100 protein-coding genes, 1 tRNA gene, 1 pseudogene and 1 riboswitch are annotated in these 100,681 nt (G+C 63.3%); of the genes and pseudogenes, 46 read left to right on the plus strand and 56 right to left on the minus strand.

Going from position 1 to position 100,681, the window contains the following annotated elements; genetic code table 11:
* On the minus strand, positions 1–270 hold a 270-nt coding region (locus F3H96_RS26580; protein ID WP_149804639.1), incomplete at its 3' end, for a helix-turn-helix domain-containing protein.
* Positions 271–473: 203 nt separating this feature from the next.
* Here F3H96_RS26580 and rpmG point away from each other — a divergent pair.
* The gene (gene rpmG, locus F3H96_RS26585) at positions 474–641 is read left to right on the plus strand and encodes a 50S ribosomal protein L33 (RefSeq protein WP_006201775.1); all 168 of its coding nucleotides are present in this window, start codon (positions 474–476) and stop codon (positions 639–641) included.
* Between the two features lie 494 nt (positions 642–1,135).
* On the opposite strand, the gene F3H96_RS26595 is transcribed toward rpmG, so the two are convergent.
* Both F3H96_RS26595 and F3H96_RS26600 read right to left on the minus strand, forming a co-directional pair.
* Entirely contained in the window at positions 1,136–2,509 is a 1,374-nt protein-coding gene (locus tag F3H96_RS26595; protein ID WP_149804640.1) for a PleD family two-component system response regulator, read from the minus strand.
* A gap of 33 nt (positions 2,510–2,542) precedes the next feature.
* Complete coding sequence (locus F3H96_RS26600; protein ID WP_040995610.1) at positions 2,543–2,914, minus strand: response regulator; 372 nt, start codon at positions 2,912–2,914, stop codon at positions 2,543–2,545.
* Positions 2,915–3,153: 239 nt separating this feature from the next.
* On the opposite strand from F3H96_RS26600, the gene F3H96_RS26605 reads away from it, so the two are divergent.
* Entirely contained in the window at positions 3,154–3,453 is a 300-nt protein-coding gene (locus F3H96_RS26605; protein ID WP_149804641.1) for a DUF3572 domain-containing protein, read from the plus strand.
* On the plus strand, positions 3,450–4,103 hold the full coding sequence (locus F3H96_RS26610) for a hypothetical protein (RefSeq protein ID WP_149804642.1): 654 nt from the start codon (positions 3,450–3,452) through the stop codon (positions 4,101–4,103). Before F3H96_RS26605 ends, F3H96_RS26610 begins: the two co-directional genes overlap by 4 nt.
* Before the next feature lie 9 nt (positions 4,104–4,112).
* Here the strand turns inward: F3H96_RS26610 and F3H96_RS26615 are convergent, their stop codons facing one another.
* Entirely contained in the window at positions 4,113–5,690 is a 1,578-nt protein-coding gene (locus tag F3H96_RS26615) for a hypothetical protein (protein WP_149804643.1), read from the minus strand.
* A gap of 102 nt (positions 5,691–5,792) precedes the next feature.
* Positions 5,793–6,368, minus strand: a complete 576-nt coding sequence (locus F3H96_RS26620; RefSeq protein WP_149804644.1) for a GNAT family N-acetyltransferase — start codon at positions 6,366–6,368, stop codon at positions 5,793–5,795.
* 65 nt (positions 6,369–6,433) lie between these two features.
* Between F3H96_RS26620 and F3H96_RS26625 the strand changes: the two genes are divergently transcribed.
* Positions 6,434–7,762 (plus strand): DNA polymerase IV, encoded by a 1,329-nt coding sequence (locus F3H96_RS26625; protein ID WP_149804645.1) that lies wholly within the window; start codon positions 6,434–6,436, stop codon positions 7,760–7,762.
* Positions 7,763–7,774: 12 nt separating this feature from the next.
* On the opposite strand, the gene F3H96_RS26630 is transcribed toward F3H96_RS26625, so the two are convergent.
* Complete coding sequence (locus F3H96_RS26630; protein WP_149804646.1) at positions 7,775–8,281, minus strand: hypothetical protein; 507 nt, start codon at positions 8,279–8,281, stop codon at positions 7,775–7,777.
* Positions 8,282–8,562: 281 nt separating this feature from the next.
* Here F3H96_RS26630 and F3H96_RS26635 point away from each other — a divergent pair, with 281 nt between their 5' ends.
* The gene (locus F3H96_RS26635) at positions 8,563–9,444 is read left to right on the plus strand and encodes a DMT family transporter (protein WP_149804647.1); all 882 of its coding nucleotides are present in this window, start codon (positions 8,563–8,565) and stop codon (positions 9,442–9,444) included.
* Between the two features lie 10 nt (positions 9,445–9,454).
* Here the strand turns inward: F3H96_RS26635 and F3H96_RS26640 are convergent, their stop codons facing one another.
* The 3 genes from F3H96_RS26640 to F3H96_RS26650 all read right to left on the minus strand — a co-directional run bounded on the left by F3H96_RS26640 (position 9,455) and on the right by F3H96_RS26650 (position 16,261).
* Positions 9,455–10,465 carry a methyltransferase gene (locus tag F3H96_RS26640; protein ID WP_149804648.1) on the minus strand — a complete coding sequence of 337 codons (1,011 nt, stop codon included), beginning with the start codon at positions 10,463–10,465 and terminating at the stop codon, positions 9,455–9,457.
* 159 nt (positions 10,466–10,624) lie between these two features.
* Entirely contained in the window at positions 10,625–14,149 is a 3,525-nt protein-coding gene (gene dnaE, locus F3H96_RS26645) for a DNA polymerase III subunit alpha (RefSeq protein ID WP_149804649.1), read from the minus strand.
* 99 nt (positions 14,150–14,248) lie between these two features.
* Positions 14,249–16,261: an acetyl/propionyl/methylcrotonyl-CoA carboxylase subunit alpha gene (locus F3H96_RS26650; RefSeq protein WP_149804650.1), complete on the minus strand. Its 2,013-nt coding sequence runs from the start codon at positions 16,259–16,261 to the stop codon at positions 14,249–14,251.
* A 253-nt stretch (positions 16,262–16,514) separates the two neighbouring features.
* Between F3H96_RS26650 and F3H96_RS26655 the strand changes: the two genes are divergently transcribed.
* The 7 genes from F3H96_RS26655 (at position 16,515) to F3H96_RS26685 (ending at position 21,706) form a co-directional block, all read left to right on the plus strand.
* Complete coding sequence (locus tag F3H96_RS26655; RefSeq protein WP_149804651.1) at positions 16,515–17,642, plus strand: S-(hydroxymethyl)glutathione dehydrogenase/class III alcohol dehydrogenase; 1,128 nt, start codon at positions 16,515–16,517, stop codon at positions 17,640–17,642.
* Between the two features lie 64 nt (positions 17,643–17,706).
* Entirely contained in the window at positions 17,707–18,276 is a 570-nt protein-coding gene (gene gfa, locus F3H96_RS26660) for an S-(hydroxymethyl)glutathione synthase (protein WP_149804652.1), read from the plus strand.
* A gap of 64 nt (positions 18,277–18,340) precedes the next feature.
* Positions 18,341–18,808 carry a YaiI/YqxD family protein gene (locus F3H96_RS26665; RefSeq protein ID WP_149804653.1) on the plus strand — a complete coding sequence of 156 codons (468 nt, stop codon included), beginning with the start codon at positions 18,341–18,343 and terminating at the stop codon, positions 18,806–18,808.
* 27 nt (positions 18,809–18,835) lie between these two features.
* Entirely contained in the window at positions 18,836–19,513 is a 678-nt protein-coding gene (locus tag F3H96_RS26670) for a DUF1345 domain-containing protein (protein WP_149804654.1), read from the plus strand.
* 99 nt (positions 19,514–19,612) lie between these two features.
* Positions 19,613–20,485, plus strand: coding sequence for a cytochrome b/b6 domain-containing protein (locus F3H96_RS26675; protein ID WP_149804655.1), 873 nt, complete (start codon positions 19,613–19,615; stop codon positions 20,483–20,485).
* A gap of 1 nt (position 20,486) precedes the next feature.
* Positions 20,487–21,278, plus strand: a complete 792-nt coding sequence (locus tag F3H96_RS26680; protein ID WP_149804656.1) for a molybdopterin-binding protein — start codon at positions 20,487–20,489, stop codon at positions 21,276–21,278.
* Complete coding sequence (locus F3H96_RS26685; RefSeq protein ID WP_149804657.1) at positions 21,278–21,706, plus strand: GNAT family N-acetyltransferase; 429 nt, start codon at positions 21,278–21,280, stop codon at positions 21,704–21,706. Before F3H96_RS26680 ends, F3H96_RS26685 begins: the two co-directional genes overlap by 1 nt.
* Positions 21,707–21,795: 89 nt before the next feature.
* On the opposite strand, the pseudogene F3H96_RS30910 reads toward F3H96_RS26685, so the two are convergent.
* Positions 21,796–22,188: pseudogene (locus tag F3H96_RS30910) on the minus strand (DUF3011 domain-containing protein); the annotation flags it as partial.
* A gap of 40 nt (positions 22,189–22,228) precedes the next feature.
* Here F3H96_RS30910 and F3H96_RS26695 point away from each other — a divergent pair.
* Complete coding sequence (locus F3H96_RS26695) at positions 22,229–22,624, plus strand: transporter substrate-binding domain-containing protein (protein WP_149804658.1); 396 nt, start codon at positions 22,229–22,231, stop codon at positions 22,622–22,624.
* A 46-nt stretch (positions 22,625–22,670) separates the two neighbouring features.
* Here F3H96_RS26695 and F3H96_RS26700 read toward each other — a convergent pair whose 3' ends face one another.
* Positions 22,671–23,675, minus strand: a complete 1,005-nt coding sequence (locus F3H96_RS26700) for a hypothetical protein (RefSeq protein WP_149804659.1) — start codon at positions 23,673–23,675, stop codon at positions 22,671–22,673.
* A 332-nt stretch (positions 23,676–24,007) separates the two neighbouring features.
* A riboswitch (glycine riboswitch) is annotated at positions 24,008–24,094 on the plus strand.
* A 149-nt stretch (positions 24,095–24,243) separates the two neighbouring features.
* On the opposite strand from F3H96_RS26700, the gene gcvT reads away from it, so the two are divergent.
* Genes gcvT through gcvP form a run of 3 tightly spaced genes read left to right on the plus strand, consistent with a single transcriptional unit; the run spans position 24,244 to position 28,545 of the window.
* Positions 24,244–25,344, plus strand: coding sequence for a glycine cleavage system aminomethyltransferase GcvT (gene gcvT / locus F3H96_RS26705; protein ID WP_149804660.1), 1,101 nt, complete (start codon positions 24,244–24,246; stop codon positions 25,342–25,344).
* A 7-nt stretch (positions 25,345–25,351) separates the two neighbouring features.
* Positions 25,352–25,720, plus strand: coding sequence for a glycine cleavage system protein GcvH (gene gcvH, locus F3H96_RS26710; protein WP_149804661.1), 369 nt, complete (start codon positions 25,352–25,354; stop codon positions 25,718–25,720).
* Between the two features lie 17 nt (positions 25,721–25,737).
* Positions 25,738–28,545, plus strand: a complete 2,808-nt coding sequence (gcvP, locus tag F3H96_RS26715) for an aminomethyl-transferring glycine dehydrogenase (RefSeq protein WP_149804662.1) — start codon at positions 25,738–25,740, stop codon at positions 28,543–28,545.
* Positions 28,546–28,560: 15 nt separating this feature from the next.
* Here gcvP and F3H96_RS26720 read toward each other — a convergent pair whose 3' ends face one another.
* The 9 genes from F3H96_RS26720 to cpaB all read right to left on the minus strand — a co-directional run bounded on the left by F3H96_RS26720 (position 28,561) and on the right by cpaB (position 37,759).
* The gene (locus F3H96_RS26720; protein ID WP_149804663.1) at positions 28,561–29,733 is read right to left on the minus strand and encodes a GGDEF domain-containing protein; all 1,173 of its coding nucleotides are present in this window, start codon (positions 29,731–29,733) and stop codon (positions 28,561–28,563) included.
* Between the two features lie 174 nt (positions 29,734–29,907).
* The gene (locus F3H96_RS26725; protein ID WP_149804664.1) at positions 29,908–30,381 is read right to left on the minus strand and encodes a tetratricopeptide repeat protein; all 474 of its coding nucleotides are present in this window, start codon (positions 30,379–30,381) and stop codon (positions 29,908–29,910) included.
* Positions 30,382–30,513: 132 nt separating this feature from the next.
* Positions 30,514–31,479 (minus strand): type II secretion system F family protein, encoded by a 966-nt coding sequence (locus F3H96_RS26730; RefSeq protein ID WP_149804665.1) that lies wholly within the window; start codon positions 31,477–31,479, stop codon positions 30,514–30,516.
* Position 31,480: 1 nt separating this feature from the next.
* The gene (locus tag F3H96_RS26735; RefSeq protein WP_188131546.1) at positions 31,481–32,446 is read right to left on the minus strand and encodes a type II secretion system F family protein; all 966 of its coding nucleotides are present in this window, start codon (positions 32,444–32,446) and stop codon (positions 31,481–31,483) included.
* Between the two features lie 4 nt (positions 32,447–32,450).
* A complete protein-coding gene (locus tag F3H96_RS26740) occupies positions 32,451–33,872 on the minus strand; it encodes a CpaF family protein (protein ID WP_149804666.1) in 1,422 nt (473 codons plus the stop codon).
* A complete protein-coding gene (locus F3H96_RS26745) occupies positions 33,869–35,083 on the minus strand; it encodes a response regulator/pilus assembly protein (RefSeq protein WP_149804667.1) in 1,215 nt (404 codons plus the stop codon). The genes F3H96_RS26740 and F3H96_RS26745 overlap by 4 nt, the downstream gene beginning before the upstream one ends.
* A gap of 13 nt (positions 35,084–35,096) precedes the next feature.
* Positions 35,097–35,369, minus strand: a complete 273-nt coding sequence (locus F3H96_RS26750) for a hypothetical protein (RefSeq protein ID WP_244620163.1) — start codon at positions 35,367–35,369, stop codon at positions 35,097–35,099.
* Positions 35,370–35,373: 4 nt separating this feature from the next.
* On the minus strand, positions 35,374–36,795 hold the full coding sequence (locus tag F3H96_RS26755) for a type II and III secretion system protein family protein (protein WP_188131547.1): 1,422 nt from the start codon (positions 36,793–36,795) through the stop codon (positions 35,374–35,376).
* Between the two features lie 52 nt (positions 36,796–36,847).
* Positions 36,848–37,759 carry a Flp pilus assembly protein CpaB gene (gene cpaB / locus F3H96_RS26760; RefSeq protein WP_149804669.1) on the minus strand — a complete coding sequence of 304 codons (912 nt, stop codon included), beginning with the start codon at positions 37,757–37,759 and terminating at the stop codon, positions 36,848–36,850.
* 254 nt (positions 37,760–38,013) lie between these two features.
* On the opposite strand from cpaB, the gene parE reads away from it, so the two are divergent.
* Together parE and F3H96_RS26770 are read left to right on the plus strand one after the other, a co-directional pair.
* Complete coding sequence (gene parE / locus F3H96_RS26765; protein WP_149804670.1) at positions 38,014–40,068, plus strand: DNA topoisomerase IV subunit B; 2,055 nt, start codon at positions 38,014–38,016, stop codon at positions 40,066–40,068.
* Between the two features lie 42 nt (positions 40,069–40,110).
* The gene (locus F3H96_RS26770) at positions 40,111–42,210 is read left to right on the plus strand and encodes an FUSC family protein (RefSeq protein WP_149804671.1); all 2,100 of its coding nucleotides are present in this window, start codon (positions 40,111–40,113) and stop codon (positions 42,208–42,210) included.
* 4 nt (positions 42,211–42,214) lie between these two features.
* On the opposite strand, the gene F3H96_RS26775 is transcribed toward F3H96_RS26770, so the two are convergent.
* The gene (locus tag F3H96_RS26775) at positions 42,215–43,336 is read right to left on the minus strand and encodes a DUF2336 domain-containing protein (RefSeq protein ID WP_149804672.1); all 1,122 of its coding nucleotides are present in this window, start codon (positions 43,334–43,336) and stop codon (positions 42,215–42,217) included.
* 148 nt (positions 43,337–43,484) lie between these two features.
* On the opposite strand from F3H96_RS26775, the gene F3H96_RS26780 reads away from it, so the two are divergent.
* Positions 43,485–43,937 (plus strand): MaoC family dehydratase, encoded by a 453-nt coding sequence (locus F3H96_RS26780; RefSeq protein WP_149804673.1) that lies wholly within the window; start codon positions 43,485–43,487, stop codon positions 43,935–43,937.
* Entirely contained in the window at positions 43,937–44,818 is an 882-nt protein-coding gene (locus F3H96_RS26785) for a CoA ester lyase (protein ID WP_149804674.1), read from the plus strand. The genes F3H96_RS26780 and F3H96_RS26785 overlap by 1 nt, the downstream gene beginning before the upstream one ends.
* A 7-nt stretch (positions 44,819–44,825) precedes the next feature.
* On the opposite strand, the gene F3H96_RS26790 is transcribed toward F3H96_RS26785, so the two are convergent.
* A complete protein-coding gene (locus F3H96_RS26790; protein WP_149804675.1) occupies positions 44,826–45,497 on the minus strand; it encodes an isoprenylcysteine carboxylmethyltransferase family protein in 672 nt (223 codons plus the stop codon).
* Between the two features lie 140 nt (positions 45,498–45,637).
* On the opposite strand from F3H96_RS26790, the gene F3H96_RS26795 reads away from it, so the two are divergent.
* A complete protein-coding gene (locus F3H96_RS26795) occupies positions 45,638–46,393 on the plus strand; it encodes a TetR/AcrR family transcriptional regulator (RefSeq protein ID WP_149804676.1) in 756 nt (251 codons plus the stop codon).
* Positions 46,394–46,398: 5 nt separating this feature from the next.
* Here F3H96_RS26795 and F3H96_RS26800 read toward each other — a convergent pair whose 3' ends face one another.
* Positions 46,399–46,983, minus strand: coding sequence for a nitroreductase (locus F3H96_RS26800; RefSeq protein WP_149804677.1), 585 nt, complete (start codon positions 46,981–46,983; stop codon positions 46,399–46,401).
* 163 nt (positions 46,984–47,146) lie between these two features.
* On the opposite strand from F3H96_RS26800, the gene F3H96_RS26805 reads away from it, so the two are divergent.
* Entirely contained in the window at positions 47,147–48,112 is a 966-nt protein-coding gene (locus F3H96_RS26805; protein ID WP_149804678.1) for a hypothetical protein, read from the plus strand.
* 10 nt (positions 48,113–48,122) lie between these two features.
* On the opposite strand, the gene F3H96_RS26810 is transcribed toward F3H96_RS26805, so the two are convergent.
* Together F3H96_RS26810 and thrS are read right to left on the minus strand one after the other, a co-directional pair.
* Entirely contained in the window at positions 48,123–49,067 is a 945-nt protein-coding gene (locus F3H96_RS26810; RefSeq protein ID WP_149804679.1) for a lysophospholipid acyltransferase family protein, read from the minus strand.
* 84 nt (positions 49,068–49,151) lie between these two features.
* A complete protein-coding gene (gene thrS, locus F3H96_RS26815) occupies positions 49,152–51,125 on the minus strand; it encodes a threonine--tRNA ligase (RefSeq protein ID WP_149804680.1) in 1,974 nt (657 codons plus the stop codon).
* A 109-nt stretch (positions 51,126–51,234) separates the two neighbouring features.
* Here thrS and F3H96_RS26820 point away from each other — a divergent pair, with 109 nt between their 5' ends.
* The gene (locus F3H96_RS26820) at positions 51,235–52,200 is read left to right on the plus strand and encodes an SAM-dependent methyltransferase (protein ID WP_244620164.1); all 966 of its coding nucleotides are present in this window, start codon (positions 51,235–51,237) and stop codon (positions 52,198–52,200) included.
* A 6-nt stretch (positions 52,201–52,206) separates the two neighbouring features.
* Here F3H96_RS26820 and blaOXA read toward each other — a convergent pair whose 3' ends face one another.
* Positions 52,207–53,019, minus strand: a complete 813-nt coding sequence (blaOXA, locus tag F3H96_RS26825; protein WP_149804681.1) for a class D beta-lactamase — start codon at positions 53,017–53,019, stop codon at positions 52,207–52,209.
* Positions 53,020–53,160: 141 nt separating this feature from the next.
* Positions 53,161–53,535 carry a membrane protein insertion efficiency factor YidD gene (gene yidD / locus F3H96_RS26830; protein ID WP_149804682.1) on the minus strand — a complete coding sequence of 125 codons (375 nt, stop codon included), beginning with the start codon at positions 53,533–53,535 and terminating at the stop codon, positions 53,161–53,163.
* Positions 53,536–53,859: 324 nt separating this feature from the next.
* Here yidD and F3H96_RS26840 point away from each other — a divergent pair, with 324 nt between their 5' ends.
* Positions 53,860–54,765: a LysR substrate-binding domain-containing protein gene (locus F3H96_RS26840; RefSeq protein ID WP_149804684.1), complete on the plus strand. Its 906-nt coding sequence runs from the start codon at positions 53,860–53,862 to the stop codon at positions 54,763–54,765.
* A 9-nt stretch (positions 54,766–54,774) separates the two neighbouring features.
* Here F3H96_RS26840 and F3H96_RS26845 read toward each other — a convergent pair whose 3' ends face one another.
* Positions 54,775–55,221: an iron-sulfur cluster assembly scaffold protein gene (locus F3H96_RS26845; protein ID WP_149804685.1), complete on the minus strand. Its 447-nt coding sequence runs from the start codon at positions 55,219–55,221 to the stop codon at positions 54,775–54,777.
* A gap of 235 nt (positions 55,222–55,456) precedes the next feature.
* Between F3H96_RS26845 and folE the strand changes: the two genes are divergently transcribed.
* The 3 genes from folE (at position 55,457) to F3H96_RS26860 (ending at position 57,638) form a co-directional block, all read left to right on the plus strand.
* Positions 55,457–56,089 carry a GTP cyclohydrolase I FolE gene (gene folE, locus F3H96_RS26850; protein WP_149804686.1) on the plus strand — a complete coding sequence of 211 codons (633 nt, stop codon included), beginning with the start codon at positions 55,457–55,459 and terminating at the stop codon, positions 56,087–56,089.
* Between the two features lie 40 nt (positions 56,090–56,129).
* Positions 56,130–56,588 (plus strand): phosphoribosyl-AMP cyclohydrolase, encoded by a 459-nt coding sequence (gene hisI / locus F3H96_RS26855; protein WP_149804687.1) that lies wholly within the window; start codon positions 56,130–56,132, stop codon positions 56,586–56,588.
* An 84-nt stretch (positions 56,589–56,672) separates the two neighbouring features.
* On the plus strand, positions 56,673–57,638 hold the full coding sequence (locus F3H96_RS26860) for a patatin family protein (protein ID WP_149804688.1): 966 nt from the start codon (positions 56,673–56,675) through the stop codon (positions 57,636–57,638).
* 120 nt (positions 57,639–57,758) lie between these two features.
* On the opposite strand, the gene recJ is transcribed toward F3H96_RS26860, so the two are convergent.
* From recJ to F3H96_RS26885, 5 genes are all read right to left on the minus strand, one after another.
* Entirely contained in the window at positions 57,759–59,543 is a 1,785-nt protein-coding gene (gene recJ / locus F3H96_RS26865; RefSeq protein WP_149804689.1) for a single-stranded-DNA-specific exonuclease RecJ, read from the minus strand.
* Positions 59,544–59,640: 97 nt separating this feature from the next.
* Positions 59,641–60,624 (minus strand): class II fructose-bisphosphatase, encoded by a 984-nt coding sequence (glpX, locus tag F3H96_RS26870; RefSeq protein WP_149804690.1) that lies wholly within the window; start codon positions 60,622–60,624, stop codon positions 59,641–59,643.
* A gap of 195 nt (positions 60,625–60,819) precedes the next feature.
* Positions 60,820–62,133: a homoserine dehydrogenase gene (locus F3H96_RS26875; protein ID WP_149804691.1), complete on the minus strand. Its 1,314-nt coding sequence runs from the start codon at positions 62,131–62,133 to the stop codon at positions 60,820–60,822.
* Between the two features lie 56 nt (positions 62,134–62,189).
* Positions 62,190–63,407, minus strand: a complete 1,218-nt coding sequence (locus F3H96_RS26880) for an LL-diaminopimelate aminotransferase (RefSeq protein WP_149804692.1) — start codon at positions 63,405–63,407, stop codon at positions 62,190–62,192.
* A gap of 40 nt (positions 63,408–63,447) precedes the next feature.
* On the minus strand, positions 63,448–63,801 hold the full coding sequence (locus F3H96_RS26885) for a hypothetical protein (protein ID WP_244620165.1): 354 nt from the start codon (positions 63,799–63,801) through the stop codon (positions 63,448–63,450).
* Positions 63,802–63,952: 151 nt separating this feature from the next.
* Here F3H96_RS26885 and phaC point away from each other — a divergent pair, with 151 nt between their 5' ends.
* From phaC to F3H96_RS26905, 4 genes are all read left to right on the plus strand, one after another.
* Positions 63,953–65,788: a class I poly(R)-hydroxyalkanoic acid synthase gene (gene phaC / locus F3H96_RS26890; protein WP_149804693.1), complete on the plus strand. Its 1,836-nt coding sequence runs from the start codon at positions 63,953–63,955 to the stop codon at positions 65,786–65,788.
* Between the two features lie 326 nt (positions 65,789–66,114).
* Positions 66,115–67,278 (plus strand): YcbK family protein, encoded by a 1,164-nt coding sequence (locus tag F3H96_RS26895; protein WP_188131549.1) that lies wholly within the window; start codon positions 66,115–66,117, stop codon positions 67,276–67,278.
* A 473-nt stretch (positions 67,279–67,751) separates the two neighbouring features.
* Positions 67,752–67,826 (plus strand) — tRNA-Glu (locus F3H96_RS26900).
* 77 nt (positions 67,827–67,903) lie between these two features.
* Positions 67,904–68,041, plus strand: coding sequence for a hypothetical protein (locus tag F3H96_RS26905; RefSeq protein WP_348530094.1), 138 nt, complete (start codon positions 67,904–67,906; stop codon positions 68,039–68,041).
* A gap of 669 nt (positions 68,042–68,710) precedes the next feature.
* Here F3H96_RS26905 and F3H96_RS26910 read toward each other — a convergent pair.
* Both F3H96_RS26910 and F3H96_RS26915 read right to left on the minus strand, forming a co-directional pair.
* Positions 68,711–69,085 (minus strand): hypothetical protein, encoded by a 375-nt coding sequence (locus F3H96_RS26910; protein ID WP_149804695.1) that lies wholly within the window; start codon positions 69,083–69,085, stop codon positions 68,711–68,713.
* Between the two features lie 508 nt (positions 69,086–69,593).
* Positions 69,594–69,875, minus strand: a complete 282-nt coding sequence (locus F3H96_RS26915) for a hypothetical protein (RefSeq protein ID WP_149804696.1) — start codon at positions 69,873–69,875, stop codon at positions 69,594–69,596.
* 251 nt (positions 69,876–70,126) lie between these two features.
* On the opposite strand from F3H96_RS26915, the gene F3H96_RS26920 reads away from it, so the two are divergent.
* Positions 70,127–70,435: a hypothetical protein gene (locus F3H96_RS26920; RefSeq protein WP_149804697.1), complete on the plus strand. Its 309-nt coding sequence runs from the start codon at positions 70,127–70,129 to the stop codon at positions 70,433–70,435.
* 688 nt (positions 70,436–71,123) lie between these two features.
* On the opposite strand, the gene F3H96_RS31655 is transcribed toward F3H96_RS26920, so the two are convergent.
* From F3H96_RS31655 to F3H96_RS26955, 7 genes are all read right to left on the minus strand, one after another.
* Complete coding sequence (locus F3H96_RS31655; protein WP_188131550.1) at positions 71,124–71,654, minus strand: hypothetical protein; 531 nt, start codon at positions 71,652–71,654, stop codon at positions 71,124–71,126.
* Positions 71,655–72,014, minus strand: coding sequence for a hypothetical protein (locus tag F3H96_RS26935; RefSeq protein WP_149804700.1), 360 nt, complete (start codon positions 72,012–72,014; stop codon positions 71,655–71,657).
* A 192-nt stretch (positions 72,015–72,206) separates the two neighbouring features.
* The gene (locus F3H96_RS26940; RefSeq protein WP_149804701.1) at positions 72,207–72,407 is read right to left on the minus strand and encodes a hypothetical protein; all 201 of its coding nucleotides are present in this window, start codon (positions 72,405–72,407) and stop codon (positions 72,207–72,209) included.
* On the minus strand, positions 72,400–72,561 hold the full coding sequence (locus tag F3H96_RS30735; protein ID WP_188131551.1) for a hypothetical protein: 162 nt from the start codon (positions 72,559–72,561) through the stop codon (positions 72,400–72,402). The genes F3H96_RS26940 and F3H96_RS30735 overlap by 8 nt, the downstream gene beginning before the upstream one ends.
* Positions 72,558–73,874 carry a hypothetical protein gene (locus F3H96_RS26945; RefSeq protein ID WP_149804702.1) on the minus strand — a complete coding sequence of 439 codons (1,317 nt, stop codon included), beginning with the start codon at positions 73,872–73,874 and terminating at the stop codon, positions 72,558–72,560. The genes F3H96_RS30735 and F3H96_RS26945 overlap by 4 nt, the downstream gene beginning before the upstream one ends.
* Positions 73,875–73,888: 14 nt before the next feature.
* Positions 73,889–74,149 (minus strand): hypothetical protein, encoded by a 261-nt coding sequence (locus F3H96_RS26950; RefSeq protein ID WP_149804703.1) that lies wholly within the window; start codon positions 74,147–74,149, stop codon positions 73,889–73,891.
* On the minus strand, positions 74,146–74,703 hold the full coding sequence (locus F3H96_RS26955; protein ID WP_149804704.1) for a hypothetical protein: 558 nt from the start codon (positions 74,701–74,703) through the stop codon (positions 74,146–74,148). Before F3H96_RS26955 ends, F3H96_RS26950 begins: the two co-directional genes overlap by 4 nt.
* A gap of 76 nt (positions 74,704–74,779) precedes the next feature.
* Here F3H96_RS26955 and F3H96_RS26960 point away from each other — a divergent pair, with 76 nt between their 5' ends.
* Entirely contained in the window at positions 74,780–74,992 is a 213-nt protein-coding gene (locus F3H96_RS26960) for a hypothetical protein (protein WP_149804705.1), read from the plus strand.
* Positions 74,993–75,004: 12 nt separating this feature from the next.
* Complete coding sequence (locus tag F3H96_RS26965) at positions 75,005–75,265, plus strand: hypothetical protein (protein WP_149804706.1); 261 nt, start codon at positions 75,005–75,007, stop codon at positions 75,263–75,265.
* Positions 75,266–75,396: 131 nt separating this feature from the next.
* On the opposite strand, the gene F3H96_RS26970 is transcribed toward F3H96_RS26965, so the two are convergent.
* From F3H96_RS26970 to F3H96_RS26995, 6 genes are all read right to left on the minus strand, one after another.
* Positions 75,397–75,684 carry a DUF6074 family protein gene (locus F3H96_RS26970; protein ID WP_149804707.1) on the minus strand — a complete coding sequence of 96 codons (288 nt, stop codon included), beginning with the start codon at positions 75,682–75,684 and terminating at the stop codon, positions 75,397–75,399.
* Positions 75,681–76,496 carry a hypothetical protein gene (locus tag F3H96_RS26975; RefSeq protein WP_149804708.1) on the minus strand — a complete coding sequence of 272 codons (816 nt, stop codon included), beginning with the start codon at positions 76,494–76,496 and terminating at the stop codon, positions 75,681–75,683. Before F3H96_RS26975 ends, F3H96_RS26970 begins: the two co-directional genes overlap by 4 nt.
* Positions 76,497–76,716: 220 nt before the next feature.
* Positions 76,717–76,929: a helix-turn-helix domain-containing protein gene (locus tag F3H96_RS26980; RefSeq protein WP_244620166.1), complete on the minus strand. Its 213-nt coding sequence runs from the start codon at positions 76,927–76,929 to the stop codon at positions 76,717–76,719.
* 341 nt (positions 76,930–77,270) lie between these two features.
* A complete protein-coding gene (locus F3H96_RS26985) occupies positions 77,271–78,644 on the minus strand; it encodes a tyrosine-type recombinase/integrase (RefSeq protein WP_149804709.1) in 1,374 nt (457 codons plus the stop codon).
* An 855-nt stretch (positions 78,645–79,499) separates the two neighbouring features.
* Entirely contained in the window at positions 79,500–80,003 is a 504-nt protein-coding gene (locus tag F3H96_RS26990; RefSeq protein WP_149804710.1) for a hypothetical protein, read from the minus strand.
* 240 nt (positions 80,004–80,243) lie between these two features.
* A complete protein-coding gene (locus F3H96_RS26995; RefSeq protein WP_149804711.1) occupies positions 80,244–80,414 on the minus strand; it encodes a Flp family type IVb pilin in 171 nt (56 codons plus the stop codon).
* A gap of 252 nt (positions 80,415–80,666) precedes the next feature.
* On the opposite strand from F3H96_RS26995, the gene F3H96_RS27000 reads away from it, so the two are divergent.
* Positions 80,667–80,972, plus strand: a complete 306-nt coding sequence (locus F3H96_RS27000; protein ID WP_149804734.1) for a hypothetical protein — start codon at positions 80,667–80,669, stop codon at positions 80,970–80,972.
* Positions 80,973–82,268: 1,296 nt separating this feature from the next.
* Here F3H96_RS27000 and F3H96_RS27005 read toward each other — a convergent pair.
* The 3 genes from F3H96_RS27005 to F3H96_RS27015 all read right to left on the minus strand — a co-directional run bounded on the left by F3H96_RS27005 (position 82,269) and on the right by F3H96_RS27015 (position 84,643).
* Positions 82,269–82,562 carry a hypothetical protein gene (locus F3H96_RS27005; RefSeq protein WP_149804712.1) on the minus strand — a complete coding sequence of 98 codons (294 nt, stop codon included), beginning with the start codon at positions 82,560–82,562 and terminating at the stop codon, positions 82,269–82,271.
* A gap of 117 nt (positions 82,563–82,679) precedes the next feature.
* Positions 82,680–83,921 carry an ATP-binding protein gene (locus F3H96_RS27010; RefSeq protein WP_149804713.1) on the minus strand — a complete coding sequence of 414 codons (1,242 nt, stop codon included), beginning with the start codon at positions 83,919–83,921 and terminating at the stop codon, positions 82,680–82,682.
* The gene (locus F3H96_RS27015; RefSeq protein WP_149804714.1) at positions 83,918–84,643 is read right to left on the minus strand and encodes a response regulator; all 726 of its coding nucleotides are present in this window, start codon (positions 84,641–84,643) and stop codon (positions 83,918–83,920) included. The genes F3H96_RS27010 and F3H96_RS27015 overlap by 4 nt, the downstream gene beginning before the upstream one ends.
* A gap of 212 nt (positions 84,644–84,855) precedes the next feature.
* Between F3H96_RS27015 and F3H96_RS27020 the strand changes: the two genes are divergently transcribed.
* From F3H96_RS27020 to F3H96_RS27045, 6 genes are all read left to right on the plus strand, one after another.
* Positions 84,856–85,527 carry a hypothetical protein gene (locus F3H96_RS27020; protein WP_149804715.1) on the plus strand — a complete coding sequence of 224 codons (672 nt, stop codon included), beginning with the start codon at positions 84,856–84,858 and terminating at the stop codon, positions 85,525–85,527.
* 110 nt (positions 85,528–85,637) lie between these two features.
* Positions 85,638–85,826 carry a hypothetical protein gene (locus tag F3H96_RS27025; RefSeq protein ID WP_149804716.1) on the plus strand — a complete coding sequence of 63 codons (189 nt, stop codon included), beginning with the start codon at positions 85,638–85,640 and terminating at the stop codon, positions 85,824–85,826.
* Positions 85,827–86,192: 366 nt separating this feature from the next.
* Positions 86,193–87,479, plus strand: coding sequence for an efflux RND transporter periplasmic adaptor subunit (locus F3H96_RS27030; protein WP_149804717.1), 1,287 nt, complete (start codon positions 86,193–86,195; stop codon positions 87,477–87,479).
* Positions 87,480–87,483: 4 nt separating this feature from the next.
* Entirely contained in the window at positions 87,484–90,639 is a 3,156-nt protein-coding gene (locus F3H96_RS27035; RefSeq protein WP_149804718.1) for an efflux RND transporter permease subunit, read from the plus strand.
* A gap of 11 nt (positions 90,640–90,650) precedes the next feature.
* On the plus strand, positions 90,651–92,144 hold the full coding sequence (locus F3H96_RS27040) for an efflux transporter outer membrane subunit (protein WP_149804719.1): 1,494 nt from the start codon (positions 90,651–90,653) through the stop codon (positions 92,142–92,144).
* A 102-nt stretch (positions 92,145–92,246) separates the two neighbouring features.
* Positions 92,247–92,933, plus strand: coding sequence for an aspartyl/asparaginyl beta-hydroxylase domain-containing protein (locus F3H96_RS27045; RefSeq protein ID WP_149804720.1), 687 nt, complete (start codon positions 92,247–92,249; stop codon positions 92,931–92,933).
* 100 nt (positions 92,934–93,033) lie between these two features.
* Here F3H96_RS27045 and F3H96_RS27050 read toward each other — a convergent pair whose 3' ends face one another.
* The 3 genes from F3H96_RS27050 to F3H96_RS27060 form a co-directional block, all read right to left on the minus strand.
* Positions 93,034–93,339, minus strand: a complete 306-nt coding sequence (locus F3H96_RS27050; RefSeq protein WP_149804721.1) for a DUF982 domain-containing protein — start codon at positions 93,337–93,339, stop codon at positions 93,034–93,036.
* 286 nt (positions 93,340–93,625) lie between these two features.
* Positions 93,626–93,862 carry a hypothetical protein gene (locus tag F3H96_RS27055; protein ID WP_149804722.1) on the minus strand — a complete coding sequence of 79 codons (237 nt, stop codon included), beginning with the start codon at positions 93,860–93,862 and terminating at the stop codon, positions 93,626–93,628.
* Between the two features lie 114 nt (positions 93,863–93,976).
* The gene (locus tag F3H96_RS27060) at positions 93,977–94,372 is read right to left on the minus strand and encodes a hypothetical protein (protein WP_149804723.1); all 396 of its coding nucleotides are present in this window, start codon (positions 94,370–94,372) and stop codon (positions 93,977–93,979) included.
* 171 nt (positions 94,373–94,543) lie between these two features.
* On the opposite strand from F3H96_RS27060, the gene map reads away from it, so the two are divergent.
* The 3 genes from map (at position 94,544) to F3H96_RS27075 (ending at position 97,466) form a co-directional block, all read left to right on the plus strand.
* Positions 94,544–95,371, plus strand: a complete 828-nt coding sequence (map, locus tag F3H96_RS27065; RefSeq protein WP_149804724.1) for a type I methionyl aminopeptidase — start codon at positions 94,544–94,546, stop codon at positions 95,369–95,371.
* 34 nt (positions 95,372–95,405) lie between these two features.
* The gene (gene radC / locus F3H96_RS27070) at positions 95,406–96,065 is read left to right on the plus strand and encodes a DNA repair protein RadC (protein ID WP_149804725.1); all 660 of its coding nucleotides are present in this window, start codon (positions 95,406–95,408) and stop codon (positions 96,063–96,065) included.
* Positions 96,066–96,212: 147 nt separating this feature from the next.
* Positions 96,213–97,466: a site-specific integrase gene (locus F3H96_RS27075; protein WP_149804726.1), complete on the plus strand. Its 1,254-nt coding sequence runs from the start codon at positions 96,213–96,215 to the stop codon at positions 97,464–97,466.
* Positions 97,467–97,790: 324 nt separating this feature from the next.
* Here F3H96_RS27075 and F3H96_RS27080 read toward each other — a convergent pair whose 3' ends face one another.
* Together F3H96_RS27080 and F3H96_RS27085 are read right to left on the minus strand one after the other, a co-directional pair.
* Positions 97,791–98,315, minus strand: coding sequence for a helix-turn-helix transcriptional regulator (locus F3H96_RS27080; protein ID WP_149804727.1), 525 nt, complete (start codon positions 98,313–98,315; stop codon positions 97,791–97,793).
* A gap of 106 nt (positions 98,316–98,421) precedes the next feature.
* A complete protein-coding gene (locus F3H96_RS27085) occupies positions 98,422–98,883 on the minus strand; it encodes a hypothetical protein (RefSeq protein WP_149804728.1) in 462 nt (153 codons plus the stop codon).
* Positions 98,884–98,950: 67 nt separating this feature from the next.
* Here F3H96_RS27085 and F3H96_RS27090 point away from each other — a divergent pair, with 67 nt between their 5' ends.
* Both F3H96_RS27090 and F3H96_RS27095 read left to right on the plus strand, forming a co-directional pair.
* Entirely contained in the window at positions 98,951–99,304 is a 354-nt protein-coding gene (locus F3H96_RS27090; RefSeq protein WP_149804729.1) for a hypothetical protein, read from the plus strand.
* 25 nt (positions 99,305–99,329) lie between these two features.
* Positions 99,330–100,643 carry an extracellular solute-binding protein gene (locus tag F3H96_RS27095; RefSeq protein ID WP_149804730.1) on the plus strand — a complete coding sequence of 438 codons (1,314 nt, stop codon included), beginning with the start codon at positions 99,330–99,332 and terminating at the stop codon, positions 100,641–100,643.
* Positions 100,644–100,681 lie beyond the last annotated feature (38 nt).

A 100,681-nucleotide genomic window follows, 5' to 3' on the forward strand; every position in this document is an offset into this window, starting at 1 on the left:
CCAGCCAAGGTAGCGATGACGATAAAGCTCAAGCATCTCCTCGATCGCTTCCGCAGGCACCCGACGCGTCGAAATCTTGCCCAAACGCCGGTCGAGCAACCCTGCTTCCCCAGCCTCTTCGTAACGGTCACGGTAGCGGCGAAATTGCCGCTCCGACATGCCCAGCAACTCGCCTGCCTCCATCATCGAAAGATCGCCGCCATTCCAGCGGCTAAGTACGTCCCGAAACTTCTGCATTCTCCGGCCCTGTAGCCATGCTGTCCGTCTCATCCCCAGCCTCCATGGGCTGGCAATAAAACCGGACAACTCACGTGCTACCTAATCCGGACAACTCATCTGCTTACGACAGTTGGAGCCTCGCGGGCTTGACTTTCCGGGCGCGTTCTTTATGTGTCGCGGCAAGTTTCCCGCGTCCGGGCGTTTTCCCCGTGCTCCAGCGGCCAAAACTCCACGAACATTAACGGACGAAAATCATGGCTAAAGCCGCAAACATCAAGATCAAGCTTCTGTCGACCGCCGACACCGGGTTCTTCTACGTTACGAGCAAGAACAGCCGTACCAAGACGGACAAGCTCTCGTTCCGCAAGTACGATCCGGTCGCCAAGAAGCACGTCGAGTTCAAGGAAACCAAGATCAAGTAATCTGGTTTATCCCGAGAAATCAAAACGCCGCCCCCTGGGCGGCGTTTTTGTTTTCAGGGACCGTACGACGGAAACCCCGCGCCGCCGTTGAGCGCAAGGTCCGATGTTGGTTTTTAAAAAAAGGGGGCCGGTCGGCGTTTGGCAGCGGTACGAGGAGGCCACTATGTGCCAGCGCCGGCCGGCCGACCCCACGGACCCAGGAGATGCGGCGGACCTGAGCATCATGGGGTGTTTGGAGCGAGCCGGCTAGTCTACCCTCGTGCCGGTCTCGTCTTCTGTCCATGTGGTCGCAGATTTGCGCAAGACCTTATAAAAATCAACCATTTCTTAACCACCGCTCGCAAATCGCTTGGGTTAAGGTAAATTTGTAACCTTGTTGGGACGGCCGGGAATCAGCGCCGTTTGCAAAAGCCTGCCTCCCCTAAAGTGGGAACCGGTTTCGGGCCAGGCACGCGCAGATCAAAATCCAAAGCGCACGGAGATCGCGACGCGCTTCAGGCAGCTTTTGCCACCACCCGGTTGCGGCCGCCGCTTTTGGCTTCATAGAGCGCAAGGTCGGCTCGCTTCATCAGCGCGGCGACGCTGTCGGGCCCTTTCAGGAGCGAGGACACACCGACGCTGACCGTGACCTCGATGGCCTTGCCATCGGCGCCGATGGCAAAAGGCGCTTGCGCGATCTCGGCGCGGATGCGCTCGGCCACCTTCTCGGCGACCGCGCCCTCGGTGTCTGGCATCACCACGACAAACTCCTCGCCACCGAAGCGGCAGGCGAGATCGATGCCGCGCACATTCTTGCGCAGGCGCCTGGCGAACTCGCGCAGCACGTCGTCGCCGCCGTCATGGCCATGGGCGTCGTTGATCGACTTGAAGCGATCGAGATCGGTGATCATCACCGACAGCGGCCGCCGCCGCGCCACGGCGCGATCGAACAGCGTCTGCAGATGGCTGTCGAGGTAGCGCCGGTTGTGCAGCGCGGTCAGGCCGTCGATCACCGCCATCTCGATGGTCAGGGCGACGCTGGCGCGCAATTGGTCGTTGTAGCGCTTGCGCCGCACCTGCGTGCGCAGGCGCGCCGTCAGCTCGTGCTGGTCGATCGGCCGGATCAGGTAATCATTGATGCCGAGCTCCAGGCCGCGCAGGATGCGGCCTTCCTCGCCCTCGTCGGCGAGCAGCATGATCGGCAGGAAGCGGGTGCGGTCGAGCGAACGCAGCTGCGAGCAGAGTCTGAGCGCATCGAAGTCGGAGAAGGCGGTCGAGATCAGCACGCATTCGTACGCGGTCTCGGCCGCCTGGAAGAACCCGGCATTCGGATCGGTCGCGACATCGAGCTCTGCGCTGTTGCGCAGCATCTTCTGGATGCGCTCGACGGAAGATTTGCGCTCGTCGACGAGCAGCACCCTTGGCCTGGTGTCTTCGCTCGCGAAATCGCGGCTCAGAAGTTCTTCGATGCCGATGTTGCGCGTGGTCGAGGCGCGCAGCCGCAACTCATCGGTCAGCGACTTCAGCCTGACAAGGCTCTTCACACGCGTCATCAGCTGCAGGTCGTTGACCGGCTTGGTCAGGAAATCGTCCGCGCCGGCCTCGAGACCGCGCACCCGGTCCGAGACCTGGTCGAGCGCGGTGATCATGACGACGGGGATATGCGAGGTCGCCGGATCGCTCTTCAGGCGCTTGCAGACCTCGAACCCGTCCATTTCCGGCATCATCACGTCGAGCAGCACGACGTCGACCTTGCCGTTCTCACAGGTCTCGATCGCATCCGGGCCGTTGTTGGCCGTCAGCACCTCGAAATACTCGGCAAGCAACCGAACCTCCAGCAGCCGCACATTGGCGGGGATGTCGTCGACGACGAGGATCCGCGCGGTCATCTCACAAGGCTCCGGTTCTGCTGGTCTCAGGCATCAGGCATCGCCCAGATAGGATTTGATCGTCTCGATGAAGCGGGGCACCGAGATCGGCTTGGAAATATAGGCCTCGCAGCCACCCTGGCGGATGCGCTCCTCATCGCCTTTCATGGCGAAGGCGGTGACGGCGATGACTGGAATCGAATGCAGTTCGTCGTCCTCCTTCAGCCATTTGGTCACTTCCAGGCCTGACACTTCGGGCAACTGGATGTCCATCAGGATGAGGTCCGGCCGGTGCTGGCGCGCGAGATCCAGCGCCTCCAGCCCATTGCGGGTGCGAACCGTGTCGTAACCGCTGGCTTCGATGAGGTCCCGAAAGAGCTTCATATTGAGCTCATTGTCCTCGACGATCATGACCTTCTTAGCCATCTATTTCCCGTTCCGACCGCCCTCGAAGCCGAAGGCCGTCGCAATGCGTCCCCGCGGACCGCACCCAACCCTTTTCCACTCTAGCCCAATATGATTGACGAAACGGAAACCGGAGGTTGGAAAGCTGCATCAATTCCACCTTCGGACGTGGTACGGGAGAGAGCGGAGGCTTGCCGCAAGCGACGCTTGCCGTTACTGCGGAGAGAGACTCAAAAAAATCCACTGTTCCAAAGGTAATGATGGCGAACGCAGCGTCAATGCGCGAGGAAGCGGAAACCATTGCCGTCAGGGCGCTGGGCTTCGTCGCCGCCGACCCCGAACTCCTGCCCCGCTTCCTGGCGATCACCGGCATCGACGCGCAGTCGATCCGTAAGGCCGCCGCGGAGCCCGGCTTCCTTGCCGGCGTTCTGCAATTCATCCTCGCCCACGAGCCGACGCTTCTGCGCTTCGCCGAGGAGACCGGCACCCCGCCGGCCGCCATCGGCAAGGCGCTGCGCGCGCTGCCGCTCGGCAATGACGATCACGAGCGCTCGACGTGAGCGACGATCCCGAGACCGCGCGGCAGATCGAAGAGCTTGCCGCCGACGACCGGCCCCTGCTGGTGCTCGACGTCGACGATGTCGTGCTCGAATTCGTCCGGCCCTTCCCGCATTTCCTGAAAACACGCGGCTTCGGGCTGACGCTGGCCTCCTTTCGCCTCACCGGCAACATCGCCGAGACGGCGACCGGCCGGCTGATCGAACAGCCGGAAGTGACGGCGCTTCTCGGCGAGTTCTTCGACACCCAGGCCGATTGGCAAAGCATTACCGACGGTGCCGCGGACGCGCTGGCGATGCTCAGCCAAGGCGCCGAGATCGTCATGCTGACCGCCATGCCGCACAAGCATCGGGCCGTACGCCGCGCACATCTCGATGCGCTGGGGCTCAATTACCCGCTGTTGACGACGGAGATGGCCAAGGGTCCGGCGATCGCGAAATTGCGCGGCGCAAACGGCCGACCGGTCGCCTTCGTCGACGACCAGCCCTCCAACCTTGTCTCGGCGCGCAATTCCGTTACGGACGCGCACCTCTTCCATCTGATGGCCGACAACTCTCTGCGCGCCTTCCTGCCGCCGACGCCCGAGGACATCATCTCGGTCGAGGACTGGCGCGAGGCGGCGCCGAAGATCGCTGGCGCCCTCGGGCTTTAGCGCAAGCGCTCAGGGCTGCAGCTTCGCGCCCGCCCCGCCATTGTCCCCACCGTCCGAATCGTCGCCGCCGGTGGAATTGTCGGTTCCGTTCGCGCCGTCATCACCGCTCGAACCATCCTGGCCCGCGCCGTCGTTCTGGACTTCATCCGGTCCCTTCAGCATGGCGCCGTTGACCGTGACGGACCCATCGGCCTTGGTGTTGATCATCCACTCCAGCCGGCCGTCCGGCAGCGTCTTGCCAAAGCCTTTGACGGCCAATGCAAATGGGAAGGCCTGCGCCATCTGCACATCGCTCTTGGCTCCTTCCTTCAGGGCATCGACGATCTTGTCATAGCCGGCGACGTCGATAGTGACGGTCGCATCGGGTTTTTCGCCGGGAAACGTCATCTCGCCTTCCATCGCGACTTCGATGCCGGCGTTCTTCACCGTGCTGTGCCCGATCACGACCTTTGGATTCTTGGCCGTGAAATCAGCGACCAAAGCCTTGCCGAACTCGTCCGACAGCGGCGGATTCTTATTGAGATCAAAGGCTTCGATCGCTTTTTTCGCCATAGTGTTGAGATCGATATTGGCGCCGCCAAAGTTCAGGTCAATGTCCGTCGGCAACAGCGGGACCGTCCATTCGGGCAGGGTCTGATGCGGGATGGTCAGGCCGCTAGCCTTGATCGCGTAATCGACTTTGCCGTTCTGGGAGACACCGTCCATGCCGAACGCGGTGCTGAATTGCGCGGCTCCGAACTTGCCGACAGGGCTCTCCACTTCGAAATCCTTGAAGCCGTAATTGCCGTCGATCCTTTCCCAAATCGGCAGTGCGGCGAGCATGAGCGATTTGAGTTCAGCCTGGTTCGCCTTGAGTTTGGCTTCGTCCTCATTGGCCACGGCAAAGGCGAGCAGATCGAGCAACGGCTTCGTCCGCACGCCTTTGCCCTTCGCGTCAACGGAAAGTTCCGGCGTTTTCAAGGTCAGCGGAAAATTCATGCCGCTGTCGGCGTCCTCGATCTTGATCGTTTCGACGAAGCTCGACACCTTTTGCGTGGCGGTGAAGTCGACGCCGCCATTGGCGGACTTGGTCGCCGTGAGCGTAGCGGTGCCGGCGCCCGTCGAGACATCGGCCTGTTGCTTGGCTTCCCGGGACGCCATCGTCATCCCGCCCAACGAACTGGTCGCGCTGGTGAAGGCCGCGAGAGCCGGATCGTAGACGCCAGTTGCCTTGCCGTCCTTGATCGTGAACTCCATGCTCTGATGGCCTTCCGGCCCATCGAACTCGAAGGATGCGCCCTGCGAAAAATTCGACGAGACATCCCATGATTGGTCGCTGCGCGGCTTCACCATCAATGCGTATGGCGCCATGTCGAATTTCAGAAGCTTTTGCTCCGGCAGCGCACTGACGAGCGCTTTGACGTCCAGCGCGATCTTGTAGGCGTCGCCCTCGACCGAAACCTTGAGCACGCCCTTGTCGAAAGCCTGTTTGCCGAAATAGCGCGCCAGATTGTCGGAAAGCTGCTTGGCGCCTTGATTGTCTACGGTCTGGGCAAAAGCGGGCGCGCTGAGCGCAAGGGCAACAACAAGTGGCAAAATACGCTTCACGTTGGTTCTCCGTGGTCTCGGAAGACGAGATGATTTGCGCTTCTGGTAGGTATGAAGCGTTACAGCCGCAAGACGATCACCCTATGCTAAAACACCGCCCGGCTAAAGCACCAGCCGCATCAGTGGCCGGCCGGGCTTGCGCTCCACGAGTCGCTCGAAGCCAGCCTTCTCAAAAACCCTCGATGAGCCGACGAAAAGCCCGATCGAACGCGAATCGCGCGACAGGTCGATCGGGCACGCCTCCAGCAACCTGGCGCCGTTCTCGCGGGCGAAGGCGATGCCGCCCTCGACGAGACGATGCGAGATGCCCCGGCCCCGCGCCTTGACGCGGATGAAGAAGCACGAAATCGCCCAGACATGCGGGTCGCCGGCATCGGCGGGATCGATCGGCGCCGAGCCCCTGCCCTGGTTGTTCCACTCCGGCACGTCGGCGCGCGGACCGACCTGCATCCAGCCGACGGCCTTGCCGTCCTCGAACGCCAAAAGCCCCAGCGGCGGGCCTGCCTCGATTCGCGCTTTGATGAGATCCTTGTTGCGCTCCTTGTCGCTGGCGCGTCGTTCCGTCGGCGCCAGCCGGAAATGCGTGCACCAGCAGCCGTAGCAAGCGCCTTGCTTGCCAAACAGATCCTCGAAGTCGGGCCAGCGCTCAGGGGTCAGCGGTGCTATGGTCGTGCTCATGCGTTCTCCCCAGGCCAAGCTTGTTGCCAGCCCTGCGCTGTCGTACCATTGCATTTGTTCTCTTTATGTTCGCAGCGATGGCGGCTCCTGTCAACAATCCCGAACACGGTTTTTGCCGTGACTGCCTGGCATTCCAGCGCAGCGAGGCGCGTCGCTGCGATCGCTGCGGCAGCCCACGCCTTGTCCGCCATGCCGAGCTCTATCGGCTCAGGATCGCCCATATCGATTGCGACGCCTTCTACGCCGCGATCGAAAAGCGCGACAATCCGGCGCTGAAGGACAGGCCGGTCATCGTCGGCGGCGGCCGGCGAGGCGTCGTTTCCACTGCCTGCTATATCGCCCGCATCCAGGGCGTTCGCTCGGCCATGCCGATGTTCAAGGCGCTCGAACTGTGCCCGGAGGCGGCGGTGATCCCGCCCAACATGGAAAAATGTGTCGGTGTCGGGCGCGAAGTCCGCGCGTTGATGCAGGCGCTGACGCCGCAGGTCGAGCCGCTGTCGATCGACGAAGCCTTTCTCGACCTCGCCGGCACCGAGCGGCTGCACGGCATGCCGCCGGCGCTGGTGCTGGCCCGCTTCGCGCAGACGGTGGAAAAGGAACTCGGCATCACCGTTTCGGCCGGCCTCTCCTACTGCAAGTTCCTCGCCAAGATCGCTTCGGATTTCCGCAAGCCGCGCGGTTTTTCGGTGATCGGCGAGGCCGAGGCGCCAAGTTTCCTCGCCGCCCAGCCGGTGACGCTGATCTGGGGCGTCGGCAAGGCGCTGGCCGCGACGCTGGAGCGCGATGGCATCCGCATGATCGCCCAGTTGCAGCGGATGGAACGCGGCGAGCTGATGCGCCGCTATGGCGTCATGGGCGACCGGCTCTATCGGCTTTCGCGTGGCGAGGACGACCGCCCGGTCGATCCCGGCGGGGATGCCAAAAGCGTCTCGGCCGAAACCACCTTCGACACCGACATCGCCGCCCTGGCGGAACTGGTGCCCGTGCTGCGCGGCCTGTCGGAAAAAGTCTCGGCGCGGTTGAAGAAATCCGGCATCGCCGGACGCACCGTGGTGCTGAAGTTGAAGACTCAGGATTTCAGGACCCGCACCCGCAACCGACAGCTTGGCAATCCAACCCAGCTGGCCGACCGCATTTTCCAGACCGGTCTCGACCTGTTGCGCCGCGAGGCCGACGGCACCAGGTTTCGCCTGCTCGGCATCGGCGTCAGCGACCTCTCGGACGATGAAAAGGCCGATCCGCCCGATCTGGTCGACGTCCAGTCGCGCAAGCGCGCGCTGGCCGAAGGCGCGATGGACACGTTGCGCGACAAGTTTGGCCGGAATGCCGTCGAGACCGGCTACACATTCGGCAAAGGCCGAAGCGCCAACCCGCCCGAGCCGCTCGAGGATTGAGGATCGGACCAGTCAGGATCGCGTCAGATCGATGCGGCTCGTCACCACCATCTTGCCGGTCGCCGGATCCATATCGGTCACTGTCATGCGCATGTTGTCCGGCCCGATCTTTTCAACGGTCAGCTCCGCGTCGCGGTCGCCATTGACGATTTTCGCCCAATGGATGTCGAGGTTGATGGCGTCGCCCTTGCGGCTTCCGCTGAGGCCGGCAGGTCCGCTGCGTGAGCCGATATAGGTGCCAGTGTAGTTCGCGCCGCTGACCGTCAGGTCTGCGCGGATTTCCCGCCTCATGACCAACAGGGCACGGCAGGTGCCGTCAAGCGACAGCGAGTTCGCCGTCGCACCCGAGGTGAAGGTACAGTTGACGTTCATCGCCAGCGTGTTCGTCCTGATCCTGACCGTTCCCTTGCCGGAGAACTTTCCTTGCAGCGAGCTCAGGAAAGCCGCCTCATCGGCATGCGCGCCCGTCGAGCAAATAAGGCAAGCAGCGGCCAGCAAAGCGGCGGTCGATCTCGTCAAGACATCCCCTCTCGCGATTATCGGAGCGATTCCAGGAAGTGAACACGGTTTTCCGTCCGGAATTGCGTCAAGACAAAGAGAAAGAGCGATTCGCCGTTTCCGTGAAACGGTGAACTGATCTAGGCGCGCCCTCCGACGGAAGGCCGAAGCGTGTCAACGGGTGCCCGGCGCAAGGTTCCGCCGCGCGATGACGGTTTTTTGACACCCGTATTCGCTTGCCCAGTGGAATGACGCCATTAACGGTTGCGACCCAAGCACGGGCTTGCGACATAGAGCCCCAAATGGCACCTGCTCCCTCGATCCCAAAAGCCGCACTCTGGATGGCGTTGTCAATCGCCTCGTTCCTGGGGATGTCGATTGCCGGCCGGGAGACGACCGCCGAGCTCAACGTCTTCCAGGTGCTGGAGTTGCGCTCGGTGATCGGCTTCTTCATCCTGTTGCCGCTGGTGATGATGAATGGCGGTTTCTCGGCAATGCGCACGCAGCGTCCGCTCGCCCATCTCGCCCGCAACGTCATCCACTATACCGGCCAGGCCGCCTGGCTCTACGCGCTGACACTTATCCCACTGGCCGTGCTGATCTCGATCGAATTCACGACGCCGATCTGGACCGCGATCCTGGCGGTCAGCTTTCTCGGCGAAAGACTGTCGCGATCGAAGCTGACGGCGATCGTGCTTGGCCTGATCGGCGTGGTCGTCATCGTGCGCCCCAATACGGGGTCGATGGATCCCGGTCACCTCGTCGTTCTGGGCGCCGCGGTCTGCTTCGGCATCTCGATGGTGCTGGTGAAGTCGATGACCAAGACCGAGAGCGTGGTGCGCATCATCTTCTGGATGCTGATCATCCAGTCGGCGCTGGGCCTGATCCCGGCGCTCTATCACTGGCACAACCCCTCGCCCGGGCTCTGGCCGTGGATCTTCCTGATCGCCTTCACCGGCATGTCGTCGCATTTCTGCCTGGCGCGCGCGCTCGCCTATGCCGATGCCACGATCATCTCGCCGATGGATTTCCTGCGCGTGCCGCTGTCGGCGCTTGTCGGCTGGCTTCTCTACCACGAGCAGATCGACGTCTTCACCGCCGGCGGCGCGGCCCTGATCCTCGCCGGCAACCTGCTCAACTTGCAGCGCAAGACGCCGCGGGCTGCAGAGGTCACCGCGTCATAGCGCGGCCTTGCTACACAGGCCTTGCCTCGATGACGCTGATGCGCGGCCCGGCCTCGACGATGCCAATCACCTCGAAATTCGCCTGCGCCATGACAGCCCTGAACTCTTCTTCCGTTCGCTCCTGCCCGTCAGGCGCAACCAGCATATTGAGGTCGGCGAATTTCGCATCGGCGCCCTGGTTCGGCGGCGCCAGCACGGCCTCGAACACCAGAAGCCTGCCGCCTGCGCGGATTGCCCGCCGGCAATTCCTCAAGATTGCCAGGCAATTCTCATCGTCCCAGTCGTGCAGGATCCATTTTAGAAGAATGGCGTCGGCGCCTTCCGGGAGCCCAGCGAAGAAATCGCCGCCGACGGCATCGCAACGGTCGGCGACACCGGCCGCCTCCAGCACCGCAGCCGCGCCTGCCACGACGTGCGGCTGATCGAAAAGAATGCCACGGGCGCCAGGATAGGCGGCGAGAATCTGGGCCAGCAGCGAGCCGCTGCCGCCACCGACATCCATGATCGTCTGGAACGGCGAAAAGTCGCAGCTCACCAGCAACGCCGCCGCCACATTCCTCGAATTCGCTGCCATCGCGCGATCGAAGATCAGGGACTCCTCTGGATTTTCGGCCCTGTATTCCCACACGCCTTTCCCATGCGCATGGCGGAACGCGTTGCTGCCGGTCTGGATGCTGTAGAGCAGTTCGCTCCACGCCTGCCGGTAATAGGGCCGCCCGGCAAAGGCCGCCCAGGGCGCGGCCGAATGCTCCGCATCGAAACGCAAGCCGCCACCAAGCGAAGTCAGCGAAAAATGCCCATCCTCTTCCTCGTGGAATATACCGACGGCAGCCAGCGCGCGCAGGAGACGATAGAGCGCGCGCGGATGCGTGTCGGTCAGGCGGGCGAGGTCGGCGGCCGAGCGCTTACCATCCTTGATGTGGTCGGCGATACGAAGCGTCGCCGCGACTGAGATCGCCTGCGAGACGCGATACTCATTGACCATCCGGATCAGTTCGACAGCGGCAGTTCGCGAATCCATGGCATTCCCCCTTCGCCGGCGCGGGCGCGCCGCGCGAAGATGTTCAGCCGCGACGCTGCTTAGAGCAATTCCAGGAAAAGTCTGAGCTGTTTTCCGCTTGGAATTGCGTCAAAACAAAAAGATAGAGCGGTTCGCCATTTCCGTGAGCGGTGAAACACTCTAGACAAGCTCCACTTCCACCACACCCGGCACCGCGCGCATTGCCGACGCCACTTGCGGCGAGATGCGGTAGCGGTTGGGCAATTCGATCTCGACCTCGCCCTGTCCTGCTTCCTTGATGAGCACGAAGCTTACCTGCCCTTCGCCCTTCACGGCAAGCTGGCCGGCAAGCGTGTTGATCGGCGCGGCATCGCGCACGAAAATGCGCAGCGCCTTCTGGATGCGGCTGGCCTCGTCCTCAAGCGACTGCACAGTCTGGATGCGCAGATTGATGCCTTCCGGCCGGTCTTCGGCCGAAACGGTGATCACCACCGATCGTCCAGGCTCCAGCATGTCGCGGTACTGCGCCAGCCCTTCCGAGAACAGCACCGCCTCGTACTGGCCCGTCGTGTCGGAAAACTGCACAACGCCCATCTTGTTGCCGGTGCGGGTCTTGCGCTCCTGCTTGGTGGTGACGGTGCCGGCAAGCCGGCCGGCGGCGGCACCCCGCTTCACCGCGGCTGAGAATTCCGCCCAGTTTTGCACTCGCATCTTCTGCAGCGCCGCCTTGTATTCGTCGAGCGGATGCGCCGAGAGGTAGAAGCCGACCACCTGGAATTCGCGGTGCAGCCTGTCCGCCGCAAGCCACGGATCAGTCGCCGGCAGGTTGAGCGCCTGCGACTGGCTCCCAAGCGAAGCGCCGAAAATATCGGCCTGGCCGGAGATTGCGTTCTGCTGCGCCAGCGAGGCCAGCCCCATCATCCGCTCGACGCCGGCCATCATCTGGGCGCGGTCATGCCCGAAGCAGTCCAACGCACCCGCCATGATCAGGCTTTCGAAGACGCGCTTGCCGACGATCTTCGGATCGACCCTTTCGCAGAAATCGGCAAGGTTTTTGAACGGCTTCTCGCCGCGTTTCTCGACGATGTGCTCGACCGCCGCGTCGCCGACGCCCTTGAGCGCCGCCAGCGAATAGAAGATCTTGTTTTCGCCGACCTCGAAGGGACGGAAGCTCGACATCACCGACGGCGCCACCACCTCGATGCCGAGGCGCATCGCGTCCTGGCGGAAATCGGCGAGTTTGTCGGTATTGCTCATGTCGAGCGTCATCGACGCCGCCAGGAACTCGACCGGGTAGTGCGCCTTCAGATAGGCGGTCTGGTAGGAAACGACCGCGTAGGCCGCCGCGTGCGACTTGTTGAAGCCGTAGTCGGCGAACTTGGCCAGAAGGTCGAAGATGAAATCGGCCTGCGGCTTGCTGACGCCGCGCTCGACCGCGCCGGAAACGAAGCGCTCGCGCTGCTTGTCCATCTCGGCGCGGATTTTCTTGCCCATGGCGCGCCGCAACAGGTCGGCTTCGCCGAGCGAATAGCCGGAAAGCTCCTGCGCGATCTGCATCACCTGTTCCTGGTAGACGATGACGCCTTGGGTCTCTTTCACCAGGTGGTCGATCTTGGGATGGATCGAGGCCATCTCCTCTTCGCCGTGTTTTCTGGCGTTGTAGGTCGGGATGTTCTCCATCGGGCCGGGCCGGTAGAGCGCCACCAGCGCGATGATGTCCTCGATGCAGTCGGGCCGCATGCCGATCAGCGCCTTGCGCATGCCGGCGCTTTCAACCTGGAACACGCCGACCACCTCGCCGCGCGACAGCATGGCGTAAGTGTCCGGATCGTCGAGCGGGATCGTTGCCAGGTCGATGTCGACGCCGCGCCGGCGGATCAGCTTCACCGCCGTTTCCAGCACCGTCAGCGTCTTCAGGCCGAGGAAGTCGAACTTTACCAGCCCCGCCTGCTCGACATATTTCATGTTGAACTGGGTGACCGGCATGTCGGAGCGCGGATCGCGGTACATCGGCACCAGCTCGGATAGCGGCCGGTCGCCGATGACGATGCCGGCGGCATGCGTCGAGGCATGGCGGTAGAGGCCTTCGAGCTTCTGCGCCGTGTCGAGCAGCGTCTGCACGATCGGCTCCTTCTCCGCCTCCTCGGCGAAGCGCGGCTCGTTGGCGATGGCGTCGGCCAGCTTGACCGGATTGGCCGGGTTCTGCGGCACCATCTTGGAGAGCTTGTCGACCTGGCCGTAAGGCATCTGCAGCACGCGGCCGACGTCGCGCAGCACCGCTCGTGCCTGCAGCGTACCGAAGGTGATGATCTGCCCGACCTGATCGCGCCCGTATTTCTGCTGGACGTAGCGGATGACCTCCTCGCGACGGTCCTGGCAGAAGTCGATGTCGAAGTCCGGCATCGAGACGCGGTCGGGGTTGAGGAAGCGCTCGAACAGCAGCGAGAAACGCAGCGGGTCGATGTCGGTGATGGTGGTGGAATAGGCGACCAGAGAGCCGGCGCCCGAACCGCGCCCCGGCCCGACCGGAATGCCTTGCGCCTTCGCCCATTTGATGAAGTCGGCGACGATCAGGAAGTAGCCCGGGAACTTCATCTTCTCGATGATGCCGAGCTCGAATTCGAGCCGTTCGCGATATTGCTCGACCGTGTAGCCTGGCGTCGGCCCGTGCGCGGCAAGCCGCGCCTCCAATCCCTCTCGCGCCTGCCGCGCAAGCTCGGCGGCCTCGGCCTTCTCGGCCGCATCCTTGTCGGCCGCGTCGGCGCCGGTGAAGCGCGGCAGGATCGGGCTGCGGTTCTTGGGGTAGTAGGAGCAGCGCATCGCGATCTCGACCGTGTTGTCGATCGCTTCCGGCAGGTCTGAGAAGAGCCTTGCCATTTCGGCCTGGCCGCGCAGGAAATTGTCAGGCGACAGCCGCCGGCGATTGTCGGCCGCCACGACCGAGCCTTCGGCGATCGCAATCAGCGCGTCATGCGCTTCGTAGTCGTCGCGCTTGGAGAAGAAAGCCTCGTTGGTGGCGACGAGCGGCAGTTGGTGCGTATAGGCCAGGTCGACCGTCGATTTTTCGACCATGCGGTCATAGCCGGCAACGCGTTCCAATTCGACGTAGAGTCGATCGCCGAACAGGCCTTTGAGGAACAGCAGCCGCTGTTCGGCCAGGTCGCGGCGATCGGCCTTCAGCGCGGCGCCGATCGGACCGCGCGGGCCACCAGTCAGACAGATCAGCCCGTTGCTTTGTCCCTCCAGCGTGGCGCTGGTCAGATGCACCGGCTCGCCGGACGGCGTCTCCAGATAGACCTTGCTGATCAGCCGCACGAGGTTGCTGTAGCCGTCCTCGCTGGCGGCGATAAGCACGATCGGCGACATCTCCGGCCCATGGCGGCGGCGGTCGCGCTGGCCATCGCTCGCCTCACCGGAAAAGGTGAGATCGACCTGACAGCCGATGATCGGCTGGATGCCGTCCTTGACGGCCTTCTGGGCGAATTCGAGCGCGCCGAACAGGTTGTTGGTGTCGGTCACCGCGATCGCCGGGGCCTCGTCCTTGACCGCGTGGCCGACGATCGCGCCAAGCTGCAGCGCGCCCTCCAGCAGCGAATAGGCCGAGTGCACGCGCAGATGTATGAAGGCGCGCGCCGGCGCTTCGGGCCGGCTAGCCCTCACCGCAGCTTCGCGCTGCAACGGGTCGCGTGGGAGTTCATCCGCCATGGGGCTCTTGTCGCTCGAAAGGACTCAACATCGGTGCAGATGTATTGTCCGCAAGAGCGTCATGCGAGTCCAGCGACGACCTGTGCACAGCTAAGCCCGTCAGGCGAATTCCATGATCACCGCATCGACCGCCAGGCTGTCGCCCGGCTTTGCGTTGAGCTTGGCGATCGTGAGGTCGCGTTCGGCGCGCAGCACGTTTTCCATCTTCATCGCCTCGACCACGGCCAGCGTCTCGCCGGCCTTGACCTCCTGCCCTTCCGCGACGGCGATCGAGACGACGAGGCCAGGCATCGGGCAGAGCAGCATTTTCGAGGTGTCCGGCGGCAGCTTTTCCGGCATCAGCCGTTCGAGCTCGGCCGTGCGCGGCAGCATCGCACGCGCGGTCACGGACATGCCTTTCCAGGCGATGCGCAAACCGTTCAGCATCGGGCGGATCTGCGCCGCAATCGTGTTGGCGCCAACCGTGCCCTGCCAGATCGCGTCGCCCGGCCGCCAGTCGGAGACAACCGTCAGCGGCCTGCCGCCATCGATCGACAGATCGACCTCCATCGGGATCGAAACCATGCCGTCAACGATCCCGACCGAAAGATAATCCGTGCCGATCTTCACCACCCAGTCCTGCTTGAGATGGCCGGAATGCGGCGCCAGCCTGCCGCTGAGGCGGTCGAGCCGGTCGCGGCGCAGCAACTCGGTCGCCGTTGCGACCGCGGCAAACACCGCCCTCTCCTCGCCGTCCGGCTCGACGGGCGCGAAGCCGTCCGGATATTCCTCGGCGATAAAGCCGGTCGACAGCCGCCCCTCGCGCCAGCGCGGATGCTGCATCAGCGCCGCCAGGAACGGAATGTTGTGCTCGATGCCGTCGACGACGAAGCTGTCGAGCGCCTTCGACATCGCATCGATCGCCTGGAGCCTTGTCGGCGCCCAGGTGCAGAGCTTCGCCACCATCGGATCGTAGAACATCGAGATTTCGGACCCTTCGGTTACGCCGGTATCGTTGCGGATCACGATGTCGCCGAATGCCCCCTCCGCCGGCGGCCGGTAGCGCGTCAGCCGGCCGATCGAAGGCAGGAAATTGCGGTAGGGGTCCTCCGCATAGAGGCGGCTCTCGACAGCCCAGCCATTCAGCTTCACGTCGCTCTGCCTGATGCCGAGCTTTTCGCCCGCCGCGACACGGATCATCTGCTCGACCAGATCGATGCCGGTGACGAGCTCGGTCACCGGATGCTCGACCTGCAATCTTGTATTCATTTCAAGGAAATAGAAGTTCTTGTCCTTGTCGACGATGAACTCGACGGTGCCGGCGCTCTGGTAGTCGACGGCCTTCGCCAGCGCCACCGCCTGTTCGCCCATCGCCTTTCTGGTCTTGGCGTCGAGGAATGGCGACGGCGCCTCCTCGACCACTTTCTGGTTGCGGCGCTGGATCGAGCATTCGCGTTCGCCGAGATAAAGTGCTGAGCCATGTGCGTCGGCCAGCACCTGGATCTCGATGTGGCGCGGATCGACGACGAATTTCTCGATGAAGACGCGGTCGTCGCCGAACGAGCTTTTCGCTTCCGAACGCGCCCGCTGAAAACCGTCGCGCACCTCCGATTTGCTCCAGGCGATGCGCATCCCCTTGCCGCCGCCGCCGGCCGAAGCCTTGATCATCACCGGATAGCCGATCTCGCCGGCGATCTTTTCAGCATGGTCGGCGTCCTCGATGACGCCCAGCCAGCCAGGCACGGTCGAGACCTTGGCCGCGCTGGCGAACTTCTTCGATTCGATCTTGTCGCCCATCGCTTTGATGGCCTTGGGCTTCGGACCGATAAAGACGATGCCTTCCTTTTCCAGCGCCTCGCAGAAGGAGGCGCGCTCGGACAGGAAGCCGTAGCCGGGATGCACGGCCTCGGCGCCGGTCTCCTTGCAGGCAGCGATGATCTTGTCGGCGACCAGGTAGCTCTGCGCGGCCGGCGAAGGCCCGATATGCACTGCTTCGTCAGCCATTTCGACATGCATCGCATCGCGATCGGCATCGGAATAGACCGCGACGGTGGCAATCCCCATCTTGCGCGCCGTCTTGATCACGCGGCAGGCGATCTCGCCGCGATTGGCGATCAGGATCTTTTTGAACATTCGGATGTCGTTCCTCCGGCGAAGCGGTCCAGTTCTATGGATAATTCCAGCGCGCCTCAAGTGTCGGCAGGCTGGCTCGCGCGGCCGGTGACGATTGCTGGAACCGCGCCGAAAAACGTCGCAAGAGACGTTGGCCGCCAGTGTGGAACTCGCTAAGGTTACCCCATAATGCCGAACGGATGGCAGGCTGGCACTCGCTGCGGGCAGCTTGCCGTCAGCTAAAACTTACACATCGCTTGGGAGGAAGTGCCTCATGAAAACGCGTGCCGCCGTTGCTGTTGCCGCCGGAAAGCCGCTCGAGATCATGGAAGTCGACCTCGAGGGGCCGCGCGAGGGCGAGGTGCTGGTCGAGGTCAAGGCCACCGGCATCTGCCACACCGACGAGTTCACGCTGTCGGGCGCCGATCCGGAAGGTCTGTTCCCGGCGATCCTCGGCCATGAGGGCGCCGGCATCGTCGTCGATGTCGGCAAGGGCGTCACCTCGGTCAGGAAGGGCGACCATGTCATCCCGCTCTACACGCCTGAGTGCCGGCAGTGCCCGTCGTGTCTGTCGCGCAAGACCAACCTCTGCACCGCCATCCGCGCCACGCAGGGGCAAGGCCTGATGCCGGACGGCACCTCGCGCTTCTCGGTCGGCGGCGAGAAGCTGTTCCACTATATGGGCTGCTCGACCTTCTCCAACTTCACCGTGCTGCCGGAGATCGCGGTGGCCAAGGTCAATCCCGACGCCCCCTTCGACAAGATCTGCTACATCGGCTGCGGCGTGACCACCGGCATCGGCGCGGTCATCAACACGGCCAAGGTCGAGCAGGGTGCGACCGCCGTGGTCTTCGGCCTCGGTGGCATTGGCCTCAACGTCATCCAGGGCCTTCGCCTTGCCGGCGCCGACATGATCATCGGCGTCGATTTGAACAACGACAAGAAGACATGGGGCGAGAAATTCGGCATGACGCATTTCGTCAATCCGAAGGAGATCGACGGCGACATCGTGCCCTACCTGGTCAACATGACCAAGCGCGGCGCCGACCAGATCGGCGGCGCCGACTACACTTTCGACTGCACCGGCAACACCAAGGTGATGCGTCAGGCGCTGGAAGCTTCGCATCGCGGCTGGGGCAAGTCTGTTATCATCGGTGTCGCCGGCGCCGGCCAGGAGATTTCGACCAGGCCGTTCCAGCTGGTCACCGGCCGCACCTGGATGGGCACCGCCTTCGGCGGCGCGCGCGGCCGCACCGACGTGCCGAGGATCGTCGACTGGTACATGGACAAAAAGATCCAGATCGACCCGATGATCACCCATACGCTGAAGCTGGAAGACATCAACAAGGGCTTCGACCTCATGCATGAGGGCAAGTCGATCAGGAGTGTGGTGGTTTATTGAGGAAGGCCACACGTCGCCGGCCAACCGGCCAGCGACCGCTGTGGCGAAACATGGGAGGAATGGAATGGCGGAAAAACTGCATCCGAAGATCGACAATGGCTTGCCGAAGGAGAGCGCGAGCTTTTCCGGCGGGACACTGGTCTGCCTTTGCGCCAGCAAGCCGGTGAAGGTAAAGGTCAAGGGCCAGATCGCCCATAACCACGCCTGCGGCTGCACCAAATGCTGGAAGCCTGACGGCGCGATTTTCTCGGTCGTGGCCGTCGCCGGCACAGGCGACGTCACCGTCACCGAAAATGGCGACAAGCTGAAGGTGGTCGATCCCTCGGCCCTCATCCAGCGCCACGCCTGCACCGGCTGCGGCGTCCATATGTATGGCCCGGTCGAGCGCGATCATCCGTTCAAGGGCCTGTCCTTTATTCATCCCGAGCGCTTCGAGGAGGACGGCTGGTCGCCGCCGGGCTTCACTGCCTTCGTCTCCTCGATCATCGAATCCGGTGTCGACCCGAAGCGCATGGACGGCATCCGCGCGCAGCTGAAGTCGATCGGCCTCGAACCCTATGACTGCCTCAACCCCGGCCTGATGGACTATATCGCCACCTGGACCGCCAAGAGGTCCGGCGCGCTACCGGCCTGACAATTGCGAAGTTTCATGAAAAGGGCCGGTCAGCGCCGGCCCTTTTGCACATTTGGAGCCCAAATTGCCTGCACCCGTCGTCTACGTCGACGCCGACGCCTGCCCGGTCAAGGCCGAGGTCGAGAAGGTCGCCGAGCGCCATGGCGTCGTCGTCACCTATGTCTCCAATGGCGGCCTGCGCCCGTCGCGCGATCCGATGATCCGCAACGTCGTCGTCTCCAAGGGCGCGGATGCCGCAGACGACTGGATCGTCGAGAACGCCAGGCCCAACGACGTCGTGGTGACCGCCGATATCCCGCTGGCCGCGCGCACGGTGGCGCTCGGCGCGCACGTGCTCGGCCCCACCGGCCGCCCGTTCACGCCGGAGACCATCGGCATGGCGATGGCGATGCGCGACCTCAAGCAGCATCTGCGCGAGACCGGCGAAAGCCGGGGCCTCAACGCCAGCTTCACGCCGAAGGACAGGTCGCAGTTTCTCGGCGAGCTCGACCGCATCTTGCGGCGTGCCTTGAAATCCGTCACACCGGACTGATCCGAACGCCTTTCAGGAGGCCGGCCCATGGGTGACGACACATCCGCCAGGACGCCGACGCATCGGCACATGCAGTTCGCTCTGGCCGCTGCCATTGGCATCGTCGCATTGCTTGTCGCCCTGCTTCTGCGGGCACCACTCCCCTACTCCATCGGCGCCAACGTTTTTTTCGTTGTCTATATCGCCTTGGTGTTGGCCCTGATGCCGAGGCTTACCGGCCGCTACCTCAGTAAGAATGCGCGCGCCACCGACCTGCCGGTGCTGCTGATTTTTGGCGTGACCCTCTTCGTCGTGGTTATCGCTATCGGCTCGCTGTTCCAACTCATCAACCAGATGGATGCCGCGCGTCCGCTGGAGATTGTGTTCGCAATGCTGTCGATCCCGCTCGGCTGGTTCACCATCCACGCCATGGCGGCGCTCCACTATGCGCATGTCTACTGGATGGACGGCGTCGAGATCGACGAGAACACAAAAAAGAAAATGCCGGTGGGCGGCCTTGACTTTCCCGGCGGTAAAAGGCCGGAAGGCTGGGATTTCCTCTATTTCGCGACAGTCATCGGCATGACCGCGCAGACGGCTGATACCGGGATCACCACCTCGCAAATGCGCCTGGTCGTCCTCGTCCACTCGATCCTGACCTTTTTCTTCAACACGGTGATCGTCGCCGCGGCGGTCAATCTCGCGGTCAGCCTGGGCGCTCCGTAATAAATCCGTGATCGCATGAAACATTGCCTTGTGCGGCGACGTATTGAGAGGGAGACAATGACCTGAGAAAGCCGCTTCCACGAGGCGGCCGGAGGCAAGATGGACACAGCTGCCAGCAACCAATCCACCGCCGAGGCGGACGGAAAGGACACGACCCTCATCTATCGGCAGTCGCGCTGGACTCGGCTGACCCATTGGCTGTGGGCCTTCTCGCTGTTCTTCATGCTGCTTTCCGGCCTGCAGATCTTCAACGCGCGGCCGCAGCTCTACATCGGCAAACAGTCCGGCTTCGGGTTCAACAACACCATCCTTCAGATCGGGGCCGAAAACACCGACAACGGCCCGCGCGGCTTCACCGAAATCTTGGGTCATCGCTTCGACACCACCGGCGTGCTCGGCTGGTCGGGTCCGCCGGGACAAGAGACGCCGCGCGCCTTTCCGGCCTGGGCAACGATCCCCTCCTATTACGACCTCGGCACCGCCCGCGTCGTGCATTTCTTCTTCGCCTGGGTGCTCAGCGCAACGCTGCTCGTCTGGCTGATCTCAAGCCTCGTCAACGGCCATATCCGCCGCGACCTGGCGCCTCGGCTGGAGGACCTGCGCAAGCTGCCGAAAGACATCGTCGATCATGCAAAGCTGAAATTCCATCACACGCGCGAATACAACACGCTGCAAAAGATGGCCTATGGCGGCGTGCTCTTCGTGCTTCTGCCGCTGATGATCCTCACCGGCCTCGCGATGTCGCCGAGCATGGATTCGGTGCTGCCCTGGCTCAACGAAATCCTCGGCGGCAGGCAGACGGCGCGCACCATCCACTTCACCGTCATGGTGCTGCTCGTCCTTTTCTTCGTCATTCACATCCTGATGATCCTCGCTGCCGGCCCGATCAACGAGCTGCGCTCGATCATCACCGGCTGGTACCGCACCGACCCGCCCGCGAAGCACGACCAGCCGACCGAGAGGAGCGCCTGACATGCCAAACTTCCAGATCAGCCGCCGGAAGTTCCTCACCTCCGCCAGCCTCGGCCTGTCCGGCATAGCGCTGTCAGGCTGCGACACCTTCGACAGCGGCCTTGGCATCGGTGGCGGCCTGCGCAGCTTCCTCGAAAACGCCAACGGCCTGACATACCGCGCGCAACGCCTGCTTGCCGGCCGCGACGCGCTGGCGCCGGAATTCACCGAGGCCGACATCCGCCAGCCGCAGCGGCCGAATGGCGTCACCGCGCCCGACGACGACACCTACAAGGGCTTGCTCGCCGACAATTTCGCCGACTGGCGCCTGGAAGTTACCGGCCTTGTCGAGAAGCCGCTGGCGCTGACCCGCGAGCAGCTCCAGAACATGCCGAGCCGCACGCAGATCACCCGCCATGACTGCGTCGAAGGCTGGAGCTGCATCGCCAAATGGACCGGCACGCCGCTGTCGCTGGTGCTCGACCAGGCGGTGGTGAAGCCGCAGGCCCGCTATGTCATGTTCCACTGCCTCGACACGATCGAGCAAAGCCTGTCCGGCGGCATCAAATATTACGGCACCATCGACCTGATCGATGCCCGCCACCCTCAGACCATCCTGGCCTATGGCTTGAACGGCAAGCCGCTGCCGGTGGAGAACGGTGCTCCGCTGCGGGTGCGGGTCGAGCGCCAGCTCGGCTACAAGATGCCGAAATACGTCCACAGAATAGAGCTGGTCGACAGCTTCGCCAATGTCGGCGGCGGCCGCGGCGGCTATTGGGAGGACAACGGCTACGACTGGTATGGTGGGATTTGATGGCCCCTCGCCTGCGGGCCGAACATGACCTCCTCCCAGTCGAGCTTAGCGCCATCGAGGAGCAGCTTAACAGCGACAACCGGCGGCTGACGGGACGCAATGACGACCACAGCCTCGTCTATGTGCTGCGAGACGAGGCGGGGCGCGCGATCGGCATCGCCGCGGGTTATTCCTGGGCCGGCATCGCCGAGCTCGAGCTGATGTGGGTTGACGAGGCCTGTCGAGGCCGTGGCCACGGCAGGAAGCTGCTGGATGCCTTTGTCGCCGAGGCTGCCATGCGCGGCGCGCGCCGAATATGGGTTTCGACCCACGATTTCCAGGCGCCCGACCTTTATGAGAAGGCTGGGTTCGAGCGAACGGCCGAACTCGCGGGATGGCCCGAAGGCCATTCCAACATCATTTTTTGCAAGGCGATTGAACCCCAGTAGGTGACGGCCGAATGGCGCTTGCCGTCCCGGACCTTAATTGTCGCTGTCGCCCGGATAATAGTCGTCGCCACCGCTGCGCAGCGAAGGGTTCAAATCCGGATTGTCGTCAGGGGTGACCAGCTTGCCCAGGCCGTGCGGTCCCTGATAGTTGCCGTGGGGTCGAAATTGGGGTTGCCCTGATTGTCGAACTGCGGCGTCGGGTCGATCCACTGATCGTCGTGGCGCGGCTTCGGCCTGGGATAATAATTGTCCGAATGGTGACCGTGCCTGTCGTTATTGCCGAGGATGGCGCCGACAATTCCGCCGACAATGATCGCGGCCGCCGCGTCGCCCGGGGACGGCCTGCGGCCGGAACCAGCGACCAGGAATTCCGCCGAGCAGCCCCTGTCCATCCAGATGCCGCCGCCGTCATAGCCCCAGCTTGTACCGAACTGGCAACGCGACTTCGACAGCCGGTTTGTCAATTGCACGCCGCCGCGCGTGTCGACACCGCAATAGGAGTAGACGGCGCCCGGCTACAAGATGGCCGTGCTGTCCAATTCCACCGACGAAGCGGCCGCCAAGGAGGCCTTCCCGAAAGCGAACATCCTTTCCTTCGACAACACCGCCGACGTCTTTGCCGCGCTCATCGGCGGCAATGCACAGGCCATGGTGGCCATGTCGCCGACGCCGCAGATGGCGGCCAGGCTCTATGACGCGAAATTCAAGCTGGTGGACGGACCGTTGCTACGCATGCCGGAACCCTTCGCCCTGCGCCCGGACGACACCCGCCTCGTCCAATACGTCAACAACTGGATCGGTGCGCGCACCGCCGACGGCACCATCGCGGGTGTACGCCGTTACTGGTTCGGCGGCTTCAAATGGATGTCGCGCTTCGACACCGGCGCCAAGCCGGAACAGGCCAAGCCGAAACAATAGGCCTGCCGAATAGGCTGCCATGGCTTGCGTGCAGACGAAGTGGCCCTTACGCCACTTTGTCGAGCAGCGGCTTCAGCGCTGGATGGATTTCCGGCGAAGCGTGCTTGATCAGCGTCAACAGCGCGCGTTCGTTGTCGCGCAACGGCCGCCGGCCATCGCCGACGCGCTCGGCCAGCCATTTGGCTTCGTCCGCGTCGATGGTCTCGGCGCGGCGGGCAAGCGCCTCGGTGGCCCTGTTCCGGGCTTCCCATTCGGCCTCGATGTCGCCAGGCGAATGATAGGCTTCGAGGATCGCGGCGAACCCGCCCGAGACCATACGGCCGAAGAAACCGCCGAGCGTCGGCGCGGCCTCATCGAGGAAGTTTTCATGGCGCAGCGCCGCCTCGCGCGTCGGCGGCTCGTAGCCGGCCGAGCACATGACATAGTTGGCGATCGCCTTGACGTAGAGGTCGTTCCAGGACGGGTCGTTGTCGGCGGCCGCGGTGCGGTCGTTGATCATGAACAGGATTTCGGCTTCCGCCTTGGTGACGGCGATGTTGCCGTCGCCGCCATAGGCATAGAGGATACGGCGCAGGAGATCGACCTCGGCCTTGGCGATATGGCCTGGAACCAGGTTGCCGCCGTGCATCAGCGGACCCTTGCCGTCGATCACCGCATGCGCGACCTGCTCCAGCGCATAAGCCGAAAGCTGGCCGGGCGAGGATTTCGCTTCCTCCAGCACCTGCACCAGCAATTCAAGCTCGGTACGGCTGTCGACCATGCCGTCACGCGAAACGGTGCGCACCAGCCAGTCGCCATTCTCCTCGGAGATATAGCCTTCCGGCTTTTCCTGGTGGACGATGTAGTCGCTCACCGCCTCGACGAAGAACGGCGCCCATTCGCCGCATTTGTCGCGCGCCGTCTGGTCGAGCGCGAACAGCGCCTCCGCCTCGCCGCGGCTCACCACGCCGTCCGCGAAAACCTCGCGCCGCAGCATCGTCACGTCCTCGGCCGTGATCCGGTTCGTCGAGGCCAGCTCCGCCACCGGAGCGCTCATGATCAATTCGCCCATCTGCCGTCCCTGCCTGTCGCCTTTTGCCGGCGTTATCCCGTCAGGTCTATCAGCGTTGTCTTGAGAAACCGGCAAATGATGTGGTTAGCGAAGCCTTGCAGCACGAGCGCCTCAAGGTGCGTCGAGATTCAGGTCAGGCCGAGTCGAAAATGGCGGGTTCCGAGAACCGGAGCGGAGCGTACTTAAAGTACGTGAGCACCGGAAGCGCAGGAAGCCGGCATTTGCAGACCGGCCTCACCTGAATATCGGCGCAGCTTTGATGTCGCTGGGAGGTGACAAGGTGTCGCCGACGGGCTATGGATGGCGCGTCGAGGATTCAGGCAACTGAGTCCTACCTGTTTGCGGGAGAGAGCAGCGAAAGCTGTCGCCGAAGGGGAAATCGCCCGAAATCTCTCAGGCAAAAGAACCGTGGACGGGAAAGACAACTCTGGAAAGTCGGGAATCTTCCCGCGCCGAAGGTGTAAGCGCTGCCGACAGAGTTACGGGGCGCGAGTCTCTCAGGCTTCAGACAGAGGGGCACGACTAGGCCGCAAGTTGGCGGTCGATTGCGTGCGACTCTGGAGAAGACATGACAGGCCAAGACACCAGACATCTACCCCTTGAGGATTTGCACCAGGCCGCCGGCGCGCGTTTTGGCGCCTTCGCCGGCTGGTCGATGCCACTGACCTATCCGGCCGGCGTGATGAAGGAGCACCTTCACACGCGCGAGCATGCCGGCTTGTTCGACATCTCGCATATGAAGCTTTTTGCGGTCGGGGGTCCGGGCGCCGCGGCACTGCTCAACCGCGCCTGCCCGCTTGATGTTGGCGCAATGGAAATCTCGCAGTCCAAATACACCTTCTTCCTCAACGAGGCGGCAGGCATCATCGACGACCTGATCGTTACGCGGCTTGGCGACGACCGCTTCATGGTGGTGGCTAACGCTGGCAACGCCGTCGAGGACGAGAAGCATCTTCTGGCGCTGGCCGCCGCTTTCGACGCCAGCGTGCAACCGCTCGACCGGGTTTTCCTGGCGATCCAGGGTCCAGATGCCTGGGCAGCGCTTGCCAGGGCCGGCATCGAGACCGGCTCGCTGCTTTTCATGCACGGCATCGAGCCTCGGCAAAACTGGTTCATGAGCCGATCCGGCTATACCGGCGAGGACGGTTTCGAGATCGGCCTGCCGGAAGCGGACGCCCGCGATCTCCTCGCCAAACTCCTGGAAGACGAGCGCGTGCAGTGGATCGGCCTTGCCGCCCGCGACAGCCTGCGCCTCGAGGCCGGCCTTTGCCTGCACGGTCAGGACCTGACGCCCGAGATCGATCCGGCTAGCGCCGGACTGATGTGGGCAATCCCCAAGGAGGTCCGCGCCGCCGGCCAATTCATCGGCGCCGACGCGTTGCGCTCTATCCTCGATCGCGGGTCCTCGCAGAAGCGCGTTGGCCTGAAACCGGAAGGGCGCCAACCGGTGCGCGCCGGCGCGGCGCTCATCGATGCTGACGGCCATCCGGCCGGCCACGTAACCTCGGGCGGTTTCGGCCCCTCGACCGGTCACCCGGTCGCCATGGGCTACGTCGACGCCGCGCTTGCCAAGTCCGGAACCAAACTCTTCGCCGATGTCCGCGGGACGAAAATCCCGGTCGACATCAAGCCCGTGCCCTTCACCCCACATCGCTACCGCAAAGGATGATTTCCAGATGCCCAAGACCTATTTCACCGAAGACCATGAATGGCTCCGCGTCGAAGGCGGCGTCGCCACTGTCGGCATCACCGACTATGCGCAGGAGCAACTCGGCGATCTCGTCTTCGTCGAGCTGCCGGAAATCGGCCGCAAGCTCGCCAAGGGCGATACCGCCGTCGTCGTCGAGTCCGTCAAGGCGGCATCGGACGTATACGCGCCGGTCGACGGCGAGATCACCGAGGCCAACGGCACATTGTCGGCCGACCCCTCGCTGGTCAATTCGGCGGCGACCGGCGACGGCTGGCTTTGGAAGATGAAGCTGGCCAACGAAAGCCAGCTCGACAGCCTCATGGACGAGGCCGCCTACAAAGCCCATATCGGCTGATATCAGGATTTTTGGAAATGACCGCAGCACCTATTCCTTTCTCGGCCCGCCATATCGGCCCCGGCGTCAGCGATGTCAGGGCAATGCTCGCCACTATTGGCGTCCCATCCGTCGAAACGCTGATCAGCCAGGCCGTGCCGAGATCGATCCGCCTCGACCAGCCGCTCAACCTGCCCGCTCCGGCGAGCGAAGCCGAAGCACTGGCCGAGTTGTCGGCGATCATGGCCAAGAACACGGTGCTGAAGAGCTTCATCGGCGCCGGCTATCACGGCGTCTTCGTGCCGCCGGTCATCCAGCGCAACCTGTTCGAGAATCCGGCCTGGTACACGGCCTATACGCCATACCAGGCCGAGATCAGCCAGGGCCGGCTTGAGATGCTGTTCAACTTCCAGACTTTGGTCGCCGAGCTCACCGGCCTGCCCGTGGCGTCGGCCTCGCTGCTCGATGAAGCCACAGCCGTAGCGGAGGCCGTCGGCATTGCGCTGCGCCACCACCGCGACAAGCGCACCAAGGTAGCGCTTGCCGGCACGCCGCATCCGCAGACGCTGGACGTGGTGCGCACCCGCGCCGAACCGCTCGGCATCGAGGTCGACGGCGAGACCATCGACGACAACACCGCCGCCCTGCTCGTCTCCTGGCCGGACACTTTCGGCGTCTACGGCGACCACAAGGCGGCGATCGAGAAGGCTCGCGCCACCGGCGCGCTGGTCGTCTTCATCGCCGACCCGCTGGGGCTGACCCTGACGGACGCGCCCGCAAAGCTTGGCGCCGACATCGCCGTCGGCCCGATGCAGCGCTTCGGCGTACCGATGGGTTTTGGCGGTCCGCACGCCGCCTATTGCGCCGTGTCCGACCAGCTGACCCGTCTGATGCCCGGCCGCCTCGTCGGCCAGTCGACCGATACCAGGGGCCGCCCCGGCTATCGGCTGGCGCTGCAGACGCGCGAGCAGCACATCCGCCGCGACAAGGCCACCTCCAACATCTGCACGGCGCAGGCGCTGCTTGCCAACATGGCGACCGCCTATGCGATCTGGCATGGCCCCGCCGGCCTGCAGGCGATTGCCGGCCATATCCACGGCCTCGCCGGCCGCCTCGCGTCCGGTCTCGAGGCCGCCGGCGTTTCCGTGCTTGGCGCGAGCCGCTTCGATACGGTGACAGCCGAGGTGAAGGGCAAGGCCGCTTCGATCGCGCAGGCTGCCGAAAAGACCGGCCGGCTGCTGCGCGTCATCGATGCCGACCGCGTCAGCATCGCCTTCGACGAGACGTCCACGCAAGCCGATCTCGAAGCGATCGCCGGCCTCTTCGGCGCCAAGCCGGGCGCCGAAGCCGGTTCGATGCCCGGCAAACCGCGCGGCAAGGAATTCTTGACCCAGCCGGTCTTCCACGAGAACCGTTCCGAGACCGAGATGATGCGCTTCCTGCGCCGCTTGGCCGACAAGGACCTGGCGCTCGACCGCACCATGATCCCGCTCGGATCCTGCACCATGAAGCTCAATGCCGCCGCCGAGATGATGCCGGTGAGCTGGCCGAGCGTCGGCAACATGCATCCCTTCGCGCCGGCCGGCCATTCGCAGGGCTACCGCAAGATGGCCGGTGACCTGGAGGCCTGGCTGGCGGAAATCACCGGGTTCGACGCCGTCAGCTTGCAGCCCAACGCCGGCAGCCAGGGCGAATATGCCGGCCTGCTCGCGATCCGCGCCTATCACCGCGCCCGCGGCGAAGGCCATCGCACCGTTTGTCTGATCCCTTCCTCCGCGCATGGCACCAATCCCGCGAGTGCCGCGATGGCCGGCATGAGCGTCGTCGTCGTGCGCTGCCTGGACGACGGCAATATCGACATGGACGATCTGCGCGCCAAGGCCAACGAGCATTCCAAGAACCTCGCGGCGTTGATGTTCACCTATCCCTCGACGCATGGCGTCTATGAGGAAGGCGCGCGCCATCTGTGCGCGCTGATCCACGAGCATGGCGGCCAGGTCTATTTCGACGGCGCCAACCTCAACGCGCTGGTCGGCCTCGCCCGTCCCGGTGATATCGGCGCCGACGTCTGCCACATGAACCTGCACAAGACGTTCTGCATCCCTCATGGCGGCGGCGGTCCGGGCGTCGGCCCGATCGGCGTCAGGGCGCACCTGAAGCCCTACCTGCCGGGTCACGTCACGGAAGGCTCGGTGCATGCCGTGTCGGCCGCACCTTTCGGCAGCGCTTCCATCCTGCCGATCACCTGGATGTATATCCGAATGATGGGCGGCTCCGGCCTGAAGCAGGCGACCGAGACGGCAATCGTTTCGGCCAACTATGTGGCGACGCGGCTCGCGCCGCATTTCCCGCTCCTCTACAAGGGCAGGAGCGACCGTATCGCCCATGAATGCATCCTCGACACCCGCGTGCTCAAGGAAAGCGCCGGCATCAGCGTCGACGATATCGCCAAGCGCCTGATCGACTACGGCTTCCATGCGCCGACCATGTCGTTCCCCGTGGCCGGCACGCTGATGGTCGAGCCGACCGAATCCGAGCCCAAGCGCGAGCTCGACCGCTTCTGCGAGGCAATGATCGCCATCGCCGGCGAGGCGGCGAAAGTGGCGAAGGGCGAATGGCCGTCAAACGACAACCCGCTGGTCAACGCCCCGCACACCGCGGCCGAAACGCTGGCAGGCGCATGGACCCATCCGTATTCGCGGCTGGAGGCGGCCTATCCGGCGGGCGATGCCGATCTGGCGGCAAAATACTGGCCGCCGGTCTCGCGCATCGACAATGTCGCGGGCGACCGCAACCTGGTCTGCTCGTGCCCGCCGCTGTCGGCATATCTCGGCGCCGCAGAATAGAAGCCGAGAGCTCGTTCAGGCGGATTTCAGGGTCGGCCCGGCATCGGGCTGGCCGGTCCTGTCATGCGCGATGACGCGGTTGCGTCCCGCGCGCTTGGCCGCGTAAAGTGCCGCGTCTGCTTGCGCCAGCACCTCGTCGAGGGGGCGGCCCGCGGCCGAGCCGAACCCCATGCCGCCGCTGACGCTGCTGCGCAGCGGGCCACGATGGGTCGGAACGACCTCGGTACCAAAAGCGACGCCGATCCGGCTTGCCATGTCATGCGCCTTTTCCGGCGTCACGCGCGACATGACGAGGGCGAATTCCTCGCCGCCGAGCCGGAACGCGTCGACACCCGTCCTGCCGTACTTCTTGATCACCGCCGCGAAGCGGCAAAGAACCCGATCGCCGACCGGATGGCCGAAGACGTCGTTGGTCATTTTGAAATGATCGAGATCGAACATCGCTATCGCCATGAACGGACCGAAGCTGCGGGCGCCGTACAGCTCGTTGAGCGCTCTGCGGTTCATCAGGCCGGTCAACGGATCGGTCATCGTCTCGGCCTTGAGCTCGATCTGTGCCTGCAGATGATGCAGCGAAAGCGTCAGCGCGCCGAGACCGGTCATGCAGGCGACCGCGACGACGGAGTTCACCCGTTCCGCCCAGTTGTCGGGCGCGGCGCCAAGCACCCATTGCCCCTCGACGAGCAGCACCAGGCCACATAGCGCGAAGGACAGACCGCAGGCACCGCTGAGGAACGAAACGACGAGCAGGATCCGGCGGTCGTGATCGCCTTTTATCCAGAACATCGTTCCGATCGCCGAGAGCAGCGCCGTCACCGTCGCGTAGGTGATCTGGAAGCCGATGCCGTCGAAGCCGAGATAGGTGACGATCGCACAGGCAGCCATCGCCGCCAGTGTCGGCAGGATGGCGCGGCGGTAGTCGCGAAAACCGAGATACTGCATCGCCGACAGGCAGATGACCAGGAAACCCACGGTGAGCAGCGCAAGCACGACCTGGCAAAGCCCTGGGCTGGCATCCCTGGAATAACGCCAGAATGCGACGACGTGGGCGACGAGCACCAGGATGCCGCAGGCGACGGTCAGCACGAAACGTGCCCGGGGCGCAGTGAGCCAGATCGCAAACATCGAGATGCTGAGGCATGTGCCCGACAGCGCGGCAGCGAGCAGGAGCGAACTGAAATCCAACATCCGTGAAGAACTGCCTTAACGAGTGCCCGTCACCCCTCAATGTAGGCTGGCGGCGGCCGGCGCAAACCGTTTTCGGCGGGTGCCCGGAGCTACCTCGACACAGGGTTTACAAAGCGTCGACATGTGAGGCGAAATGTCATGATTATACACGGAATACGGGAACACAGGAAAGGATCAGCCCTTGTCGAGCAGCGCCAGATTGGCGTCGACCACCGTCTGATCGGCCATGCCGGCCTTGGCCTCGAGCAGCAGTGCGCGTGCCTTCTTCTTGTTGCCGCGCAGAAGCTGCGAATAGCCCATGTTGTTGACAATCTGCGGCTTGCGCCCGGCGACTTTCAGCAGCTGCGCATAGGCGCGGTCGGCGAAGTCGAAACGGCCGAGCTCGTCATAGGATGCAGCAAGCCCCATCCAGGCTTCGGCATTGTCGGATTTGAGTTCGACCGCCTTGCGAAAATGCTGTTCGGCAAGGCCGAAATTCGCCTCGCGAAACTGCGCCTTGCCCTCGACGAGGTCGTTGGCGCTGACATCCTTGGCGACGGGCTGGATCGCGGTGGTCTTGGTCGTGTCGACGTTTGCGTTCGTCGTGCAGCCGGTGATCATCAAGGCTGCCGCCAACGCCGCCGCTGCCCTGGGAAGTCTCTGACGCATGCCCCTGCCCCATCGCCCGATTTGCCGGGTCGTTCTTCAGGAAAAGACTATACAGCGGAGCGATTAAGCTTCGGTGCTGAAATGCAGCTAAATTTTGGTTGCGCGCCAACAATGCGTTAACCAGTGCGGACGTCAGGGGTGAGCGGTCAGCTTCACGATGATCGGAATGATGGCGATCATCAGCACCACCGGCAGGATGCAGACCGTCACCGGAACCGACATCTTGGCCGGCAGGGCATGCGCCTTCTCTTCGGCCAGCGACATGCGCTTGTGGCGCATTTCGTCGGAGAAGACGCGCAGCGAGCCCGACAGGCTGGTGCCGAGTTCCTTGGATTGTTGCAGGAGCGTCGCGAAAGAACGTACTTCATCGAGACTGAGGCGGTCGGCGAGCGCCTTCAGCGCATCGTCGAGGCTGCGGCCGGCGCGCAGTTCCAGGGAGACCAGCATGAGGTTCTGGCTGAGCGACGGATAGGTCCGCGCAAGCTCCTTGGAAACGCGCTCGATGCCGGCCTCCATGCTCATGCCGGCATCGGAGCAGACGATCATCAGGTCCATGAAATCGGGAAAGCCGTTGCGGTATTCGCGCATCTTTTCCCGCACCTTCTGCGTCAGCACCAGGCCGGGCAGAAAATAGCCGCCGGCGCCCGACAGAATGATGAAGGTCCAGCGGCTGGTCATGGTCGACTCGGCGCTGGCCGCCCAATGATTGACCAGGAACGCGGCAATTGCCGCGCCGATCAGCGCGCAAAAACGGATCAGGAAGAACGTGCCGACGGCGCGCGGCTCCATATAGCCGGCCTGGATGAGTTTCATGCGCAGCCGGGCGACATTTTCGGGATCGCTCTTGGCGTAGAACTCCTGCGCCCGTCGCACCGCCTTCTCGCGCACGGCATTCGTATTCTTTTTCGGCGCGGGCTCCGCCTGTTCGACCGGCTGCACCGCCTCGACCTTCAGCCGGCGCTTGACGTCGTTGCGATCGCCCTTGGCAAGCACCAGCGGCCAGGCCATCGCGCCGCCGCCCAGCGCCAGCAGCAACACGGCCACCGGCATCAGCGAAGTCGGCGCGAACGAGGCGAGGAAGCGGACGACGTCTTCCATCTCAGAACCTGAAATTCGACATCTTGAACATGATGGCGTTGCCGAGCAGCAGCCAGATGATGGAGCCGCCCAGCATGTACCAGGTCTTCGGCACGCCCCAGACATCTTGGTAAAACTGCGGCATCAGCACCATGATGGCTGTGAAAAGCAGCGCCGGCACCGCGGTCAGGATGTAAGCCGACATGCGCCCTTCCGTCGAAATGGCGCGTATCTTGCGGCGCAGCTTGCCGCGATCGCGGATGGTCGCGGACAGACCGTCGAGGATCTCGCGCAGATTGCCGCCCGAACTGCTCTGGATCGACACCGCCGTGACGAACAGCGGCAGGTCCTCATGTCCCACCCGGTCGAACAGGTTGTTCAGCGCCGAGACCAGGTCCGAGCCGTAGGTTACCTCGTCGGCGACGACCCCGAACTCGGTGCCGATCGGATCGGCCATTTCGCGCGCCACCATGGCGACCGCCACCGGCACCGGATGGCCGGCCTTCAGGCCGCGCGTGATCAGCTCCAGTGCCTCGGGCAGTTGCATCCCGAACCGTTTGTGCCGGCGCTTGCGCATCGAGCGCATTGCCATCACCGGCAGCACTGGCAACAACACGAGAAGCAGGATGAGCCCGAACAACAGTGGCAAGCCCTTCCAGGTCGCCACAAGCGCCAGTGCAGCGGCAGCACCCGATGTGATCATCAGGAACTTCGGCAGCGGGGTGGTCATGCCGGACTGCGTGCGCAGGGCGCGGAAGCGGTCGAGGGAAAAGATGGAGCTGCCGCCGTCGATCCCGCGCTCCTTGCGCAACTGGATCAGCACCTGCTCCTGGCTGATCTTGTTCTCCGCGAGCTTCATGCGGCGGTTGATCGCCGTGCGCTTGTCGCTGCGCCCGGCATAGAGCAGGTAGCAACCCTCGGCGATCATGATGCCGGTGAGCGCCGCCGCCGCATACACCGCGTAGATCGGGCCGAAACCGTCCAGCACCGGCCTACTCCTGCGGCCGGCCGGGTTCGAAGTATTTTCCCGGGAATTCGATGCCCATGTTGCGCAGGTCCTCCAGGAAGCGCGGGCGGATGCCGGTCGCCTCGAAGTGACCGAGGATCCTGCCGTCCGCCTCCATGCCGGTGCGCACGAAGCGGAAGATCTCCTGCATCTGGATGACGTCGCCTTCCATGCCGGTCACCTCGGCGACGCTGGTCACCTTGCGCTTGCCGTCGGAAAGGCGCGTCAGCTGGACGATGATGTCGATGGCGCTCGAGATTTGGCTGCGGATCGACTGCACGGTCATCGGCATGCCGGTCATGCCGAGCATCTGTTCCAGACGCGAGATGGCGTCGCGCGGCGTGTTGGCGTGAATGGTCGCCATCGAGCCTTCATGGCCGGTGTTCATCGCCTGCAGCATGTCGAAGGCTTCCTCGCCGCGGCACTCGCCAAGGATGACGCGGTCGGGACGCATGCGAAGCGCGTTCTTGACCAGGTCGCGCTGTTTCAATTCGCCGTGGCCTTCGATGTTGGCCGGACGCGTTTCCATGCGCGCGACATGCGGCTGCTGCAATTGCAGCTCGGCCGCGTCCTCGATGGTGATCAGGCGTTCGTCTTCGGGAATGAAAGCCGACAAGGCGTTGAGCATCGTCGTCTTGCCGGTGCCGGTGCCGCCGGAGATGATCGTGGTCTTGCGGGCATGCACCGCCGCCGCCAGCACCTCGGCCATGTTCTGGGTGATGGCGCCGAATTCGACCAGCTTGTGCAGGCCGAGCTTGTTCTTGGAGAATTTGCGGATCGACACCAGCGGCCCGTCGACACCGACTGGGCGGATGGCGGCGTTGAAGCGCGAACCATCGAGCATGCGGGCATCGACCATCGGCTGCGATTCATCGACGCGCCGCCCGACCGCCGCGACGATTTTGTTAATGATTCGAAGAAGATGCGCCTCATCCTTGAAGGGGATATGGACTTGCTGCAGCTTGCCGCGCCTTTCGACGAAGCAGTTCTGGTGGCCGTTGATCAGGATATCGTTGATCTCGGGGTCCTTGAGCAGCGGCTCCAGCGGGCCCAGGCCGACCATTTCGTCGACGATGTCGTCGACCAGCGCGTCGAGCTCGGCGATGTTGATCGCCATCCGCTCCTCGCGCGTCTTTTCCGAGACGAATTCATACACCTGCCGGCGCATCTCGTCCTTCGGCAGCCGCTCCAGGGCCACGAGGTTTATCTCCTCGATCAGCATGCGATGGATACGCACGCGCGCATCCAGCACCTTGTTGGCGCTTTTTGCGGGCGCGGCTTCGGACTTCGGCGGCGCAGGCTTGCGGATCGTCGGGATGACCACCGCATTGTGTGCGACGGGTGCGGGTTCCGACGCCCGCTGTGGCCGCACATCGCGGCTCTGCAGATTGGAAAAGCGGCTGGTCATCCTGCCTTCCTCTTAAGCAACCCCTTGCCCAGGCCGAACAGCGACTTCGACTTGGCCATGGTCTGGACGGCCTCCTCCGGCAGGATGATCTTCTTCAGGTCGTTGACGACATTGGCGTTGGGGTCGATGGCGTGAAGCGGCACGCCGCGGTCGACGGCCTCGCGCACCAGCCGGTAGTTGTTGGAGATGCCGCCGACGAAATGCTCGCCGAGTATGTCCTGGACGTCGGCCTGCTTGATGCCGTTGTCGAACATCTTCTGCTCGAAGCGGTTGACGATGACGTTGGGCTTCACTTCCTTGCCGGCTGTCTCGTAGACGGCCTGGATGAGACGCTGCGTGTGGCGCAGGCAGGGCACCGTCATCTCGGCCACGATGTAGAGCTTGTTGGAACCCAGCAGCACCGTCTCGGTCCAGGGGAACCAGGTGCGCGGCAAATCGATGACGACATTGTCGAAATAGGCCGCCACGAGGTCGAGCATGCGCACCACGACGTCGGTCTTGAACGAGCGCATGTCCGAGGGGCGTGTCGGCGCGGCAAGCACGCACAGCCCGCTCGCATGCTTGGACAGCATCACATCGAGCAGTTGCCGATCCAGGCGCTCCGGCTGGTTCTCGATTTCGGTGATGTCGAAGCGCGGTTCCAGGTCGAGATATTCGGCGCAGGCGCCCTGCTGGAAGTTGAGGTCGACGACGCAGGTCGAGGCGCCGCGCGTCACCGAATGATGCAGCTGGAAGGCGGTCTGCAGGGCGAGCGTAGTGGTGCCGACGCCGCCGGCGGCCGGCATGAAGGTATAGATGTGCGATTCGGTGTTCTCTTCCCGCCCCGGCCCTTGCAGCGCGCGGATGACGGACCGCACGAGGTCGGCGGTGGTGATCGGCTTGACCAGGAAGTCGGCGACTTTCAGCTGCACCAGGATGCGCACTGCCGCCGCGTTGAATTCCTGGGTGACGACGACCACCGGAATGCTGCCTTCCAGCCGGCGCATGACGCGCTGCAGCGATTCGATCTCCTCGAGCTTCGCTGCATCCATGTCGACGATGACGGTGCCGAAATCCGCTTCGAGGACCTCGCCGCGCAGCTCGTTGACGCTCTTTTCCACCGTCAACAGCTCGATGACCTCGGAAGCCGCGAAAGCCGTCCGCGTGTCCTGCAAAAACGTCCTGTCCGTCGAAACCAACAGGATCTTCTTGGTCTTGGTGCCAGATGCCATCGTCGTCAGCCCATCAGTCCGATGTCGTTGATGATGATGTCGGCGCCGGCCCGGAGCCGGCCTTCGCACCGACGACAGTGCTCTCGGAACCGGGACGTTGAGCCGGCACCAGCAGCCTGGTGTTCTGGACGCCGTACTTCCAGGGATCGACCATCTGCATGGCCGTGTTGGACGCCTGGGCGTTCCCGGCCCCCAGCGTCACCCCTTCAACGCGCAGATAGTCATCACTGGTGCAACCGCTGACGAAACCGGCCAGGAGCAGAGCAATGCAAAGGCGGATGCGCATGGCTTTAGTCCTTTGGCAGGTCGAGGAAGTGGCCGGACGTGGTGGCGGCCAGCGGGCGGGCGGCGCTGCCGTCGGCCAGCGCCAGCGGACGCTTCGACGCCGAGGCGGCCACTTCGTCGGTGTTGTTTAGAAAAAAGTCGGCGGGACTTGCGGGCCGGGTGCCGTCGGTCGGTTCGATCATCTTCTTGGAAGGATCGACCGGCTTGACCAGGTAAGGCGTGACAATGATCACCAAATCGGTTTCGCGCCGCTGATAGGATTTGGAGGAAAACAGCGGACCGAGCACCGGCAACCTGCCTATCCCCGGCACCCGCGATGTGGTGATGTCGTTCTGCGACTGCAGAAGGCCGGCGATCATGAAGCTCTGGCCGTTCTTAAGGTCGACCGACGTCCTGGCGCGGCGCACGATGAACGCGGGAATGGAAATGCCGCTGCTGACCTGGATGGAAGCAGACGGGTCGATCGAGGACACTTCCGGCGCGATGTCGAGGCTCACCAGCCCGTCCTTGAGCACCGTAGGCGTGAAATCCAGGCCGACGCCGTACTTCTTGTAGGTGACGCTGATCTTGCCATTGTCTTCGGAAACCGGAATCGGGAACTCGCCGCCGGCAAGGAAGCTCGCCGTCTGGCCCGAACGTGCGATCAGGTTCGGCTCCGCGAGCCGCCGTGCCAGGCCGCGCTCTTCCAGCGCTTTGATGGCAATGTCGATTGAAAGACCGTTCGACAGCAGGCTGCCGATAATCTCACCTGTTCCGGCAGCCGGAACGTCTCCCCCCTCCGGGTTCAACACGACCTCGCGGTTGCCGATGCCATAGGCGAAATTGGCGCTGTATTTGGCGCCGAGATCCTGACCAGCCTGACGGTTGATCTCGACGAAGCGGACGTTGAGCTGCACCTGCTGCGATGACGAGATGTTGACCGAGTTGATGACTTCCTCGTTGCCGGAAAAGCGCGACGCGATCTTGCTGGCCTTGTCGGCAGCGACCGCATCGTCGGCCTCGCCCGAGAGCACGACGCGACCGTTGGCCGAACCGACCTTGATCTTGGCGTCGGGCACGCTGGCGCGAATCGTGCTTGCCAGTTGGTCGGTGTCCAGCGTCACCTCGATGTCGATGGTGCCGACGAGCTGCTTGTTCTGGTCGAACAGGGCGATGCCGGTCGTGCCCAGGTTGTTGCCGAGCACATAGAAGGACTTGTCGGTCAGCGGGTTGACGTTGGCGATCTCCGGATCGCCGATGACGATCTGGTAGAAGGCGGCGCTCGTCACGATCGTCCTCGGCTTGCCCTTGGCCACCTTGATCGAGGCGTTCTTGTTCGCCGAGACATAGACGACGTCATTGCCCGCCCTTGCCGGTGCCGTGACGCCGAGCATGGCCAGCGGCACCGCCAGCGTGATCGCGCCAACCAGGCGCCACGCCCCGGTCATTCGAAATGCATCAAACCTAAACATGTTGCCCGTCCCCGCCGGTCCCCACCGGCTATTGCTGCAGTTCCGGCGGCGGTTCCCGCGAAGGAACCTTGTATTCCTCGACCTTCTCGCCACGCGTCACGATCACCGTCTTGAATTTCGGCTCGTCCTGGTCCTTCGTCACGGCGTTGACGAGCGAGGCAGCGCTCGCCTGCGCGTTTGCGGCAATCGACCCCCCGAAGGACGAGATGGTGGTAAGCCCGCCATTGCTGGTGCTGGCGTCGGCCGCCGAACGCAAGGACAGCGACAAGGAGCCGACGGTGCGGGCAAGCGCGACTTTCTGCGCCCCTTCGTTGGTCACCTCGATGGTCACTGAATTGGCGATCTGCGGCTCGGTCTTGCGCTCGTCGGCGCCTTGCCCGACCGAAAGCACCTTGGCGTCGGAGACCACGATCTCGGAGGTGACGGTCGAGCCCGCCGCGCCCTGCGCGTTCTTCGCCACTTCCTGGATATCGCCGGCATCGCGCGTCAGAACGACGTCGACCCGGTCTCCCGGCGTGATGAAGCCGCCGACGCCGGCGATCTCATCGGTGCGGATGGTGACGGCCCGCATTCCGGCCGACAGCATGTTGGAAAGCGTGGCGCGACCGTTCGGTCCCGACAGCTTGGTCAGCAGCACCGGTTCGTTGACCTCGATCGGCGACAGCACGACCCGGCTGCCGTCGGCAAGAAGCTTGTCGATTGTGGGGAATGCACCTTGCGGCAGGGAATCCTGCGGCCATGGAATCTCGGCGAGTTGCGGCCGCGCAAGCTCCATGCCGTAACGCAGCGGCGCCTGAGCCACCACGATGGTCTTGAACTCGATCTTGGGTTGCGGCGCCACGACGGAGACGACCTCGGGCTGGGCCTTTGCCTGGCTCTTGACCCAGAAGTCCGCCGCAAAGATCGAGATCGCGCCGAAGACGGCGGCGATGCCGATCATGGTTATGGCCCTGCCCCTCACAACGAAACCCCTGACGCCCGCGGTCTTTTGTTAGTTGGGCTTCACGCTAGGCATCATTGTTAAAGAATCAGGAATCCCGGGTCGCTCCAACCGCCCTATTTCGGCCGGCTTGGTTATCGAATGGTTTTGGAATAAGAGACAGTTTGATCCCTGAACGGAACAGGAACTCGTTCGCCCGCCAAAAGCGTGGCAGTATCGACGAGTGATTCGCATTACCGGACGTTAGGCCCAGCATGGACGATAGCAACGACCTTTTCGGCAAGATGGAAAAGCCGGCACAGCCGGTGCGCACGCCCTCGCGCCCGGCCGATCCGCTCGTGCAGGCCGCGAAGCGTCCGGCCGCCGCCCGCGATGGCAGCGAAGGCTACAGCGCTGCCGATATCGAGGTGCTGGAAGGGCTCGAGCCGGTGCGACGCCGTCCAGGTATGTATATCGGCGGCACCGACGACAAGGCGATGCATCACTTGTTCGCCGAGGTCATCGACAATTCCATGGACGAGGCGGTCGCCGGCCACGCCACCTTCATCGATGTCGAGCTTTCGGCCGACGGTTTCCTGACCGTGACCGACAACGGCCGCGGCATTCCGGTCGATCCGCATCCGAAATTCAAGAAACCGGCGCTTGAAGTCATTATGACGACGCTGCATTCGGGCGGCAAATTCGACTCCAAGGTCTATGAGACCTCCGGCGGCCTGCACGGCGTCGGCGTCTCCGTCGTCAACGCGCTGTCCGACCACCTCGAGGTCGAAGTCGCGCGCGGCCGCCAGCTTTACCGCCAGCGTTTTTCGCGCGGCATCCCGGTCAGCGGTCTCGAGCATCTCGGCGAGGTTCACAATCGCCGCGGCACCAAGACACGCTTCCACCCCGACGAGCAGATTTTCGGCAAGGGCGCCGCGTTCGAACCGGCGCGGCTCTACCGCATGACGCGCTCGAAGGCCTACCTGTTCGGCGGCGTCGAGATCCGCTGGACTTGCGATCCGTCGCTGATCAAGGAAAAGGACCAGACACCGGCCAAGGCCGAGTTCCATTTCCCCGGCGGTCTCAAAGACTATCTCAAGGCCACGCTCGGCGACGAATTCCAGGTCACGCGCGAGATGTTCGCCGGAAAAAGCGACAAGCAGGGTGGCCACGGCTCGCTCGAATGGGCGGTGACCTGGTTCGGCGGCGACGGGTTTCTCAATTCCTACTGCAACACCATCCCGACAGCCGAAGGCGGCACGCACGAGGCCGGCTTTCGCAACGTCCTGACGCGCGGGCTGCGCGCCTATGCCGACCTGATCGGCAACAAGCGCGCCTCCGTCATCACCACCGAGGACGTCATGATCTCGGCCGCCGGCATGCTGTCGGTGTTCATCCGCGAGCCTGAATTCGTCGGCCAGACCAAGGACAGGCTGGCGACCATCGAGGCGATGCGCATCGTCGAAAACGCCATCCGTGACCCGTTCGATCACTGGCTGGCCGACAACCCGCAGGAAGCCTCGAAGCTTCTGGAGTGGGTCATCGCGCGCGCCGACGAACGCGTGCGCCGTCGCCAGGAGAAAGAAGTCTCTCGCAAGACCGCGGTGCGCAAGCTGCGCCTTCCGGGCAAGCTCGCCGACTGCACGCAGAATGCCGCCGCCGGCGCCGAGATCTTCATCGTCGAGGGCGACTCGGCCGGAGGCTCCGCCAAGCAGGCCCGCGACCGCGCCAGCCAGGCGGTGCTGCCGCTGCGCGGCAAGATCCTCAACGTCGCCAGCGCCGGCAACGACAAGCTCGCCGCCAACCAGCAGATTTCCGACCTTATCCAGGCGCTCGGCTGCGGCACGCGCTCGAAATATCGCGACGAGGACCTGCGCTACGATCGCGTGATCATCATGACCGACGCCGACGTCGATGGCGCGCACATTGCTTCGCTTTTGATCACCTTCTTCTACCAGGAAATGCCGAACCTGATCCGCGGCGGCCACCTCTACATGGCCGTGCCGCCGCTCTATTCGATCAGGCAGGGCGGCAAGGTCGGCTATGCCCGCGATGATGCGCATAAGGACGAACTGCTGCGCACCGAGTTCACCGGGCGCGGCAAGGTCGAGATCGGCCGCTTCAAGGGGCTGGGCGAGATGATGGCCTCGCAGCTCAAGGAGACCACGATGGATCCGAGGAAGCGCACGCTTCTGAGGGTCGATGTGATCGACGCCGAGCAGGCGACCAAGGATGCCGTCGACGCGCTGATGGGCACCAAGCCCGAGGCCCGCTTCCGCTTCATCCAGGAGCGCGCCGAATTCGCCGAGGCGGACGTTCTGGATATCTGAACGCCGACTGGTCCATAACAATCTCCGGAACGGAGAACCTATGTGACCTGGACGCGGCTGAAAGAGCTTGTCGAGACACCGTTAAGTGGTCTGACGCAGCCGACCCGTTCGGATTGGATTTTTGCTCTGCGCACGGTCTCGGCGGGTCTGATTGCGCTTCTTGGCGCCTACACGCTGACGCTCGACCATCCGCAATGGGCGATGATGACGGTATTCATCGTCGCGCAGCCCGTGGCCGGCATGGTGCTGGCGAAGGGCTTCTACCGGCTGCTCGGCACACTGGCGGGCGGCCTCGCGGCGGTCGGCATCACCTCCCTGTTCGGCGCCAATCCCTGGTTGCTGGTGACCGTGCTGGCGCTCTGGATCGGTGTCTGCACGCTCGTCTCGTCATTGCTGCGCAATCCGGAAGCGTATGGCGCCGCCCTTGCCGGCTATACAGCGATGATCATCAGCCTGCCGGCCTTCGGGCAGCCGCACGTCGTTGTCGATTTGGCGATCGCGCGCTGCGCCGAGATCGTGCTTGGCATCGTCTGCGCCGGCGTCACCAGCCGGCTGATCCTGCCGAAGCTCGCGGCCGACGCCATCATCTCCAGGCTCAAGCGCAGCATCCTCGACCTCGCCGAATATGCCGGCGGCGCCTTTTCCGGCGGCGATCCGGTCAGCCTTGCGGCGCTCCAGCGCAAGCTGATCACCGACGCCCAGACGCTCGCCGAAATGCGCACCTATGCGCGGCTGGAAGCGCCGAGCTTCGCCACGCGCGCCCACCCGGTGCGGCGCACCATCGGCCAGCTTCTGTGGGCGCTTTCGGCGGCGCGCGCCCTGCACAGCCATCGCGCGCCGAAGAATGCCGCGCTCATCCCGATGCGCCGCGACTTGAAAGCCTTCGTCGGCGAACTGGCGGCGACGCCAGGCGCGCTCGAAGACACGGCCCCCTGGCTGGCCCGTCTCGATGCGATCGCGAGCAAGGCCAGGGAGATGCCGGCGCTGCCCGACCATACCGGCGGCTCCAAGGATGCTGGCCCCAAGGATGCCGGCGAAGACAAGGTCGGCACCATCACCCGCCTCACCATTGCCGGCGATTTTGCCGAGGCGCTGAAGCAGGTGATGCGCGGCCTTGACGCGCTTCGCTCGCCCGTCTCGCGCAAATCGAATGAGCGAGGCCAGCCGGCATTGGTTGTGCATCGCGACTACCAGGCCGCGTGGCGCAACGCCGTGCGCGCCGCTCTCGCCACCTTCCTCGTGGCGATATTCTGGTTGACAACCAAATGGTCGGAAGCAGCCGGCACCGTCATCCTCGTCGCCGTCGTCTCCAGCCTCTTCGCGGCGCGCCCCGATCCGGTGCAGTCCGCCTGGGGTTTCTTCACCGGCACGCTGATCGCGCTGCCCTTTGCCTTTCTCGTCGGCCAGGTCGCGCTGCCGGCGCTGCCGGGCTTCGGCTGGTTCACGCTCTTCGTCGTGCCGATCCTGGTGCCTGCGGCGCTCGGCATGGCCAATCCGCGCCATGTCGGCGTCGCCACAGCCTTCGCCATCAACTTCCTCGCCTTCCTCAGTCCGCATCAGCAGATGATCTACGATCCCGGGCCGTTCTTCGCCGGATCCGCCTCGATCGTGGTCGGCATCCTGATTGCCATCGGCGTCTTCATCGTCGTGCTGCCTGCCGATCCCTGGGTCACCGTGGAACGTATCTCGCAAGCCATGCGCGAGGATCTGGCGCGGCTTTGCCTGCATGAGCGAATACCCCGGCGTTCGGCCTTCGAAAGCCTTGCCTATGACCGGATCAACCAGTTGATGCCGCAGGTGCAGCAGACGGGGCGCAAAGGCGACCCCATTCTTGGCGGCAGCATCGCCGCCGTCACCGTCGGGCTGGAGGTGCTGCGGCTGCGCCACGCGCAGCTGAACACCGCCATCCCCCACGAAACAGTCGAGTCGATCGGCAATTTCCTGCGCGGCCTGGCGCGCGAACTGCTGTTCCGGCGACCGGGCGAGCCGCAGACGGCGACCGTCGCGGTGGCGAGGCAATATGCGGCCAGCATTGCCGAGCGCAGCGATCGGTTCGAAATGCTGCAGGTCGCCGCCTCGCTACGCATCATTGCCGCGGCGATGGAAGACTATCCCGATTTCTTTGCGAGGGGCCGAGGCTGAGGCCTCAAGCTGCCGCGATGGCCAGTGCGTGCCCGCGCGCGTTTTCGCGCAATGCCTCGAGATGGATCGACTTCACCAACCCGGCGAGATCGCCCTCGGCCGACTGGCCGCCGAGTTCCTTCAACATCAGCCAGCTCACTTCCTGCACGCCGGCGACACGCCGGCCATTGGCGACCTCGCGCCAGATCTTGAGGGCGCGCAGGATGATGGCATGCGTCGCCGGCGCGAGCCCGGCACTGCGGAACAGCGCCTGCAGCGCCACGTCATGCCCGCCGGCGAGGAGAGCCGTCACCCGCTGCTCGGACTGTTGGGCGAGCGCGACCAGCGTCGAGCCGAAGAAGTCGACCTTGCCATGCGCGATGGTGCGGATGATGAAGCTGGCGGTGAGGTCGCCGCGCAGTCTCAGATGCTCGATCAGCGCGGCGTGCTCTTCGATGCGCGTTCCCTCGATCAGCGTCACCGAGGCTTTCACGCAGGCGTCGCGCATCACGCGATCGGCGCGCGCGGCACCCATCATCGCCAGCACCAGCGGTGAACCTTTCAGCGTCTCGCCGAGCTTGACCAGAAGCATGTGCCGGCAGTCGGCGGGCAGGCGTCGATCGGCGATCAGCGCCTCGCGCACCAGCGGCAGATGGCCATGCCGCTCGGCGATGCGGCGGAAGCTGAGCGAGGCAATGTCGGCGCCGCTGTTGCCGACCAGCGCGGCACAGGCTTCCGGCTCGCCGATCTCGGCGATTGCCGCCGCTAGCGACATCGAGACGACCGGACGATTGGCGATCAGCTTCTGCGTCGCCTTCTGGCCGCAGGCGACGCGCTCGACCAGATCGGCATCGGTAAGCAGCGGCGAACGCGCCAGCACCAGCGTCGCCACTTCCGGCTGATCGGCGGCCAAGGCGCTGATCACCTGCGGCGGCGCGTGATGGCTCATCGACAGCGCCTCGGCAAGCGCCAGGCGCACCTTGGAGGAAGCGTCATCCAAAAGCAGCGTGAGCGCCGCCTCGGCGGCGCAGCGATCCTCGAACGGCAGATCGGAATTGATATAGGCGCGCGCCAGCGCGCTCGCGGCGGCGGCGCGCTCGGAAACCCTCGCCGTATCGATCCACTTCAGAAAATGCGAAACAACCATGCCGACCAGCTACGCCCCTTGCCGGAAGGTCCGGCCCCGCTGGAAACGGTAGGCCGGAAATGGTTTACGAACGGTTCACCATGTTTCTTAACCGGCTTGATGGCGCCGCAACCAACGCCTATCAAGCAGGGAATTGAGGAGATCGACCATGGCCGGGCTATTTCTGGAAGAGTTTGTCGTCGGCCATGTCTTCCATCACACGCTGCGCAAGACGGTGACCGAAAGCGACAACATGCTGTTTTCGGTGATGACGCTGAACCCGCAGCCCTTGCACATCGATTTCGACTTCGCCGCGAAAACAGAATGGGGCAAGCCGCTGGTCAATTCGCTGTTCACGCTCGGCCTGATGATCGGCATTTCCGTGAACGACATCACTGTCGGCACGACGGTCGCCAATCTCGGCATGAAGGAAACGGTGTTCCCGCACCCCGTCTTCCACGGCGATACCATCCGGGTCGAGACGACGGTCGTCTCCGTGCGCGAATCCAAGTCGAAACCCGATCGCGGCATCGTCGAGTTCGAGCACCGCGCCTACAATCAGAGTGACGTTCTCGTTGCCAAGTGCACCAGGCAGGCGATGATGCTGAAGAAGGCTGCCTGATGCGCTCACTGCTCTTCGTGCCCGGCGATTCCGAACGCAAGCTGGAAAAAGGGTTCGGGGCCGGCGCCGACGTGGTCATCGTCGATCTTGAGGATTCCGTTGCCGCCGCCAACAAGGTGGCGGCGCGCGCGACCGCGGCGGATTTCATCTCTAGCCAACGACGCCAGACGGGTTCCGCCATCTATGTGCGGGTCAACGACCTTTCGACCGGCCTAACCGACGCAGACCTCGCGGTCCTCGTCCCGGTGAAGCCCGACGGCATCATGCTGCCCAAGTCGAACAGCGGTCAGGACGTCCAGCAACTGGCGGCGAAGCTTCGCGTCCACGAAGCCGAAAACGGGCTGCAGGACGGCGGTATAAGGGTCTTGCCGATCATCACCGAAACCGCGGCAGGCGTGCTGGCGGCGGCAAGCTATGCCGGGACGAGTGCGCGACTGGCCGGTCTGACCTGGGGCGCGGAGGACCTGTCGGCGGCAATCGGCGCGCGCTCGGCCCGCGGCGGAAACGGCCGCTACACCGACGTGTTTCGCCTGGCGCGCACCATGACCATTCTGGGAGCGGCAGCGGCCGAGGTCGCGGCAATCGATACCGTGTTCCCGGATTTTCGCGACATGGCCGGTCTCGAGGCCGAGTGCAGGGAGGCCGAGCGTGACGGCTTCACCGGCAAGATGGCGATCCATCCGGCACAGGTGCCGGTCATCAACGCGGCTTTCACGCCGTCCGCCGAGGCGGTCGAGCGATCGCAGGCGATCGTCGACGCCTTCGCGGCGGCGGGAAACCCGGGCGTCGTCGGCATCGACGGCAAGATGTATGACCGGCCGCACCTGCGGCTGGCCGAGCGGCTGCTCGCGCGTGCCAGGGCGGCTGGCATTTCCGCCTGATCCGCTACTAGACCATCGGGATCAGCCGGTAGCGAACGTTCGCCGCATAGTCGTCATAGCCGCGCAGGCCGGTGCGCAGCGTCTTTTCTTCGATGAAGGTGCGGATGGCGAGCAGCACGATGAAGGCGAGGACCGATACCAATCCCCACCACGAGCCGAGCAGCAGCGCCGTGCCGGCAAAATAAAGTATGGCGCCCGCATACATCGGGTGACGGACGTAGCTGTACGGACCGGTGGTGATCACCTTCTGGCCGCGCTCGTCCTGGATCTTCACGACCGGCGCCGCGAAGCTGTTTTCCAGCATCGTCAGATAGCAGATCCAGATGCCGACGAGCAGGACGAGCGCGCCGGCGACCTGCGCCCACAGGGGAAGCGCCGACCAGCCGAAACGGGCATCGAGCCCCATCAGCGCCAGCCAGGCGAAGATGCCGAGCAGCAATATGCTCAGCAAAAGCTTGTCGGCAGCGGTCTGGGTCTTCTGGATCGGAGGGCGGAGGCGCTCGTTCATCAGGCCTGGATCGCGCTTGGCGAGGGCGACGCCCATGGTAAGGCTCAGCCCGACCATCACGACCGTGTACACCCAGGCTCCGGTCCAGTGCAGCGTGCCTGCCGACAAAAAAAGCAGCGCACCCATGACGCCGAACCACACGAATGTCTGGACAACCAATCTCGAGATCATGACCAACCTTCCGTGACATACCCAGCCGCTCTTGGCCGGTAGACCAGCGGTCTATTATACCGACCAGCAGTCTATTCTCAAGCCCACTCGACCTTCAGGCATCTGGACGGGAACGGCCACCGCGTGCACAAGGTTTCGTTATGCCCCGCATCATCAAGCATCCGGAACTCAGGCGCGAAGAATTGCTGGACCGTGCCCAGGCCCTGTTCCTGACGCATGGCTACGACAGAGCGAGCCTCAACGACGTCATCGCCGCCGCCGGCATCTCGAAGGGCGCCTTCTATCACTACTTTGCTTCCAAGGAGGCTCTCCTGGAGGCGCTCGCCAAGCGTTTCGCGAAACAGGCGCTTGCCGGCGTGCAGGGAGTGCTCGACGATCCGGACCTCGACCCGCTCGGCCGTCTGAATGCGCTGATGGCCACGTCACGTCAGGCCAAGATCGATACCGCAGCCGACGCTTGGGCTTTGTTCGAGACGCTTTTTCGCCCGGAAAACTTGGTGCTCTTCCATCGCATCAACCAAGCGGCCAGTTCGTCCTTTTCACCTGTTCTGGTCGAGATCATCAGGCAGGGTGTCCAAGACGGAACGTTCCGCACCTTCGATCCGGAAGGCGTCGCAGACATCGTCATGCAGTTCGGCATGGCCACGCACGATGTGATCGCCAAGGCATTCGCCAGTGGCAGCGACGCCGATATGGACATCGCGATCGAAGCCCTGGAGAGACGCGTCCGGCTCTACGAGATCGCGCTCGACCGCATCCTGGGGCTTCCCGACGGCAGCATCCGGATCGGCGAGCCGGGCTATGTGCGTGCGGTCATGACCGCGCGCCGCTCCAATCCTTCCATCCCGCGGCCTTCAAAGGATCGTGAGCCACGCCGCGCCCCTTCGCGGCCGTAGGCCGCTCATCCCGCCCACTGCCCCGTGTAATCGGCATAAAGCTTCGCCGGGTCAGGCCGTGGCCGTTCCGGCGCCGGCCCCTGATAGGAGCCGATATGGACGAAGCCGATGACCCGCTCCTGCGGGGAAAGCCCCAGGATCGCCCTGCCCTCCGGGACGTCGGAATACCAGTTGCTGATCATGTTGGTGCCATAGCCCAGCGCGTTGGCCGCGATCATCAGGTTCATCGCGGCCATGCCGCCCGACAGGAACATCTCCCATTGCGGGATCTTCGGACTGTCCTTTGGAACCGAGACGACGCCGATCACCAGCGGCGCGCGCGAGAAACGCGCCAGTTCCTGGTTGCGTCGTCCCTCCGGCAGCGGCCCCTCGCGCTGCTCGGCAAGTGCTGCCAGCTTCTTGCCGATCGCGACGCGCGCCTCACCGCGGTAAAGGATGAAGCGCCAGGGCTCGAGCCGACCGTGGTCGGGAACGCGCGAGGCCGCCGCGATCATCGTCGCGATCTCGGCATCGCTAGGCGCCGGCTCCTTGAGGTCGGGGATCGGCGCGGAATTGCGGGTGAGCAGGAAGTCGATGATCGGCGACGCCATGGGCGCAAGTCTCCTGGAAGGCATTCGATTTTGAGCTGAAGCACGCCATCGGGAGGTCGGGCGGCTCGGGCGATGGCGTTTTGCGCCGGATAAGAAGCGCTGGGGAAAAGCAACGCACTCCTAGGCCTTGAAATTGCCACCGCCTTGGGCTTCAACGCAAGGCATGTTTGAGGGGATCCTGCGCCTTTTCGTGATGGCACTCGTCGCTGCGTTGTTCGCGGTGCCGGTTTCCTTCGCGCTGGCCCAGAACGCCAACGATATCGGCGACATCAAGCTTCCAGGCATTTCGAGCTACGCGACGCCGAAGACCGAAGGTCCGCTGGCGCTCGGCAATGGCGGCGCCATCACGCTTTCGGCGCAACTGACCGACAAGGGCGCGGACATCACCCGCGGCATCGTCTGGCGGGTCTTCAAGCCGGGGCCGGCCAGCGACGGCAAGTTGCCGATGGTCGCATCCGCGCATGGCGGCACGGCCGTGTTCCAGCTCGACCCCGGCAGCTACCTCGTCCATGCCTCTTATGGACGGGCCGGCGCCACCAAGCGCATCACCGTCGGCAAGGAGGCCAGGCGCGAAAGCCTCGTGCTCGACGCCGGCGGCCTGAAGCTCGACGCAGTGACGTCGGGCGGCGCGCCCATCCCGTCGAAGAAACTGCGCTTCTCGATCTATGAGGGCCAGGCCGCGGCCAATGGCGACCGCGCGCTGATCGCCCCCGACGTCGCGCCCAACACCGTGGTGCGGCTGAATGCCGGCACCTACCACGTCGTTTCGACCTATGGCGCGGTCAATGCGGTGATCCGCTCCGACATCCGCGTCGAGGCCGGCAAGCTGACGGAGGCGACCGTCGAGCACCGCGCGGCCGAGATGACGATGAAGCTGGTGCGCGAGCCCGGCGGCGAGGCCATCGCCGACACGTCCTGGTCGCTGCTCAACGAGAGCGGCGATCCGATCAAGGAAGCGGTCGGCGCCTTCGCCTCGATGGTGCTGGCCGAGGGCCAGTACACCATCATCGCCAAGAACCGCGACCGCATCTACCAGAAGGATTTCACGGTCGTTGCCGGCCAGAACCAGGAAATCGAGGTCGTGGCCAATGAATCGTCGGCCATCGACCCCGAGGAAGGCGCGGACTAGTCGTCTTAACTCAAGCCGCCTTGCGCGTCCGCCTTGGCAGGAACGGCACAAGGCGGCCCCGCTGCCCGGCAGGCGTCGCCAGGTCGAAGACCGAGCGGTAGAGGCGATCGAGCAGCGCCTTGCGGTCGCGCAAGGGTTCGAGGTCGCTCCATCTCAGCACGTCGCCGATGCGCACCTCGATGGCCTTGCCCGACAGGCGGGCGAACTCGCGGATGAGCAAAGAGGTGCGCAGCGTCAGCGATGCCTTGCCGATGAACTTCGCCAGGCGGTTGTCACGCTCGGCCATGTTCATCGGACCGCTGACGAGATGGAACAGGCGGCCGTTCTGGCCGGAGAAATGCATCGGGATGACCGAGGCCTTGGCGTCCTGGATGAGCTTGGCCGGAAACATCTTCCACGGCAGGTCGATAGCGCGGCCGAAACCCTTCGGCGCCGTGGCGACGCCGCCGGCCGGGAAGACGACGATGGTGACGCCTTCCTTCAACAGCCGCACCGCCTCGTGGCGCACCGCCAAATTGTTCTTCAGCGCTTCCTTGGTCTCGGAAAAATCGATCGGCAGCGAATAGGGCTCCATCTCGCGGATCCGGAGCAGATCCTTGTGGATCATCACCCGGAACGGCCGGCCGAGCTGCTCGGCGAGCGACAGCACCGCAATGCCATCGCCGATGCCAAAGGGGTGGTTTGCGACGATGACCAGCGGCGTGTCCGGCAACGTTGCCGGCGGCCACTGAACGGTGTTGCGCACCTTGACGTCGATCAGTTCCAGCATGCGGCTGAACACGCGGTCGCCGGTCGGCACCACCTGGCGGCGCCAGAAGTCATAAAGCACGGCAAAGCGGTCGCGACCCGACAGGCCCTCGACGGAATGGATGAACCAGCGCGTCAGCACGGGTTGATGCGCGTTGGCGTAGGAGAGCTCGGGAAACCGTCTTTCCCGCAGTTTCAACTTGAGCATGTGGGGTCGTTACAGCGTTGGCGTGACAGGCGTATGAAAATGGCGGTGGACGCACCACCGCCATCTTAGGGGAGTGCCGGTATATCAGGCGGCGCGACGCTTGCGGTCCGGCGAGACCGCCTCGTCGGCCAGGGCCGTCACCGCATCGTCGAGCTTCTGCGATTCCTGGTCGCGGGAACCCAGCCGACGGACATTGACGGTTTCCTCTTCGGCCTCGCGCTTGCCGCAGACGAGGATGACCGGCACCTTTGCCAGGGAATGCTCGCGCACCTTGTAGTTGATCTTCTCGTTGCGCAAATCGGCTTCGGCGAGCAACCCCGCGGCCTTCAGCCGATCGACGACTTTCACGGCGTACTCGTCCGCATCCGAGGTGATCGTCGCCACCACCACCTGCAGCGGCGCGAACCACAGCGGGAAATGGCCGGAATAGTTCTCGATCAGGATGCCGAGAAACCGCTCCATCGAGCCGCATACCGCGCGATGCACCATGACCGGCTGCTTCTTCTCCGAATCCGAGCCGATATAGAAGGCGCCGAAACGTTCCGGCAGGTTGAAATCGACCTGCGTGGTGCCGCACTGCCATTCGCGGCCGATGGCGTCCTTCAGCACATATTCGAATTTCGGCCCGTAGAAGGCGCCCTCGCCGGGATTGATCGAGGTCTTGATGCGGTTGCCGGAGCGCGTGCGGATCGTCTCCAGCACATTGCTCATGATCGCCTCGGCATGGTCCCAGGCTTCATCGGTGCCGACGCGTTTGTCCGGCCGCGTCGACAGCTTCACGCTGACCTCGTCGAAGCCGAAATCGGCATAGGTCGACAGGATCAGGTCGTTGATGCGCAGGCATTCTGCCGCCAGCTGCTCCTCGGTGCAGAAGATATGCGCGTCGTCCTGCGTGAAACCGCGCACGCGCATCAGCCCGTGCAGCGCGCCCGACGGCTCGTAGCGGTGCACATTGCCGAACTCCGCAAGCTTGACGGGCAGTTCGCGGTAAGATTTCAACCCATGCTTGAAGATCTGAACGTGGCCAGGACAGTTCATCGGCTTCAGCGCGAAGATGCGGTCGTCGTCGGTGTCGTCACCGGCGACCGTGACCTTGAACATCGCGTCGCGATACCAGCCCCAGTGCCCCGACGTCTCCCACAGGCTCTTGTCCAGCACCTGCGGCGCATTGACTTCCTGGTAGCCGTGCTCGTCGAGGCGGCGGCGCATGTAATTGATCAGGTTCTGCACCATCTTCCAGCCCTTGGCGTGCCAGAAGACGACGCCCGGTCCCTCTTCCTGGAAATGGAACAGGTCCATCTCGCGGCCGAGCTTGCGGTGGTCGCGCTTTTCGGCCTCTTCGAGCAATCTCTGATAGGCTTCGAGCTGTGCCTGGTCGGCAAAGGCGGTGCCGTAGATGCGCGTCAGCATCGGGTTGTTGGAATCGCCGCGCCAGTAGGCGCCCGCCACCTTCATCAGCTTGAAGGCGTTGCCGATCTGTCCGGTCGAGGCCATATGCGGACCGCGGCAGAGATCGAACCAGTCGCCCTGCGCATAGATCTTCAGATCCTGATCCTCGGGAATGGCATCGATCAGCTCGAGCTTGTAGCGTTCGCCCTTGTCGGCGAAGACTTTCTTCGCCTTCTCGCGCGACCAGACTTCCTTGGTGAACGGCTTGTTGCGCGCAATGATCTCGCGCATCTTCTTCTCGATCACCGGGAAATCGTCCGGCGTGAACGGTTCGTTGCGCGCGAAGTCGTAATAGAATCCGTTCTCGATCACCGGTCCGATGGTCACCTGCGTTCCCGGCCACAATTCCTGCACGGCCTCCGCCAGCACATGCGCCGCATCGTGGCGGATGAGTTCCAGCGCGCGCGGATCCTCGCGGGTAATGATCTCGACCTTGCCCGACTTGCCGAGCGGATCGGAAAGATCGCAAAGGGTGCCGTCGAGGCTGTAGGCGACAGCCTTCTTGGCGAGCGACTTGGAGATCGATTCGGCAAGGCCGGCGCCGGTCATCCCCGCGTCGTACTCGCGGACCGAACCATCGGGAAACGTCAGGGAAACGGAATTCAGCATCAAACTTCTCCTATCCAGTCCCGCAAACGAGCGCGGGTGGTTAAATGCATGTCGCAGGAATGCGCTGGAGCATGCAGAGGGTTAGCCGGAGGCGCCGTTTATATGGACGATGCCGGCGCGCGCGGTTTTAGAGGCAGCGTGGCGTCAGGTAAAGAGCAGCCCGTCAGGAAATGTCGCCAGCGACGTCGCAAGCCGGTCGCCAAGGCTTGCGAAGAATGGCGGGACAGATTTGGATTGTGCGATGGAAGATGCATCACCCAGCCGAACCGCCCTGCGCGTCGCGCGCTTGCGCGCGTTGCACCAGTTTTCGCCACAAGCCGCTCTGTTTCGCGATCCCTATGCGAGCGCAATTCTGGGCGATGCCGCGCCCGGCGTGCAGGAACTCCAGCAGGAAGACGAGCATAGCCGTCGCATGCGCCTGTTCGTGGCCGCGCGCGCCCGCCTCGCCGAGGACTGGCTGGCTGCGGCGGTGCGGCGTGGCATCCGCCAGGTCGGGGTGCTCGGCGCCGGCCTCGACACGTTTTCGCTGTGCAATCGATATCCCGGCGTCACGGTGTTCGAGGTCGATCATCCGGCGACACAGGCCTGGAAACGCCAGCGCATGGCCGAGGCCGGTCTGGCCGAACCGCCCGGCACAATCTTCGTGCCGGTCAATTTCGAGAGGCAGCGCTTGGCCGAAGAACTGGCCGCCGCGGGCCTGAAAGCGACCGAATCGGGTTTCTTCATGTGGCTGGGCGTCGTGCCTTATCTGACGCAGGATGCGATCTTCGCCACGCTGTCCTATATTGCCGGCATTCCGGGCTCCGAGGTGGTGTTCGACTACAGCGAACCGGCCGAGAACCGCGACGGCGTGGGACAGGCCGCGCTTGCCTTCTATGCGGCGCGCGTCGCAGCCATCGGCGAGCCCTGGATCAGCTTCTTCGTTCCCGATGAATTGGCGAAGTCGCTCACCAACCTCGGCTTCGACGAAATCGAGGATCTCGAAAGTGGCGAGATCGCCCCCCGCTTTGCCAGGTCCCCCGGCACCCGAAGCAATTCCGGCGGCCACGTCCTGCGCGCCCGCCGCAGCGCCTGAGAGAAGTTACTTCACCAGTTGCGGCAGGTCCTTCAGGAACCCCGCCCGCGTTGCGAGGCCCTTCGGCCTGTCGGTACGCTTGGCATCCATGATCAGCCGGGCAAAGACGATGCGGCGGCCATTCTTCTCGGCCCAGCCGACGAACCAGCCGAGCGAGCGCTTGCCGTCGGCGCCGAGCCTGGTGCTGCCCGTCTTGCCTTGTACCGTCCAATCCCCTGCCGCGAAGGTCGGAAGGATCGTCTTGGTCATCTCATGCGCCTTCGCCGAGACAGGCATCTTCCCGGCAAGCAGTTCACGCAGGAAGGCGGTCTGCTCGACCGGCGATATCGCAAGCGATGAATTTATCCAGGACTGCGTCAGCCCATTGTCCTTGCCGGCATCGCCCGAGACATCCTTGTTGCCATAACCGAATTTCGAGACATAGCCGGCAAACTTTTCAGTGCCGAGTCGCCGCGTGATCTCCCGCGAGTACCAGACGATGGAATCGCGTTCCCATATCGTCGGATCGACGGTCTTCCGGTCGCGCTTTGCCGCGTTGAATTCCGGCTTGTAGTCCCAGCTTGGCGTGTGCTGGTCGCTCAGGATGCCGGCATCGTAGCCGATCAGCGCCAGGGGCACCTTGAACGTCGAGGCCGGGCTGACACGCTTGTCGCAGACGCCGTCCTGGAAAAGCGTGGCGCCACTGACCTGATCCTGGATCAGCGTGCAGTGGATGTCCTCGAGCGGCGCCGATTGCGCCCGCACCGGCAGGCCCAGCATCCAGGCCAGAAGGAAAAGGACGACGGCAAAAATGAAGGGATAGCGGTCGAACTGGCGCATGGCGAAGTCACTCCTGAACGGGATTACAGGCAGCGGCTTAGCGAGGCGACTTGTCTCGATTTTGTCTCAAATTCGCAGTGTTTATGCAGCTTCGCGTTAACCCTAACGGATCGTAAAAATTCGATCGTGATCGCGCGGCGATCAGATCTCGGATTGGCCGTTCTTCTTGCCGATCCGCCAGTAGCGCCAGGGCGTGAACCAGACATAGCGTGCGGCAAGCGTCTCCGGCACGCGGTCGATACCATGCGTTCCGAACGGACCGCAGCGCGAGACCCGGAACAGCGCCATCCAGCCGCCGGCCCACAGGCCATGCCGGGCGATCGCCTCATGCGCATATTCGGAACAGGTCGGCAGGTGCCGGCAACTGTTGCCGATGAAGCCGGAGAGCGTCAGTTGATAAAGGCGCACCAGCGACGTGCCGAGCACGCGGCCCGGCGTTTTGCGCCAAGGCCCCGGCCAGTTGCGTCCGCGCTGGACCGGACGGACGCCATGTGTATGCCCAGAACGGTCGCCCATCTGTCTCCACAGCCTGTTTCACTGCGCGATAGATGTGGGCTTCCGGTGCCGAACGCAATGCTTTTTACCCTCAGGGCCTGGAGCGCCGAATGGGATGTCTGTCGGTAAGCGGGACATGGTGGCAGGAAGCATCTCGATGCCCATGGCAACCACCGCCTTTCGAGGCCCCGCCGTGCCACTGAAAGGTGGCGATCCGCATGACGTCGTTCAAAATGGCCAGGAACTGGTTCATGGCAGTGCTCCTTTGAGCACCGATTACACTGCCGCTGGCCTTCGTCTTCAAACGAGTATAAATTCCACTTCGGATAACTTGAGGTTATGCGAATGAAGCGAGGACGGCTGCCGCTCACGGCGCTCAGGAGCTTCGAGACGGCCGGCCGGCATTTGAGCTTCAGCCGGGCGGCAGAGGAGCTTTATGTCTCCCAGGCCGCGATCAGCCGCCAGATCCGCGAGCTCGAGACCTTCTTGCGCCGGCCGCTGTTTCTGCGCCTCCACCGGCGCGTCGAACTGACGGATGCGGGGCATCGGCTCCTCGACCGATTGGTCAGAAGCTTCGACGACATCGACCGGGTGCTTTCGGAGCTTACGACCTCGCCGGCGCAATCGGTGGTCCGCGTGAGCGTCGAACCATCGCTTGCCGCGGTATGGCTGGTTCCGCGGCTCAATCGCTTTCGTCAGTTGCGACCCGACATCGACGTGTCGCTCGAGGTCGATCCGCGGCCGATCGAGTTCCGCAGCGATCAGCCCGAGATCGCCTTGCGTTTCAGCGCGCGCGCCACGTCGTGGCCTCGCAGCGAGGCCGAGCGCTTGGCCTCGACTGTCGATTCTCCGGTTCTGTCGCCGGCGCTGCTGGCATCGGGCCCTCCCTTGGAAAAGCCGATCGACCTTCGCCATTACACCCTGCTGCATGAGGAAAACCGCCAAGGCTGGGCGCGCTGGTTCCAGGCCGCAGGCGTGCCCGCCGACGCGATACCCCCGCGGGGCCCGATGCTGGCCGACATCTCGCTTTCGAAGCAGGCCGCGCTGCTCGGCCACGGCGTAGCGCTCGGCGATCTCTTGCAGGTCGGCGAAGAACTCGCGTCGGGCACCTTGATCAAGCCGTTCGATATCGATGTCGCTTCCGGCGCCTATTGGCTCGTGGCCCGTAGCTTGCGGGATCTGCCGGAACCCTCCAGGGCGTTCGCCGACTGGGTCCGAAGCGAATTCGCCTTGACCAGGGGAGCGGCCTAACCGCTATCCCTAAGCCGCCTGTCCGGCGCGCTTCTTCTCGATCTGGCCGATCGCATCGACCACGGCGTCGAAGGTCAGCATGGTCGAGGCATGGCGCGCCTTGTAGTCGCGCACCGGCTCCAGATATTTCAAATCGGCGAAACGACCTTCCGGCGGCGCGCCGTTCTCCTTGAGCATCTTCAGCATGGTCTCGCGCACGGCGCGCAACTCGTCGGCGCGGGCACCGACCACATGCTGGGCCATGATTGACGACGAGGCCTGGCCGAGCGCGCAGGCCTTCACGTCGTGGGCGAAATCGGTCACCACGTCGCCGTCCATCTTGAGGTCGACGATCACCGTCGAGCCGCACAATTTGGAATGCGCCCTGGCCGTCGCGTCGGCATCGTGGAGCCGGCCGATCCGCCCTATATTTCCCGCGAAACCGAGAATTTTCGCATTGTAGACATCGTCGATCATATTTTTCCAATCTGTCGCCGCCCAGCGAACAGGCTTTGCCGCTCTCGCGTCTTCCTTTCGCTCTGCTCAACCATATATAATGGTGGCAGTCGGGCATCGACAAGGCAATCACATGCCGCCGTGCGAGCCCATATGTTCACGCCGCTTGCGGGATGGAAATGGGCGATTTTCACCCAAAAGGTCGTGGTCCGTTCAACTCGTCCCACCTTTGAGTGGGGCTACGGGAGACGCCTTTATGGATGCCGTCATCAAGAAAATCATGCCCCCGTCCGAGTATTTGGAAAAGCCGGTCACCGACCGGCCGAGCGAAGCCGAGGTCGAGGCCGCCGTGCGCACGCTTTTACGCTGGACAGGCGATAATCCGGACCGCGAAGGCCTGATCGACACGCCAAAGCGTGTCACCAAAGCCTTCCGCGAAATGTTCAACGGCTATGACATGTGCCCGGCCGACGAGCTTGGCCGCACCTTCGAGGAGGTGGCCGGCTATGACGACCTCGTCATCGTCAAGGACATCAAATTCCATTCGCATTGCGAGCACCACATGGTGCCGATCATCGGCAGGGCGCATGTCGGCTATCTGCCGGACGGCAAGGTCGTCGGCCTGTCGAAGATCGCGCGTGTCGTCGACATCTTCGCCCACCGCCTGCAGACGCAGGAAGCGATGACTGCGCAGATCGCCGGCGTCATCCAGGACGTGCTTAATCCGCGCGGTGTCGCCGTCATGCTCGAAGCCGAGCATATGTGCATGGCCATGCGCGGTATTCGCAAGCAGGACTCGACGACGCTGACCTCGACCTTCACCGGCGTCTTCAAGGATACCCCCGAAGAGCAGGTTCGCTTCGTCACCATGGTGCGCGCCGGCGGCTGATTTGCCGGCCGTCGCCGGCCCAGACACATAAGGACCGGCGATGTCGGCGATGAAATTCCCCGAAGCCCTGTCAGACAAGAAAGCGCTGGAGGAAGGCACCGTTCTTTCTCCGCGCTTCGACGCCGCGGGCCTCGTCACCGTCGTCGTCACCGATGCCGGCGACGGCATGCTGTTGATGGTCGCGCATATGAATGCCGAGGCGCTGGCGCTAACGCTGGAGACCGGCATTGCCCACTATTGGTCGCGCTCGCGCAACGCGCTGTGGAAGAAGGGCGAGACCTCGGGCAATTTCCAACACGTCGTCGAGATGCGCACGGATTGTGACCAGGACGCGATATGGTTGCGCGTCAAAGTATTGGGCCACGACGCAACTTGTCACACGGGACGGCGTTCCTGTTTTTATCGGACGGTGGGACTGAACGACGGCAAGGCGACGCTTGCCGACGACGGCAGCAAGCCGCTGTTCGATACGCAAGAGACGTATCGGAAGCCGGTGTGAACCATTCAATATTCACAAAACACCCACATTCACCATTCTCAAATATCCTTGCGATAGAAGGGATATGGGACAAGGGAGATCATGATGCTCGAATGGGCGTCATTGCGCAGCAGACCTGATGTTCGGGAGGCCAACGGCCCAGCATCCTCCGGCGGCTCGTCAGACCCGAACCCCGGCGGCAGAGCCGGGATCTCACTGGCGCTAGGCGGCGGTTGCGCCAGGGGCTGGGCCCATATCGGCGTGCTGCGCGCTCTGGACGAGGCCGGCATCGAAGTGTCTATGATCGCCGGCACCTCGATCGGCGCGCTGGTCGGCGGCTGCTATCTTGCCGGCAAGCTCGACGAACTGGAGGACTTCGCCAGAAGCCTGACCAAGCGGCGCATCTTCGGCCTTCTCGATCTCAATCTACGCGGCAGCGGCCTGTTCGGCGGCATGAGGCTCGATCAGCGCCTGCGCGAGCACCTCGACGGCGCCCGCTTCGAAGACCTGTCGAAACCCTTCGTCGCCGTCGCTTCCGAAATCCGCACCGGCCACGAAATCTGGCTGTCGAGCGGCTCTCTCGTCACCGCCATGCGCGCCTCCTACGCGCTGCCGGGCGTCTTCGAGCCGGTGGCCTGCAATGGCCGCGTGCTCGTCGACGGCGCGCTGGTCAATCCGGTGCCGGTCTCGGTCTGCCGTGCCTACGAGCAGCCGCTCGTCGTGGCGGTCAACCTGCATTACGACCTGTTCGGACGCGCTGCCGTCATCAAGCACAGCGCCGGCGAACTGGTTGTCGAGAACGACGCACCGCGCCCCGGCCACCCCAATCCGCAGTCGCACCAGACGCGCCTCGGCATCACCGGCGTGATGGTGGAGGCCTTCAACATCATCCAGGACCGGATTTCACGCGCCAGGCTCGCCGGCGATCCGCCGGATATGTCGCTGCAGCCGAAACTCAGTCATATCGGCCTGACGGAATTCCACCGCGCCGACGAGGCGATCAGCATCGGCTACCAGGCGACGATGTCGCAGATCGGCGAATTGACCCGGCTGCAGTCCGTTCTCGTGTGAACTTCCCGGATCGCCATTAGAGCGATTGCAGGAAAAGTGCGCAGCGCGCCTTTCCGTCCGGAATCGCGTAAAAACAAATAGTTAGAGCAGTTCGGCGATTCAGTGAACCACTGACCTGCTCTAGGCCAGCGCGGCATCGCTGATGCGGAACTGCACCGTGCGGTTGCCGTTCCAGTAATTGCCCGACAGCGAGCCGGCGATATGCACGGTCTTGCCCCTGTTCCTGAACAGGAATTCGCCAAGCGCCGTGTCGACGGCACGGAACGCGATGGCCTGGATATTGCCGCCGCTTTGCGATTGCAGGTCCACTCGAATGTGATTGGTGCCGATCGCACGCGCGTCGGTCAGCCGGTGGCGCGGCAGCACGAACACCGGCGCGATGTGCCCGGCGCCGAACGGCCCGGCTTTCTCCAGCGCATCGAGCAGCGAGATCGTGGCACCTTCGGCGGCAAGCGCGCCGTCGATCGCCAGGCTTTCCTCATTGTGCAGCCGGGACACGTCTGCCGCGGCGCGCTCCTCGAAAAAGGCGCGCAATTCGCCGAGCCTGGCGCGCTCGACGGTGATGCCCGCGGCCATCGCGTGGCCGCCGCCCTTGACGATCAGCCCGGCATCGGCCGCCTCGCGCACCAGCCGGCCGAGATCGAACCCGGTTACCGAGCGCCCGGAGCCCGTGCCGATGCCGGTCGAATTGAAGGCGATGGCAAAGGCCGGCCGGCGGGCATGGTCCTTGAGCCGCGAAGCGATCAGCCCGACGATGCCCGGATGCCAGGTGTTGCTGGCGGTGACGATGACGGCGGGACCATTGCCGCCGGCAAGCTCCGCATCGGCCTCGGCGCGCGCCTGCGCGAGCATCTCCTGCTCCATCTGCTGCCGTTCCTGGTTCAGCCGGTCGAGCGTCTCGGCAATGCTTGCCGCCTCGACGGGATCGTCGGTGGCTAAAAGCCGGCTGCCGAGCGCGGCATCGCCGATGCGCCCGCCGGCATTGATGCGCGGGCCGATCAGGAAGGAGAGATGGAAGGTGTTGATCGGCTCGCCGATGCGCGAGACCCGCGCCAACGCCGCCAGCCCCTCATTCTTCTGCTGGCGCGTCACCTGCAGCCCCTTGACCACGAAGGCGCGGTTGACGCCGGTCAGCGGTACCACGTCGCAGACAGTCGCCAGCGCGACGAGATCGAGTAGCGAAAGCAGGTCTGGCGGCGCGGCATTCGGTAGTCGTTCGCGCAGCACCTTCGCCGTCTGCACCAGGCAGAGGAACACGACGCCGGCGGCGCACAGATGCCCCTGCCCCGACAGGTCATCCTCGCGATTGGGATTGACCACCGCGTCGGCCGCCGGCAGCGCTCCGCCGACCTGGTGATGGTCGAGCACCACGACATCGGCGCCGGCTTGCTTGGCCGCCTCGATCGAGGTCGCGCTGTTGGTGCCACAGTCCACGGTCACGATCAGCTTCGCGCCGCGCGCAATCAACTCCCGCATCGCTTCCGGATTGGGTCCGTAGCCTTCGAAAATGCGGTCCGGAATGTAGATTTCGCACGGCACCGAAAAATGCGTGAGAAAGCGCTTGATGAGCGCCGAGGAGGCCGCGCCGTCGACGTCGTAATCGCCGAAGATCGCCACCTTTTCCTGGGCGACGATCGCATCGCTGAGCCTCGCCGCCGCCTTCTCCATATCGGTCAGCGATGCCGGATTTGGCAAAAGCTCGCGAATGGTCGGGTCGAGGAAGCGCTCGGTCTGTTCCACGCCGACGCCGCGCCCGGCAAGCACGCGCGCCACGATATCGGGTACGCCGTGGCCCTGCGCTATGGCCAAAGCGGCCATGTCCTGCCGCTCGGTCAGCCGGTGTTCCCAGGAAACACCGGTCGCCGACTGCCTGACATCGAGGAAGAACCGTTTCTCGCCCGTCATGCGACGCGCCGTCTGCACATCATCCTTGCGCAGATATCAACATGCGAGGTCCAGGGCAATTCCAGGAAAAGGCCGAAACGGGCCAAACGGGGCGAAATCAGAACTTATCCAGATCCTGGTGGCGCGCCTTGATCTCGCGCACCGTGCGCGAGGACGAACGCAGCACGATCGTGTGGGTGGTGACGAAGGTGCGGCCGAACCTCACCCCGTCGAGCAGATTGCCGTCGGTGACGCCGGTTGCGGCAAACAGCACGTCGCCGCGCGCCATGTCCTGTGCGCGATAGACCCGCTTCGGATCGGAAATGCCCATCTTTTCGGCCCGCGCCGCCTTCTCGGGCGTGTCGAGGATCAGCCGGCCCTGCATCTGTCCGCCGGTACAGCGAAGTGCAGCCGCCGCCAGCACGCCTTCCGGCGCGCCGCCGGTGCCGAGATAGATGTCGATGCCGGTCTCGTCCGGATCGGTGGTGTGGATTACGCCGGCGACATCGCCGTCGCCGATCAGCCGGATGGCGGCGCCCGTGGTGCGCACGGCGTCGATCAGCTTGGCGTGACGCGGCCGGTCGAGGATGCAGGCGGTGATGTCGGAAACGGCCACGCCCTTGGCCTTGGCGAGATTGGCAAGGTTCTCGGCCGGCGAAGCGTCGATGTCGATCAGGCCTTCCGGATAACCCGGGCCGATGGCGATCTTGTCCATGTAGACGTCGGGCGCGAACAGCAGGCTGCCCTTTTCCGCGATCGCGATGACGGCAAGCGCATTGGGCAGGTTCTTGGCGCAGATCGTCGTGCCCTCGAGCGGATCGAGCGCGATGTCGACGGCCGGGCCTTTGCCGGTGCCGACCTCCTCGCCGATATAGAGCATCGGCGCCTCGTCGCGCTCGCCCTCGCCGATCACCACGGTGCCCTTGATGGCCAGCCGGTTGAGTTCCTGGCGCATCGCGTCGACCGCCACCTGGTCGGCGGCTTTCTCGTCGCCGCGCCCGCGCAGTCTTGCCGCCGCGACGGCCGCCCGCTCGGTCACGCGCACGACTTCCATGGTAAGGATCCGGTCGAGGCCGGCGGCGATGTTCTGGGCCATGTTCATGGATAGGCTTTCCTCGTTGACTGTTTGCTGCGAGCAATTCCCGGAAAACTGTTTAACGGTTTTCGTCCGGAATTGATCCGCCTCCCGCCAGAGGCGCGTTTCTTCTGGCAAAGCTCCGTGACAACGGCAAGACTTGCCCCGTCAATTTTTGAAATCGCAGCAAAATCAATCGATTGAAGACGGAATCGGTATCGCTTATTCCGCCCGCTCGATGCGGATCACCTGCGGCTTGTCGGTCAGGTGACCGTCCTTGGTGATGCCTTCGACAGCCTTGCGCACCGCCGCTTCCGTCGTCTCATGGGTGACGAGGATCACTGTCTTCTGCGCCTGTGTTTCGGCGCCGGCCGCCTGCTGCACGATCGATTCCAGAGAGATGTCGTTGTCGGCCATGCGCTTGGCGATGGCGGCGAAGACACCGGTGCGGTCATGCACGGTAAGACGGATGAAGTAGCCGCCGGCATGGCTGCGCATCCGCGCCTTCTTGTAAGGCCTCAGTTCCTTTGCCGGCCAGCCGAACACCGGAGCGTGCTGGAACCCAGGCCGGCTCTTGGCGATGTCGGCAATGTCGCCGATCACCGCCGACGCGGTGGCGTTGCCGCCGGCGCCCGGGCCGGAAAGCAGAAGCTCGCCCAGAATGTCGGTCTCAATCGCCACCGCGTTGATGACGCCATGCACCTGCGCGATGACCGAAGCCGTCGGCACCATCGTCGGATGGACGCGCTGCTCAATGCCGCTGTCGGTGCGCTGCGCGACGCCGAGCAGCTTGATGCGGTAGCCGAGATCGCCGGCCGCGCGGATGTCGGCCTGGGTGATGTTGGAGATGCCTTCCATGTAGATGTCGTTGGCGGCGATCCTGGTGCCGAAGGCAAGGCTGGTCAGGATCGACAATTTGTGCGCCGTGTCGTGGCCCTCGATGTCGAAGGTCGGATCAGCTTCGGCATAGCCGAGCCGCTGCGCGTCCTTCAGGCAGGCGTCAAAGGAGATGCCTTCGGCTTCCATCCGGGTCAGGATGTAGTTGCAGGTACCGTTGAGGATGCCGAAGACACGCGTCACCGCGTTGCCCGCCATCGCCTCGCGCATCGTCTTGATGACCGGGATGCCGCCGGCCACCGCCGCCTCGTAGTTGAGCAGCACGCCCTTCTTCTCGGCGATCTCGGCCAGCTGCACGCCGTGCTTGGCAAGCAGCGCCTTGTTGGCGGTGACGACATGGCGCCCGGCCTCGAGCCCCGCCTTCACCGACAGCCGCGCCGGCCCCTCGTCGCCGCCGATCAGCTCGACGAAGACATCGATGTCGGCCTTTTCAGCCATCTTGACCGGATCGTCGAACCATTTCGCGGCGCTCAGATCGATGCCGCGGTCGCGCTTCGGGTCGCGGGCCGAGACGGCCGTTACGACGATGTCGCGGCCGCATTGGCGGGTAAGCTCGGCCGCCTTGTCGCGCAGCACGCGCGCCACCGAGGCGCCAACGGTGCCGAGGCCGGCAATTCCAACACGCAACGCTTCAGCCATGTCCGGCGACGCCCCTCAACTAGCGAAAAATGTCAGGTGTAAAATGTCAGGCAGACTCAACGGCGAGCGGCGAGTGGCACCACATTGTTGGGTTGCTTGGCGGTCGAGGCCAGGAAGCGCTTGATGTTGCGCGCCGCCTGGCGGATCCGGTGCTCGTTCTCGACCAGCGCCAAGCGCACATAGTCGTCGCCATGCTCGCCGAAACCGACGCCCGGCGCCACCGCGACATCCGCATGCTCGATCAGCAGCTTGGAGAATTCGAGCGAGCCGAGATGGCGGAACTGCTCCGGGATGGGCGCCCAGGCGAACATCGAAGCCGCAGGTGCGGGGATCGTCCAGCCGGCGCGGCCGAAGGAATCGACCATCACGTCGCGCCGCTTGTGGTAGACCTCGCGCACCTCCTCGATGTCGGCGCCGTCCCCGTTCAGCGCATGCGCCGCCGCAACCTGGATCGGCGTGAAGGCCCCATAGTCGAGGTAGGACTTCACCCGCGTCAGCGCCGAAATCAGCCGCTCGTTGCCGACCGCGAAGCCCATGCGCCAGCCGGGCATGGAAAAGGTCTTCGACATCGAGGTGAATTCGACGCAGACATCGATTGCGCCCGGCACCTGCAGCACCGAAGGCGGCGGATTGCCGTCGAAATAGATCTCGGAATAGGCAAGATCCGACAGGATGATGATGTCGTTCTTCTTCGCGAAGGCGACCACATCCTTGTAGAAGTCGAGCGAGGCGACAAGCGCCGTCGGGTTCGACGGATAGTTGAGGATCAGCGCCAGCGGCTTCGGGATCGAGTGGCGGATGCCGCGCTCGACCGCCGGAATGAAGCGGTCATCGGGCTCGACCTGCAGCGAGCGGATGACGCCGCCCGACATGATGAAGCCGAAGGCATGGATCGGATAGGTTGGATTGGGGCACAGGATCACGTCGCCGGGCGCCGTAATTGCCTGCGCCATGTTAGCGAAGCCTTCTTTCGAGCCCAGGGTCGCGACCACCTGGGTGTCGGGGTTGAGCTTCACGCCGAAACGGCGCTGGTAATAGTTCGCCTGGGCGCGGCGCAGGCCCGGAATGCCGCGCGAGGACGAATAGCGATGGGTGCGCGGATCGCGCACCACTTCGCACAATTTGTCGACAATGGCCTTCGGCGTCGGCAGGTCTGGATTGCCCATGCCAAGGTCGATGATGTCGGCGCCGCGCGAGCGGGCGCTGGCCTTCAGCCGGTTGACCTGCTCGAACACGTAAGGCGGAAGCCGGCGGACCTTGTGAAATTCTTCCATTTCAGTTCCAGACCATCAGGGTTAGGCGCGCGATATAGACCTAATTGCAGTTAGGGTCGAGGGTCGGGTCGCATTTGCCCTCGATCTGCTTGAGCGTATCGCCGCCATGCGTCCTGGCGAGCGTGTTGAGCGCCGCCGAATTCGCCGGTGCTTTGGCGCCGCCGCCCTTGGCAAGCTGCGCCTGTTGCTCGGCCTTGAGCTGGGCGAGGTTAGCCGCGGTCTCCTCCTTGGTGAGCTGCTTGGCGGCCACCTGCGGCGGGACGTTGAGGTTCGGATAGGAGCCGGTGTCCTTCGGACCCTCGGTCAAGGCCGTCGGCGCCGCGCTGTTCGTGCCGGTGCTGGTGCAGCCGCCGGCGGATAGCAGCGCGCCGGCCAGCCCCGCCACGACCGCCATGCGGCAAATCCAACCCGCGCCTAGAAAAAAAGTCCCGCCGACATTAATCGTCATATTGTTTTCCTGGCAGCCGGGTTAGAGCGAATTGGACCCGGTCAGATGTCCCATGGTAATATGTCAAGAAAACGCTCCGGGAGGAACCCCGCGAACCATGTCCAAACCTGACGATTCGGACAAAGCGGAAAATGGCGGACCTTCGGCCATCGAGCAATATCTCGTGAAGGATCCCGAGCGCTTCGCCTTGAACATGGCGCGCATGGTCGAGCAGGCCGGCAAGGCGGCTTCCGCCTGGGCCGAGCCGCGCGAGAAAGGTGAAGTGCGCGATCATGTCGCCGAACCGGTCGTCGACATGGTCAAGACCTTCTCCAAGCTCTCAGAATACTGGCTGGGCGATCCGCAGCGCGCCCTGGAAGCGCAGACGCGACTCTTCGCCGGCTATATGACGGTCTGGGCGAACGCCATCCAGAAGGTCACGCCCAACGCCGAAAAGCCCGACGATGCGGTCCAGCCGGAGCGTGGCGACAAGCGCTTCCAGGATCCCGAATGGGGCCGCAACGCCTTTTTTGACTTCCTGAAGCAGGCCTATCTCGTCACCTCGCGCTGGGCAAACGAGCTTGTGGAGCACGCCGAGGGCCTCGACGAGCACACCCGCCACAAGGCGAGCTTCTACGTCAAGCAGGTGTCCAACGCGATCGCGCCGTCGAACTTCATCCTGACCAATCCGGAACTGTTCCGCGAGACCGTGGCCTCCAATGGCGAGAATCTGGTGCGCGGCATGAAGATGCTGGCCGAGGACATCGCCGCCGGCCGCGGCGACCTGAAGCTGCGCCAGGCGGACTACTCGCCCTTCGAAATCGGCAAGAACATCGCGACGACGCCAGGCAAGGTCATCGGCCGCAGCGATGTCGCCGAGATCATCCAATACGATCCGGCGACGGAGACGGTGCTGAAGCGGCCACTGCTGATCTGCCCGCCATGGATCAACAAGTTTTATATCCTCGACCTCAACCCGCAAAAATCCTTTATCCGCTGGGCGATCGAGCAGGGCCATACCGTCTTCGTCATCTCCTGGATCAACCCGGACGAACGCCACGGCGCCAAGGGTTGGGAGGCTTATATCCGCGAAGGCCTGCAGTACGGTCTCGACATGGTGGAGAAGGCGACCGATGAAAAGGAGGTCAACGCCATCGGCTACTGCGTCGGCGGCACGCTGCTCGGCGCGGCGCTCGCGTTGTTGGCGCAGGAGGGCGACCATCGCATCAAATCGGCCACCTTCTTCACCACGCAGGTCGACTTCACCCATGCCGGCGATCTCAAGGTGTTCGTCGACGAAGACCAGGTCGCCGCCGTCGAACGCTCGATGAACGAGAAAGGCTATCTCGACGGCACCAAGATGGCGACCGCCTTCAACATGCTGCGCTCGGGCGACCTGATCTGGCCTTATGTCGTCAACAACTACATGCGCGGCAAGGAGCCCCTGCCCTTCGACCTGCTCTACTGGAATTCCGATTCCACGCGCATGGCGGCGGCCAATCACTCCTTCTATCTGCGCAATTGCTATCTCGAGAACAATCTCTCGCGCGGCGTGATGGAGCTCGCCGGGCGCGTCGTCTCGCTGGCCGACATCACCATCCCTGTCTACAACCTGGCCACGAAAGAGGACCACATCGCGCCGGCGCTCTCGGTGTTCCTGGGATCGCAGTTTTTCGGCGGCGATGTCGAATATGTGATGGCGGGATCCGGCCATATCGCCGGCGTCGTCAATCCGCCAGCCGCCAAGAAATATCAGTACTGGACCGGCGGCAAGCCGGTGGGCGACTTCAACGCCTGGCTTGCCAATGCGCACGAGCACCCAGGCTCCTGGTGGACGCACTGGCAGCACTGGATCGAGAACCAGGACAACATCCGCGTACCCGCCCGCAAACCTGGCAAGCATATGAAAACTTTGGGAGATGCGCCGGGCACCTATGTCAAGGTGCGTGTGTAACGGATTGTAATGTCTGGTGAGTTGACGGGCCGCCAAAACAGGGCGAAATGGTTGCGTCAATCGTTTCACGGCCTCAAATCACCTGCCGAAGCAGAATAATTCCGAGGCTTGCAGATTCGACACATGTCCCGTTTCCGGTTGGGAACAGGAGGGTTATCGCGGCGCGGTTCTGGAGTGGCGCAGCGGTGACGAACCGACCGGATATCGAGGGGGAATTTATTTTGAAATCAGCAGGTTGGCGTCTTGCACGAGGGGAAAGTCGCAGCATTGCGGCAGCACTTTTCTCCGTGCTTCTGGCCTCCTGCACGTCGACCGGGGACCCGACCATGTCGGTCGTCTCCCCCGCCTACAATTCAACCGCCAGCGAAATGAGCGCGACATCCAGCGCCAAGACCGCAACTGTGGCCGATTCGACGATTCAGGCAGCATCAGCCACCCCGGAGTCGGCATCGACCGTGATGAGCGAAGGCGACGCGCCTTTGCCTGAAAAGGTCGCCTACCTGCCGGAGACGCGGCCGCAAGCCGCCTTCCCTGCCGTGGCCGTGCCCGCTGGCGCCGCCACCATTGCCAGCAACACACCGCAACCGCTGGTTCAGCCGACGCAGACAGCGGAACAGACGCAGGCCGTCGCTCAGCAAGCCGCTGCCGGCGATGCCGCCGCGGTCGCGTCAAAGGCTCAGGCGACCATGCAAGCCATGAGCAGCGGCGTCTACGTAACGGCGGCCGAGCCGGCGCAGCCGCAGATCGCCGCGCCGAAGAAGGGCCTGTTCGCCTCGCTGTTCAGCACCACGCCGGCTTCCGCCGCGCCCGCCCCGCTGGTCAACAACGCGCGCTCCGACAACCAGCCCGCCGTGCAGGCCAGGACCACGCCGCCGCCAGCCAAGCCGATCGTGACGCTGGCTTCGGCGACACCGGCTGAAAAGCCGGTGCAACTGGCCTCGATCGACGATCCGAGCAATCACATCACCGGCGCCGACGCCCTGCCCGGCGTGCGCCAGACTGCCCTCTTCGAGATCAAGCGCAAGTCCGGCATCGACGACGAGAGCGACGTCGACCTCAACGAGGATGAGGGCGGCGGTTCCTATCAGGTGGCATCGGCCGCCGGCATGGCCAGGCTCGCGCCGAACGGCCTTTTGAAACAGAACGAAAGCGTCGACGTCGCCTGCCTCAAGCCGTCGCTGGTGCGGGTGCTGAAGACGATCGAGGGCCATTTCGGCCGCAAGATGATTGTCACCTCCGGCTACCGCGATCCGTCCCGCAACCGGCGCGCCAACGGCGCCAAGAATTCGCTGCACATGTACTGCGCCGCCGCCGACATCCAGGTGCCCGGCGTGTCGAAGTGGGAACTGGCGAACTACGTCCGCACAATGCCCGGTCGCGGCGGCGTCGGCACCTACTGCCATACCGAATCCGTCCATGTCGATGTCGGCCCCGAGCGCGACTGGAACTGGCGCTGCCGCCGGCGCAGCGGCGGCGGTGAGGACGGCTGATACGTTCGGCTTGGTCTCGTGGGCATCGCAGGTTTGACCGGCTGAAAGCCGATCACCGCCGACTCCGACATTAGTTTCAATACGCCATCACAGACGTTGGCGATTGGCCGAAGCCGTCCGAACTTCGTCATCCACGGGCGGAGCGGGAGCGAAGCGGACGCGTAGACCCAAGGATCCATTCCGTGACCTTGACCGTGGAGTGCAGCGGCGCAGGTTCTGCACCGTTGCGGAACGTCAGCATCACGGAATGGATTCTATGGTCTGTGCGCGCCGCTGCGCTCCTTGCTCCGCCATAATGACGACCGCGCGATTCCAGCCAACCTCCAAGGATACGCGGTCAGACGTGACCCGGAGGCAGCGTCCGCCGCTCGCCGAAAGTGCGGCTTTTGCCGCCTTTGAAAAAAGTTGTCGCATCTGGCGCTGGATGGGTTGCCGGTTACCGACAACGCAATTATAAGCCGCTTCGTCTGAGCGCGCCCATCGTCTAGCGGTTAGGACACCGCCCTTTCACGGCGGTAACAGGGGTTCGATTCCCCTTGGGCGTACCAGACTTTTCAAGTACTTAGCTCGTTTTCTGGCCTATACGTCGAATATGCGGCGAATAAACGTTAGCGGACGTAGGCAAATGAAAAAGCCCGCCACCGAAGCAGCGGGCCAAAACGCCACCACGCTTGCGCGCCTCCAGGAGACGCTGATCGCGGCCGGCGTCGAGTTCATCCCCGAGAACGGCGGCGGTGCTGGGGTGAGGCTTCGGAAGAAGTGACGCTGCAGATCGCGGAAGCCGCCGATCCCGATAGCGCTGGCAAGACCGTCTCTCACTGGACTCTCACTCGCAATGGAAGCATTCTCCCTTCGGGGAGAGAGGGGCGCGTGGGCAAAGACCAGGGACTTCAACGCGGCAACCAAGCTGCTCGCTGGCGAAGACAACAGCGAGCTTTGGCCGCCCCGCGCGTGGCAGTTCCGGTTTACACGCCTAAGGACTATCCTCTTATCCGAGAGCTTCCTGGCGCCGACGATATGCCCGCGACCTGGAAAGAGTGGGCCGTGCTTTTCGAGGCAACACAGAAAAAGCGAATGAATGTGCGTCCGTATGTCTTCGACAACGTTCGCATCAGACCTGACCTACTCAAAGCATGGCTGGACGCCAATTCGCTTTCAGCATCGGAGCGTTCGAGACAACTCTACGCTCAGGAACTCCACGATGCGCGAAAAGCTCGACGAAAAGCGTTGGAACAGGAGAGGCTTGCCCGAGAAGCATCTGAGCGAATGGCAGCGAATAGACCGCCACCCCCAGACCCACCAGACTATCCGCCATGGGTGGACAAAGTGGTAGACTTCATGCGTTCCTTGATCAGCTTTCGAAGGTAGCCCCCGTCCAATCGGCATGACTTCAAGAGCCTTCGCCAGCGCGCGTTTCCGCTGGGCCGCCCTCCTACACCGCCGAAACGTCCGGCGCGCGCCTGCGCTTGCCTGTGCGCTCAATGGCGGCAAGCGTTCTGCTTTGGGCGGCAATGCGGATTCGGTCCAGCGCTTCCTGCCGCCCACGCTCCCGCTCGAGGCGGTAAACCTCCGGCAGCGGTTGCCAATCGGCAGGCTTCGCCTTCATGCACCACTTCTCGCCGCGGAAGCCCCAAAGGATGATTCCGACCAGCTCGGATCCCGAAAATGCACAGGAGCAATTGAGCTTCGCAAAGTGAAGCACCCGCGCATCCCACCAAATCTTGTCGATTTCGAATTCGCCGCCAGTGCCTCGTTCCCACTTCGTCCAGCCGCGGCCAGGCCGTTTGATAAGCTCGTGATCCTGCAAAGGGCACCTCATCGCTGAAAAGGTAGTCGCGGATTTTGCATAAGTCACGGCTTATGGGCAAGGGCAGTGTCCTGGCGCGGTCCCTACAAGAAGTGCGCCGCGTAAGCTGGAACTTGGTGCATACGGCGGCGTTCCCCCTCAACAGGGATGGAAGCCTGCAAATGACCGACGATCCCGATAAGAAAGAGAGAGACGCAGCCGTCGAGCGACTGAGAGCGGAAACCGGCATCACAGAGCAACAGGCTCTCGACCTAGTTACGCTACTTGGTACAAGTAATTGGCCTTCTCTCGTTCGCGAGGCGCAGGCTATGAAAAGCCGGCCTCAAGATTCAAACTGAGACACTCCGATTGCTGACGACATTCACCGCGAAACCGGTGGAACGTAATGAACCGTGATATTCATGCGGCCTCGCTAATGTAACCTTCGCTCCAGCCGACTCTCCGCACCGAGTCGGTTAGGCCCGGCGGTTCAACCCCTACGCCCCCCAACGCGGAACTGTCGGGCCGCCTACGGGCAAGGCGTCCAGCGCTTGCGCTTCTCTGGTGTCAGAGCGTGATTGGTGAACTGCAGGTTCCGATCGTCGCGGCCGGCGGCGCGACACTCATGGCAATAGATGATCTTGAGCAAATCCCAATGCATGCAGGGCTGATCCGGGCCGAACCGGCGCGCCAACTCGGCAATGTCCAGTGTCGCCCTCCGCTTACACGTGAGGCAGTAGACTGAAAGGCCTGTGCCGGCTTCGAGCTTCTTGCCGAGCGTGTTTTCGGTAAAGGGATATTTGTTCGACATTGGCGATCCTCGTGATGGGGTCGCCGCACCGGGGAGGATTATATTCCTTATCTCCAAGCCGCTGGCAATTGCTAAAATTGAAGCCCGCTGCCAGGCGTAGCAGCGGGCCCCTGAAAAGCCGGACACAAGGATTTTGGGATGATCGATCCGGCCGGTACTTTTAACGAGAGACTCGATTTTTTTGTTCCCGCGCCGTTTGCATATATTAGCATCCGCTTGACGATGCCTTTCGCCGCCCCAGAGTCACCGATATGGCGAAGGGCAGCATCAAGATCGGCGACGAGGTCGCCATCACCGCGACCGTGCGACGGCGCGTCACCGAAGACAGGATCAGCATCTCGATCCCGTCCTATGGCTTCCCTCATTCGATCATCGACAAAATCTCGAAGGTGAAGCGAGGCCAGCCGATCGAGATCATCGGCGACGTCACCCGGATCGACGAGGCCAAGGTGACAATCAATCTGGGCGTTCCTGTCACGGTTGATAAGGACAAGGTCCGGCTGGTGACGCCCTACGTCCCGCCGAAGCGCAAGGGGCCGCTGGTGGACAAAGCAACATGACCAAGCTGTCTGATCTCGGCCCGCCCATCGTTGGCAAAAGGCACGGCAATGAGCCATCTGATGAACGCGACCATTTCCACAAATGCGGCGCCTGCGGGCAGATGATCGACTTGCGTGACCTTCGCCAAGTCATCTGGCACGAGAAGCCTGGCCACGAGCCCCTCGAATTGGACGCCTAACTGTCTCGTTTCGAGACCCGAACCCTGGCACCGGTGTCGATTGTCCATCCCCGGCATCGGCAGCGAGCTATCGAGCTAGGCTCCGCCATCTCTACCCTCTGGACGCCGGTCTGCGGTTAGTGTCACCGGCAAAGCCCAGACCGGACGGCTGGAGGTCAAGATGGAACATTAGGAGAGGCTAATTGTTTATTCTCTCCAAACGGGAGGAGTTTCAATGCACGGTCTCTGGAGACAAGTCGCAGATCATCGGGCAGAACCTGATGTTGCCGGTCGCAAAGCGAACGATCGCACCGACCAAAAGCCTTACCCCAAGGTGAGCGACCTGCTCGCGGCTCGCATTATCATTAGGGAGTTCGAGGCCGACTGGTATGGGCGGAGAGAAGACGCCTTATCGACAGGGGTCCTATAGCCCGCGTACCATTTATCATTCATTCATAATAACAGCAGATTCTCATGAGCTGGCATGCTCATGCCCTGAACGCAACATCAGTCTATGGGCATGCTGCCAATTAGGGCGGCGGCGAAACACACTCAGGTGGGGGAGGAGGACTGACCAAAATGTCGAATAGAGAAATCGGAACATCCCGTTCGCTCGGGATGCGTGTCGCCGATCTAAGAGCCAAGATGCAGGACGCCAAGATTACCGAGCATGAGATTAAGATCTTCCAGAGGGTCGCGGCCATCATGGGGCGCGGCGAAGGCGCCTTGCGCATCGACGCTGATGATCTGATCGCCGCGTCCTTTCTCACCGAGATGATGGGCGAACCGACGCCGAATTGATAGCGCGTTCCGCCGCGCATGACAAACGCGGGCGGCAGCATTGAAAGAGCCCGCCTGCCAAGGTGCCAAACGGGCTCTTTATCGAGCGTGGGCCTCGGTGACGTCTGGGCCTTGAGGCTTTCGGCGCGCGGCCCTTTGATCTTCTGCGGGAAGAAATAGGCGATCGCCAGATTGATGCCGATGCCGACGGCCGTGGTGACGATGGAGCCGAGCAGACCGCCGCCAACGGCGGCACCGGCGAGAGGCGCTATGAAGGCCATCTATGCCGTCCGTGCTGCTGCACTGTACTCGGCGGCCGTCTTTTGCTTTTGCTGGAGGCGGAGCAATTCCTCGAGACGATGCGCCTTGTCGATCGAGGCGTTGATCTGGTTATTCAACGAAATGACCAGGCCGACGTCCTTGGCGCGCATCGCGGCGCGCATCAGCCGGCGCATTCCGGTGATCCTGCCCCGAATGTCGACAAGGTCGCCGAGCCGATGCAGTTCGACGTCCGTCGCGAAGCCTTTCCAGCCGTTTTCGAGCGCCAAAAGAGCGGAATATTCGCGTTTTTGAGTGGTATTCATCCACGTTGGGGCGGCAGGAATGGCGGATTTCCGGGCTTTTGCGGGCGATTTGGTCATCTACCGGCCCTCAAATTCGCCTGCCGGAAGAAAAAACGCGCGAATGAGAGCCCCAGCGGTCAGAGAGGTAGAACGCAACCCAAAAGTGCAACCCCCGCCCCGGTTGTGGTTGCATGTTGGCGACGGCCACCGCAAGCGTCCTGAACGCGCCGCAGCCGTCGCCGTATCGGATGACCGGCGCTTCATCCAATCTCATTGTGGGTTCCATGTCGGCGCGTCCGGTTCGCTAAACCGACGATATAACACGCTGCGGATAAGCCCCATTTCACGCTCGTTGGGCAGTCTTCCCATAAAATCGAACAGTTCGAGCAGGATCTGATCGACAGCTTCTTGGATTTGCTCCATCTGCTCAGGCGTGACGTATTGTTCGTCGTCGATCCGGCGGCTATTCATCGGTCTTCACCTTCGGCTTTTTGCCGCTGAGCTTCTCTTGACTCGCCTTGTACCGTTCAAATTTCTTGGCGCCATAGATTGCCTTGACCAATGCGTCGCGCTCGGTGGGCGTTTGCGGGCTACGGTGAAAGACCGTCGGTTTCTTCGGGGTCATTCTTCAACCTGCTCTTTTTCGAACTCGACAACTCGGCCCTGCGCATCGTGTTTGGTGACGACGGTTCGTTCGATCTTTCTGGGCTTCCTCGGTTCGTTGCCGGTAATCCGCTTGCCGGCCGTGTCGCGCTGCGGCAATGGCACGCCATCTGCTTTTGCACACAGGGTGAAAACCCTGTTCCCATCGCCAGGCTCCACGCCGGTGGTATCCAGGTTCGCATGCCACAGGCACCCTTTGTGGGTGACGAGCGAGCCGCTCGAATAGCGGACCTGCTTTTGAAAAACGCCGAGATACTTGACGCCGACAACGACGCCGCTTTCGAGATCGGCGATGCGCCTATCGAGAAGCTTGGCGATCGTTTGCAGTTGCCTCAAGGTGGACATCGTGGAAGCGTCGGAAACCGCAGCTTCTTGGTGCGAAAACAGGCTGTTCGGCCCGACATCGATTTCGCTCATCGTCCGCGCGATGGTATCCATGTAAAAATCGAGCAGGTGACTGTGCGAGGCGAGCACCTGGTTGACGTCGGTGAGACTGTCCATGTCAGGCTCGGGGAGATTTTTGACCTGCCACGCCGGCGCCGCATGCTTCTGTTGAGCAACAGCAGCAGCCGGTGTGGGTGTGAGGTCGATACCGGTCTCGACCGCGATCTGCTTGGCGACTAGCTCAGCGCGCTCTGCATCTACCTTCTGAATCTGCAGGTCCATGGCGTCGCGTACAGCGCCGATATGCGACCATTTCTTGTCGACAAACTTTTTGTGAAGCCGGTCCAGGTCGTGCAGCCGGTCGCGGATCTGCTTGAGATCGAAAGCCCGGATTTCATCTGGCGTCATCCACCGCGGTTGCGGCATCGGCTCTACCAAGGCAACCTCGCTCACGGGATGCTCGCGATCGGCTGCAAGGATCGTGGCGTGGGGATTGTTGTTCATGCCGCGCGGCGCAACGGATATTTCGGTCAGTTCCCAGCGTCGGGCGAGGTACGTCCCATCCGCAAGTTGTTCGATCTGATCCATGCCCTTGCTTCCGACCGATGCCGTCGTCAGCTCGTTTCGCTGGATGCGCGCGAACGTCTCGGCATCGTCGACCCTGGCACGAAAATGAAGCTTGTTGCCTTTTTTCCAAACGTCCAGAATCTCGCCAATCTGGCGTGTCCTGTCGTGTTCGAGATAGAGCGGTAGGCGCTTATCCTGCGACCACCACACGCCGGCCGGATCGAGCCTATCAGTGTCGCCGTCGAGAGGCCGCGCATCGCTGGACGCAATGCCCTCGATAATCGACTCAGCGTCGTGCAAAATCTTGAGCGTCTTCCGTGCCAAGGCGGCGTGTTCCTTCAGGTTGATTTGGGTAGAGTACCGGAAGCAAAAAGCGCGCGGCGTTGCGCCGCAACATTTTCGTAGGCGGCCGGCCTGGTCTCATCCGCGATCCAGCGCTGAAGCGCCGCCGGGATGGCTTCGCGATCGTTGGCGTCTTTCAGGTAGCCGGCAACGACAAGGAACGCCGGCACCTCGACATCGTGGATATCGATCATTACCGGCATGAGTCCCTTGTGACGCCGCTCGCGTGTCCGGCGCATTCGCTCGGCCGGGCTCATTCGCGCGGCTCCCAAGGCTTCTCCAGGCCACTTGCCAGGGCCTGGCGCGCGGTCGCCGCTCGCTCTGGCCGATAGCGTGACTGCGAGGTCAGACGCAGTGCCCTGGCCGTCGCCAGAGCACCCCGAACCTCTCGATCACGAATCGCGGTCAGCTTTGCGAGCCGATCAATCCCGCCGTCGACCTTTAGCCAGTCGAAGGTAAATCGATCGATCTCACGGGAGATAAACCGCCCGGTTGCGACGTGCCGGCAGTGCGCGGCGAGCACATCGTGCATTTCGCGCGGCACGAAGTCCGCCGGCAGGGTTGCGACGATGGTCCGCCATATCTCGGCGGCTTCGTCGGACAGGTCATAGGGTGCGTCAGGCGCCGGTGCCGCCATGGTCGCGATGGCGATCGATGCCAGTTCGCTTGAAGATTTCCGGCCGCGCTTCATTTGCCCGACCTCAAAAATTGTCCTCGTTTTGCCAAAGAACGGAGCCCAGCGGTCGGCGCCGGCGTTGTTGCGTCGATTGCTGACCTCGCCCCCTTGGTCATGGAAAGGATCCAGTGACAAGCGGCCGCACCATCGGAACGAATTGTGTAAGTGACGATTTTCTAATGGAAGGGGCAAACCGAAAGGATGCCGAACAATGATTGAGCTTACGGACTTGGAGATGGCCGCCGCCAGGCAGCGCGCGAAGCGTGCCGAACGCTCCCTCAAGCAGGCAACAGCCCTGCTCGACGATAACCACGGTCTGGCGATCAGCCTTGCACTTTGCAGCCGGATACGAGCCGGCCAAGCGAGAGCGAAGGCCGCCAAGCGGCGGCTGCTGAAGATTGTACCGCCGACAACCTCTCACTGAAGGGCCAGCACCATGAGGATGCTGTTCGAACCGCTTAACTCTGACGGGCACTTGCGCAGCCTGGTTTACCACGACGCCCGCCTGCAAATGCTGCATGACCGAGTGATCAAGCGTTTCGACAAGGTCGAGGATGCGGCCGAACGGGTTCAAGCCGCCGCGGAACTGTTGGTCGAAGCCTATGTGAGAACGGTGCCGTTGCCTTCATTCGGCGCGACCTTCGGGCCAGCGCTTCCAGTATTCGCGCTCGAGCACCGCGGCCACGGCGTCAACTGATGCCGAGCGCGGCGCGTTATGCGCGGCCTGGTGCTCCTGCAGGAACTGCGCCTCGTCCATACGCTCCACGGCCTCGGCAAGGCAGGCTAGGGCCTGATCGATCCATGTGGCGGCGGAGCGGTAGGCTGGCGTCATGCGGCATCCCCGCCGGGCCGGTGCGCGGCGTGCCATTCATCCCAAGTGAGACGCTGGAGCTCGCCATGCACGTCCAAAGCAAACTGGTCGATCTCCGCCTGCATCTCGGCGCCGACGATGCCCTTGCGGGTCAGTTCTGACTGCAGAAAGCGCATCCTCTCCCGCCACAGCCGATCGGCTGCCCGACCTTGTACATGCTGAAGTTCGCGCGCTGTCCGGCGGATAAGCGCCTGCAACGGGTTGCCCGGGAACACGATTACGATGGAAATCTGTTCGCCCTTCATGCTGCCGCTCCGATATCTTTGTCGCTCCTCCCAAGAGGCGCCGCCCCTTGGCACCCCGTTGGGGACTCAGTCCCCAAACCCCCGCGCCCGGCCTTGCCGGTCGATGGTCGCTTTGAGGCAATGACGGGGACGGGTGGAATCTGTGAGACAGGTGTGTCGCTACTTGGAAGAATACCTTCTATTCGCGACGGACTTGTCTCACGCAGCCGATACCATTTGGCTCGGCTCATGTTTTCAGCCTCCCACGGCTTCAGGCGAGACAGCGAATGCGAAGCCAGATAGGAGGCGCGATCCACCTTGCCGGCCGCCCGCCGCTTCTCCTCGATCCGGGCCCGGTCGCGATCGTTCTTCCGCTGCTTCGTTAACCGCTTTCGATCCTCCAAGGTCAAATCGCAGGCGCCGATGGTCTTCAGCTTCAGGCGCGTCCGTTCGGTCATGGTGACCATCAGCATCCCGGCAACGCCGTTTGCGCTCATCATGTGTCGCCGCTTGGCCGCCGCGGCGGAGATACGGGCGATGAGTTCAGCCGGTGCCCATGGTGCCCACCGCTTGCACCAAGCCCTCATGTCCTGGCCGGTGCGCGAGAACGCCGCGGCGCGGATGTAGACGTCGGCGTCGTCCGTTTCCGGCACCATTCCGCCATGCCTGGCTTTGATAAGCTTCTCGACCTCTCGGAGGCGAATCAGCGCCGGCGAGGTCTTCCAATCGGCCCGCCGCGCGCGCTTTCGGACAGGCTTCTCCTTCAAGATCACACCCCCGAGCATCACCTGCTCGGAGCCATCCTTGTTAACCTGCCGACGAGCGTTGTTCATTCGTGGTGAAACCCGGCACCTCGAAACGCTTCATCGGCTCTGAGGATTTCAGCCGCAATGTCCAGGCCCCTGGCCATTGTCAGGATAGGGCACCCCGGAAATCGGTGGTCAATCGAGGCTTCCAAAGAGTCGGGTATTTGTTCAGCAGGGAAGCCCAGAAGCCGCCATGCCCGCAAATGCTCCTCCACAACGAAACGTGCGATGTCTGAGGGTGTGGCTGTCATGCGGCCCTCCCCTCTGGCAATGCGTCACGCCACGCAGCCGCATCCTTAGCAAGGATGATGGTGCGGCGGCCGACCTTCCTGCACTTCAAACGGCCGGACGCAATTTCCTCATAGACCAGCGACCGACCAATACCATGGTCGGCGCCGAATTCCGGGATCGTGTAGGCGGCTTTCTCTCCGCCTGCTGCACTTCCAACCACCTCGCTCATCTTCGCTCCTTTCCGAACTTCGAGGCATAAAAAAAGACCGCGCCGAACCCCACGCTGAGTGGGAATCCGGCACGGTCTTTCGGATTAGTTTCGACTGGGTAAGGCTGCTTTCCCGGCCTCTCTCGGCCCCTAGGAAATGCGCGCTGTTTCAGGTTCCGTGCGAACCCTTTGGCTGTCAATATTCCAGTCGTATCTTGTGATAGACAGGTTCGTCGGGCGACACACAGGAGCCAATAGACTCCCCTCAAGCGCGACTAGCTGCGATCTCTGACAACAGAATCTACTCTGTTTTCCTTCGTTCGCAAGAGTCCGCACGCCTCCGTCAATGGCTTTCGCACAGACTATGCGGTCTTCAGCACGGTCACGTTGCTGCCTTCCTGCGGCACCAACGGCACCACGGCTGCGGCGGCAAGGTCTTCCAGGCCATCGGCTATCCATCGCCCATAGTGCCTTTCGATCATTGGCACCGACGTGTCGTGCAAAGCCGCCACGAGGCGAATGGGAAGGTTTGCACGGATGCCCCGGATGATCGAACTGTGCCGCAACGCATAGGGGATCAGCGACGGGAGTTTCGCTCGGGCTCGGATGTCATGCCATGGCCGTTGCAACTCGGCAGCGACCTGCCAAGGGCCTCGCCCGGCGCGCTCCCATCCGCCGCCTGGAATTTGCTTGCTGCGCCACCGCTCCAAGAGGGTTTCTTCATTGCCGCGGCCGGTCGTCGCCGGCAGAAGTGCGTCCATAACATCCTTGCCCACTGGCACCGGCACGCTGGCAATCTTGCCGCCCCTGCCCTTCCGAGAGCTTGGAACCATCAGGCGGCTTTGCGCGCGCTGCACGTCCCCGACCTTCATGCGGGCGATCTGAGAGAAGCGCGCACCGGTTGCGGCTAACAAGACAACGAACCGGAACAGGTCGCCATCCCAATTCAGATCGGCATCGACGACGCGCGCGGCGGCGAGGATGGCGCCGACTTGCGGGGCGGAAAGGATCTGATTGTCTCGGGCGAGCGGTGCGGCCTCGTCGGTGTCCATCTTTTCGGCCTTGAGGCCATGCTTGATGATCGCCGGCAGCGTCGGTTCCAGTCGTTCGCGATGCACGGCATAGGCACCGTTGAGAGCGGCCTTAAGGTCGTTGATGAGGCGCTGCTCCGTCGTGCTCTTCAACTCGGCTGGCAGGCCCTTACGCCATTCCAGCAGGTCGCTTTCCTTCAAGGCATATAGCCCGATCGATGCCAGCGCCGACGCAGGGACAGCCTCTTGCTTGCCGCGCTTGTCTTGCCCGAGAACATACCGCCGGAGGCGCTGGCTCGCGTCTGAGTGCACCGCGCGACCTTTCCTGCGGCTATCCCGTGCATCTCGATCAGCAATGTAGGTTTCGACGGCGAGGCGCACTGTCAGCACTGGACCGGCAGCGGCGGCCTTTGCTTCTTGTCTGGCCCTAGCGACGATCTGGCGTCCCTGTGCCTCTGCCTGGGCAAATGTCAGCAAGCCATCGGCCGGCTTGTCGTTGACATCGTTGGCGGAACCAACAGGTGCCTGCAGGTAGTTGGCGCCCTCGCCGTGGTTGCGCCACCTTGCGAACCAGACACCGCCGCGCTTCCCCTTGCGATACCAAATCGCGGCATCGGCATCGAGCCGGCGAGCGTACTCCCCGGCCGCCAGTTTCGAGCGAGCGCTTGCCGTCGTGATCGCGGCTTCCTTGAGGGTCTTGGCCATGGTGTTTCCGCCTTCGAGAATTGGAAGATGTCGAATATACGTCGAATATACGTCCGTGTACACTGGCGGACGCTAGAACACACAACCCTTGCAAAATATGGATTTATGCGGACAGTGGCGGACGCAACTTTCTCGAAAAGTCAGCCCTTTCACGGCGGTAACAGGGGTTCGATTCCCCTTGGGCGTACCAGGCAAATCAAGCACCTAACTCGCATCGCACCAGACCTGTCCAATTTTTGGCCAATATCGGTGCCGAATCGACGCTGGGCCGATCGGGGGCGGGTACGGTGACAAAGGCGGTTGTCGAGCTTATCTCGGCGCCTTGGCTGGCAGCCTACCAACGCTATTTCTCTTTTGGCGGCGCCGTCCTCGGCTCGGGTTTGAATGCGGCCAGCCGAGCAACTAGGCCAGATCCGTCACCCTGACCTTTCAGTTTATCGTCGATCGCGTCTCACCGGCCAGCCGACCTGCTCCCTGCCTCCGGAACGTGTCAGCAGAGATGGGCCTTCATCGCCTCGCCGGTCATGATGAACTTCGCCACACAGACGCGTTCTTGGCCGCCATCGTAACCCCGTTGGTTGGTATAGTAAGACACGCGGAACAGGTTCGCCGCAATCTCTCGACGCGCGCCACACCCTGCCCAAACGTATCGAGAATCACGACAGGCTCTACCATGTCGCTCATGAAGATGCCTCGCCGTTGGCAAGATAGGAAGCGATCAAGGCCGCGCGGGTCGTCGTCTTATGGCAATGTGCCAAGTCATAGCGGCGAAGCAACTCGGCTAGCGAAACCGTGCCAGCCCGCACATGGCTCCGCCGCCAAGTCGGTATCAGCAGGTTTGTCATGTTTTCATCCTCAACTGATGCGTTGGCCGCAACTCGCGTTGAAATCGCTCTCCAGCGTCAGAGCGGAAACTTTCCGGCCGCGATACTCAGACGTGATGCGAAGCCATCGCTCGCCGTTTCGATCATGCTCAGGCGCATGCTCTACGAAAACTTTTTCCTCGTGCACGCCGCTGTGTAGCGCGCGATACCAGCCGTCACCCTCGAACTTTGTTGTGATCGTGAAAGCGCCGATCATTAACCCGCAGGGCAAATCGACAGTGGACTTGATCGTCCAATCATAGATATTCGGATCAAGGGCTTCTGCTGCGGCTTTCAATTTGGCCAAAGCGGCCTGTGAGCGGTCGTTCGGCGATGCCGCAGCAGGCGCCGGCAGAGCCGCTGCTGCGTTCCCCACGGGCGGAATAGCGCCAATCGCACCAACCAGCATGGAGCGGCTGGAAAGCCGCCCGGCGTTCTGGATTTCCTCGGCAGTGGCCAAAGCTTCGCCATCCACCGGAATCGATGATTTCGGCATTTCACTTTCCTCATTGCCTGAGGTTGATTTGGCGGCATCTCCGACTTCGCCACGGCGCCCAGGTCCCGCCAATGGAGATCTTCCGCTCACCAGGGAATCCGGGCAAATCAAAATGTCAGGTCATGCCCGATATCCACACAATTGCCCAGATGCGCTGCCTGGTGCAACGTCATGCAAATTGCATGGCATTGTCGGCCAAACGGTCCTTGCCACTACCGCGCTGGCGAGCGTCGCGGCACCTCACAGAGCGTTGTTCAACGTATTGGAAATCGATATGAACTGGGCATTCAGCGCGCCGCCCAATGAGGTCGCGCCCACCATGATCCCCAGCGCAATGAGCGCCGCGATCAAACCATATTCGATTGCCGTCGCGCCGGATTCGTCGTGCAGAAATTTCGAAATGAGCGACATTTGCAAGCTCCGCTGCTGCTGCCTGCAAAGCATTAGCTCTCCCTAATTTCTTTCGAGTAAACGAACAGCGTTGGCTTTTAACTGACCCTTTGCCCGCGGCCGGCCCGGCCCGGCAGTCCATAGCGGCTGTCGGGCCGCTATGGACAACGCGTCCAGCCCTTCCGCTGCTCTGGCGTCAGCGTAGGGAAGGTTCCGGTCAGTTACATTAGCATCATCTTGACGAAGGCTTTCACCGCGCCAGACTCGTTGCCTATGGCGAAAGGCAGCATCAATGTCGGCGACGAGGTCGCCATCACCGCGACTGTGCTCCGGCGGGTCACCGAAGACCGCGTCAGCGTCTCAATTCCGTCGTATGGGTTTCCGCATTCGATCATCGATCGAACATCGAAGGTGAAGAAAGGCCAGCCGATGGAACTCGTCGGCAACGTCACTCACGTCGATGGTGATTTGGTGACGGTCAACTTTGGCGTTCCGGTGACGGTGAACATGGACACCTTGCGGCTGGTGACAGCCTATGTGCCGAAGCGGAAGACGCCGCAAGTGGATAAGCCGTCATGACGAGGCTCAGCGATTTGGATCCGCAGACCTTGACGGCTAGCCGGAGGCATCGCTCACGGCGCCGATCTTTTTCATGGTTGCTAATTTAACCAATCGTTGACCGCGCTGTCCTATTCTGAGACAGCGCGGTCGTAGTTAAGGCAACATCTGGCTGCGCAGGCGGCTCCGGCACCCCAGCACCCCTGCCGCACTGTCGGAGCCGCCACTCTCTCTTATTTACCAGCAATGGTTGAATCAACGGTTACCACACGTGCTTTCTATTGCGCTTCACCCGATCGTCAGACTTTAACGGATTAGCCTGTCTACAGACTGTTCCATCTCGATACGGTGACAACACGGGAGAGAGCCAGACCTTGAGGGCGGGGTCCTGGCTCTCGGGCCGGCCCTAAGCCAACCCCGGCGCTATGCCCCGTCGGGGGCTTTGCGCCGTCCACTCACCCAACTTCAGCAAACGCTAATTTGTTCCTTGACGTTGTTCCCGGAACCGCTCGAAAATCGCCAGCTTCTCCCCGTAGCCCAGCCGCAAGTTTTGCTGGCACCTGTCGCAGGTGAACCACGTGATACTCTTGATCCAAGAGCCCTTTCGCACCAATGTCGCCTGGCAGTGCGGGCACTTGAACGTCAGATCCTTATCGAGCAACCGTTTGGATAATCCCATCCATCTCTCCCAAAGATGGATTGGCCACGCAAGTTCGTTGCCAGCTCTTTTGTCCTGAAACGAGATGGCAAGCGGCGGTCTTCAACCGGTTGCGCCACTTGTCGAAGCAACACCCACCACATCGCAGGAAGTGGCATCAACAACCTGGGCGGGTGGAAACCTGCTGTTAACGCCATTCACGGCTGACGGTATGCCGGCCTCGGCCCGAAAGTGTAAGTTCCACCTGCTTCAGCCGCGGAGGCAGGGATGAACTTGCTTCGGATAGCGCTCTTGTGCTCGGCCATGACCGGTCTGGCAGGCGTACAGGCCGTTCACGCGGATGATCAGCCTGCCCAGGCGAACGGCCAAGCAACGACGAAACAGCCGCCGGCAATTCATTGCGAAGGGCAAAATTGCTTGCCGCCGGCCGAGGATCCTGTGCTTGACTGCAAAGGCCCGGACTGCACACCGGCTCCGGCGACCGACCAGACGCCGGCTCCGCAGGTTCAGAAGGTCAAGTGAGTGCCCGCTGCCGGTTCCGCAAGCAGGAGTCCGCGGCCTCTGCCAGGCGGGGTTGCGTGGCCGATTGATGCATGTCGCTCCGAAGTGTGCAGCGGTTTTGGGACAACGACCTGCATCAAAACAAAGACTGGCCTCGGTCAATTCGGAACCATTGACGACGGCTGCTCGCACCGATAAACCATGCATCGACCGTCACTGACCGGGACATAGTCGACCATCGGCACGTAGGGTGCATCGCAGTCATTGCCGAATTGGCGGACATAGCGATCGTAGGTGTTCGGTCCGGTGCTGAGCACCACCGCATGCCGGCTCTGGATCAGCGACCGGGTCTGCTCGCACGTCATCTTGCGCGTGTCGGGACGGGCGTCGGCGAAGTTTGTAGCAGCAATGATCATCGCTGCCGCGCAAAACATAGTCTTGCGTATGGGCATGTGGCATCCTCGCAAAAACATCCTCGCCAAAATCGCATCTTGTGGCGCCGTTCCGCAATGGTCGCGATGCAGCGAGCTGTGTCGACCCCAAAAGCCGCGTCCCTTCCGGGCGATGAATTAGGCGGTTGCAAACACCACCGTCTGCAGCAATCCCCCTCTCGGCCTGTTCTCCAGCGTGATCGTTCCTCCGTAGCGCTCGATGATCTCCTTGGCGATGGCAAGGCCAAGGCCGGCCCCTGGAATGAATTGCGTGCGCGCCGGATCGACACGGAAAAAAGGCTCGAACGCCTTGTTGAGAAGATCCGCCGGAATGCCGGGCCCGCGGTCGGCGATGGTGAGAACCGCCCGGCCGCGCTGCGTGGCGAGCGAAACGATGCAGCCCTTGCCGTGCGTCGCCGCATTCACGATCAGGTTGCGCAGCGCGCGCCGCATGCCGAGCGCGCCGGCTTTCACCGAGACCTCGTCCAGATGGTCGATCGATACGGCATGGCCGAGCGACACCATCTCGACCTCGATATCGCGGACCAGCCGGTCCAACTCCAGCGGCTCGACCGCATCCTGGTTGACCTCCTCGCGCACCAGGCGAATGGCGCTGTCGGCGATGCGGTCGAGCTCGTCGAGGTCGCTCAGCCATTTCTCGCGATCCTCGTCGAGGAATTCCGCCCTGAGCCGCATCCTGGTCATCGGCGTCCGCAAATCATGGCCGGCGGCCGCTACCAGGCGCATGCGGCTTTCCATGGCCGTCTGCAACCGTGACGAAAGCTGGTTCAGCGCATGTGCCGTCGCCTTGACCTCGGCCGAGCCCACTTCCGGCACCGCCGCCAGCATGCCGTCCGAACCGATCTTGGACACCGCCGCCTCCAGCATCTCGAGCGGCCGGATCAGCACGGCGGTGAAATAGACCGAGACGGCCGTTGCCCCAGCCACGATCAGTGAGATCCAGCCGGCGAGCACCAGCCATTCGCGCCTTGGCGGCCTGACGTGGGGAACCTCCACGATGGCCCATCGATTGTCGGGCAGGCGCACCGATGCCAGCTGGCCCGGTTCGCCCACTCTTTCATTGACGACCGCCGAAACGTCGAACCCCCTGCGGCGCAACAGGTCGTTGAGCATCGCCGTTTGCGGGCGATCGATCGGGCCGGCGGCCGGCTGGTCGCTGAATTCGACCCGCAGGACGTCCGGAAGCACGCCGGCCGGCAGCCGCAGCACCAGTTCCATCTGCTGGGCAACCCAGGGCACAGTCAGTTCCGGCGGCGGGCCTCCGCCTCGAACACTAAGGACCGCGGCCGTCGCCAGGCCGACGACGCCGACAATCGATGCGACCAGCAGGACGATCAGCCGCCGGCGCAGCGACGTCATGGGTCGATATCCGTCGTCTCGACACGCGCGGTGAGCTGATAGCCGCCATTGCGCACGGTCTTGAACAGGGAAGCCTCGCCCGCCTCGGCGAATTTCCGCCGCAGCCGGCTCATCAGCACGTCGACGGAACGCTCCAGCGGGTCGCGCTCGCGCCCTTGCGTCAGGTCGAGCAGCTGGTCGCGCGACAGCAGCCTGCCCGGCCGGTCGAGGAAGACCTGCAGCAGGTCGAATTCGGCGCCGGTGAGTTCGATCGCGGCACCCTCGACATCCATCACCTTGCGCGTGTCCGGTTCCAGCCGATATCCGGCGAAACGATAGACCCGCACCTTGGCCGGCGCCGCCTCTTCCGGCGCCGAGCGCCTCAGCACCGCGCGGATGCGGGCAGAAAGCTCGCGCGGGTTGAACGGCTTGCCGAGATAGTCGTCGGCGCCAAGCTCCAGCCCGATGATACGGTCCACGTCTTCCTTCAGCGCGGTGAGCAGGATGACCGGGATGTGCGGCTTGCGATCGCGCAGCGAGCGGCAGATGTCGAGCCCCGACCCGTCGGGCAGCATGACGTCGAGCACGATGAGGTCGAACTGCCCGGAGCCAAGCCTCTGCTCGCACTCGCGCCGGTCCGCCGCCACCGACACGCGAAATCCCTGCCCGTCGAGATAGCGCCCGAGTAGCGTCCTGATCTCGCGATCGTCGTCGACGACGAGGATGTGGGTTTGTGCCTGCATTCTTCGCCCGCTTGCCCTTTCATCCGCGATTATAGGGAGCGACGCCGCCGAGCGGCATGGAAAATTGCAACGGAACGTTTCCGCATGGCGGGCGGAAACATTCGGAAACAAATTTCCTTTTTCCGGAAACCTTCGGCAACGCGCCGAAGCGAAGCGGCAAAAGACGCTTCCTATCCTCCCGCCATCCGAAGCACGCAGGAAAGGATCACGTCATGCGAAGCAGACTTTTGGCGCTCGGCCTGTTCTCGGTCGCAGCCATCCATCCGGTGTTCGCCGCGCAGCCGGAGCCCGGCGCCGCGCCCGGGGAGGAGCCCCCGGCAATCGGCCGGCAGGACGACGCGGGCCCAGGTCCGATGCCGTGGCACGGCCCGCGCTGGGCGATGCGGCATGGACCCCAGGACTTCGGCCCTCGCCGCATGGGCCCGCCTCCAGAATTTCTTGCTGCCCGGCTCGCCGCGCTCGAAACCCGGATCGGCATCCGTTCCGAGCAGCTCGACGCATGGCGTGACTATACCAGCGCGCTGCAAGCGGTACTGGCGCCGCCGCCGCGGCCCGATTTCGGCCCGCCCGGCCGGGCGCCCGACGATGCGGATGCCGGCGGCAAGTCCGATCAGGCAAAGCGTGACCCCTTCGCCTTCCAGGAGAGGCTCGCCGACGAGGTCACCAAACGCGCTGCCTCCGCCGCCAAGCTCAAGGACGCCATCGCGGTGCTGCGCACCAGACTGACGCCCGAACAGCTCGAGATTCTTGCTTCGGCGGATCGGCCGCACGGCCCGCCCCCCGGTCCATGGGGTGATCCGCCGGATTCAGTCGACCCCGGAGGTCTGCCGGATCACGGCGGACAGCTCCCTCCACCCCTACCCCGGAGTGGCGAGCAACTCTGACCGACTGCACCGGCCGGCCCCCTGACCCACCCGTTCAAGGGCCGGCCGGTTCTTGATGCAATGGCAGCGCCTCGCGTGGCGGCGGTTTCGCAAGGCGAATGGAGAGCACCATGTGGGAAGCTCTGATGATGCTGCGCCTGATCGTAGCCGCGGCCCCGGGCCTCACGATCGGACGCCGCGTTCCAACCTTTGCGCCGCCCGCATTCAAAGACGCGACCCGGCTGAGTTTCGCCGGCTATCGCCTCTCACTCCCGACCCTGCCGGCAAACCTCGAGAACCATGATCAGAAGATCGCATAAGTCCGGTTTCTCAGGCAGAAACCCGCCTCGCAATCGTCGCTGTGTGCCGGCGGCCGGCGAAGCAATTGGCTTATTGTGGTGGATCGGCATACTGATGCCCGTGGGCACCGGGGCCGTGCATTCGATCTCTTCGTCGAGTGGACATCCGGCCGCGAAGAAGGAGCGAGATATGAGCCGCTTCGACGCATTGCTCGACGCCCGCACCCCATGCCCCGTTGCCGTTGCCGCGATCGACGGCGGTTTTCCTCGCCCTTGCGGGCTTGTGCGATGCCTGTCCGACCGGCGCGCTGCGCCAGATGGCGCGGCAGTGCGCCGCCGTCGGCCATCAGGCCGCCACAGCAACTCCAGCGAAAGATGATCCGGGCGATGCGCATTCCATTCACCTCCCAGCCTTTCCTGCCGACACGCCGTCAAGCGACCTTAGCGGTGTTGGGCGCTGCAATTTTCGTGGCCGCCTGTTCGCAGGAAAAGAGCCAGGTTCCGCCCGGCATGGGTGGCGTCGGCAGGCCGCAGGTCGGCGTCGTCACGCTGCATCCGCAATCGGTAGCGATCACCGCCGAGCTGCCCGGCCGCACGGCCGCCTCGCTCATCGCCGAGGTGCGCCCGCAGGTCGACGGCATCATCCGGCAGCGCCTGTTTCAGGAGGGCGCCGAGGTCGTGGCGGGACAGCCGCTCTATCTCATCGATCCGGCGAGCTATCAGGCCGCCTACGACAGCGCCGTCGCGACGCAGCAGAAGGCGGAAGCCGCGGTGCCGACCGCGCAAGCGAAGTTCGACCGCCATTCCGGGCTGCTGAAGCAGAACGTCGTCTCGAAACAGGATTACGACGATGCCGCCGCGACCCTGGCGCAGGCCCAGGCCGATGTCGCGGCGGCCAAGGCCAGTGTCGAGACCGCCCGCATCAGCCTCAACCGCACCTCGATCACCGCGCCGATCGCCGGCCGGATCGACAAATCGACCTTGACGCCCGGCGCGCTGGTCACCGCCAACCAGGAAACGGTGCTGACCACAATTCGCTCGCTCGACCCGATCAATGTCGACGTCACGCAGTCGAGCACCAACCTGCTCAACCTGCGCCAGGCGATCAACGAAGGCCGCCTGAAGTTCAGCGGGACCAATGTCAGCGTCAAGCTGAAGCTCGACAACGGCACAATCTATGCGCAGAACGGTAAGCTGGAATTCGCCGGCGCCAATGTCGACCAGTCGACCGGCACCTTTGCGCTCCGAGCCCAGTTCCCCAATCCCGACCGGCTGCTGCTGCCCGGCATGTATGTGCGCGCCATTGTCGAAGAGGGTGTCGCCCAGAACAGCTTCCTGGTGCCGCAGCGTGGCGTCACCCGCGACCCCAAGGGCCAGGCAACGGCCATGGTGGTCAATGCGCAGGGCAAGGTCGAGCAGCGGACCCTCAGCGTGCGCAACAGCGTCGGCAACAACTGGCTGGTGGATTCCGGCGTCAGCGACGGCGACCGCGTCATCGTCGAGGGCCTGCAGCTGGTGCGCGCCGGCGGCGACGCGACGGCGGTCGAAGTGACGATCGACGAAACGACCGGCGAGATCAAGGACCGCGAGCAGAGCTCTGCCTCGGCAGCACCCGCCGGTGGCAATGCCGCCGGCGCCGCGAAGCAACCAGCCTTTGGCGCAACCGGGAACTGAAACGATGTCGGCTTTCTTCATCAACCGGCCGATCTTCGCCTGGGTGATCGCCATCGTGATCATGCTGGGCGGCCTGCTGGCGCTGCGGTCGCTGCCGATCTCGCAATACCCGCAGATCGCGCCCACCACCGTCAACATCAGCGCCACCTATCCGGGCGCCGATGCCCAGACGGTCGAGAACTCGGTGACCAAGGTCATCGAGCAAGGCATGACCGGCATCGACAATCTCGACTACATGACGGCGACCTCGACCTCGACCGGCCAGGCCTCGATCACGCTGACCTTCACCAGCGCCGCCAATCCCGACACCGCCCAGGTGCAGACACAGAACAAGCTGCAGCTCGTGCAGTCGCAGCTGCCGCAGGTCGTCCAGAGCAACGGCATCACCGTCTCCAAATCCTCGACCGGCTTCCTGATGGTCATCGGCTTCGTCTCCAGCGACGGGAAGATGAACTCGACCGACCTCGCCGACTATGTCGACAGCACCATCAACGACACGCTGAAGCGAGTCGAAGGCGTCGGCTCAACGCAGCTCTTCGGCTCCGGCTATGCGATGCGCATCTGGCTCGACCCCGACAAGCTTGCGCAATACGCGCTGATGCCGAGCGATGTGGCGACGGCGATCGAGGCTCAGAATACGCAGGTTTCGGCCGGCCAGCTCGGCGGGCTTCCAGCGCGCAAGGGCCAGCAGCTCAACGCCACGGTGACGGCGAAGAGCCGGCTGCAGACCGCCGAGCAGTTCCGCAACATCATCCTCAAAAGCAACACCGACGGCTCGCTGGTGCGGCTGAATGACGTCGCCAAGGTCGAGATCGGCGCCGAAAGCTACACCACACAAGCGCACTACAACGGCAAGCCTGCCGCCGGCGTCGCCATCAACCTGGCCACTGGCGCCAACGCCATCAGCACTGCCGAGGCGGTGCGCGCGACCATCAATCGGTTGAGCTCGACCTTCCCGCAAGGCGTCGAGGTGGTCTACCCGTATGACACCTCGCCTTTCGTGCGGCTGTCGATCGAGGAAGTGGTGAAGACGCTGGCCGAAGCGATCGTGCTGGTGTTCCTCGTGATGCTGCTTTTCCTACAAAACCTGCGCGCCACCATCATCCCGACGATCGCGGTGCCGGTGGTGCTGCTCGGCACGTTCGGCGTGCTCTCCTTCTTCGGCTACTCGATCAACACGCTCACCATGTTCGCCATGGTGCTCGCCATCGGCCTGCTCGTCGACGACGCCATCGTCGTGGTCGAGAATGTCGAGCGCGTGATGCAGGAGGAAGGCCTGCCGCCGAAAGAGGCGACGCGCAAATCGATGAACGAGATCACCGGCGCGCTGATCGGCATCGCCACCGTGCTGTCGGCCGTGTTCGTGCCGATGGCCTTCTTCGGCGGTTCCACCGGCATCATCTACCGGCAGTTCTCGGTCACCATCGTCTCCGCGATGGTGCTCTCGGTGCTGGTCGCGCTGGTGCTGACGCCGGCGCTTTGCGCCACGATCCTGCGCCCGGCCAAGGACCATGCGACGCAGAAGGGTCCGTTCGGCTGGTTCAATCGCCTCTTCGATCGCGGCACGATCGCCTATCGCGACGGCTCGCACGCGATCATCAACCGGTCCTGGCGCTTCCTTGCCGTATTCCTGGCCATCGTCATCGCCATGGGCTGGATGTTTGCCCGCCTGCCGAGCTCCTTCCTGCCCGACGAGGACCAGGGCATCCTGATCACCAGCGCATCGCTGCCCGTCGGCGCAACGCAGGATCGTACCGAGCGCGTGCTCGCCCAGGTGACCGACCATTATCTCAACGAAGAGAAGGACGCGGTCGAAGGGGTGTTCACCGCTTCCGGCTTCGGCTTTGGCGGCGCCGGACAGAATGTCGGCATCGCCTTCGTGCGGATGAAGGATTTCGACCAGCGCAAAACGCCGGCCCTGGCTGCGTCGGCGGTCGCGGGCCGCGCCATGGGCGCCTTCGCCAAGATCAGGGACGCGCAGGTCTTCGCGCTCGCCCCGCCCGCCATCCAGGGTTTCGGCAACACCAATGGCTTCGACTTCTACCTGCAGGACGTCAATGGCGCGGGCCATGAGGCACTGATCCAGACGCGCAACCAGTTGCTCGGCCTTGCCGCGAAGAGCAAGCTGCTCGCCAACACGCGGCCCAACGGTCAGGAGGACCAGCCGCAATTTTCGGTCGACATCGACCAGGAAAAGGCGAGCGCGCTGGGCATCAGCCTCGCCGACATCAACAACACGCTTTCGACCGCCTGGGGCAGCGACTACGTCAACGACTTCATCGATCGCGGCCGGGTGAAGCCGGTCTATCTGCAATCGGCCCCGGACTTCCGCATGCAGCCGGAAGATCTCGACAAGTGGCAGGTCCGCAACTCCGGCGGCGCAATGGTGCCGTTCTCGGCCTTCGCCTCCAGCCACTGGACCTACGGCTCGCCCCGGCTCGAACGCTACAATGGCTCTGCAGCGGTCGAGATCCAGGGAGCGGCTGCCGCCGGCCAAAGCTCGGGTGCAGCCATGGACGAGATCGACAGGCTGGTCGCGCAACTGCCCGCCGGGTATTCGCATGAATGGACCGGGCTGTCGCACCAGGAGAGGCTGTCCGGCAATCAGGCGATGTCGCTCTACGCGATTTCGGCGCTGGTCGTCTTCCTCTGCCTTGCCGCGCTCTATGAGAGCTGGTCGATCCCGTTCGCGGTGATGTTGTCGGTGCCGATCGGCATCTTCGGCGCGCTGGCGGCGGCGAGCCTGTTCGGGCAGACCAACGACGTCTATTTCAAGGTCGGGCTGCTGACCACGATCGGTCTCGCAGCCAAGAACGCCATCCTCATCGTCGAGTTCGCGATCGAACGGCAGGCGGCAGGAATGGGATTGGTCGAGGCGACGCTCGAAGCGGCACGACAACGCCTGCGGCCGATCCTGATGACGTCGCTGGCCTTCATCCTCGGTGTCACGCCGCTGGCAATTGCCAACGGAGCGGGCTCGGGCGCGCAGAACTCCGTCGGCATCGGCGTCATGGGCGGCATGATCGCGGCGACCGTGATCGGCGTCTTCCTGGTACCGCTCTTGTTCGTCACGGTGCGCCGCATCTTCAGGGGTAAGGCAGCCAAGCAGCATTCCGGGCAGGATACGGGCGGGAAGTCAGCCACAGCCACTCAGCAATAAGGGTTCCTCATATGACAGGTTTCGGACGCGGTCTGCGGACCGCGAAGAGGCTGCTTTTGCCCGTTTTTGCCGCCGCTCTGCTCGCCGGATGCGTCGTCGGTCCCGACTATCGGACGCCCTTGTTGGCTGTGCCGGCGACCTGGAGCGGCCAGAACGTGACGAAATCGGCGAAGCCGGCGCAGTTGTCGAAATGGTGGCTGAAGCTGCGTGATCCCGAGCTCAACGCGCTCATCGAGGAGGCCGTTGCCGGCAATCTGGATGTGGCGACGGCCAAGGCCAAGATCCGCGAGGCGCGTGCGAGCTATCGCCAATCGGTGGGCACATTGCTCCCATCCGCCGAGGGTTCGGCCTCGGCCACCCGCAACAGGGCCGCGGCTACCAGCTCGGGCACGGCAAACAGCACAACCTATGACCAGTATCAGGCAGGCTTCGATGCCAGCTGGGAACTCGACCTCTTCGGCGCCAACCGCCGGAGCGTCGAGGCCGCAAGCTACGGCTTGGACGCGTCCGAGGAAAACCTGCGCTCGATACTGCTCACCCTGGTCGGCGACGTCGGCTCCAACTACGTCCAGGCGCGCGGCTACCAGACCCGCATGGCGCTTGCCCGGCGCTCGGCCGCGTCGCAAAGGCAGACCGCAGAGCTGACCCGAACGATGGCTCTGGCCGGCACCGCGACGGCGGCGGACGTCGCCAAGGCGATGGGACAGGCAAGCAGCACGGAAGCGGAGATTCCGACGCTGGAGGCGAGCTACGCCGAAGCCGTGCACCGGCTTTCGGTGCTGACGGGCCGGCCGCCGGCCGCCCTTGCCGAGCGGTTGAAGCGCGCGACGCCGATCCCGAGGCCGCGCTTGCCTATTCCGACCGGCATTCCGGCCGACATCCTGTTCGCTCGCCCGGACGTACGCATGGCCGAGCGGCAATATGCTCAGTACACCGCCAGGATCGGCCAGGCCGAGGCGGCGCGCTATCCCAGCGTCAGCCTGACCGGCGACATCAGCACGACGGCTCTCAAGCTCGGCGATCTCGGCAGGAACTCCACCATCGGCTGGTCGTTTGGGCCGTCGCTCAGCGTGCCGTTGTTCAACGCCGAGCGCTTGGAGGCGGCCGTCGATGTCGCCCGCGCCCAGCGGGATCAGTATTTCATTGCCTACAAGGCTTCCGTCCTGACCGCGCTGGAAGATGTCGAGAACGCGCTCGTATCGCTGGCGCAGGAGCGGATAAGGAACCGCAAGCTTGCATCCTCCACGAAGTCCTACGCGGACGCGGCGCAACTGGAGCGCACCCTCTACAAGGCCGGCGAGGCAAGTCTCCTCGACGTGCTGGATGCCGAGCGTTCGGCCTATTCGGCCGAGGACTCGCTGCTGCAAAGCCGGGTGTTGATCACGACGGACTATATAGCCCTCAACAAGGCGCTCGGCGGCGGCTGGGATGGCGCGATGGACACCGCCCGGCTCGAAATCATCGATGTCCGAACCGGTCCGCGCCTGGCGTCGAAGACCCAGTGAGACCCGAGGCCCGATGTCTATTGTCAACCGGTCGAACAAATCTCCGTGAGGGATGTCCGCAAGCAATATCCCACTATATAACAGCGTCGTCGAGGTAATGAGATGTCAAGCGCCTACGATCTTGGAACCGGTCTGGTCCGCCGTATCTACGAACGGCGCATAGATGCACCGGCGATTCTTGATGCCGGCACGCATTTTCCCAATGCGGTGAAGTTCACCGCCGCCTGGCAGGACATCCGCGACGAAGCCCTCGCGGTAAAGCTGAACAAGGTGCCGCGTTTCCACGACATCATGCCCGAGCAAGCCGAAATCTCGGCCAATGACGGTCTCGATTGGCGCATGTTCGTGCTCAAGGCCTATGACATGACGATCCCGGAAAACCTCGCGCGCATGCCCGTGCTGAGCCGGTTGCTCGCCGACTGCCCCGAGGTCAAATCGGCGGCCGTGTCATTCCTGGCCCCGCGCAAGCATATCCCTGCCCACCGAGGACCGTTTCGCGCCATCATGCGGTTCCATCTCGGCCTGGTCATTCCGAAACAGCCCGACGGCCGTCCGGCAACGATCATGATGATCGATCACGAGGAAAGGCGCATCGCCGACGGCGAATGCATGCTGTGGGACGACACTTTCGAGCACGAAGTCATGAACAACTCGGATCAGCCGCGCGTCGCTCTCCTCCTCGACGTCTGGCGTCCTAAGATGCCGCTGGACATGGAAATCCTGTCCCGCGTGATCGTGCGCGGCGTGCAGGTGGGAATGCGCTATCGCGGCGTGTCGTTCGGTGGCTGAACCAGTCGCGATCGACGACCAAATGCATGTCGCCCCAAAGTGCGCACTGGTTTCGGGAGGACGACATGCACGAAAACAAAGACTTGAAGCGCGTCGCGCTTCAAGCTCGCGCCTCGCGATACGACCCTGGCCCCCGGCCACGCTTGGTGGGAAACATCGCGTCCCTCGCCAACAATCCGCTGACGCGACAGAAGGCCACGAACGCGCGGCAGGCCTCCTCGGTGCTGGCCACGTCGACCGTGGCTCCGAAGCAGGCATTGAAGGCTGCGTCATAGATCTTGCCCTGTCGGCGCTTCGGCCAATCCTGCAGGAAATCGAGCGCCTGCTCGACGCTATAGATTTCCTCGACCGGCAGGCCGGGCGCGGGCGTGATGCGCACCGGCACCTCGAATTGCAGTCTGTCCATTCCCTGTCTCCCCAACTGGCGCAGCCCCTAGCAACGCCGCTCGTTGTGAAAAGTTGCTTTGGCGGCGTTCTGCCTCGGGAATGTGACCTCAGTGCGGTAAACGGACATCCCGCCGGTGCGGCGGATCGGCGCCCGCCGCGACCATACCTGTTCTTGGTCGCAGCTGAGGCAAGTCCGGCAAGCGCCGGGGCTGGAAACCTGACTAAGGCCGCCGGATAACCATTGTGTGACAGGGCGACGCAACCCGCGTCGCCCTGTCCCATGCCCCTGTTCCATATCCTTGCCGCTACTGGTTGGCCGGGTCAGTCTCGGCATCATAGGCCATGCGGGTAACCACCATCAGCACATAGGCGGACGGCAGCGCGAAGATGGCGCCGAGCACGATCGCCGCCGTGCCTTCCATCCGAAGGGTGGCGGCAACGGCCCAGTAGACGGTGCCGATGCAGATGACCGCCTGAACCGCCAGAAAGGAGGCCGCGGGGACCACACGCGTGAGTGTCTTGAACGTCTTGATGCGTTGCATTGAACGGAATCCGAACTGACGCGCAGGCGACCGGTGGACGGCCGGCGGCCGTCGCCGGATCGCGACGCGAAGGACTGTTTTTGATTGAAAAATGCCGCGCTTTGCGGCCCGGCTTTACGCGGCGGGCGGCGCGCGCGGTTGGTTGGTGCGCGAAGGTGTTGCGCTTCCCGATACGGGTGTGACACCCATCTCGGCCGGCAACGCCTGGCCGATAACCAGAAAATCGGGTGCATGCGCGAGCGCGCCTGGATTACCGCTGACGATCTTTTTGGGGAGCGGCCGGCCGGCCCGGACTTCAAGCGCCTGCGTCTTGCCGGTGGTCCTGAGCAACGCGATCGTGTCGCCTGGGCGGGCGGCGCTGATGCTGAAACCGCCCGGGAGCGATACGGCCGACGCCGACATTCCGGCCTGAGCGAAGCTCAGCAGCGCGAACATCAGCAACGCCATCAGGCCCGCGCAGGCGGTCCTGGCCGGCAGCAGCATCGATCTTTCGCGTTCAGGTGCCGTCAAGGCGATCTCCGGATATGAGGACCCGCCCTAACGCATGGAATGGCCAAAGGAAAGCCGCAATGGACGCCGCAACCGCACTTCGTCCTTGAACCTTGCGGCTTCCGGTGCCAAATCTGGAGCGGATTTTCGCTTCCGGCTCCCATCGGAGCCACCGCCGGCAAACGGACAAAAATGGTTACCTATCTCGACGCCTCAACGGCCCCCTTAAGAAATACCGGCCAGATCCGCCTCTATGGCGAGGAAGGCTTTGCCGGCATGCGCAAGGCCTGCGATCTCACCGCGCGCTGCCTCGACGAACTTGTGCCGATGGTGAAGCCGGGGGTGACGACGGAAACGATCGACCGCTTCGTCTTCGAATTCGGCATGGACCAAGGCGCGCTGCCAGCGACGCTCAACTATCGCGGCTACACCAAGTCGTCCTGCACCTCGATCAACCACGTCGTCTGCCATGGCATTCCCGACAACAAGCCGCTGAAGGAAGGCGATATCGTCAACATCGACGTCACCTATATCCTCGATGGCTGGCACGGCGATTCCTCGCGCATGTATCCGGTGGGCACGATCAAGCGCGCCGCCGAGCGCCTGCTCGAAGTGACTTATGAATGCCTGATGCGCGGCATCGCTGCCATCAAGCCCGGCGCCCGCACCGGCGCCATCGGTGCCGCGATCCAGACCTATGCCGAGGCCGAACGCTGCTCTGTGGTGCGCGACTTCTGCGGCCACGGCGTCGGCCAGCTTTTCCACGACGCACCCAACATCCTGCACTACGGCACGGCCAATGAGGGCGTCGAGATGCGGCCCGGCATGATCTTCACCGTCGAGCCGATGATCAATCTCGGCCGGCCGCATGTGAAAGTGCTGTCGGACGGCTGGACGGCGGTCACGCGCGACCGTTCACTGTCGGCGCAGTACGAGCACACGATCGGCGTTACCGACGCCGGCTGCGAGATCTTCACGCTGTCGCCGAAAAAGCTCGACCGGCCCGGCCTCGCAGCTTAGGCTTTGCCGGAAGCCTGAAGGGGGTGGGCAGGCAATGGGGAAAGTCGAGGACGAACGGGTATTCTTTTCCGAGGCCTGGATCGAAGCACCGCAAAGGTCTCGGAAAAAAGCCGCGGCGGCCGAGCAGCCGCACTATCACGGCCATCGCGACCGCTTGCGCGAACGTTTTGTCGCCGGCGGACCCGACGCCCTGCCCGACTATGAACTGTTGGAACTCCTGCTTTTCCGGCTGATCCCACGCGTCGACACCAAGCCCATCGCTAAGGCGCTTATTGCCCGCTTCGGCTCGCTGGCCGAAGTGCTCGGCGCGCCGGCGTCGCTGCTTGAGGAAGTCAAAGGCATCGGGCCGGCCGTGGCGGCCGATCTCAAAGTCGTCGCCGCCACTGCCCAGCGCATGGCGCGCGGCGAGGTGCGCGGCCGCGAGGTCCTGTCCAACTGGACGCAGCTGCTCGACTATTGCCGTTCGGCCATGGCTTTCGAGAGCCGCGAGCAGTTCCGCATCCTGTTCCTCGACAAGAAGAACGGACTGATCGCCGACGAAGTGCAGCAGACCGGCACCGTCGACCATACGCCGGTCTATCCGCGCGAGGTGGTGAAACGGGCGCTCGAACTCTCCGCCAGCGCCGTCATCCTGGTGCACAATCATCCCACTCGCCCCTTTTCGATCACGCACGATCACGCTATAGCACATTGATACATATACATTTTTCGACTTGTCGCAGAGTCGAATATTGTGGCATATTGGGGTCGGTTTTAGGGGGATCAAAGCCCGTTTTGAGCCCAACCACAGACCCCTACTACCCGTCAGCCGATCCCACTCGAAAGCCTACGGGAGACCCCAGTGCCAAGCCTTACCGATGGAGAGATTCGCCGCGCTTTGAAGCAGGTCGAGGAGACCGGAAAGCAGCAGAACCTTGTCGATGGCGAGGGCCACGGAACAGGCCGCCTCGTTCTCGTGATAAAGCCAATGCCGACCCGCGTAACGGCGGACTGGATGGCCCAGCAATGGCGAGACCAAAAGCGTCTCAAGAAAAAGCTCGGCTCGTATCCGTCAATGGGCCTCAGCCAGGCCCGCGAGATTTTCAGACGCGACTTCGCCGACATGATCCAGAAGGGACGCAGCATCAAGATTGCGGGCGACACGCGACCCGGCACGGTCGCCGATCTGTTCGAGGCTTACGTCGCGTCGCTCAAGGCAGATGGAAAACCGTCCTGGAAGGAGGCCGAAAAGGGCCTGAACAAGATCGCCGATTCGCTCGGTCGCAACCGTCCTGCCCGCGACATCGAGCCTGATGAGATCAGGGACATCATTCGCCCGATTTATCAGCGAGGCAAACGGTCCATGGCCGATCATGTTCGTAGCTATATTCGATCGGCCTACAGTTGGGGGCTGAAATCCGAGCACGACTACCGCTCGACCTCGGTCCGTCGCTTTCGTCTCATCTACAATCCGGCGGCTGGTATTCCGACTGAACCAAAGATCGTTGGAACGCGTTGGTTGGACGAGGAGGAATTTGTCCGTCTCTATCGCTGGCTCGAATCTCCGGATGCGCCGGTCCACCCGCCTTACACGCGTGCCGTAAGAATTCTCATGCTGACCGGCCAGCGCGTCGAGGAGATCGCTCGGCTACACGTCGATCAATGGGATGCGGCCGAGCGCATCATCGATTGGTCCAAGACCAAGAATGGAAAGCCTCACGCCATCCCCGTGCCCAAGATCGCAGCCGAGCTTATCGGGTCGATCAAGCCGAATGAATTTGGCTGGTTTTTTCCATCCGCAACCGACCCGTCCAAGCCGGTCAGCCATGGCACGCTCTATTCGTTCATGTGGCGCCAACGCGATCGCGAGGTCATCCCCGTCGTGACAAACCGCGATCTCCGGCGAACCTGGAAGACGCTTACCGGAAAGGCAGGTCTCTCGAAAGAGATCCGAGACAGATTGCAAAACCACACTCTGCAGGACGTCAGTTCCAAGAGCTACGATCGCTGGAACTATATGCCGGAAAAGCGCGCTGCCATGGCGCGGTGGGACAAGTTTGTCCGCGAGCTCCTCACGAAGAGAAAGCGTAAAGCCGCGCTCAAGGAAGCTGCATGACCTAACGATTGCGTCCTCGACGGCATCCATCAGTGATCGCCGGCGGAGGCAAAGGTCCACCTTGGGTGCAGACTACGAATCTGGGGGTCAGGAGTTCGAATCTCTTCGGGCGCGCCATTCCATCCTATTGAAATTGCTTGTCTTTTAGACCTCGCCAACGCGAGCGAACCGGCTCGGTATCCGGAATTCAGCCGGTTTTTCAGCCGGTTTTGGACGGTCGGCGCCCCCCGGCGGCAAAGTCGCACCATAGGTGGGGTCCCCTGTGGCAACGGCGATTATTTCAGCGTGGCGACAGCAGATTCGCTTGCGTGACTACCTGTCGGCCTAAGCCGTCTTGCGCGCGTCCAGCGCGGGTTCTGCGATCGTCGCGCTGCCCCGGTCCGTATCGAGGACCGCCAGTTCTCCTCCCAAGGCGGCGATCAAGGCCGCCAGCCGGCCGCGTACGCGCGGATTAAGGTTCATCAAGCCCTCAACGAGACGCCGGCCTTCTGCACTGGCGATGAAGTCTATGCGCTCATCTACCGGCAGAGGTCGAATTTCCCGGGTGGTCTCGTTGCCCGGTAGGCCTTCGAAGAAGCGGCTAACGGGAACGCCAAGTGACGTGGCGATCTCGTAGAGCATGGAGGCGCTCACGCGGTTCCTCGCGTTCTCGTATTTCTGGAGTTGCTGAAAGCTGATGCCTATGGATCGGGCAAGCTGGGCTTGCGATACGTCCGACTGGACGCGAACGATCGCAATCTGCCTGCCGACATGCTGATCAGCAGGGTGAGGGCTCGTAAGCTTAGGCTTTATCCATACCGCAACAGGAGCAGGCCGTTTCGATTCCGACGAGGCTTCTCGCTTTTGCATCTGTCACTCCGCGGAATGTGAGTCTGTCGCGGTGCGCTGACAGGAACTCAGCAAATTTCCGAATGCTTGGGGAGTTACCGACTTGCGCGAAAGGGCATAGACGCCTTCAACCCGTCTCTCTCTGCCGGCTAATCCGGGCGATATCCTCGATGACCGAGCGGATTTGGGGCCAGGGAAACTCGGCTTCGTCTTCGGACGGCTGACCTTCCTTAAGGACGGCATCAAGCTTGGCTGCCACACCGACAAGGGTAGTGGCAGGCGTTTCAGACAATTCTTCGAGCAAGGCCTCCGCTCGGTTGGCCGCCTCGTGCTCAGCAAGCATCGCAGCGGAGTATCGTATTTCCGTGTCGGCAGCATCCCAGCGCGCCTGATGGGCCGCGAACTCGGCTTCGGCGTTCGCGCGAACAACTGCGTCGACGGAGTCGACGCCCAATGATCCACGGATTTCCTTCAGTGAATGCAGTGTCACACTCTCACCATTCGAGAGTATCATTGCACTCGGAAAACCGATGGTTTCGGCGAGCTTTCGCTCTAAGCGCTGTTGCTCACGGCACAGCCGCTCGGCCAATTTGAAGGCGTCCTGCCATTCGCGCCGCCGCGCCTGCGGCGAGCGCGGCGAGGCAAGCGAGGGGTTAGTGCTTCTGGAGCAGGCGTTCGAGGCGCTCGCCAAGTCCGACTCCAATTATCAGCTGCCAGAATTGTTGAGCGCCAAAGGAGAGCTGCTCTCGCTGCTGGACCCGCGAGACGATGCCGTCGAAGGCTTATTTCGCCAATCTCTGGCCGCCGCCCGCGAACAAGGTGCGAAACTGGCCGAACTGAGATCCGCGCTTCGCCTCGCCCGACTTTGGTCCGTTCGCGGGCGCGGGAGCGAGGCGCGAGACCTGCTCGCACCCGCCTACGCGGCATTCAACGAGGCTTTAGACACGCCTGACCTAGCGGAAGCAAGAGGCCTGCTGCAACGGCTGTCGCATGCAGCGGCAGCGCCGTAGCCAAGGTGCTTTCGGGAGGAGCGCCATGTTCAAGCAACTGTGGATCGGCCTGCTCGCGGGCCTAGCGCTGCTGCCAGCGTGTGGGCCGGCCGCAGCGACCGAGCTCACCATCCTGTGGGCGGAATGGGACCCGGCCAACTATCTGCAAGAACTCGCTAACGAGTACGAGAACGAGACCGGAGTCAAAGTCACGGTCGAGACCGTGAACTGGCCCGGCTTCCAAGACAAGGCATTCATGGAATTCAACGCCCATGGGGACTCCTACGACATGGTCGTCGGCGATTCGCAGTGGCTGGGAGCCGGCGCGACGGAGGGCCACTATTCCGAGCTGACCGATCTCGTGCGGCAGTTGGACCTCATCAAGGTCATGACGCCCGCCTCAATGGCCTACTACTCGGAATACCCGAAGGGCAGCGGCCGTTACTGGGCGGTCCCGCTCGAAGCCGACGCGATCGGCTGGGCCTATCGCAAGGACTGGTTCGAGGATCCCACCGAGATGAAGGCCTTCAAGGAGAAATACGGCTATGACCTCGCCCCGCCGAAGACCTGGATGCAACTGCGCGACATCGCCGAGTTCTTCTACCGACCACAGGCCAATCCGCCGCGTTACGGCGTCGCTATCTATACGGAGCAGCACGGCGACGGGCTGATCTTGGGCTTCATGTCCGAATTGTTCAGCTACGGGGGTGAACTCGGCGACTATGCCACCTGCGCGGTTGACGGCATCGTCAACTCGCCGCAGGCTGTTCGGGCATTGAAGGCTTACAAGGAACTCTATTCCTTCACGCCGCCGGACTGGGCCAATACCACCAATCGAGAGGAAGACCTGGCCATCACCGGAAATCTCGCGGCAATGAGCATGAACTTCTTTGCCTTCTTCCCAGCGCTGGTAAATCCGTCGATCAATCCGAACGCTTCCGTCACCGGATTCTTCGCCAGCCCGGCCGGCCCGGGTGGCGACCGTTTCACGGCGCTCGGCGGCCAGGGCATCTCGATCGTGTCCTATTCGCACAAGCAGAAGGAAGCCAGGAAGTTCCTTGAATGGCTCGCTCGTGATGACACGCAGCAGAAATGGGCCGATCTCGGCGGCTATACTGCCGATGCGCGGATTTTGGAATCGCCAAGATTCCGCAACGCTACTCCCTATAATGACGCTTTCTACCAGAGCCTGTTTGTCGTGAAAGATTTCTGGGCGGAGCCCTATTACGCCAAACTCATCGACCAGATGAACGCACGTCTCGGACCTTACATCCTAAAGGATGGCGGCTCGGCAAAGGACACCCTCGACGGAATAGCGGCGGACTGGAAGGCGACCATCGCCGAGCATGGCTGCAAATAGCCGTCGCTGGATTGAAATGGCTTTTTGCGAGGCGCACG

The organism is Mesorhizobium sp. NFR06, assembly GCF_900115245.1.
Lineage (GTDB): Bacteria > Pseudomonadota > Alphaproteobacteria > Rhizobiales > Rhizobiaceae > Mesorhizobium.

What these genes read in the sequence shown, in the direction of transcription:
- F3H96_RS26680 (WP_149804656.1), top strand. Translation starts at nt 20,487, where the DNA reads ATGCCAAACTTCCAGATCAGCCGCCGGAAGTTCCTCACCTCCGCCAGC.
- cpaB (WP_149804669.1), bottom strand. Translation starts at nt 37,759, where the DNA reads ATGATCGGCATCGCCGCCGTCTTCGGCGCGATCTCGATCTTTGCGGCG.
- F3H96_RS26875 (WP_149804691.1), bottom strand. Translation starts at nt 62,133, where the DNA reads ATGGCTGAAGCGTTGCGTGTTGGAATTGCCGGCCTCGGCACCGTTGGC.
- folE (WP_149804686.1), top strand. Translation starts at nt 55,457, where the DNA reads ATGGATGCCGTCATCAAGAAAATCATGCCCCCGTCCGAGTATTTGGAA.
- F3H96_RS26785 (WP_149804674.1), top strand. Translation starts at nt 43,937, where the DNA reads ATGCGCTCACTGCTCTTCGTGCCCGGCGATTCCGAACGCAAGCTGGAA.
- F3H96_RS26990 (WP_149804710.1), bottom strand. Translation starts at nt 80,003, where the DNA reads ATGCCGAAATCATCGATTCCGGTGGATGGCGAAGCTTTGGCCACTGCC.
- F3H96_RS27050 (WP_149804721.1), bottom strand. Translation starts at nt 93,339, where the DNA reads ATGGACAGACTGCAATTCGAGGTGCCGGTGCGCATCACGCCCGCGCCC.
- F3H96_RS26895 (WP_188131549.1), top strand. Translation starts at nt 66,115, where the DNA reads ATGTCGGTCGTCTCCCCCGCCTACAATTCAACCGCCAGCGAAATGAGC.
- F3H96_RS27000 (WP_149804734.1), top strand. Translation starts at nt 80,667, where the DNA reads ATGGCGAAAGGCAGCATCAATGTCGGCGACGAGGTCGCCATCACCGCG.
- F3H96_RS26750 (WP_244620163.1), bottom strand. Translation starts at nt 35,369, where the DNA reads ATGCGCATCCGCCTTTGCATTGCTCTGCTCCTGGCCGGTTTCGTCAGC.
- F3H96_RS26860 (WP_149804688.1), top strand. Translation starts at nt 56,673, where the DNA reads ATGCTCGAATGGGCGTCATTGCGCAGCAGACCTGATGTTCGGGAGGCC.
- dnaE (WP_149804649.1), bottom strand. Translation starts at nt 14,149, where the DNA reads ATGGCGGATGAACTCCCACGCGACCCGTTGCAGCGCGAAGCTGCGGTG.
- hisI (WP_149804687.1), top strand. Translation starts at nt 56,130, where the DNA reads ATGTCGGCGATGAAATTCCCCGAAGCCCTGTCAGACAAGAAAGCGCTG.
- F3H96_RS26805 (WP_149804678.1), top strand. Translation starts at nt 47,147, where the DNA reads ATGTTTGAGGGGATCCTGCGCCTTTTCGTGATGGCACTCGTCGCTGCG.
- F3H96_RS26920 (WP_149804697.1), top strand. Translation starts at nt 70,127, where the DNA reads ATGGCGAAGGGCAGCATCAAGATCGGCGACGAGGTCGCCATCACCGCG.
- F3H96_RS27025 (WP_149804716.1), top strand. Translation starts at nt 85,638, where the DNA reads ATGTGGGAAGCTCTGATGATGCTGCGCCTGATCGTAGCCGCGGCCCCG.
- F3H96_RS26640 (WP_149804648.1), bottom strand. Translation starts at nt 10,465, where the DNA reads ATGGATTCGCGAACTGCCGCTGTCGAACTGATCCGGATGGTCAATGAG.
- F3H96_RS26595 (WP_149804640.1), bottom strand. Translation starts at nt 2,509, where the DNA reads ATGACCGCGCGGATCCTCGTCGTCGACGACATCCCCGCCAATGTGCGG.
- F3H96_RS26775 (WP_149804672.1), bottom strand. Translation starts at nt 43,336, where the DNA reads ATGGTTGTTTCGCATTTTCTGAAGTGGATCGATACGGCGAGGGTTTCC.
- F3H96_RS26995 (WP_149804711.1), bottom strand. Translation starts at nt 80,414, where the DNA reads ATGTCGCTCATTTCGAAATTTCTGCACGACGAATCCGGCGCGACGGCA.
- F3H96_RS26980 (WP_244620166.1), bottom strand. Translation starts at nt 76,929, where the DNA reads ATGAGCGAGGTGGTTGGAAGTGCAGCAGGCGGAGAGAAAGCCGCCTAC.
- F3H96_RS26620 (WP_149804644.1), bottom strand. Translation starts at nt 6,368, where the DNA reads ATGAGCACGACCATAGCACCGCTGACCCCTGAGCGCTGGCCCGACTTC.
- F3H96_RS26720 (WP_149804663.1), bottom strand. Translation starts at nt 29,733, where the DNA reads ATGTTGGATTTCAGTTCGCTCCTGCTCGCTGCCGCGCTGTCGGGCACA.
- F3H96_RS31655 (WP_188131550.1), bottom strand. Translation starts at nt 71,654, where the DNA reads ATGGCCTTCATAGCGCCTCTCGCCGGTGCCGCCGTTGGCGGCGGTCTG.
- F3H96_RS26700 (WP_149804659.1), bottom strand. Translation starts at nt 23,675, where the DNA reads ATGGGCGAATTGATCATGAGCGCTCCGGTGGCGGAGCTGGCCTCGACG.
- F3H96_RS26975 (WP_149804708.1), bottom strand. Translation starts at nt 76,496, where the DNA reads ATGAACAACGCTCGTCGGCAGGTTAACAAGGATGGCTCCGAGCAGGTG.
- F3H96_RS26965 (WP_149804706.1), top strand. Translation starts at nt 75,005, where the DNA reads ATGAGGATGCTGTTCGAACCGCTTAACTCTGACGGGCACTTGCGCAGC.
- gcvH (WP_149804661.1), top strand. Translation starts at nt 25,352, where the DNA reads ATGCCCAAGACCTATTTCACCGAAGACCATGAATGGCTCCGCGTCGAA.
- F3H96_RS26790 (WP_149804675.1), bottom strand. Translation starts at nt 45,497, where the DNA reads ATGATCTCGAGATTGGTTGTCCAGACATTCGTGTGGTTCGGCGTCATG.
- F3H96_RS26960 (WP_149804705.1), top strand. Translation starts at nt 74,780, where the DNA reads ATGATTGAGCTTACGGACTTGGAGATGGCCGCCGCCAGGCAGCGCGCG.
- F3H96_RS26755 (WP_188131547.1), bottom strand. Translation starts at nt 36,795, where the DNA reads ATGACCGGGGCGTGGCGCCTGGTTGGCGCGATCACGCTGGCGGTGCCG.
- F3H96_RS26970 (WP_149804707.1), bottom strand. Translation starts at nt 75,684, where the DNA reads ATGAAGGGCGAACAGATTTCCATCGTAATCGTGTTCCCGGGCAACCCG.
- F3H96_RS27035 (WP_149804718.1), top strand. Translation starts at nt 87,484, where the DNA reads ATGTCGGCTTTCTTCATCAACCGGCCGATCTTCGCCTGGGTGATCGCC.
- gcvT (WP_149804660.1), top strand. Translation starts at nt 24,244, where the DNA reads ATGACAGGCCAAGACACCAGACATCTACCCCTTGAGGATTTGCACCAG.
- F3H96_RS26650 (WP_149804650.1), bottom strand. Translation starts at nt 16,261, where the DNA reads ATGTTCAAAAAGATCCTGATCGCCAATCGCGGCGAGATCGCCTGCCGC.
- F3H96_RS26915 (WP_149804696.1), bottom strand. Translation starts at nt 69,875, where the DNA reads ATGTCGAACAAATATCCCTTTACCGAAAACACGCTCGGCAAGAAGCTC.
- F3H96_RS26605 (WP_149804641.1), top strand. Translation starts at nt 3,154, where the DNA reads ATGGCGAACGCAGCGTCAATGCGCGAGGAAGCGGAAACCATTGCCGTC.
- F3H96_RS26635 (WP_149804647.1), top strand. Translation starts at nt 8,563, where the DNA reads ATGGCACCTGCTCCCTCGATCCCAAAAGCCGCACTCTGGATGGCGTTG.
- gcvP (WP_149804662.1), top strand. Translation starts at nt 25,738, where the DNA reads ATGACCGCAGCACCTATTCCTTTCTCGGCCCGCCATATCGGCCCCGGC.
- radC (WP_149804725.1), top strand. Translation starts at nt 95,406, where the DNA reads ATGGGGAAAGTCGAGGACGAACGGGTATTCTTTTCCGAGGCCTGGATC.
- yidD (WP_149804682.1), bottom strand. Translation starts at nt 53,535, where the DNA reads ATGGGCGACCGTTCTGGGCATACACATGGCGTCCGTCCGGTCCAGCGC.
- thrS (WP_149804680.1), bottom strand. Translation starts at nt 51,125, where the DNA reads ATGCTGAATTCCGTTTCCCTGACGTTTCCCGATGGTTCGGTCCGCGAG.
- F3H96_RS26985 (WP_149804709.1), bottom strand. Translation starts at nt 78,644, where the DNA reads ATGGCCAAGACCCTCAAGGAAGCCGCGATCACGACGGCAAGCGCTCGC.
- F3H96_RS26670 (WP_149804654.1), top strand. Translation starts at nt 18,836, where the DNA reads ATGGGTGACGACACATCCGCCAGGACGCCGACGCATCGGCACATGCAG.
- map (WP_149804724.1), top strand. Translation starts at nt 94,544, where the DNA reads ATGGTTACCTATCTCGACGCCTCAACGGCCCCCTTAAGAAATACCGGC.
- F3H96_RS26935 (WP_149804700.1), bottom strand. Translation starts at nt 72,014, where the DNA reads ATGACCAAATCGCCCGCAAAAGCCCGGAAATCCGCCATTCCTGCCGCC.
- blaOXA (WP_149804681.1), bottom strand. Translation starts at nt 53,019, where the DNA reads ATGCGCCAGTTCGACCGCTATCCCTTCATTTTTGCCGTCGTCCTTTTC.
- rpmG (WP_006201775.1), top strand. Translation starts at nt 474, where the DNA reads ATGGCTAAAGCCGCAAACATCAAGATCAAGCTTCTGTCGACCGCCGAC.
- F3H96_RS26885 (WP_244620165.1), bottom strand. Translation starts at nt 63,801, where the DNA reads ATGGCGGTCGTGGCGGGGCTGGCCGGCGCGCTGCTATCCGCCGGCGGC.
- F3H96_RS26725 (WP_149804664.1), bottom strand. Translation starts at nt 30,381, where the DNA reads ATGCGTCAGAGACTTCCCAGGGCAGCGGCGGCGTTGGCGGCAGCCTTG.
- F3H96_RS27095 (WP_149804730.1), top strand. Translation starts at nt 99,330, where the DNA reads ATGTTCAAGCAACTGTGGATCGGCCTGCTCGCGGGCCTAGCGCTGCTG.
- F3H96_RS27010 (WP_149804713.1), bottom strand. Translation starts at nt 83,921, where the DNA reads ATGACGTCGCTGCGCCGGCGGCTGATCGTCCTGCTGGTCGCATCGATT.
- F3H96_RS26800 (WP_149804677.1), bottom strand. Translation starts at nt 46,983, where the DNA reads ATGGCGTCGCCGATCATCGACTTCCTGCTCACCCGCAATTCCGCGCCG.
- gfa (WP_149804652.1), top strand. Translation starts at nt 17,707, where the DNA reads ATGGCGGAAAAACTGCATCCGAAGATCGACAATGGCTTGCCGAAGGAG.
- F3H96_RS26745 (WP_149804667.1), bottom strand. Translation starts at nt 35,083, where the DNA reads ATGGCATCTGGCACCAAGACCAAGAAGATCCTGTTGGTTTCGACGGAC.
- glpX (WP_149804690.1), bottom strand. Translation starts at nt 60,624, where the DNA reads ATGAACATGGCCCAGAACATCGCCGCCGGCCTCGACCGGATCCTTACC.
- F3H96_RS26905 (WP_348530094.1), top strand. Translation starts at nt 67,904, where the DNA reads ATGAAAAAGCCCGCCACCGAAGCAGCGGGCCAAAACGCCACCACGCTT.
- F3H96_RS26950 (WP_149804703.1), bottom strand. Translation starts at nt 74,149, where the DNA reads ATGAGCCCGGCCGAGCGAATGCGCCGGACACGCGAGCGGCGTCACAAG.
- parE (WP_149804670.1), top strand. Translation starts at nt 38,014, where the DNA reads ATGGACGATAGCAACGACCTTTTCGGCAAGATGGAAAAGCCGGCACAG.
- F3H96_RS26810 (WP_149804679.1), bottom strand. Translation starts at nt 49,067, where the DNA reads ATGCTCAAGTTGAAACTGCGGGAAAGACGGTTTCCCGAGCTCTCCTAC.
- F3H96_RS26780 (WP_149804673.1), top strand. Translation starts at nt 43,485, where the DNA reads ATGGCCGGGCTATTTCTGGAAGAGTTTGTCGTCGGCCATGTCTTCCAT.
- F3H96_RS26880 (WP_149804692.1), bottom strand. Translation starts at nt 63,407, where the DNA reads ATGGAAGAATTTCACAAGGTCCGCCGGCTTCCGCCTTACGTGTTCGAG.
- F3H96_RS26695 (WP_149804658.1), top strand. Translation starts at nt 22,229, where the DNA reads ATGGCCGTGCTGTCCAATTCCACCGACGAAGCGGCCGCCAAGGAGGCC.
- F3H96_RS26840 (WP_149804684.1), top strand. Translation starts at nt 53,860, where the DNA reads ATGAAGCGAGGACGGCTGCCGCTCACGGCGCTCAGGAGCTTCGAGACG.
- recJ (WP_149804689.1), bottom strand. Translation starts at nt 59,543, where the DNA reads ATGACGGGCGAGAAACGGTTCTTCCTCGATGTCAGGCAGTCGGCGACC.
- F3H96_RS27015 (WP_149804714.1), bottom strand. Translation starts at nt 84,643, where the DNA reads ATGCAGGCACAAACCCACATCCTCGTCGTCGACGACGATCGCGAGATC.
- F3H96_RS27045 (WP_149804720.1), top strand. Translation starts at nt 92,247, where the DNA reads ATGTCAAGCGCCTACGATCTTGGAACCGGTCTGGTCCGCCGTATCTAC.
- F3H96_RS27020 (WP_149804715.1), top strand. Translation starts at nt 84,856, where the DNA reads ATGCGAAGCAGACTTTTGGCGCTCGGCCTGTTCTCGGTCGCAGCCATC.
- F3H96_RS26795 (WP_149804676.1), top strand. Translation starts at nt 45,638, where the DNA reads ATGCCCCGCATCATCAAGCATCCGGAACTCAGGCGCGAAGAATTGCTG.
- F3H96_RS27030 (WP_149804717.1), top strand. Translation starts at nt 86,193, where the DNA reads ATGCGCATTCCATTCACCTCCCAGCCTTTCCTGCCGACACGCCGTCAA.
- F3H96_RS27005 (WP_149804712.1), bottom strand. Translation starts at nt 82,562, where the DNA reads ATGCCCATACGCAAGACTATGTTTTGCGCGGCAGCGATGATCATTGCT.
- F3H96_RS26675 (WP_149804655.1), top strand. Translation starts at nt 19,613, where the DNA reads ATGGACACAGCTGCCAGCAACCAATCCACCGCCGAGGCGGACGGAAAG.
- F3H96_RS26940 (WP_149804701.1), bottom strand. Translation starts at nt 72,407, where the DNA reads ATGAATAGCCGCCGGATCGACGACGAACAATACGTCACGCCTGAGCAG.
- F3H96_RS26820 (WP_244620164.1), top strand. Translation starts at nt 51,235, where the DNA reads ATGCCGGCGCGCGCGGTTTTAGAGGCAGCGTGGCGTCAGGTAAAGAGC.
- F3H96_RS27055 (WP_149804722.1), bottom strand. Translation starts at nt 93,862, where the DNA reads ATGCAACGCATCAAGACGTTCAAGACACTCACGCGTGTGGTCCCCGCG.
- F3H96_RS26685 (WP_149804657.1), top strand. Translation starts at nt 21,278, where the DNA reads ATGGCCCCTCGCCTGCGGGCCGAACATGACCTCCTCCCAGTCGAGCTT.
- F3H96_RS26740 (WP_149804666.1), bottom strand. Translation starts at nt 33,872, where the DNA reads ATGACCAGCCGCTTTTCCAATCTGCAGAGCCGCGATGTGCGGCCACAG.
- phaC (WP_149804693.1), top strand. Translation starts at nt 63,953, where the DNA reads ATGTCCAAACCTGACGATTCGGACAAAGCGGAAAATGGCGGACCTTCG.
- F3H96_RS27080 (WP_149804727.1), bottom strand. Translation starts at nt 98,315, where the DNA reads ATGCAAAAGCGAGAAGCCTCGTCGGAATCGAAACGGCCTGCTCCTGTT.
- F3H96_RS26845 (WP_149804685.1), bottom strand. Translation starts at nt 55,221, where the DNA reads ATGATCGACGATGTCTACAATGCGAAAATTCTCGGTTTCGCGGGAAAT.
- F3H96_RS26625 (WP_149804645.1), top strand. Translation starts at nt 6,434, where the DNA reads ATGTTCGCAGCGATGGCGGCTCCTGTCAACAATCCCGAACACGGTTTT.
- F3H96_RS30735 (WP_188131551.1), bottom strand. Translation starts at nt 72,561, where the DNA reads ATGACCCCGAAGAAACCGACGGTCTTTCACCGTAGCCCGCAAACGCCC.
- F3H96_RS27040 (WP_149804719.1), top strand. Translation starts at nt 90,651, where the DNA reads ATGACAGGTTTCGGACGCGGTCTGCGGACCGCGAAGAGGCTGCTTTTG.
- F3H96_RS26655 (WP_149804651.1), top strand. Translation starts at nt 16,515, where the DNA reads ATGAAAACGCGTGCCGCCGTTGCTGTTGCCGCCGGAAAGCCGCTCGAG.
- F3H96_RS26730 (WP_149804665.1), bottom strand. Translation starts at nt 31,479, where the DNA reads ATGGAAGACGTCGTCCGCTTCCTCGCCTCGTTCGCGCCGACTTCGCTG.
- F3H96_RS26600 (WP_040995610.1), bottom strand. Translation starts at nt 2,914, where the DNA reads ATGGCTAAGAAGGTCATGATCGTCGAGGACAATGAGCTCAATATGAAG.